The sequence below is a fragment of the Pandoraea oxalativorans genome, from assembly GCF_000972785.3.
In the GTDB taxonomy this organism is placed as follows: domain Bacteria; phylum Pseudomonadota; class Gammaproteobacteria; order Burkholderiales; family Burkholderiaceae; genus Pandoraea; species Pandoraea oxalativorans.
In genome coordinates this window covers 917421-1030413 of record NZ_CP011253.3, presented here as the reverse complement: position 1 = coordinate 1030413, position 112993 = coordinate 917421, and the positions used below count along the sequence as shown (strand labels likewise).

The 112993-nt window shown below is 63.4% G+C and carries 111 protein-coding genes, 1 other RNA gene and 2 pseudogenes (2 of these 114 only partly in view); 43 read left to right on the top strand and 71 right to left on the bottom strand.

Annotation, left to right across the window (positions count from 1 at the left end):
• Window positions 1–319, bottom strand: the start of a protein-coding gene (gene acs, locus MB84_RS04730) for an acetate--CoA ligase (protein WP_046290950.1). The gene continues 1664 nt to the left of window position 1, outside the view; 319 of the gene's 1983 nt are visible here — the first part of the coding sequence; it begins with the start codon at window positions 317–319; its stop codon lies beyond the left edge, outside the window.
• Between the two features lie 364 nt (window positions 320–683).
• Here acs and MB84_RS04725 point away from each other — a divergent pair, with 364 nt between their 5' ends.
• From MB84_RS04725 to hemP, 13 genes are all read left to right on the top strand, one after another.
• Window positions 684–1571, top strand: a complete 888-nt coding sequence (locus tag MB84_RS04725; protein WP_046293414.1) for a DMT family transporter — start codon at window positions 684–686, stop codon at window positions 1569–1571.
• 156 nt (window positions 1572–1727) lie between these two features.
• A complete protein-coding gene (locus tag MB84_RS04720) occupies window positions 1728–2297 on the top strand; it encodes a TIGR00645 family protein (protein ID WP_046290949.1) in 570 nt (189 codons plus the stop codon).
• Window positions 2298–2360: 63 nt separating this feature from the next.
• Window positions 2361–3884, top strand: a complete 1524-nt coding sequence (locus tag MB84_RS04715) for a fumarate hydratase (RefSeq protein WP_046290948.1) — start codon at window positions 2361–2363, stop codon at window positions 3882–3884.
• Window positions 3885–4115: 231 nt separating this feature from the next.
• A complete protein-coding gene (gene bfr / locus MB84_RS04710; RefSeq protein WP_039396360.1) occupies window positions 4116–4595 on the top strand; it encodes a bacterioferritin in 480 nt (159 codons plus the stop codon).
• Between the two features lie 133 nt (window positions 4596–4728).
• Entirely contained in the window at window positions 4729–5676 is a 948-nt protein-coding gene (murI, locus tag MB84_RS04705) for a glutamate racemase (protein WP_084009603.1), read from the top strand.
• Window positions 5677–5813: 137 nt separating this feature from the next.
• Complete coding sequence (locus tag MB84_RS04700) at window positions 5814–6077, top strand: (2Fe-2S)-binding protein (protein WP_046290947.1); 264 nt, start codon at window positions 5814–5816, stop codon at window positions 6075–6077.
• Window positions 6078–6434: 357 nt separating this feature from the next.
• Entirely contained in the window at window positions 6435–7154 is a 720-nt protein-coding gene (locus tag MB84_RS04695; RefSeq protein WP_052652950.1) for an energy transducer TonB, read from the top strand.
• Between the two features lie 69 nt (window positions 7155–7223).
• Window positions 7224–7961, top strand: a complete 738-nt coding sequence (locus MB84_RS04690; protein ID WP_046290946.1) for a MotA/TolQ/ExbB proton channel family protein — start codon at window positions 7224–7226, stop codon at window positions 7959–7961.
• A 27-nt stretch (window positions 7962–7988) separates the two neighbouring features.
• Window positions 7989–8411, top strand: coding sequence for an ExbD/TolR family protein (locus tag MB84_RS04685; RefSeq protein ID WP_046290945.1), 423 nt, complete (start codon window positions 7989–7991; stop codon window positions 8409–8411).
• A 260-nt stretch (window positions 8412–8671) separates the two neighbouring features.
• Window positions 8672–9568 (top strand): pirin family protein, encoded by an 897-nt coding sequence (locus tag MB84_RS04680; RefSeq protein ID WP_046290944.1) that lies wholly within the window; start codon window positions 8672–8674, stop codon window positions 9566–9568.
• Between the two features lie 245 nt (window positions 9569–9813).
• The gene (locus MB84_RS04675) at window positions 9814–10224 is read left to right on the top strand and encodes an OsmC family protein (RefSeq protein ID WP_046290943.1); all 411 of its coding nucleotides are present in this window, start codon (window positions 9814–9816) and stop codon (window positions 10222–10224) included.
• Window positions 10225–10298: 74 nt separating this feature from the next.
• The gene (locus MB84_RS04670; protein WP_211279344.1) at window positions 10299–10769 is read left to right on the top strand and encodes an SRPBCC family protein; all 471 of its coding nucleotides are present in this window, start codon (window positions 10299–10301) and stop codon (window positions 10767–10769) included.
• A 196-nt stretch (window positions 10770–10965) separates the two neighbouring features.
• Window positions 10966–11211 carry a hemin uptake protein HemP gene (gene hemP / locus MB84_RS04665; protein WP_425415884.1) on the top strand — a complete coding sequence of 82 codons (246 nt, stop codon included), beginning with the start codon at window positions 10966–10968 and terminating at the stop codon, window positions 11209–11211.
• 461 nt (window positions 11212–11672) lie between these two features.
• Here the strand turns inward: hemP and MB84_RS04660 are convergent, their stop codons facing one another.
• From MB84_RS04660 to MB84_RS04650, 3 genes are all read right to left on the bottom strand, one after another.
• Window positions 11673–12080: a GlcG/HbpS family heme-binding protein gene (locus tag MB84_RS04660; RefSeq protein ID WP_046290940.1), complete on the bottom strand. Its 408-nt coding sequence runs from the start codon at window positions 12078–12080 to the stop codon at window positions 11673–11675.
• A 142-nt stretch (window positions 12081–12222) separates the two neighbouring features.
• Window positions 12223–13047: a YdcF family protein gene (locus tag MB84_RS04655; protein ID WP_046290939.1), complete on the bottom strand. Its 825-nt coding sequence runs from the start codon at window positions 13045–13047 to the stop codon at window positions 12223–12225.
• Between the two features lie 163 nt (window positions 13048–13210).
• A complete protein-coding gene (locus MB84_RS04650) occupies window positions 13211–13708 on the bottom strand; it encodes a Dps family protein (protein ID WP_046290938.1) in 498 nt (165 codons plus the stop codon).
• Between the two features lie 177 nt (window positions 13709–13885).
• Between MB84_RS04650 and MB84_RS04645 the strand changes: the two genes are divergently transcribed.
• Window positions 13886–14566, top strand: a complete 681-nt coding sequence (locus MB84_RS04645; protein ID WP_084009602.1) for a thiamine phosphate synthase — start codon at window positions 13886–13888, stop codon at window positions 14564–14566.
• 97 nt (window positions 14567–14663) lie between these two features.
• On the opposite strand, the gene MB84_RS04640 is transcribed toward MB84_RS04645, so the two are convergent.
• The 4 genes from MB84_RS04640 to recG all read right to left on the bottom strand — a co-directional run bounded on the left by MB84_RS04640 (window position 14664) and on the right by recG (window position 19949).
• Window positions 14664–16112 carry a catalase gene (locus MB84_RS04640; RefSeq protein WP_046290937.1) on the bottom strand — a complete coding sequence of 483 codons (1449 nt, stop codon included), beginning with the start codon at window positions 16110–16112 and terminating at the stop codon, window positions 14664–14666.
• Between the two features lie 66 nt (window positions 16113–16178).
• Complete coding sequence (locus tag MB84_RS29780; RefSeq protein ID WP_157122634.1) at window positions 16179–16343, bottom strand: hypothetical protein; 165 nt, start codon at window positions 16341–16343, stop codon at window positions 16179–16181.
• 177 nt (window positions 16344–16520) lie between these two features.
• Window positions 16521–17465, bottom strand: a complete 945-nt coding sequence (locus MB84_RS04635) for a LysR substrate-binding domain-containing protein (protein ID WP_046290936.1) — start codon at window positions 17463–17465, stop codon at window positions 16521–16523.
• Between the two features lie 153 nt (window positions 17466–17618).
• Complete coding sequence (gene recG, locus MB84_RS04630; RefSeq protein ID WP_046290935.1) at window positions 17619–19949, bottom strand: ATP-dependent DNA helicase RecG; 2331 nt, start codon at window positions 19947–19949, stop codon at window positions 17619–17621.
• A 128-nt stretch (window positions 19950–20077) separates the two neighbouring features.
• On the opposite strand from recG, the gene queA reads away from it, so the two are divergent.
• The 6 genes from queA to MB84_RS04600 all read left to right on the top strand — a co-directional run bounded on the left by queA (window position 20078) and on the right by MB84_RS04600 (window position 27314).
• Complete coding sequence (queA, locus tag MB84_RS04625) at window positions 20078–21160, top strand: tRNA preQ1(34) S-adenosylmethionine ribosyltransferase-isomerase QueA (RefSeq protein WP_046290934.1); 1083 nt, start codon at window positions 20078–20080, stop codon at window positions 21158–21160.
• Window positions 21161–21298: 138 nt separating this feature from the next.
• Entirely contained in the window at window positions 21299–22429 is a 1131-nt protein-coding gene (gene tgt / locus MB84_RS04620; protein WP_046290933.1) for a tRNA guanosine(34) transglycosylase Tgt, read from the top strand.
• Between the two features lie 234 nt (window positions 22430–22663).
• Window positions 22664–22930, top strand: a complete 267-nt coding sequence (gene yajC, locus MB84_RS04615; RefSeq protein WP_231965171.1) for a preprotein translocase subunit YajC — start codon at window positions 22664–22666, stop codon at window positions 22928–22930.
• A 135-nt stretch (window positions 22931–23065) separates the two neighbouring features.
• On the top strand, window positions 23066–24958 hold the full coding sequence (secD, locus tag MB84_RS04610) for a protein translocase subunit SecD (protein ID WP_046290932.1): 1893 nt from the start codon (window positions 23066–23068) through the stop codon (window positions 24956–24958).
• 24 nt (window positions 24959–24982) lie between these two features.
• Window positions 24983–25960 (top strand): protein translocase subunit SecF, encoded by a 978-nt coding sequence (gene secF / locus MB84_RS04605; protein ID WP_046290931.1) that lies wholly within the window; start codon window positions 24983–24985, stop codon window positions 25958–25960.
• Window positions 25961–26093: 133 nt separating this feature from the next.
• Window positions 26094–27314, top strand: a complete 1221-nt coding sequence (locus MB84_RS04600) for an ISL3 family transposase (RefSeq protein WP_046289972.1) — start codon at window positions 26094–26096, stop codon at window positions 27312–27314.
• 30 nt (window positions 27315–27344) lie between these two features.
• Here MB84_RS04600 and MB84_RS04595 read toward each other — a convergent pair whose 3' ends face one another.
• Window positions 27345–29480 (bottom strand): LTA synthase family protein, encoded by a 2136-nt coding sequence (locus MB84_RS04595; protein WP_046290930.1) that lies wholly within the window; start codon window positions 29478–29480, stop codon window positions 27345–27347.
• A 182-nt stretch (window positions 29481–29662) separates the two neighbouring features.
• Between MB84_RS04595 and MB84_RS04590 the strand changes: the two genes are divergently transcribed.
• Entirely contained in the window at window positions 29663–30358 is a 696-nt protein-coding gene (locus tag MB84_RS04590) for a cytochrome b/b6 domain-containing protein (protein ID WP_046290929.1), read from the top strand.
• A gap of 110 nt (window positions 30359–30468) precedes the next feature.
• Here the strand turns inward: MB84_RS04590 and MB84_RS04585 are convergent, their stop codons facing one another.
• Both MB84_RS04585 and purB read right to left on the bottom strand, forming a co-directional pair.
• Complete coding sequence (locus MB84_RS04585; RefSeq protein WP_046290928.1) at window positions 30469–30921, bottom strand: c-type cytochrome; 453 nt, start codon at window positions 30919–30921, stop codon at window positions 30469–30471.
• A 241-nt stretch (window positions 30922–31162) separates the two neighbouring features.
• Window positions 31163–32536, bottom strand: a complete 1374-nt coding sequence (gene purB, locus MB84_RS04580) for an adenylosuccinate lyase (protein WP_046290927.1) — start codon at window positions 32534–32536, stop codon at window positions 31163–31165.
• Between the two features lie 140 nt (window positions 32537–32676).
• Here purB and MB84_RS04575 point away from each other — a divergent pair, with 140 nt between their 5' ends.
• Window positions 32677–33303, top strand: a complete 627-nt coding sequence (locus tag MB84_RS04575) for a glutathione S-transferase family protein (RefSeq protein WP_046290926.1) — start codon at window positions 32677–32679, stop codon at window positions 33301–33303.
• Between the two features lie 140 nt (window positions 33304–33443).
• On the opposite strand, the gene MB84_RS31570 is transcribed toward MB84_RS04575, so the two are convergent.
• The 12 genes from MB84_RS31570 to MB84_RS04515 all read right to left on the bottom strand — a co-directional run bounded on the left by MB84_RS31570 (window position 33444) and on the right by MB84_RS04515 (window position 44640).
• Complete coding sequence (locus MB84_RS31570) at window positions 33444–34769, bottom strand: lytic transglycosylase domain-containing protein (RefSeq protein ID WP_342672637.1); 1326 nt, start codon at window positions 34767–34769, stop codon at window positions 33444–33446.
• Window positions 34766–35881, bottom strand: a complete 1116-nt coding sequence (locus MB84_RS04565; RefSeq protein WP_046290925.1) for an EscU/YscU/HrcU family type III secretion system export apparatus switch protein — start codon at window positions 35879–35881, stop codon at window positions 34766–34768. The genes MB84_RS31570 and MB84_RS04565 overlap by 4 nt, the downstream gene beginning before the upstream one ends.
• 7 nt (window positions 35882–35888) lie before the next feature.
• Window positions 35889–36725 (bottom strand): type III secretion system export apparatus subunit SctT, encoded by an 837-nt coding sequence (gene sctT, locus MB84_RS04560; RefSeq protein WP_084009996.1) that lies wholly within the window; start codon window positions 36723–36725, stop codon window positions 35889–35891.
• A gap of 14 nt (window positions 36726–36739) precedes the next feature.
• Entirely contained in the window at window positions 36740–37006 is a 267-nt protein-coding gene (gene sctS, locus MB84_RS04555) for a type III secretion system export apparatus subunit SctS (protein ID WP_046290924.1), read from the bottom strand.
• Between the two features lie 19 nt (window positions 37007–37025).
• On the bottom strand, window positions 37026–37676 hold the full coding sequence (sctR, locus tag MB84_RS04550; RefSeq protein ID WP_046290923.1) for a type III secretion system export apparatus subunit SctR: 651 nt from the start codon (window positions 37674–37676) through the stop codon (window positions 37026–37028).
• Between the two features lie 226 nt (window positions 37677–37902).
• A complete protein-coding gene (locus MB84_RS04545; protein ID WP_052652946.1) occupies window positions 37903–38985 on the bottom strand; it encodes a hypothetical protein in 1083 nt (360 codons plus the stop codon).
• Window positions 38975–39439 carry a hypothetical protein gene (locus MB84_RS04540; RefSeq protein WP_046290921.1) on the bottom strand — a complete coding sequence of 155 codons (465 nt, stop codon included), beginning with the start codon at window positions 39437–39439 and terminating at the stop codon, window positions 38975–38977. Before MB84_RS04540 ends, MB84_RS04545 begins: the two co-directional genes overlap by 11 nt.
• A 65-nt stretch (window positions 39440–39504) precedes the next feature.
• Entirely contained in the window at window positions 39505–39915 is a 411-nt protein-coding gene (locus MB84_RS04535) for a hypothetical protein (protein ID WP_157122633.1), read from the bottom strand.
• Window positions 39891–41246, bottom strand: coding sequence for a FliI/YscN family ATPase (locus MB84_RS04530; protein WP_046290919.1), 1356 nt, complete (start codon window positions 41244–41246; stop codon window positions 39891–39893). The genes MB84_RS04535 and MB84_RS04530 overlap by 25 nt, the downstream gene beginning before the upstream one ends.
• A gap of 1 nt (window position 41247) precedes the next feature.
• Entirely contained in the window at window positions 41248–43326 is a 2079-nt protein-coding gene (gene sctV, locus MB84_RS04525) for a type III secretion system export apparatus subunit SctV (protein WP_046290918.1), read from the bottom strand.
• Window positions 43323–43712 carry a hypothetical protein gene (locus MB84_RS04520; RefSeq protein WP_157122632.1) on the bottom strand — a complete coding sequence of 130 codons (390 nt, stop codon included), beginning with the start codon at window positions 43710–43712 and terminating at the stop codon, window positions 43323–43325. The genes sctV and MB84_RS04520 overlap by 4 nt, the downstream gene beginning before the upstream one ends.
• Before the next feature lie 268 nt (window positions 43713–43980).
• Entirely contained in the window at window positions 43981–44640 is a 660-nt protein-coding gene (locus MB84_RS04515) for a LuxR C-terminal-related transcriptional regulator (protein WP_046290916.1), read from the bottom strand.
• Window positions 44641–44877: 237 nt separating this feature from the next.
• Between MB84_RS04515 and MB84_RS04510 the strand changes: the two genes are divergently transcribed.
• From MB84_RS04510 to MB84_RS04490, 5 genes are all read left to right on the top strand, one after another.
• On the top strand, window positions 44878–45438 hold the full coding sequence (locus MB84_RS04510) for a hypothetical protein (protein WP_046290915.1): 561 nt from the start codon (window positions 44878–44880) through the stop codon (window positions 45436–45438).
• Window positions 45417–47066, top strand: a complete 1650-nt coding sequence (locus MB84_RS04505; protein WP_211279343.1) for an EscC/YscC/HrcC family type III secretion system outer membrane ring protein — start codon at window positions 45417–45419, stop codon at window positions 47064–47066. Before MB84_RS04510 ends, MB84_RS04505 begins: the two co-directional genes overlap by 22 nt.
• A gap of 47 nt (window positions 47067–47113) precedes the next feature.
• Entirely contained in the window at window positions 47114–48397 is a 1284-nt protein-coding gene (sctD, locus tag MB84_RS04500) for a type III secretion system inner membrane ring subunit SctD (protein ID WP_046290914.1), read from the top strand.
• Window positions 48372–48605, top strand: coding sequence for an EscE/YscE/SsaE family type III secretion system needle protein co-chaperone (locus MB84_RS04495; RefSeq protein ID WP_046290913.1), 234 nt, complete (start codon window positions 48372–48374; stop codon window positions 48603–48605). Before sctD ends, MB84_RS04495 begins: the two co-directional genes overlap by 26 nt.
• A gap of 211 nt (window positions 48606–48816) precedes the next feature.
• Complete coding sequence (locus tag MB84_RS04490) at window positions 48817–49302, top strand: InvB/SpaK family type III secretion system chaperone (protein WP_046290912.1); 486 nt, start codon at window positions 48817–48819, stop codon at window positions 49300–49302.
• 216 nt (window positions 49303–49518) lie between these two features.
• Here MB84_RS04490 and MB84_RS04485 read toward each other — a convergent pair whose 3' ends face one another.
• From MB84_RS04485 to MB84_RS04435, 11 genes are all read right to left on the bottom strand, one after another.
• A complete protein-coding gene (locus tag MB84_RS04485) occupies window positions 49519–50655 on the bottom strand; it encodes a TyeA family type III secretion system gatekeeper subunit (RefSeq protein WP_046290911.1) in 1137 nt (378 codons plus the stop codon).
• On the bottom strand, window positions 50648–51337 hold the full coding sequence (locus MB84_RS30470) for a hypothetical protein (protein ID WP_046290910.1): 690 nt from the start codon (window positions 51335–51337) through the stop codon (window positions 50648–50650). The genes MB84_RS04485 and MB84_RS30470 overlap by 8 nt, the downstream gene beginning before the upstream one ends.
• On the bottom strand, window positions 51313–52026 hold the full coding sequence (locus tag MB84_RS04475) for a type III secretion system domain-containing protein (RefSeq protein WP_052652942.1): 714 nt from the start codon (window positions 52024–52026) through the stop codon (window positions 51313–51315). Before MB84_RS04475 ends, MB84_RS30470 begins: the two co-directional genes overlap by 25 nt.
• A complete protein-coding gene (gene sctJ, locus MB84_RS04470; protein WP_052652940.1) occupies window positions 51984–52799 on the bottom strand; it encodes a type III secretion system inner membrane ring lipoprotein SctJ in 816 nt (271 codons plus the stop codon). The genes MB84_RS04475 and sctJ overlap by 43 nt, the downstream gene beginning before the upstream one ends.
• Window positions 52796–53107, bottom strand: coding sequence for a type III secretion system inner rod subunit SctI (gene sctI / locus MB84_RS04465; protein ID WP_169834980.1), 312 nt, complete (start codon window positions 53105–53107; stop codon window positions 52796–52798). The genes sctJ and sctI overlap by 4 nt, the downstream gene beginning before the upstream one ends.
• 62 nt (window positions 53108–53169) lie before the next feature.
• A complete protein-coding gene (locus tag MB84_RS04460; RefSeq protein ID WP_052652938.1) occupies window positions 53170–53550 on the bottom strand; it encodes a DUF1039 domain-containing protein in 381 nt (126 codons plus the stop codon).
• Complete coding sequence (sctF, locus tag MB84_RS04455; protein ID WP_046290908.1) at window positions 53547–53765, bottom strand: type III secretion system needle filament subunit SctF; 219 nt, start codon at window positions 53763–53765, stop codon at window positions 53547–53549. Before sctF ends, MB84_RS04460 begins: the two co-directional genes overlap by 4 nt.
• A complete protein-coding gene (locus MB84_RS04450) occupies window positions 53762–54562 on the bottom strand; it encodes a helix-turn-helix transcriptional regulator (RefSeq protein ID WP_052652936.1) in 801 nt (266 codons plus the stop codon). Before MB84_RS04450 ends, sctF begins: the two co-directional genes overlap by 4 nt.
• Before the next feature lie 229 nt (window positions 54563–54791).
• Window positions 54792–56393, bottom strand: a complete 1602-nt coding sequence (locus tag MB84_RS04445; protein ID WP_046290907.1) for an FMN-binding glutamate synthase family protein — start codon at window positions 56391–56393, stop codon at window positions 54792–54794.
• A gap of 84 nt (window positions 56394–56477) precedes the next feature.
• The gene (gene mnmA, locus MB84_RS04440) at window positions 56478–57644 is read right to left on the bottom strand and encodes a tRNA 2-thiouridine(34) synthase MnmA (RefSeq protein ID WP_046290906.1); all 1167 of its coding nucleotides are present in this window, start codon (window positions 57642–57644) and stop codon (window positions 56478–56480) included.
• Complete coding sequence (locus tag MB84_RS04435) at window positions 57641–58117, bottom strand: NUDIX hydrolase (RefSeq protein WP_046290905.1); 477 nt, start codon at window positions 58115–58117, stop codon at window positions 57641–57643. Before MB84_RS04435 ends, mnmA begins: the two co-directional genes overlap by 4 nt.
• A gap of 400 nt (window positions 58118–58517) precedes the next feature.
• Between MB84_RS04435 and MB84_RS04430 the strand changes: the two genes are divergently transcribed.
• The 5 genes from MB84_RS04430 to MB84_RS04410 all read left to right on the top strand — a co-directional run bounded on the left by MB84_RS04430 (window position 58518) and on the right by MB84_RS04410 (window position 63648).
• Complete coding sequence (locus tag MB84_RS04430) at window positions 58518–59648, top strand: Re/Si-specific NAD(P)(+) transhydrogenase subunit alpha (protein WP_046290904.1); 1131 nt, start codon at window positions 58518–58520, stop codon at window positions 59646–59648.
• Between the two features lie 14 nt (window positions 59649–59662).
• Window positions 59663–60004 (top strand): NAD(P) transhydrogenase subunit alpha part 2, encoded by a 342-nt coding sequence (locus tag MB84_RS04425; protein WP_039399633.1) that lies wholly within the window; start codon window positions 59663–59665, stop codon window positions 60002–60004.
• Between the two features lies 1 nt (window position 60005).
• The gene (locus MB84_RS04420) at window positions 60006–61448 is read left to right on the top strand and encodes an NAD(P)(+) transhydrogenase (Re/Si-specific) subunit beta (RefSeq protein ID WP_046290903.1); all 1443 of its coding nucleotides are present in this window, start codon (window positions 60006–60008) and stop codon (window positions 61446–61448) included.
• Window positions 61449–61570: 122 nt separating this feature from the next.
• Window positions 61571–62341 (top strand): 5'-methylthioadenosine/adenosylhomocysteine nucleosidase, encoded by a 771-nt coding sequence (locus MB84_RS04415; RefSeq protein WP_046290902.1) that lies wholly within the window; start codon window positions 61571–61573, stop codon window positions 62339–62341.
• A 119-nt stretch (window positions 62342–62460) separates the two neighbouring features.
• Window positions 62461–63648 (top strand): hypothetical protein, encoded by a 1188-nt coding sequence (locus MB84_RS04410; RefSeq protein ID WP_046290901.1) that lies wholly within the window; start codon window positions 62461–62463, stop codon window positions 63646–63648.
• A 77-nt stretch (window positions 63649–63725) separates the two neighbouring features.
• Here MB84_RS04410 and MB84_RS04405 read toward each other — a convergent pair whose 3' ends face one another.
• The 4 genes and pseudogenes from MB84_RS04405 to edd all read right to left on the bottom strand — a co-directional run bounded on the left by MB84_RS04405 (window position 63726) and on the right by edd (window position 68829).
• Complete coding sequence (locus MB84_RS04405) at window positions 63726–65045, bottom strand: THUMP domain-containing class I SAM-dependent RNA methyltransferase (RefSeq protein WP_046290900.1); 1320 nt, start codon at window positions 65043–65045, stop codon at window positions 63726–63728.
• 95 nt (window positions 65046–65140) lie between these two features.
• Window positions 65141–66181, bottom strand: a pseudogene (locus MB84_RS04400) (GntT/GntP/DsdX family permease); the annotation flags it as partial.
• Between the two features lie 154 nt (window positions 66182–66335).
• Window positions 66336–66962 (bottom strand): bifunctional 4-hydroxy-2-oxoglutarate aldolase/2-dehydro-3-deoxy-phosphogluconate aldolase, encoded by a 627-nt coding sequence (eda, locus tag MB84_RS04395; protein WP_046290899.1) that lies wholly within the window; start codon window positions 66960–66962, stop codon window positions 66336–66338.
• 34 nt (window positions 66963–66996) lie between these two features.
• Window positions 66997–68829 (bottom strand): phosphogluconate dehydratase, encoded by a 1833-nt coding sequence (gene edd / locus MB84_RS04390; protein ID WP_046293402.1) that lies wholly within the window; start codon window positions 68827–68829, stop codon window positions 66997–66999.
• A gap of 415 nt (window positions 68830–69244) precedes the next feature.
• Here edd and MB84_RS04385 point away from each other — a divergent pair, with 415 nt between their 5' ends.
• Window positions 69245–70090, top strand: a complete 846-nt coding sequence (locus tag MB84_RS04385) for a MurR/RpiR family transcriptional regulator (protein WP_046293401.1) — start codon at window positions 69245–69247, stop codon at window positions 70088–70090.
• A 111-nt stretch (window positions 70091–70201) separates the two neighbouring features.
• On the opposite strand, the gene MB84_RS04380 is transcribed toward MB84_RS04385, so the two are convergent.
• The 3 genes and pseudogenes from MB84_RS04380 to MB84_RS04370 all read right to left on the bottom strand — a co-directional run bounded on the left by MB84_RS04380 (window position 70202) and on the right by MB84_RS04370 (window position 72371).
• A complete protein-coding gene (locus MB84_RS04380; RefSeq protein WP_046290898.1) occupies window positions 70202–71167 on the bottom strand; it encodes a 2-hydroxyacid dehydrogenase in 966 nt (321 codons plus the stop codon).
• Window positions 71168–71235: 68 nt separating this feature from the next.
• Window positions 71236–71853, bottom strand: a pseudogene (locus MB84_RS04375) (DsbA family protein).
• 101 nt (window positions 71854–71954) lie between these two features.
• On the bottom strand, window positions 71955–72371 hold the full coding sequence (locus MB84_RS04370; protein WP_046290897.1) for a CopD family protein: 417 nt from the start codon (window positions 72369–72371) through the stop codon (window positions 71955–71957).
• Between the two features lie 208 nt (window positions 72372–72579).
• On the opposite strand from MB84_RS04370, the gene ruvC reads away from it, so the two are divergent.
• The 3 genes from ruvC to MB84_RS04355 all read left to right on the top strand — a co-directional run bounded on the left by ruvC (window position 72580) and on the right by MB84_RS04355 (window position 75324).
• Window positions 72580–73134, top strand: a complete 555-nt coding sequence (gene ruvC / locus MB84_RS04365; RefSeq protein ID WP_046290896.1) for a crossover junction endodeoxyribonuclease RuvC — start codon at window positions 72580–72582, stop codon at window positions 73132–73134.
• Between the two features lie 37 nt (window positions 73135–73171).
• Window positions 73172–74242 carry a Holliday junction branch migration DNA helicase RuvB gene (gene ruvB / locus MB84_RS04360; RefSeq protein ID WP_046290895.1) on the top strand — a complete coding sequence of 357 codons (1071 nt, stop codon included), beginning with the start codon at window positions 73172–73174 and terminating at the stop codon, window positions 74240–74242.
• A gap of 95 nt (window positions 74243–74337) precedes the next feature.
• Window positions 74338–75324, top strand: a complete 987-nt coding sequence (locus MB84_RS04355) for an oxygenase MpaB family protein (protein WP_046290894.1) — start codon at window positions 74338–74340, stop codon at window positions 75322–75324.
• A gap of 12 nt (window positions 75325–75336) precedes the next feature.
• On the opposite strand, the gene MB84_RS04350 is transcribed toward MB84_RS04355, so the two are convergent.
• The 4 genes from MB84_RS04350 to tyrS all read right to left on the bottom strand — a co-directional run bounded on the left by MB84_RS04350 (window position 75337) and on the right by tyrS (window position 78705).
• Window positions 75337–76044, bottom strand: a complete 708-nt coding sequence (locus MB84_RS04350) for a histidine phosphatase family protein (protein ID WP_046290893.1) — start codon at window positions 76042–76044, stop codon at window positions 75337–75339.
• Between the two features lie 80 nt (window positions 76045–76124).
• On the bottom strand, window positions 76125–76751 hold the full coding sequence (locus MB84_RS04345; RefSeq protein ID WP_046290892.1) for a YbhB/YbcL family Raf kinase inhibitor-like protein: 627 nt from the start codon (window positions 76749–76751) through the stop codon (window positions 76125–76127).
• A 189-nt stretch (window positions 76752–76940) separates the two neighbouring features.
• Entirely contained in the window at window positions 76941–77429 is a 489-nt protein-coding gene (gene dtd / locus MB84_RS04340) for a D-aminoacyl-tRNA deacylase (RefSeq protein ID WP_046290891.1), read from the bottom strand.
• A 31-nt stretch (window positions 77430–77460) separates the two neighbouring features.
• The gene (gene tyrS, locus MB84_RS04335) at window positions 77461–78705 is read right to left on the bottom strand and encodes a tyrosine--tRNA ligase (RefSeq protein ID WP_046290890.1); all 1245 of its coding nucleotides are present in this window, start codon (window positions 78703–78705) and stop codon (window positions 77461–77463) included.
• 202 nt (window positions 78706–78907) lie between these two features.
• Here tyrS and MB84_RS04330 point away from each other — a divergent pair, with 202 nt between their 5' ends.
• The 4 genes from MB84_RS04330 (at window position 78908) to MB84_RS04315 (ending at window position 83391) form a co-directional block, all read left to right on the top strand.
• Complete coding sequence (locus MB84_RS04330) at window positions 78908–80281, top strand: M23 family metallopeptidase (protein WP_046290889.1); 1374 nt, start codon at window positions 78908–78910, stop codon at window positions 80279–80281.
• 104 nt (window positions 80282–80385) lie between these two features.
• Window positions 80386–81558 carry an anhydro-N-acetylmuramic acid kinase gene (locus MB84_RS04325; RefSeq protein ID WP_046293400.1) on the top strand — a complete coding sequence of 391 codons (1173 nt, stop codon included), beginning with the start codon at window positions 80386–80388 and terminating at the stop codon, window positions 81556–81558.
• 149 nt (window positions 81559–81707) lie between these two features.
• A complete protein-coding gene (locus tag MB84_RS04320; protein ID WP_046290888.1) occupies window positions 81708–82202 on the top strand; it encodes an SET domain-containing protein-lysine N-methyltransferase in 495 nt (164 codons plus the stop codon).
• A 13-nt stretch (window positions 82203–82215) separates the two neighbouring features.
• Window positions 82216–83391, top strand: a complete 1176-nt coding sequence (locus MB84_RS04315; RefSeq protein WP_046290887.1) for a trans-sulfuration enzyme family protein — start codon at window positions 82216–82218, stop codon at window positions 83389–83391.
• Between the two features lie 119 nt (window positions 83392–83510).
• Here the strand turns inward: MB84_RS04315 and erpA are convergent, their stop codons facing one another.
• The 4 genes from erpA to rplM all read right to left on the bottom strand — a co-directional run bounded on the left by erpA (window position 83511) and on the right by rplM (window position 86014).
• Window positions 83511–83876 (bottom strand): iron-sulfur cluster insertion protein ErpA, encoded by a 366-nt coding sequence (gene erpA, locus MB84_RS04310; RefSeq protein ID WP_039396169.1) that lies wholly within the window; start codon window positions 83874–83876, stop codon window positions 83511–83513.
• A 97-nt stretch (window positions 83877–83973) separates the two neighbouring features.
• The gene (gene argC / locus MB84_RS04305; RefSeq protein WP_046290886.1) at window positions 83974–85017 is read right to left on the bottom strand and encodes an N-acetyl-gamma-glutamyl-phosphate reductase; all 1044 of its coding nucleotides are present in this window, start codon (window positions 85015–85017) and stop codon (window positions 83974–83976) included.
• A gap of 163 nt (window positions 85018–85180) precedes the next feature.
• A complete protein-coding gene (gene rpsI, locus MB84_RS04300) occupies window positions 85181–85576 on the bottom strand; it encodes a 30S ribosomal protein S9 (protein ID WP_046290885.1) in 396 nt (131 codons plus the stop codon).
• A gap of 9 nt (window positions 85577–85585) precedes the next feature.
• Window positions 85586–86014: a 50S ribosomal protein L13 gene (rplM, locus tag MB84_RS04295; RefSeq protein ID WP_010805091.1), complete on the bottom strand. Its 429-nt coding sequence runs from the start codon at window positions 86012–86014 to the stop codon at window positions 85586–85588.
• 638 nt (window positions 86015–86652) lie between these two features.
• Between rplM and MB84_RS04290 the strand changes: the two genes are divergently transcribed.
• On the top strand, window positions 86653–87075 hold the full coding sequence (locus MB84_RS04290; RefSeq protein WP_046290884.1) for an OsmC family protein: 423 nt from the start codon (window positions 86653–86655) through the stop codon (window positions 87073–87075).
• Between the two features lie 91 nt (window positions 87076–87166).
• Here MB84_RS04290 and rnpB read toward each other — a convergent pair.
• The 3 genes from rnpB to pyrC all read right to left on the bottom strand — a co-directional run bounded on the left by rnpB (window position 87167) and on the right by pyrC (window position 89627).
• An RNA gene (gene rnpB, locus MB84_RS04285) (RNase P RNA component class A) lies at window positions 87167–87576 on the bottom strand.
• A gap of 121 nt (window positions 87577–87697) precedes the next feature.
• A complete protein-coding gene (locus MB84_RS04280) occupies window positions 87698–88540 on the bottom strand; it encodes a DUF3025 domain-containing protein (RefSeq protein ID WP_046290883.1) in 843 nt (280 codons plus the stop codon).
• Between the two features lie 49 nt (window positions 88541–88589).
• Window positions 88590–89627, bottom strand: a complete 1038-nt coding sequence (gene pyrC / locus MB84_RS04275) for a dihydroorotase (protein WP_046290882.1) — start codon at window positions 89625–89627, stop codon at window positions 88590–88592.
• Between the two features lie 204 nt (window positions 89628–89831).
• On the opposite strand from pyrC, the gene MB84_RS04270 reads away from it, so the two are divergent.
• Window positions 89832–90662, top strand: a complete 831-nt coding sequence (locus tag MB84_RS04270; RefSeq protein WP_046290881.1) for a class II glutamine amidotransferase — start codon at window positions 89832–89834, stop codon at window positions 90660–90662.
• 63 nt (window positions 90663–90725) lie between these two features.
• On the opposite strand, the gene MB84_RS04265 is transcribed toward MB84_RS04270, so the two are convergent.
• The 8 genes from MB84_RS04265 to MB84_RS04230 form a co-directional block, all read right to left on the bottom strand.
• Window positions 90726–91946, bottom strand: coding sequence for an ISL3 family transposase (locus tag MB84_RS04265; protein WP_046289972.1), 1221 nt, complete (start codon window positions 91944–91946; stop codon window positions 90726–90728).
• A gap of 135 nt (window positions 91947–92081) precedes the next feature.
• Window positions 92082–92807 (bottom strand): amino acid ABC transporter ATP-binding protein, encoded by a 726-nt coding sequence (locus tag MB84_RS04260; RefSeq protein ID WP_046290880.1) that lies wholly within the window; start codon window positions 92805–92807, stop codon window positions 92082–92084.
• Complete coding sequence (gltK, locus tag MB84_RS04255; protein ID WP_039396146.1) at window positions 92804–93484, bottom strand: glutamate/aspartate ABC transporter permease GltK; 681 nt, start codon at window positions 93482–93484, stop codon at window positions 92804–92806. The genes MB84_RS04260 and gltK overlap by 4 nt, the downstream gene beginning before the upstream one ends.
• Window positions 93484–94224 (bottom strand): amino acid ABC transporter permease, encoded by a 741-nt coding sequence (locus MB84_RS04250; RefSeq protein ID WP_046290879.1) that lies wholly within the window; start codon window positions 94222–94224, stop codon window positions 93484–93486. Before MB84_RS04250 ends, gltK begins: the two co-directional genes overlap by 1 nt.
• Before the next feature lie 105 nt (window positions 94225–94329).
• A complete protein-coding gene (locus tag MB84_RS04245) occupies window positions 94330–95238 on the bottom strand; it encodes a glutamate/aspartate ABC transporter substrate-binding protein (protein WP_046290878.1) in 909 nt (302 codons plus the stop codon).
• Window positions 95239–95402: 164 nt separating this feature from the next.
• Window positions 95403–96689 carry a Glu/Leu/Phe/Val family dehydrogenase gene (locus MB84_RS04240; protein WP_039396137.1) on the bottom strand — a complete coding sequence of 429 codons (1287 nt, stop codon included), beginning with the start codon at window positions 96687–96689 and terminating at the stop codon, window positions 95403–95405.
• Between the two features lie 276 nt (window positions 96690–96965).
• Complete coding sequence (locus tag MB84_RS04235; protein WP_046290877.1) at window positions 96966–97922, bottom strand: LysR family transcriptional regulator; 957 nt, start codon at window positions 97920–97922, stop codon at window positions 96966–96968.
• 116 nt (window positions 97923–98038) lie between these two features.
• The gene (locus MB84_RS04230) at window positions 98039–99952 is read right to left on the bottom strand and encodes an ABCB family ABC transporter ATP-binding protein/permease (RefSeq protein WP_046290876.1); all 1914 of its coding nucleotides are present in this window, start codon (window positions 99950–99952) and stop codon (window positions 98039–98041) included.
• Between the two features lie 141 nt (window positions 99953–100093).
• Between MB84_RS04230 and MB84_RS04225 the strand changes: the two genes are divergently transcribed.
• Window positions 100094–100513, top strand: coding sequence for an acyl-CoA thioesterase (locus MB84_RS04225; RefSeq protein WP_046290875.1), 420 nt, complete (start codon window positions 100094–100096; stop codon window positions 100511–100513).
• A 132-nt stretch (window positions 100514–100645) separates the two neighbouring features.
• Here MB84_RS04225 and MB84_RS04220 read toward each other — a convergent pair whose 3' ends face one another.
• The 11 genes from MB84_RS04220 to MB84_RS04170 all read right to left on the bottom strand — a co-directional run.
• Entirely contained in the window at window positions 100646–101413 is a 768-nt protein-coding gene (locus MB84_RS04220) for an enoyl-CoA hydratase (RefSeq protein ID WP_046290874.1), read from the bottom strand.
• A 145-nt stretch (window positions 101414–101558) separates the two neighbouring features.
• Window positions 101559–102758 (bottom strand): acetyl-CoA C-acyltransferase, encoded by a 1200-nt coding sequence (locus MB84_RS04215; protein WP_046290873.1) that lies wholly within the window; start codon window positions 102756–102758, stop codon window positions 101559–101561.
• 17 nt (window positions 102759–102775) lie between these two features.
• Window positions 102776–105160 (bottom strand): 3-hydroxyacyl-CoA dehydrogenase/enoyl-CoA hydratase family protein, encoded by a 2385-nt coding sequence (locus MB84_RS04210; RefSeq protein WP_046293399.1) that lies wholly within the window; start codon window positions 105158–105160, stop codon window positions 102776–102778.
• 77 nt (window positions 105161–105237) lie between these two features.
• On the bottom strand, window positions 105238–107025 hold the full coding sequence (locus MB84_RS04205; RefSeq protein ID WP_046290872.1) for an acyl-CoA dehydrogenase C-terminal domain-containing protein: 1788 nt from the start codon (window positions 107023–107025) through the stop codon (window positions 105238–105240).
• A gap of 48 nt (window positions 107026–107073) precedes the next feature.
• Window positions 107074–107667, bottom strand: coding sequence for a TetR/AcrR family transcriptional regulator (locus MB84_RS04200; protein WP_046290871.1), 594 nt, complete (start codon window positions 107665–107667; stop codon window positions 107074–107076).
• A gap of 184 nt (window positions 107668–107851) precedes the next feature.
• Entirely contained in the window at window positions 107852–109009 is a 1158-nt protein-coding gene (clsB, locus tag MB84_RS04195; RefSeq protein WP_052652934.1) for a cardiolipin synthase ClsB, read from the bottom strand.
• A gap of 46 nt (window positions 109010–109055) precedes the next feature.
• On the bottom strand, window positions 109056–109520 hold the full coding sequence (nudB, locus tag MB84_RS04190; RefSeq protein WP_046293397.1) for a dihydroneopterin triphosphate diphosphatase: 465 nt from the start codon (window positions 109518–109520) through the stop codon (window positions 109056–109058).
• 233 nt (window positions 109521–109753) lie between these two features.
• On the bottom strand, window positions 109754–111556 hold the full coding sequence (gene aspS / locus MB84_RS04185; protein WP_046290870.1) for an aspartate--tRNA ligase: 1803 nt from the start codon (window positions 111554–111556) through the stop codon (window positions 109754–109756).
• Between the two features lie 47 nt (window positions 111557–111603).
• The gene (locus MB84_RS04180) at window positions 111604–112248 is read right to left on the bottom strand and encodes a DUF502 domain-containing protein (protein ID WP_046290869.1); all 645 of its coding nucleotides are present in this window, start codon (window positions 112246–112248) and stop codon (window positions 111604–111606) included.
• A gap of 43 nt (window positions 112249–112291) precedes the next feature.
• Window positions 112292–112630, bottom strand: a complete 339-nt coding sequence (locus tag MB84_RS04175; protein WP_046290868.1) for an FmdB family zinc ribbon protein — start codon at window positions 112628–112630, stop codon at window positions 112292–112294.
• 292 nt (window positions 112631–112922) lie between these two features.
• Window positions 112923–112993: the end of a high affinity choline transporter 1 gene (locus MB84_RS04170; protein ID WP_046290867.1), read on the bottom strand. The gene runs 1375 nt beyond the window's last position; only the last 71 of its 1446 coding nucleotides appear in the window; the start codon falls outside the window, past its right edge; the stop codon is at window positions 112923–112925.

Sequence of the window (112993 nt, the reverse complement as noted above, 5' to 3'; positions counted from 1 at the left end):
CGGCTTCGAAAAGGATGGCGGGTTTGTCGCCCAGGCCCGCTTCGATCTGGCGGTCCAGGCAGTTGTAGGAAGCGTTGATCTGACCGTCTTCGAACCACGTATAGAACGGAGCGTTGGTCTCGTCGAGGACTTTGGTGAACGGCTTGTGCCAGGCCAGATTCTCGCGCGCCTGACGCGCCCAGAACCCCTCGTAATCTTTCTCGGCCTCGGCGCACAGCGCCTCATAGGCTGGCATGCCGGAAACGTTCGCTTTGGCGACCAGCGCCTGCGGCGGCGCGAAAACGCGCTGCTCCTGCAATACCGATTCAATTGCTGCCATGAGTTGTCCCCTCTTATGGATATGCAAATACGATTGCTATCAAGCCAAAACACATCGCTAACGTCACCTAACGTCACATTAAGACGAGCGACTTACTAACGCCTTACACTGGTGCATTCGGCTCCCGTGCCTTACGTGCGGGACTCACGCAGAACGCGTTGTCGCATTGCAGCAAAGTGTGGCGTAATCGCTACAATCCTACGCTTATCACCCTCGTCCCGCCACCCCGGAATCGTCCGGAGCGCCCGTGAATCCGACATCTACGCCTCAAACGCCCACTCAGAACCCTGCGGCCAAGCACGCTGCACCGACCGGCACCGGCCGCCTGTTTGCCCGCTTTCCGAGTTTTGCGCTGGCGCTGGCGATGACGTTCGTCGGCACCAATGTCGGGATCGGCAAGACGATGGTCGCCGTCATGCCCGTGGCCGCCTTTGCGCTCTGGCGCTTCGTGATCGCGATCATTGCGCTTGCGCCGCGCTACCGGCCATCCAACATGCGGCGCGTCACCCGCAGCCAGTGGGGCCACCTTTTCGTGCAGACGTTCTTCGGCACGTTCCTCTTCACGTTACTCATGCTCTACGGCGTGCGCATGACGACGGCCACAGCCGCCGGCGTCATCACCGCGACGCTGCCCGCCTGCGTCGCGCTGCTGTCCTGGGCCGTGCTGCGCGAGCACCCGTCGCGACGCACGCTCGTCAGCATCGCCCTGGCAATTGCCGGGGTGGCGCTGCTCAACGCCTCGCGAGGCGATGCCCACGGTGCGGGCACATCCGATGCCGCCAGCGGCGCATGGCTGGGTAACGCGCTGGTGCTGGGGGCCGTGGTCTGCGAGGCGATTTACGTGATCGTCTCGAAACGTCTCGCGGCCGAACTCTCGGCCATCGATATCTGCGCCTATACGCATCTGATCGGCGGCGTGCTGATGCTGCCGCTGGGCATCGTCGGGCTGATGGCGGTGGATTATTCGGCCCTCACACTCGGCCACTGGGCGCTCATCGTCTGGTACGGACTCGCCGCGAGCGTCTTTTCGTTCTTCCTGTGGATGCGCGGAATTCGTCACGTCAGCGCGCAACTTGCGGGGGTCTTCACGGCAATGGTGCCGGTCGCGGCCACGGCCTATGGCGTGATATTTCTGGGCGAGCGACTGTCCGTCGCCCAAGGCAGTGCGCTGGCGCTGACGGTCGCAGGAATCGTGCTCGCGGCGCTGCCGTCCGCCGGATCGAGAAAGAGGCTATTGCCAGCCCGGGACTGAATCGGACCCGGCGCCCTCGCCAAGACGTTGTAAAATGCCGCCCATGACGGATGGTGCGCCGCGCTATCCGTGCCAGTGCATTTTGCTTGCGATTTGCTTAACCGATAACTACGGCCTGCGTCACGAGGCGCAGGTCTACACCCCGTCAAAACTGCCATGTCGACTCCCGGTCGCCCGTCCGATGCGCCGCCGCGCACGATTCGTCCGATGCGTCCCCTGCCCCGCGTCATCTTCTTCAGCCGCTGGCTGCAACTGCCGCTGTACCTCGGGCTGATCGCCGCGCAAGGCGTCTACGTCTACAAGTTCCTCGTCGAGCTGTTCCATCTCGTGACGCACGCCGCGACCTTCGACGAAACGCAGATCATGCTCGTCGTGCTCGGTCTGATCGACGTGGTCATGATCTCGAACCTGCTCATCATGGTGATCATCGGCGGCTATGAGACCTTCGTCTCGCGCCTCGGTGTGGAAGGCCACCCCGACGAGCCCGAATGGCTCGATCACGTGAATGCCGGTGTCCTCAAGGTGAAGTTGTCGATGGCGCTCATCAGCATCTCATCGATTCATCTGCTCAAGACGTTCATCGACGCCTCTGCGCAAACGCCGCACACCATCATGTGGCAAGTGATCATTCACTGTGCTTTCCTGCTTTCCGCCGTTGTCATGGCCTACGTCAACAAGATGACGAACGACAGCCATGCGCCCGCGTATGCGAGCGCGCAGCATTGAACAGAATTCAGCCGTAGCAAGTCAGTACAAAAAACCAGTCCCCACTAAGTCGAGAGCCGTTTCATGTCTACCGTCATTAAAGAAGACGACGTCATTCAGAGCGTCGCCGGTGCCCTGCAGTACATCAGCTACTACCATCCGGACGATTACATCCAGGCACTGGGTCGCGCCTACGAGGCCGAAGAAAGCCCGGCCGCCAAGGACGCCATCGCGCAGATCCTGACCAACAGCCGCATGTGCGCCGAAGGCCGCCGTCCGCTGTGTCAGGACACCGGCATCGTGACCGTGTTCGTGAAGGTCGGCATGAACGTGCGCTGGGACGCCAAGCGCAGCCTCACCGACATGATCAACGAAGGCGTGCGTCAGGCTTACATGCATCCGGACAATGTGCTGCGCGCCTCGATCGTCGCGCCGCCGGAAGCCGGTCGCAAGAACACGAAGGACAACACGCCCGCCGTCATCCACTACGAAATCGTGGAAGGCGACAAGGTCGACATCACGGTCGCGGCCAAGGGCGGCGGCTCGGAGAACAAGTCGAAGTTCGTGATGCTCAACCCGTCCGACTCGATCGTCGACTGGGTCGTGAAGACGGTCCCGACGATGGGTGCCGGCTGGTGCCCGCCGGGCATGCTCGGCATCGGTATCGGCGGCACGGCCGAGAAGGCCATGGTCCTCGCGAAGGAATCGCTGATGGACCCGATCGATATCCATGACGTGATCAAGCGCGGCCCGCAGAACTGGAACGAAGAGCTGCGTATCGAGCTGTTCGAGAAGGTCAACGCACTGGGCATCGGCGCACAGGGCCTCGGCGGCCTGGCCACCGTGCTCGACGTCAAGATCCTGGACTACCCGACGCACGCCGCGTCCAAACCGGTCGCCATGATCCCGAACTGCGCAGCAACGCGTCACGCGCACTTCACGCTGGACGGCTCGGGCCCGTCGTTCCTCGCCGCGCCGTCGCTCGACGCCTGGCCGAACGTGCACTGGGCGCCGAACACGGAAACGAGCAAGCGCGTCGATCTGGACACGCTTACGCCGGAAGAAATCACGAGCTGGAAGCCGGGTCAGACCCTGCTGCTCTCGGGCAAGATGCTCACGGGCCGTGACGCTGCGCACAAGCGCATCGCTGACATGGTCGCCCGTGGCGAGCCGCTGCCGGTGGACTTCAAGGGCCGTGCGATTTATTACGTCGGCCCGGTCGATCCGGTGCGCGACGAAGTCGTCGGCCCGGCAGGCCCGACCACGTCGACCCGCATGGACAAGTTCTCCGATCTGATGCTCGGCAAGCTCGGTCTGTCGGTGATGATCGGCAAGTCCGAACGCGGCCCGGCCGCGATTGAAGCCATCAAGAAGCAAAAGGCCGCCTATCTGATGGCCGTCGGGGGTGCCGCCTACCTCGTGTCGAAGGCGATTCGCGGCGCACGCGTGCTGGCCTTCGAAGACCTCGGCATGGAAGCCATCTACGAATTCGACGTCAAGGACATGCCGGTGACGGTGGCCGTCGATTCGACCGGTGTCTCCGTGCACCAGACCGGCCCGAAGGAATGGCAAGCCAAGATCGGCAAGATTCCGGTCGCAACCGAGTAAGCCTGACTGAATCCGACGTCACGTCGGTCAGTTGAGAAAGCCCGGATTCGTCCGGGCTTTTTTTCGACTTCCGTCTGATGGTCGACTGCGGTTGCGTTGGTGAAAAATGTCACGGAAGCGAGCGAGAATAACTCGCATTACCATTCACGAAAAGCCTTGTGGGGCTTGGCTTTCCGCGCTTTTCAGGCTACTCTTCAACCGCTCGCAAATTGCTTAAGACAGGGATCCAAAATGAAAGGCGACAAGAAAGTCCTCGAACTCCTCAACGCCCAGCTCACGAACGAGCTGACGGCGATCAACCAGTACTTTCTGCACGCCCGCATGTACAACCATTGGGGCCTGACCAAGCTGGGCAAGCACGAGTACGACGAATCCATCGGCGAAATGAAGCACGCCGACAAGCTGATCGAACGCATCTTCATGCTCGACGGTCTGCCGAACCTGCAAGATCTGCACAAGCTGCTCATCGGTGAGAACACCGAAGAAATTCTGCAGTGCGATCTGAAACTCGAATACCTCTCGCAAAAGACCTGCAAGGAAGGCGTCGCTCACTGCGAAAGCGTGAAGGACTTCGTCTCGCGCGAAATCTTCAACGAGATCCTGCACGACACCGAAGAACACATCGATTGGCTGGAAACGCAGATCGATCTCATCGGCAAGGTCGGCATTCAGAATTACCAGCAGTCGGGCATGGCGTCGTTCGAAGAATAAGCCCGACACCCCGCAAAACCCAGATAATAAACGCGCTCCAAGGCACTGTAGGCCCCCTATCCTCCGATATCGGGTCGCAGGCTTTGCGCTAGAATTTCGGGGCCGACAACTCGTCGGCCCTTTTTCATTTGCCATGCCCTCCAACGCGCCGATTGGCGTCTTCGATTCCGGCCTCGGTGGCCTCTCGGTCGTTCGGGCCGTTCGCGCTCTGCTTCCGCACGAGTCGCTCATCTACGTCGCCGACTCCCGCTACGCGCCGTACGGGGAACGCCCAGACGCCTTCATCCAGCATCGCAGTCTCGCCATCGCCCGATGGCTGCGCGAGCGCGGTGCCAAGGCATTCGTCGTGGCCTGCAATACGGCGACGGCGCATGGCGTAGCGGCGCTGCGAGCCGATGACGCCTGGCCGGTCGTCGGCGTCGAACCCGGGATCAAACCTGCTGCAGCCACGTCGCGCAGCGGCGTGATCGGCGTGCTGGCCACGGCCGCAACGCTGCGCAGTGCGCGCTTTGCGAATTTGCTCGCACGTCATACCGCGCAAGGACAGCGCTTTCTGTGTCAGCCCGGGCATGGGCTGGTCGAACGCATCGAGGCCGGGGATGTCGATTCGCCTGCGGTGATGGCGCTGCTCGACAAGTACATCGCGCCCATGATTGCCGAAGGGGCCGATACGCTCGTGCTCGGCTGTACGCATTACCCCTTCCTGATTCCCGCCATCCAACGACATTTCGGTACTGCGCTCATGTTGATCGATACGGGTGCCGCCATCGCCCGCCAGCTTCAACGCCGTCTTGAAGAGGCCGATCTGGCCGCGCCCGCAATAGCGGGAAACGCGGGAAGCGCGGGTACTAATGGCAGTATCCAGTTGTTCACCACCGCCAACGCCGTGGCACTGCAAACCATGGCGGATCGTCTGATGCCCGAAGCGCCTGCCACCCCCGGTTCGACGGCTGCAACCGACGTGTCGCACATTTGCGCCACATCCGACGCCGTTTCCAGCCACCCCGCCGCACCCCGCGTAGCCACTGTCGAGATCGCCGAAACCGCGCCGCAAGCCGCAGCCGGTCTGGCTTTGCCGTAAGACCTTCTCATCATTCCCGCTTGACATCCTGTCCGTATATCCCTGAGGGGTATGTGGGATAGGTCCATGGTGCTTGCAAAAGGCGCCAACTTAAATAATAATTATTCTCATTAGTGTTACATTTTGACGTTTTCATCATGATCGTCTGCGTCTGTAAATCCGTTTCCGACCGTCAGATCAAGGCTTGCCTCGACGCCGGGGCCACCACCATGGAAGATCTTCAGATCGACCTTGGCGTTGCATTGTGCTGCGGCAAGTGCGGTCCGTATGTCCAGGAAATGGTGACCGGTGCCACGCCGTGCTGTGGTCGCTCGTGCGGTGGCTGCTGCCAGTCCGCGCATGCCGAGACGACGGAAGTCGAAGTCGTGATGGTGCGTCAGGAACTCGCACTGGCCGCTTAAGCGCCGTGCACGGGTCTTCGCACCCGCGTAATCCGCCTGCGTGACCGTCAGCGGCTGAGGTCACGGGGCAACGGAGCCAGCCAGGCGTCTTGAGGCGTCACGCGCCAGCCAGCGACTTGTCACCCTGGAGGTGTCGGATGGAACTCCTGATTGGCTTTGTTTCGACGCTATGTTTATCGTTTTTCCTGTTTCGAAGGTGAGTTGCAGCACGGTTTCCAACTCACTGCGTTCGCCGACCGCGCCCCCTGGCGCGGTTTTCCTTTGATCGTACGTCCGGCCATTCCCGAACCCGAGGCTTCGCATACTGCGCTTCACTCAACGTTCATCGCCGCAATTTAGCGTACCCTAGCCGTTATCATGTCGACCGCCGTGCCCCCCGCCGTGACCTCATCCGGCCTTGCGCTCCAGCAATTCCGCGATCCATTGACGTCGCCGCGTACCCTTGCCATCGCAGCAGCGATCGTTGTCGTCCACATTGCCGCCCTGATCGGTTTGTCGCACCTGCGCAACGATCCGGAAAAGGCGACGATCGAGCCGACGACGTTTACCGCCACGATTGTTCCGCTGACGCCAGCCCCGACCCCGCCGCAACCCGCGCCGCCCAAACTGCAGCCGGAACCGCCCAAGCCGAAGATCGCGCCGCCACCGCCCAAGCCACGCGAGCAGCCCAAGAACGCGATCACGCAAAAGGCCGAACCGGTCGCACCGCCGCAACAAGCGCCGGTCGAGCCGGTGCAAAGCGCAGTGCCCACGCCGCCGGCGCCGCCCGCACCGGCCCCCGCGCCCGCGCCGTCTGGCCCGATCGAAGGTCTCGCCGTGAAGTGCGACGAGCCTCGCGTGGTCTACCCGACGCAATCGCGTCGCGTCGGCGAAGAAGGCACCGTCACGTTGCGGCTCGTGATCGACACCCGTGGGGTGGTCTCGAGCGCCAATGTCGTCAAGTCGAGCGGCTTCCCCCGTCTCGATCAGGCCGCCCGCACCGCTGCACTGGCGATGCGTTGTGCGCCTCCGATGCAAAACGGCCGTGCGGTGGAAGCCGCCGCGACCAAACCGTTCAATTTCAATCTGAACGACTGACGAACGCTAAAGACGCTTAACGAACGACAAACGAACAATTACCGAATTGGATCTCTCGAGGAACGCAAAATGCAAGAGTATGGTTTGAGCCACGTCTGGTCGCAGGGCGATTTCGTCACCCGCGCCATCGCGATCGTGTTGCTGGTGATGTCGGTGCTGTCGTGGACGGTCATCATCATCAAGGGCACGCAAGTCTTCCGCCTGAGCCGCCTCACGCGCACCGCCGAGCCCGACTTCTGGCATTCGGAGAACTTCTCCGCCGGTCTGCAGAAGCTGGGCGAGTCGGGTCAGAACAACCCGTTCCTCGCGCTGGCGCTCGCCGGTCAGGACGCCGCCGAACATCACCGTCAGAGCCAGCCGCATCTGCACGACAAGATGGACGTGAGCGACTGGATCACGCGTGCACTGAAGAATTCGGTGGACGATACGGTGTCGCGCCTGCAAAGCGGTCTGGCGATGCTGGCCTCGATCGGCTCGACCTCGCCGTTCGTCGGGCTGTTCGGCACGGTGTGGGGCATCTACCACGCCCTGCTGGCCATCGGCGCCTCGGGTCAGACGACCATCGACAAGGTCGCCGGTCCCGTGGGCGAAGCCCTGATCATGACGGCGTTCGGTCTGTTCGTCGCCATTCCGGCCGTGCTCGGCTTCAACGCCCTGACGCGCGCCAACAAGGGTATCGTCTCGAAGCTCAACCGCTTTGCACACAGCCTGCACGGTTACTTCCTGACGGGCGCCAGCGTGCATTCGACGCAGTTCACCAGCAACGTCACGCCGGTGCGCAAGTCGACGTCGGCCAGCGCCAGCTAAGCCGCCGCGCAAGACAAGGAGTTCGCTATGGCTATGGGTTCATACAGCAGCGACGACGGTGCCGACGACGCGATGATGAGCGAAATCAACATGACGCCGCTCGTCGACGTCATGCTGGTACTGCTGATCATCTTCATCGTGACGCTGCCGGTGCTCAATCACGCGGTCAAACTCGACCTGCCGCAGGCGAGCAGCCAGCCGGAAGACACGAAGCCTGCCAAGATCGACCTGTCGATCCAGGCAGACGGCAGTATCTTCTGGGACAAGCAGCAGATCGACGACGACACGCTCAAGGCGCGTCTGGCGCAGGCCGCCGAAGTGCAGCCGCAACCGGAACTGCACCTGTTCGCCGACAAGAGCGTGCGTTACGAAAGCGTCGCCAAGGTACTTTCCGAAGCACAGACGGCCGGTGTGACCAAACTCGGTTTCGTGACCGAGCCGGCCAAGTAAGTCGGCACATCCACAAATCGCAGAAGCGAAAAGCGCGGTGCCGGTCTCCGCGCTTTTTTTCGTCTGTACGGTTCGAAATCGACAGGATTTCGTGGACATTCCGCGAATTGTTCCAATCGGGTAACAATCCTTCCTGTGTTACGGGCTACTCCCGGTGCCATACGTCCGCATATAGTTTGGACATGACAACGGATGTCGGCGACACCCGAAGCGGCTGTGAGGCACGCTTGGCTCGCACATCCCCAACAGGAGAACGCCCCATGAGCACCCCCTACACCCGCCCGGTTGCCCGCGTGTTTACCGCAGCGCAAACGCAAGAGGGCGCTGGTTTTCACGTCAACCGCCCGTTCCCGACGCGCATGATGATGGACTTCGATCCGTTCCTGCTGCTCGACGAAATGGGCCCGATGCAAGTGGCCCCCGGCGATGCCAAGGGCGCACCCGATCACCCGCATCGCGGCTTCGAAACCGTCACCTACCTGCTCGCTGGCGAGATGGAGCATCGTGACTCGCAGGGGCACGCAGGCAAGCTCACGCCGGGCGACGTGCAATGGATGACGGCCGGTGCCGGGGTGATTCACTCGGAAGAACCGTCGCACGCGTTCCAGCAACGCGGCGGCGAGATGCACGGCTTCCAGCTGTGGGTGAATCTGCCGAGCACCGACAAGATGATGACGCCGCGCTATCAGGAGCTGCCCGCCGCCGGGATTCCTACGGCGACGAGCGACGACGGCAAGGTCCGCGTGCGCGTGATTGCCGGTGAAGCGCTGGGCACCCGCGCCGCCATCGAAACGCGTACGCCGATTCTGTACCAGCACTTCACGCTGCAACCACAGGCACTGCTCGATCATCCCGTGCCGTCGGATTTCAACGTGTTCGCCTACGTCGTCGACGGCGAAGGGCATTTCGGTGCAGAGTCGACGCCAGCCAAAGCGCATCAGATGGTCGTGTTCGGCACGGACGGCGAAAGTGTGACGGCGCGTAACGATGGTGACAAGCCGCTGTCGTTCCTGCTGATCGGCGGCAAGCCACTGGGCGAGCCGGTGGCGCGCTACGGCCCGTTCGTCATGAACACGGAAGGTGAGATCCGCCAGGCGATTCTGGACTTTCAGGCAGGACGGATGGGGCACATCCCGGCGTCCGTGTCGCGCACCTGACGGGAAACCGCGCCCGCCCGTTCACGAAGTGACATTCATATCGCGAGTGGGTGGGCGGGTGAGGCTTCGTCATACGCCAACGGTCCAGCGAAATTGGGTCACAATGACACTCGGAGTACGCAGCAAGCGCTGAGTGTGTTGTGGCCCGATGCTTTTGATCCCGCCGGTCCCAGGATCGGCCGATCATCGTGACAGGCCGTTTTCATCGAAGTGAATCAGGACCATCCAGACCTCCAGGAGTTGCCATGGCCGCAGAAGCGATTGTCACCGCCCACTTGGGCGCCGCCGGATACACCACCCAACTGTCGGACGGCAAGCACGAATGGCTTGCGGACGAACCCGAATCGCTGGGCGGCGGCAACCTCGGCCCTGCCCCCGCGGCGCTGCTGCTCTCGAGTCTCGGGGCCTGCACATCGATCACGCTGCACATGTATGCACGCCGCAAGGAATGGCCGCTCAAGGACGTGAAAGTGACGCTCGCGATGAATCCGGATGGCAAACCGCCCGCTGGCACCACTCAAATCACGCGCAAGATCGAACTGGCGGGCGATTTGTCGGAGGAACAGCGTCAACGCCTCTTGGAAATTGCCAATGCGTGCCCAATTCACAAGGTGTTGTCCGGCACCATCGCCATCGACAGTTCGTTGGTTGAGTAATATCGGCACGAGGCTGGCGCTGTGTTCGCATTTTCGATACGCCCCAGCCCTCATCCACAGAAGGGGAAATAGTCTTGCAGTACGAACACCTGATCGAGGTCAACGACCTCCTGAACCCGCTGACCTTCGCGCTCTCGCGCGACCAACTGTGGCGCGGCCTCGTGCTGCGTGCCGAACAGCCGGAGGCATTCGTGCTCGGACTCGACAGGTGCACGATGCTCGAACGCACCGAAGACACATTGAGCCGCGAACTGCGCTTCGGCGAGACCGTCGTGCTGGACCGGGTGGTCTTCGAGTCCTCGCAGTCAGTGCGCTACGAGACCGCAGCGACCGATGCGCACGCGGGTGGCACCCTTACGATGCGGATCGAAGAGCCGAATCCGACGCATCTTTTCATACGATTCACGTATAGCACGACGCTGCAGGAAGACGCCGTGACCGCCGACACGCGCTACAGCGAGTTTGTGAAATCGGCCTATCGCGAAGCGGACATCGACACGGTCCGTCGAATTCGCGAGCTTGCCGAGCAAGGCGCATTGGACTGATCGGCCGTCCAGGCCTTGTGGCTGGGGCTGCCGTCGGTTTCGCTGCCGTGTTTGCTGGACGGCGCGTTCCACCGTCCAGCAAACACAGTTTAGATAAAACCTACCGAACAAATATGCACAATAGTCAAATTCAAATATAAATGGGAATGATTCTCATTTAATATTCTTCTCACAGTCAGCCACACGGATGAGCGAGATGACCGTAAGCCACACCCCTGCCCGCGAGACCACGCCCGCCACCGCACCGCGCCGCACCTTGTCGGTGTCGCGTACGCAAGTGGCCAGCCCGGCTGCAGAAAAGTCGGCAACCAGCCAAACGACCGGTCGCGTGCTGACGAGCGATCACCTGCTTCAGGGCACGCAATGCGTGAACATCCTGCACAACGGCCAGACTTACCGACTACGCGCTACGCGTTATGGCAAGCTGATCCTCACGAAGTAAGCGATGGAGTTCAGAGCAGTAGACGTCAAGCAGTCAGGTTTTTTTAACGAATTTTGGCGGTGGCGAGCCCACGACCTTGCCGCCTCCTTCACCGAGTTTTGTGGGGACCACCTCGCCTAAGAGGTGTTTGGCAGTAGCCAGCGAACGCAACGCGATCCCATGTAGTTACGGCAAGCCCCTCTCTACCTGCGTTGCGCGCCAGCCAAGCCGCTTTTTTTGTCCATCCACTCGGGTTTCATTGATGTTCTCCTCGTGACCAACCTGCCAAGCCTCAGGTTTGTCATACGGCCTGACAAGCCTTTAACCCGTTCGCGAGAGCGGGTTTTCTTTTTGCGGCACAGGACTTCACGCACAAAAAAAGCATCGCCGACTTTCATTGGCGATGCTTTTTTGCTTCCTGCGCTGTCACGACATCGGATGCCGCGCCAGCGCACGGCCACGCACGATACTACGCGGACGAATTACGCGCCGGTGACGGCGGCGATCCCCGCGCGGGCGATCTGCGCGTCCTGGTTCGACTTCACACCCGACACGCCCACGGCACCGATCACATTGCCGTCGACAACGATCGGCACGCCGCCTTCGAGCATGGCCGTGTTCGGTGCGCTCAGGAACGCGAAGCGGCCGCCGTTGATCATCTCTTCGAATGCACCGCTTTCACGACGGCCGACCGCCGAGGTCTGCGCTTTGCCCAGCGACATCATGGCCGTACTGGGGGCAGCACCGTCCATGCGATACAGCGACAGGGCATGACCACCGTCGTCGACGATCGTAATGCACACGTTCCAGCCGTTCGAAGTGGCTTCCGCCACAGCGGCCGCGTTGATCTTCTGCACGTCTTCAACGGTCAGGAAAGCTTTCGTCTTCATACGTCTCTCTCGTTTAGGGTTGGCAAGTCAGGGAGCCTGCGCGACGGCAAAGCTCCGAATCATCATCGTCGTTTTCCGCCAGCGACGACCGACATCGGTTGTTCCGACGCATCGACGACGTCATCGGCGGACAGTCCGACGCTCAATGTCCCACGCTCAGCGCCATCCACTCGCGCAGCGACAAGCGCGTGATGCGCAAGCTGTCAAGGGTTGGCCACCAGCCGGACGCAGCGTCGGGGTCCTGCGCATTGCCGTTACAGCACGGTGCGGGTACCACCGTCAGACCGGCACGCACGAACTGGTCGCGTGCGCGGCGCATATGCCAGGCGTCCGTGACCAGATAAACGCGCGTCACGCCGACGTTCGTCAGCATGCGTGCGCTGAAAATGGCGTTTTGCGCCGTGTTCAACGATTGTCCTTCGATCCAGCGTACCGGCACGCCGAACTCGTCCTGCAATATGTTCGCCATCAGTTGCCCTTCGGACACCGAATAGCCGGACGGTGCACCGCCGGACACAAGTACGGGCAATTGTGCGCGTCGGGCCAGGAATGCGCCGTAGCGCACGCGAGCGAACGCGCCCGGCGGCAGATCTGCACCATCGCGCCGGCCATACTCCGTCGCGCCGAGGCTGATACCGCCGCCCAGAACGACGACTGCCTGGGGAAGCGTCGACGCGATGCGTGCAGGTTTAGATGGATCGGGCGACGCTGACGCCTGTGCCCGATGGGCCGCCTCGACGGTGTCGATATTGAGCGCGGGGGCGATGTCGAGCGAGTGCGCCAACCGGTTGCTGAACCACGGCGTCGCCTGCAACCAGAGTGCGAGCGTTGCCACCACGGCCAGCGTCTTGCCCAATCTTGGAAAGCGCCGCCAGCAAATGGCCGCGAGGCCTGCGAGCACCAGCACATTGGCGGGCGGCAGGAAGAGGCTGACGAGGAGGTTTCGGGCGAGCCAATCGAAGGGCATCCGGCCAGTGTACTGGACTGCACAACAGAGTGCACCCTTTCTCTATGACACCTCACATGCCCCTAACGACCGCCATCGGGTTGGCGTAAAAAAAGCCCACGCAAACGCGTGGGCTTCATCCGTCATCGATGGGTTACGCTGTGTCGGCATCGTGCGATGCACGTCAGGCCAGCAGGCTGCGCAGCATCCACGCGTTCTTTTCGTGCAGTTGCATGCGTTGCGTGAGCAGGTCGGCGGTGGGCTCGTCCGAGGCCGCGTCGACGATCGGGAAGATGCCACGTGCGGTGCGCGTCACGGCTTCCTGACCTTCGACCAGTTGACGAATCATCTCTTCGGCCGCAGGCACGCCTTCTGCCTCGGGAATCGACGACAGCTTCGCGAATTCCTTGTACGTGCCCGGTGCCGGGTAGCCGAGCGCACGGATACGCTCGGCGATCTGATCCACCGCCAGCGCGAGTTCGTTGTACTGCCCCTCGAACATCAGATGCAGCGTGTTGAACATTGGCCCCGTCACATTCCAGTGGAAGTTGTGCGTCTTCAGATACAACGTGTAAGTGTCTGCCAACAGATGGCTCAATCCCTCGACGATGCGCTTGCGATCTTTGTCGCTGATACCGATGTTCACGCTTGCCACTAGACCTGCATTGTTTTTCTTTGCCATGATTTGACTCCGTTTGCTGTGCCGTCTTCCGAAAACGCCGGAAGATGCACTGAATAAGAGATTCGACGGCGACCGGCATCGGTCTCCGTATTTTCCTCAGGACGTTCCCCACGTCATTCCGGTTACACTGCGCCCTATCCGAATACGTCAGCCGCGCCTGCTGCCAACCTCCCGTCGATGCCCATACGTCTTACCGGAACGTCGCACGCCAACGCCGTCGCTCAGGACGCCGCGCCTCCCGCCCAGCCGCTTCTGCCCCGCCAGCTTCTGGTGACGCCCGACGTCGCGTCGCGCGCGCAGATCGCCGCCTTCGCCTCGCAACTGGCGCAGGCGCTCGCGCGTGGCACTCGCCTCGTGCAGCTACGCAACCGTTCGCTCGATGCCGAGGGCTACCGCGCGCTGGCGGAAAGCGCGTTGGCGCTCACTCACGCGGCCGGGGCGCAACTCATTCTGAATCCGCCACACGATGTGGCCGACCGTTGGCTCGACGCCGCCCAGGGCATGCACGCCGGGACGATGCCGCAAGCGGACGGTTGGCATCTGACGAGCGAACGCCTCATGGCCTGCGAGTCGCGTCCGACAGGCTGGAAACTGATGAGCGCCGCCTGTCACGACGCCGCGCAACTGGCGCAGGCTTCGCATCGGGGGATGGACTTCGTGACGCTGTCACCGGTGCTCGCCACGGCCACGCACCCGGAAGCAACGCCCCTTGGCTGGCCCGCCTTCACGGCACTCGCCGCGCAAACCACGCTGCCCGTCTTCGCGCTCGGCGGCATGCGTGCCGAGACGCTCAATACTGCCCGCAACGCCGGCGCTTACGGTATCGCGGCCATCCGCGCCTTCTGGCCCGCGGCCTGAAAATACCCGTGCGCAGACGGCCCGACCGTCCCCGCAACCTTACTGCGCCAAGTGAAGCTCCGGCAGACACGCTGCCGGAACCGTCAACAGCGATGCCTTACTTCGCCAACGCCTTGCGTGCGGCGATCACCCCTTGCGCATACGCGGGATCGATCTTGTCGAAGAGCGCGATCTGACGCTGCGCGACATCGTCCGGCACCCCTTGCATCGATACGGCAATGTTGCCAAACAGACGGCTCTTTTGCGCATCGTCGAACAAGCGGAACAGCGCGCGCGGCTGAGAGTAGTAATCGTCGTCGTCACGATGATCGAAACGATCGGCCACGGCACCCACGGCTTGCTGCGGATCTCGATACTCGGGCTGCTCGGCAAACGCACCGTAGCGATTCGGCTCATAGTTCGGCGTGCCGCCGAGATTACCGTCCACACGCATCGCACCATCCCGATGGAAACTGTGATGGAACGGGCACTTCGGTGCGTTCACGGGAATTGCACTGTGGTTCACCCCGAGGCGATAACGCTGTGTGTCGCCGTACGAGAACAGACGTCCCTGCAACAAGCGGTCGGGCGAGAAGCCGATGCCCGGCACCACATTGCCCGGATTGAACGCGGCCTGTTCGACGTCCGCAAAGTAGTTCTCCGGATTGCGGTTCAACTCCAGCACGCCGACGTCGATCAGCGGGTAATCCGCATGCGGCCACACCTTCGTGATGTCGAACGGGTTATAGCGATACGTCGCGGCGTCCGCCTCCGGCATCACCTGCACCTGCATGCGCCAGCGCGGGAAGTTGCCTGCTTCGATGGCGTCGAACAGATCGCGCTGATGGCTTTCGCGATCGTCGGCCACGATCTGCGCCGCTTCGGCGTTCGTCAGATTCTCCACCCCCTGCATCGACTTGAAGTGGAACTTCACCCAGAACCGTTCGTTCGCCGCGTTGATGAAGCTGAACGTGTGCGAGCCGAAGCCGTGCTGCTGACGATAGTTCTTCGGAATACCGCGATCGCTCATGAGGATGGTGACCTGATGCAGCGACTCGGGCGAGCGCGACCAGAAATCCCAGGCGGCCGTGGGGCTACGCATGTTGGTCTTGGGATCGCGTTTTTGCGTGTGGATGAAGTCGGGGAACTTGAGCGCGTCGCGAATGAAGAACACGGGCGTGTTGTTGCCCACGAGATCCCAGTTGCCTTCGTCGGTGTAGAACTTGAGCGAGAAGCCGCGCACGTCGCGCTCGGCATCGGCCGCACCGCGCTCGCCTGCCACCGTCGAAAAACGCAGGAACACCGGCGTTTCCTTGCCGACCGATTCGAACATGCGGGCACGGGTGTACTTCGTGATGTCGTGCGTGATGGTCAGCTTGCCGAACGCGCCCGAGCCTTTCGCGTGCACGCGACGCTCCGGAATCACTTCACGGTCGAAGTGAGCGAGCTTTTCGATCAGCCAGACGTCTTGCAACAAGGCCGGGTCGCGCGGGCCTGCCGTTTGCGTGTTCTGGTTGTCGGCGACCGGCGCGCCGGCGGCGGTCGTGAGTTTCATCTTGTCGGACATGTGACGCTCTCCTGTTTCCTGGTTCCTGATCTGTCGATGACTTGCGACTTGCGTAACTTGAGCGACTTAGGCACCCATCAGGGCGAAGTCGGCAAGGACGTGTTCCAGCGTGGTTTCGATGTCGTGCAAATAGGCCTTGAGTTGGGTCATTGCGGGCACCTCGAATGCGTCTTTCTGCGGGTAGGGATTCGCGCCTGACAGCGCGGGCTGCTCTGTGTGGCCCGGTTTCAAGCGCGTGGCTCCAGATTAATTATTTATATTAAAACGGTCGAATTAATCGTTTTTATATATGTCATAGGCAAAAGCAATACGCCGCGGCACAAGGCAGCGGCGTAAGGCTCACGACGGGAGATGAGGAGCGTCGAGGACCGTTCGGAAGTGCCCGGTCCTAGTGCGCTCAGCCGGAGGTCAGTTGGACGTTGCGGGCAAATCGAGCGGGACGATGCCCGGCAGATCGCATTTGGCGATCGCCTGCGCCACCGCTTCGATGGCTGGCAGACGCGTGAAGCTCTTGCGCCACGCGAGCACGACGCGACGATCCGGCACCGGTGCCGAGAACGGCACATAGCTCAGCAGGCTGTCCGGCGCCTGCTTCTCGGGCACGGACGTCTTCGGCAGTACCGTGATGCCCACGCCGCTCGCCACCATATGGCGAATCGTTTCGAGCGACGAGCCCTCGAACGTCTTCTGAATGCCGTCGGCGTTCTGCGAGAAGCGCATCAGTTCCGGGCACACGCCGAGCACGTGATCGCGGAAGCAATGGCCGCTGCCGAGCAGCAGCATCGTCTCTTGCTTGAGGTCGCCCGCATCGATATGCTCGCGGCCCGCCCACGCGTGTGAGCGCGGCAGCGCCACGACGAACGGCTCGTCATAGAGCGGACGCACCATCAGGCCGCTCTCCGGGAACGGCAGCGCCATGATGGCCGCATCGATTTCGCCTTGCTTGAGCAACTCGATGAGCTTGAGTGTGTAGTTCTCTTGCAGCATCAGCGGCATCTGCGGCGTAGTCTCGATCATTTGCTTGACGAGCGCCGGCAGCAGATACGGTCCGATCGTGTAGATCACCCCCAGACGCAGCGGCCCGGCGAGCGGGTCGCGCCCCTGCTTGGCGATTTCCTTGATGGCGATGGTCTGCTCGAGCACGCGCTGGGCCTGCGCCACGATCTGCTCGCCGAGCGGCGTCACGCTGACTTCCGCCGCGCCGCGCTCGAAAATCTGAACGTTCAGCTCGTCTTCGAGCTTCTTGATGGCCACCGAGAGCGTCGGCTGGCTGACGAAACAGGCTTCCGCCGCGCGACCGAAATGGCGTTCACGTGCCACCGCCACGATGTACTTGAGTTCCGTGAGGGTCATGTCGTCCTAACCTGTGTAAATTAATCGAACCGATGAAATCGATAGATTTTGTTTTTTATAGCACAATCGGGCGGCAATTGCCCGTTTTCGACCGCTGGCGGACGACGCGCTTCGCGTCACCCGCCCACGCGGCGGCTACCACGCCCCGCACTGTCAGGCTTTCAGATAGTCTTCACGCGCGCCGAGCCATCGCTCCAGATGCGCGGCCACCGCGCCCGGATGCGACTTGAGCAGCGCATCGGCAGCTTCCTGTGCGCCCGGAATCATCCAGGCGTCCTCATTAAGATCGACGAAGCGCAGCATGGCCGCACCCGACTGGCGGGCGCCGAGAAACTCGCCCGGCCCACGGATTTCAAGGTCGCGCCGGGCGATGACGAAGCCGTCGGTGGTTTCGCGCATCGTCTGCAAACGGGCTTTCGCGCCCATCGACAGCGGCGAGGCGTACATGAGCAAACAGACCGATTCGGCGGAGCCGCGACCGACGCGTCCACGCAGCTGGTGCAATTGTGCGAGACCGAAGCGCTCGGCGTGTTCGATCACCATCAGTGACGCATTGGGCACATCCACGCCCACTTCGATCACGGTCGTCGCTACCAGCAAATGCGTGTCGCCGCGCGTGAAGTCCTCCATCACGGCGGCCTTCTCGGCGGGCGACAGACGCCCATGCACCAATCCCACGCGCAACTCCGGCAACGCCGCGACCAGTTGCGCGTGCGTATCGACAGCGGTCTGCAATTGCAGCGCCTCGCTCTCCTCGATCAGCGGACAGACCCAGTACACCTGACGTCCGGCCAGCGCCGCCGCGCGCACCCGGTCGATCACTTCCGGGCGGCGCGTGTCGCTGATGAGCTTCGTTACGACGGGGCTGCGACCGGGCGGCAGTTCGTCGATGACCGAGACGTCGAGGTCGGCGTAGTACGTCATGGCGAGTGTGCGCGGAATCGGTGTGGCGCTCATCATCAACTGATGCGGCATGGCGTTCGGCCCCATGCCCGCCGTCTGCATCTTGCTGCGCAGCGCAAGCCGTTGCGCGACGCCGAAGCGGTGCTGTTCGTCGACGACCGCCATGCCCAGACGCGCGAACGTGACCGTGTCCTGAATGATGGCGTGCGTGCCGATGACGAGTTGCGCTTCGCCGCTGGCCACGCGTGCCAGCGCTTCGCGCTTTTCCTTCGCCTTCATGCTGCCCGCGAGCCACGCGACTTCCACGCCCAGCGGCGTGAGCCACGCCGAGAGCTTGCGCAAGTGCTGCTCTGCGAGAATTTCGGTCGGCGCCATGATGGCAGCCTGAAAACCGGCGTCGATGGCCTGTGCGGCGGCGAGTGCTGCGATGATCGTCTTGCCGCTGCCAACGTCGCCTTGCAGCAGACGCTGCATCGGATGCGCTTCGGCCAGATCGGCGCGGATCTCGGCCCAGACACGCTGCTGTGCGCCCGTCAGTTTGAACGGCAACGCGGCTTCGAAACGTTCGAGCAAGCCGCCTTTGATGGGCTCACCCAGCGACGGGGCACGCAAACGGCGACGTGCCGCCTGCGCCCGCTTTAGCGAGAGCTGCTGTGCGAGCAACTCCTCGCACTTGATGCGTAACCAAGCGGGATGCGAACGCTCCATGAGCGCCGTCTCCGACACGTTCGGCGGCGGCGCGTGCAGCAAGTGCACAGCGTCGGCCAATGCAGGCAGCGGATGATCGGGGCCGATGGCGTCTTGCAGCAAGCCGGGCGGCAGCAGTTCGGGCAGCGGCGTGCGATCCATCGCGTTGTGGATCGCTTTGCGCAGATAGGCCTGCGACAGCCCGGCGGCGCTCGGATAGACCGGCGTCAGCGATTCGGGCAGCGGCGCGGCGGCGTCCTGCACCACGCGGTAGGCGGGGTGGACCATCTCCAGACCGAAGAACCCGCCGCGCACTTCGCCACGCACGCGCACCCGTGTGCCGATGGCGAGCTGTTTTTGCTGACTGCCGTAAAAATTCAGAAATCGCAGCACCAACTCGTGCCCTTCGTCCGCGATGCGGACCACCCATTGACGTCGGGGGCGATAGGCGACGTCGCTCGCCGTGACCACGCCTTCGACCTGCGCCAGTTCGCTCGGCAGCACTTCGCCGATCTTGCGCAGCGTGGTTTCGTCCTCGTAACGCATCGGCAGATGCAGGATCAGATCGATGTCGCGCTTGAGGCCCAGCTTGGCAAGCTTGTCGGCGCTGCCGGCCGCTTTCTTTGCGGCGGGCTTGGCGTCCTTCGAAGATTTTGCGGATTTGGCGGGCTTGCTGGGCTGGGTGGACTTCGCCGCCTTGGGATCGGTGGCGTCTGCGCTTGCGTCGCTGGTCGTACCTTTGACGGAGGCCTTGGTGCCGCGCTTCGCCGCTTTCGTTGCTTTCGCCGCAGGACGGGCGGCGGCGTCGGCTCGCGCGCTGGCTGCGTCGGCAAGATCGACGAGGTCGGCGGTCGCGTCGTCAGGCGCGGTGGCGGGCATTCTGCGTTCGGTCATGCAGTCGCTGAGTCGGAGGCGTCGGAAGCGTTCGACCGAGAACCGTGCGCCATACCGGCAGGCTTTCGGACGAACCAAGTAAAATGTCGGTTTTTAGGGTCTGCTCACCCTAAGCATTGTAAACGCTGATGTATACCCTTTCCGATTTCGATTTCGACCTGCCGCCCGAACTCATCGCGCAGACCGCACTCACCGAGCGTAGCGCCAGCCGCCTGCTGGAGGTCGACGGTAGCGTCACGCCGCCGCACCTCTACGACCGCAGCTTCGTCGATCTGCCCGGCCTGCTTGCCCCTGGCGACCTGCTCGTGTTCAACGACACGCGCGTCATCAAGGCGCGCCTGTTCGGTCAGAAGGCCAGCGGCGGCAAGATCGAGGTGCTCGTCGAGCGCGTGATCGACAACCGCACCGTGCTGGCACAGATCCGCGCCAGCAAGAGCCCCGCGCCCGGCACCACGCTGCGTCTGGCAGATGCCTTCGACGTCATGGTTGGCGAACGCGTCGAGCCGTTCTACACGCTGCACTTCCCCGAAGACTGCTACACGCTGCTGGAAACCTACGGCCGTCTGCCGCTGCCGCCGTACATCGAACACGATGCCGACGCCGCCGACGAGACCCGTTACCAGACCGTCTACGCCCGCAACCCTGGCGCCGTGGCCGCGCCGACGGCCGGTCTGCACTTCGACGACGCCCTCTTCGCCCGTCTCGACGCCCTCGGTGTCCAACGCGCCACGCTGACCCTGCACGTGGGTGCGGGCACTTTCCAGCCGGTGCGCGTGGACAACATCGGCGAACACAAGATGCACTCTGAGTGGTACGAGATCACGCCCGCGCTGGTCGATGCCATCGCGGCCACCCGGGCGCGCGGCGGCCGGGTGATCGCCGTCGGCACGACGTCGATGCGCGCGCTGGAATCGGGCGCGCAGGCCACACTCGCCGCCGGTGGCGCACCGGGCACGCTGCGCGCCGGCAGTGCCGAGACGGACATCTTCATCACGCCAGGTTACCGGTTCCAACTGGTCGACCGGCTCGTGACCAACTTCCACTTGCCCAAGTCCACGCTGCTCATGCTCGTGTCGGCGTTCTCGGGCATGGAGACGATCCGTGCGGCTTATCGTCACGCCATCGAGCAGCGTTATCGCTTCTTCAGCTATGGCGACGCGATGATCCTGTCGCGCGTGGAGATCAGGGACACCCCGAAGGCTGCCGCCTGATTCCCGGACGGCCCCGGCGTCCAGCGCCGTCCGACCAAGTACAATACCGCCTTGGCCGCGCATGGGGCGCTGGCCGCTTTTTTGACGTCCCGCGCGGGCGCCGGCTTGTTTTGCCGGTGGTGCCGGGGCGCACGACACATGCTCAAGTTCGAACTCATTACCACCGACGGGCAAGCCCGCCGGGGGCGCGTCACGCTCAACCACGGTGTGGTCGAGACGCCCATCTTCATGCCGGTCGGCACCTACGGTTCGGTCAAGGCGATGTCGCCGGCCGAACTCGTTGAAAACAACGCCCAGATCATCCTAGGCAACACCTTCCACCTCTGGCTGCGCCCGGGACTGGAGACGATTGCCGCGCACGGCGGTCTGCACCGCTTCATGGGCTGGGATCGTCCGATTCTCACGGATTCGGGAGGCTTTCAGGTGTTCAGCCTCGGCGAATTGCGCAAGATCAGCGAAGAAGGCGTGAAATTCGCGTCGCCTGTGAACGGCGACCGCCTCTTTCTCTCGCCCGAAATCTCGATGCAGATCCAGCGCGTGCTCAATTCGGACATCGTCATGCAGTTCGACGAGTGCACGCCGTACGAGATCGACGCTCGCCCCGCCACGGAGGTAGAAGCGGGTCAGTCGATGCGCATGTCGCTGCGCTGGGCCAAGCGCTCCATCGACGAATTCAACCGCCTTGAGAACCCGAATGCGCTGTTCGGCATCGTTCAGGGCGGCATGTACGAGCATTTGCGCGACGAATCGCTCGCCGGGCTGTCGGAACTGGACTTCCACGGCTACGCCATCGGCGGGCTGTCGGTCGGCGAGCCGAAGGAAGACATGATGCGCGTGCTGGAGCACGTGGCGCCGCGTCTGCCCGCGAACAAACCCCATTACCTGATGGGCGTGGGGACGCCGGAAGATCTGGTGGCCGGTGTGGCCGCCGGCGTCGACATGTTCGACTGTGTGATGCCCACGCGCAACGCGCGTAATGGCTGGCTGTTCACCCGTTTCGGCGATCTCAAGATCCGCAATGCATCGCACAAGACCGATACACGCCCGCTGGACGAAACTTGCGGCTGTTACACCTGTCGAAACTTCTCGCGCGCCTATCTGCACCACTTGCAGCGAGCCGGGGAGATTCTGGGCGCGCGGCTCAACACCATCCATAACCTGCATTACTATCTCACGCTGATGCAGGAAATCCGGGATGCCATCGAAGCGCACCGATTCGACGCGTTCGTCGCCCAGTTCAGAGCCGATCGCGCCCGCGGCGTGCAGTAACGTGGCCGGTGCGCCGAGGCATTTGGCTCGGTCGCCGAATCCCCCGGGAACGGGGTCGGGCAGTGGTAAAATGCCGGGCTTGGATGCTGCATCCTCGCACCGAAACACACGCCGCGCGTGTCCTGAGACCGGTCACACGCGGCTTTTACACGTCTTACATAAGGAGAACCGAACGTGCTGATTTCCGAAGCCTTCGCTCAGACGGCAGGCGCCGCCAGCCCGACCAGCAACCTGATGAGCTTCTTGCCGCTCGTGCTGATGTTCGTGGTGCTGTACTTCATCATGATCCGTCCGCAGATGAAGCGTCAGAAAGAGACCCGCAACATGCTGGCCGCACTCGCCAAGGGCGACGAAGTCGTGACCTCGGGCGGCCTGGCCGGTCGTATCTCGAAGGTCGGCGAAACCTTCGTGACCGTTGAAATCGCCGACAACGTCGAGATCAACGTGCAGAAGGGTGCTATCACCACGTTGCTGCCGAAGGGCACCATCAAGGCGCTCTGATCGTTTGCACCACCGCACGCGGCCGCCCTTACCGGCGGCCGCAGTGCATGGCGAGGCCGGTCTACATCGCCCGCGTCGCCATGCAAGACGGTCTGAAGCACGGTTTGCCACGAGGCATCACCCTAGCCCGCTGCTATGAATCGCTACCCTCTCTGGAAGTACATCGTCATTCTGGTGGCCCTTGCCATCGGGGTGCTCTACACGCTGCCGAACCTGTTCGGTGAAACACCGGCGGTACAGATTTCCAGCGTCAAGGCGACCGTCAAGGTCGATCCCTCGACGCTCTCGCGCGCCGAAGACGCGCTCAAGGCACAGAACATCGCCTATACCGGCGCGGTGTTCGACAGCACAGGCAATAACCCGAGCGTGCGTATCCGCTTTGCCGATACCGACACGCAACTGCGCGCCAAGGATCTGCTCCAGACATCGCTGAACACCGACGCGACCGATCCGACCTTCGTCGTCGCGCTCAACCTGCTGTCGGCCTCGCCGGAATGGCTCTCCAAAATCCACGCGTTGCCAATGTATCTTGGGCTCGACCTGCGTGGCGGTGTGCACTTCCTGCTGCAAGTCGACATGGCCGGGGCGATCACCAAGCGTCTGGATGCGTCTGCCGCCGACGCCCGTACCCTGCTGCGTGACAAGAACATCCGCCACAACGGTGTGACGCGCACGGACAACGGCATCGAGGCCGCCTTCAGTGCTCAGGCAGACGCCGAGCGCGCCCGCAACGCATTGAACGATGGCCTGCCCGATCTCGCCTATACCACGCAGCCTGCTGCGAACGGCGCGTTCAAGGTCGTGGGCGCGTTCACGGAAGCCGCCCGCCGCGCGGTGCAGGACAACGCCGTCAAGCAGAACATCGTCACGCTGCATAACCGGGTGAACGAACTCGGCGTGGCCGAACCGGTGATTCAACAGGAAGGCCCCGATCGTATCGTCGTGCAGTTGCCTGGCGTGCAGGACACCGCCAAGGCCAAGGACATCATCGGCCGTACGGCAACGCTCGAAGCGCGCCTCGCCGATCCGGACGCGCCTCGCGTGGTCTCGGCCGACACGCCGGTCCCGCCGCAGGACGAACTGTTCCTGCACGGCAACGGTGCACCCGTCCTGCTCAAGCGTCAGGTGATCTTCAGTGGCGACCGTATCACCAGCGCCTCGGCAGGCTTCGACGATCACCAGCAACCGTCGGTGAACATCAAGCTCGACGCGGCCGGGGGCCGTGTGCTGCGCGACGTCTCGCGCGACAACATCGGCAAGCCGATGGCGATCGTGCTGTTCGAGAAAGGCAAGGGCGAAGTGCTGACGGTGGCGACCATCCGCGGCGAACTGGGTCAGAGCTTCCAGATCACCGGCATGGGCTCGGCACAGGGCGCCAACGATCTGGCGCTGCTGCTGCGCGCCGGTTCGCTCGCCGCACCGATGGAAATCATCGAAGAACGGACGATTGGCCCGAGCCTCGGCGCCGACAACATCCACAAGGGTGTCGACTCGGTGATGTACGGCTTCCTCGCCATCGCCGTGTTCATGATGGCGTACTACATGCTGTTCGGCGTGTTCTCGGTCATCGCGCTGATGTTCAACCTGCTGCTGCTCGTGGCCGCGCTCTCGCTGATGCAGGCTACGCTGACGCTGCCGGGTATCGCCGCTATCGCGCTCACGCTCGGTATGGCCATCGACGCGAACGTGCTGATCAACGAACGTATCCGTGAAGAGTTGCGCGGCGGTGCGTCGGCCCAGAAGGCGATTTCACTGGGCTTCGAACATGCGTGGGCGACGATTCTGGACTCGAACGTCACCACGCTCATCGCCGGTCTGGCGCTGCTGGCCTTCGGTTCGGGTCCGGTGCGCGCATTCGCTGTGGTGCACTGCCTGGGTATTCTGACCTCGATGTTCTCCGCCGTGTTCTTCTCGCGCGGTCTGGTCAACCTGTGGTACGGCGGCCGTCGCAAGCTCAAGTCGCTGGCGATCGGTCAGGTCTGGCGCCCGGACGGTGCGACGAACGCACCCGACGCAGGCGAGCAATAACCGCAGGCGCGAGAGGAAACAGTCATGGAATTTTTCCGCATCAAGAAAGACGTGCCGTTCATGCGGCATGCCCTGATCTTCAACATCGTCTCGGCGCTCACGTTCGTGGCGGCGGTGTTCTTCCTGCTCACGCGGGGTTTGCACCTGTCGATCGAGTTCACCGGCGGTACGGTCATGGAAGTGGCCTACACGCAGGCGGCCGATCTGGAGAAGATCCGCGGCGAAGTCGGCAAGCTCGGCTATCGCGACGTGCAGGTGCAAAGCTTCGGCACCTCGCGCGACGTGATGATCCGTCTGCCGATTCAGAACGGTCCGGACGGCAAGCAAGTCACCAGCGCGCAACAAAGCGATGCCGTGATGACCGCGCTCAAGGCCGACGCCCCCGACGTGTCGCTGCGTCGCGTGGAATTCGTCGGTCCGCAGATCGGGCACGAGCTGTTCACGGACGGTCTGCTGGCGCTGACCTTCGTGGTCGTCGGCATCATCATCTACCTGTCGTTCCGCTTCGAATGGAAGTTCGCCGTGGCCGGCGTGATCGCCAACTTGCACGACGTGGTGATCATTCTCGGCTTCTTCGCATTCTTCCAGTGGGAGTTCTCGCTGGCGGTGCTCGCGGGGGTGCTGGCCGTGCTGGGCTACTCGGTGAACGAATCGGTCGTTATCTTCGACCGGATTCGCGAGACATTCCGCAAGATGCGCAAGGCGACGGTGCAGGAAGTCATCGACCACGCCATTACGACGACGATGTCGCGGACCATCATCACGCACGCGAGTACGGAAATGATGGTGCTGTCGATGTTCTTCTTCGGCGGCCAGACGCTGCACTACTTCGCACTCGCCCTGACCGTGGGTATTCTGTTCGGTATCTACTCGTCGGTGTTCGTGGCCGCAGCGCTTGCGATGTGGTTCGGCGTGAAGCGCGAAGACCTCATCAAGCATGGCAGCAAGGATGACGAAGAAGGGCTGGATCGCAACGATCCGAACTTCGGCGCACGTGTCTGATTCACACGTCGCTCACGAAAAAGCCGCCGGCATGTCCGGCGGTTTTTTTTGGTTCATCGCGCAATAGCGTGGAGGGATTTGACAAGTTTTCGTACTCTTGATGGCAGGAATTTGCCATCAGGAGTGCGTGGAGATGCTGGATCGCAAGCTGCTGGAGTCGCTGGGAGGCTGGCAGGGCTATGCCGTCGAACGCGTGGAGTGGCCCGAGGGCACAGGGCGCACGCTGTCGATCTATTTGAAGCCAACCGCCAAGGTGATGCTGTGCGAGCAGTGCGGCGCACGATGTCGCCAGGTCCATGAGACCACGGTGCGCCGGGTGCGAGATCTGCCGTTATTTGAGTACCGGGTTGTTCTTCATGTTCCACGCCGGCGCTTGTTGTGTGAGCAATGCGGTGGCCCGCGCCTGGAGCGGCTTACTTGGCTGGGTCGCTACCAGCGGGTGACGGATCGGCTTGCGGCGGCCTGCAGCCAATTGCTGCAATCGAGCAACGTGCAGGCGGTGGCGAGGTTCTTCGAGCTGGGTTGGCATACCGTCAAGACGCTGGACAAGGCCCGGCTCCGAGCGTCAGTGCGCGAACCGGATTGGTCCAGGATCGAGTATTTAGCGATGGACGAGTTCGCCCTGCATAAAGGGCATCGGTACGCGACGGTAGTCGTCGATCCGATCAGCAGGCAGGTGCTGTGGATCGGCCCAGGACGCTCACGCGAGACGGCTCGGGCGTTCTTCGAGCAATTGCCGCGTGGGGTCGCCCAACGCATCAAGGCCGTAGCCATCGACATGACTACGGCCTACGAGTTAGAAATCCAGGCCCACTGCCCACGGGCGGAGATCGTCTATGACTTGTTCCATGTCGTGGCCAAGTACGGACGAGAGGTCATTGATCGGGTGCGCGTGGATCAGGCCAACCAACTGCGCCAGGACCGTCCCGCGCGCCGGGTCATCAAATCGAGCCGCTGGCTGTTATTGCGCAACCGCGACAAGCTAGACCGGCAGCAGGCCGTCCGGCTCGACGAATTGCTGCAAGCCAACCAGCCGCTGCTGACGGTCTATGTCCTGAGGGACGAACTCAAGCGGCTCTGGTTCTACCGAAGACCTGCCTGGGCAAAACAAGCCTGGCACCACTGGTGCGAGCAGGCCGAGCAAAGCGGAATAGCCCCCTTGAACACCTTCGCTCAGCGTCTGAAAGGCTATCTGCATGGCATCCTGGCCAGATGCCGACATCGTCTAAACACCAGCATCGTTGAGGGCATTAACAACACTATCAAGGTCATTAAGCGGCGCGCCTACGGCTACCGAGACCAGGAATACTTCTTCCTCAAAATCCGCGCCGCCTTCCCCGGTAATGCTCAATGAACCTTTTTTTTTTCGTCTGTCGTTCAGACGCTATTCATCTGACGCGGCGCACGCAGGCCTCGTCAGTCGTTGCCTCTCCCCAAACCATTCCGACAGCGCGAGCGACGCATTGGCGTGCGCGGCTTGCTTCCCGAGCATATCGGCGTCGCCACCTTCCAGGGGGGTATAGCTCACGCCGCTGCGTAGATCCCGTGCCCCTGCCGTCGAGAACAAATAGCGCTGTTGCGCCACCGCATACCGGCGTGCTTCAGGCGCCACGCCGAACAGCGGTTCACCGAACGCCACGTAAGGCGCGTCCGACAGGGCCAGGTGATAGAGCGTGGGGAAGATGTCGCGATGGCCGACGAAGTCGTCCAGCCGCGGCGGCTCCATCGGCTGATACGCAGGCGGCACGCGGAAATAGATCGGCACGTGATAGCGCTCGAACGGCGAGAGCGAGGCGTTATCGAGATCGCGCCATTGCGGCGCACGATGATCGCCCGTCGCCACCAGAATCGTGCGCGAACTCATCGGCGCATATTTGAGACGGTCGATGAAGTCGCCAAGCGCATCCATCGCGTAGCGATAGGCGCGCACGCCGCGCTGACGTTCGTCCCGCTGCGCTGCGTTAGCGGGTGAGGCGCGCCATCCCTTCGTCAGGTCGAACGGGCCGCTCGCCGCATCGTCGGGCACGTTGAACGGCCAGTGGTTGCTCATCGTCAGCGCGAAGACGAACAAGGGTTGTCCGCGCGCGTCGGCTTCCTCCAGCATGTCGTGCACATAGCGCCAGAGATAGCCGTCGTACACGCCGTAGGTGCCCGTGTCGGCTTGCGGATAGCGCGCCACGATGTCGGCCTGCGTGATCACGTCGTCAAACCCTTGCTGACGCATGACACGGCCGATGTGCCGCCATGTGCGTGCGCCGCCGTAGACGAAAACCGTTCGATAACCCTTTTGCTGGAACGGCCTGGCGGCGGCCGACGTGAAGGAGACCGGCCGCGCGTCGTCCGTCAGCATCAATGATCGGCTACCGCTATTGATCAGCAGGTGTTCGAGCGTGGAGATCGTATCCGCGCGCGCCGCGACGGCATGCCGGAACCACCATCCGGCATCCAGGTGTCGGCGCATCGCGCCCGCGATGGGAAACCCGTCGGCGTCGAGCGACAGTCCGTAACCGCCCCACCCTTCCATGAGGCCGAAGACGACATGCGGCGGATGCGCCGCCAGCATGGCGTTGGGCGGCGTGCGATGCCACGCCGCGTGCTCAAGCGCCGCTGTCGGGTCGTGCTCACGCGTCTCTGCGCTTTCCTTGCCCTCGTCACCGTCGTCGTCCGGGCCGTCAATACGCAAAGCGCTGGCAAGCGCAGCGACATTGTCGAAGCCGTACGACTTCAGCGCGCGATTCGGACTGTCTGCCTGCCCCGGCGTCTCACGGCTTTGCCGGAATGCGAGGTAAAGCCGCACCGGCGTGTTGACGAGCAGGTCGTCGAGGAGCGCACGCCGCGCCACGCTCACACCCTCCTGCGCCGTCAGTCGCGTCGCAGGCTTGCCACAGGCGGCCACCCAAAGCGTCGTGATCACCGCGATCTGTACGATGGCGTCGCGCCACGTTGCCCGTCGCTGCGGGACTAGCGTCAGGCGCAGCGCGCACCACGTCTGAACGAGCGCGAGCCCCAACGCGCACAGCAACGCCGTGCCCACCGGAAGGAGATGGGCGGCGGCGTCCATGGCGATGCCGACGTCGTCGTCGAAAATGCTGAAGAGTTGAGGGCCGAACGGCACCCCGAAGTAGCGCAGGTAGAAGTGTTCGGCGAGTCCCAACGCGTTCACGGCGACAAACCAGAGCGCCACGCCTGCGACGAAAGCCGCCCGCATGGCAGGCGTCGACGCGAACATCGCCCGCCCGATCGCGAGCGGCAGTAGCCACGCCAACATTCCCCAACTGCTCAGCAGGACGTCGTAGCGAGCGCCGTACCAGAGCCAGAGCATCCATTCATGCGCACTGGTGGTGACGACGGCGTACTGCGCGTCGGGCGTGAGCGCCATGACGCCGAAGCCGCGGATCAGCAGGTTGCCCAGCCACGTCGCGAACATGACGACCGCGCTTAGACGCAGCAAGCAAGGGAGTCGTGGATCGGCGGGCGAGGCGAGCGCCGCCGCCGGGATGTCGGCAGACGTGGCAGTCATGGCTGGACGGCCGTTTGCGCGGACGCAAACGAGACCTGCGTGAAGATGGCTGCCAGCCTGACAGCGAATGTCCGGCCCCCGATGTGGGTGGTTTCACAACGTGCGTGCCCCCTGTCGAACGTGCACGCGCCACGGGCTTGCGGTAATCTCGCGGAATTCGCAATTTACGAATTTTCACGCCGATGAAGCCGATCCGCATCTGGGACTTGCCGACGCGACTGTTCCACTGGTCGTTCGTGGTGCTGGCCGTCGCCGCCTACGTCACCGCCAAGACAGGTGGCAACGCGATGATCTATCACTTTTGGTGCGGCTATGCCGTGCTCGCGTTGCTGATCTTCCGTGTGATCTGGGGCGTCGCCGGTCCGCGATACGCACGTTTCTCGGCGTTCATGACCGGGCCGCGCACGTTCCTCCGTTCGCTGCGCAGCACGTCGGACGCATCGGACATGCAGGCGCGCTTCGCCGGACACACGCCGCTGGGCGGCCTGTCGGTCGTCGCCATGCTGCTGTTTTTCGGCATTCAGGTCGCGCTGGGGCTGTTCTCGAACGACGACATCTTCAACGACGGGCCGCTCGTCAAGTTCATCGACAAGGATACGAGCGACATGCTCACCGGCTGGCATCTGCGCAATCAGTGGGTGCTTGTCGCGCTGGTGGCGTTGCATGTGCTTGCCATTGCGGTTTACCGCATCGCGCGCAAGAAGGATCTGGTCCGGCCGATGATTCTCGGCGACAAGACGCTGCCCGGCCCGGTGCGTCCGGCACGTGACGACTGGCGTGTGCGCGTGGGCGCGCTGGTGTTGATCGTGCTGGCGTCGGCGCTCGTGTACCGCATCGTGCATCTCACACCGGCGGTGGCGGCGTTGCCGTCATATTGACGACGCGCCGGTGACCGACTCAAGTCGGCGTCGCCCCAATGAAAAAGCCGGTCGCGTTGAAACGACCGGCTTTTTTTGACGTGCCGGGCACGCCAGATGCGTCAGGCAGCTTACTTCGCGCGGAAGTTGTCGTGGCAGCTCTTGCAGGTCTGCGCAGCCTCGCCGAAAGCGGTCTTGATCGACGCGAGGTCGCCGCCCTTGGCCACCGTGTTGAGCTTGGCCACAGCGGTTTCCATCTTCTCGGCCGCTTGCTGGAACTTCGCCTTGTCCGAAAAGACTTCCGGCTTGGCTTTGCTCTTGCCGTTCGTCTGGCCGCCGTCAAAAGCGGGCCACGGCAGCTTCGAGAGCGTGGCGACGAGTTCGGCGTTCTTCGCCACGTCGTCCTTGTTGAACGGCGCGTCGCCCTTGACCACCGCGCCGATGCGGCCGAAGTGGTTGCCCATCAGGAACAGCGCAGACTGACGGTACTCGACGGCGTCGTCGGCTTTGGCGAACTGGGCTTGAGCGAGGGTCGGCGTGAGGACGGCGGCGGCGAGCGCAGCCACTGCGAGAGTGAACTTCATCTGTGGGGTTCTCCTTATGGTTTGTGCGGCTATGATACACACCAACTTGCGCACACGTATGACACAGTTGTCATATGCACAGAAGGCGGCCGGATACCCGCTCGAAGCCAGCCATAAGGTCCACAAAAACCGACGAAAGCCGACGAACCACGCAAAACGGGCCGCACAAGCGACCCGTTTCGTTACTACCGCTGCTGCGAAGAGAGGCTATGCCTGAGCGGCACAGACGCCATTCGACACGTCAAACACGCTTGGCGAGCGACTCGGCGATCCCGACGTAGTTCGCCGGCGTCATTTCCAGCAGACGCGCCTTGGCATCTTCCGGAATGGCCAGTTGCTTGATGAACGTTTGCAGCGCTTCGCGGGTGATGCCCTTGCCGCGCGTGAGCTCCTTCAGTTGCTCGTACGGGTTCGGCACACCGAAGCGACGCATCACGGTCTGCACCGGCTCGGCCAGCACTTCCCACGTGTTGTCGAGATCTTCGTCCAGACGCTGCGGATTCACTTCGAGCTTGCCCAGACCGCGCAGGCACGAGTCGTACGCCAGCAGGCTGTAACCGAAAGCCACGCCGATGTTGCGCAGCACGGTCGAGTCCGTCAGGTCACGCTGCCAGCGCGAGACCGGCAGCTTGTCGGCCAGGTGGCGCAGCACGGCGTTGGCCAGACCGAGGTTGCCTTCGGAGTTTTCGAAGTCGATGGGATTGACCTTGTGCGGCATGGTCGACGAGCCGATTTCGCCAGCCTTCGTCTTTTGCTTGAAGTAGCCGACCGAGATGTAGCCCCAGATGTCGCGATTCAGGTCGAGCAGGATCGTATTGGCACGGGCCACGGCGTCGAACAGCTCGGCCATATAGTCGTGCGGTTCGATCTGGATCGTGTATGGGTTGAACGTGAGGCCCAGACGCTGTTCGATGACCGTCTTCGAGAACGTCTCCCAGTCGTATTCCGGGTAGGCCGACAGGTGCGCGTTGTAGTTGCCCACGGCACCGTTCATCTTCGCGAGCAGTTCGACGCGACGCACGCGCTCCAGCGCACGCGCCAGACGCACTGCGACATTGGCGATTTCCTTGCCGAGCGTGGTCGGCGAGGCCGGTTGACCGTGCGTGCGCGAGAGCATCGGCTGGGCCGCGTGTTCACGCGCCAGTTCGCCGAGCCGGGTCACGAGCGATTCGAGGGCCGGGACGATCACCTCGTCGCGCGCGCCCTTGAGCATCATGCCGTGCGAGGTGTTGTTGATGTCTTCCGACGTGCAGGCGAAGTGGATGAACTCGCTCGCCTTCTCCAGTTCGGCCTGCCCCTGCACCTTTTCCTTGAGCCAGTACTCCACAGCCTTCACGTCGTGGTTCGTGACCTTCTCGATGTCCTTGATGCGCTGGGCATCGGCGTTCGAGAAGTTAGCCGCCAGATTCAGCAGGAACGTCTCCGCTGCGCCCGAGAACGGGGCGATCTCGGCGAAACCCGCCTTGGACAGAGCGATCAGCCAGTGGATTTCGACCTTCACGCGGTTGCGCATGAATGCCGCCTCGGACAGCCAGGGACGCAGGGCGTCGGTCTTGCTGGCGTAACGGCCGTCGAGCGGGGAGAGCGCGGTCAATGGGGAGAATTCGTCGGACATGGCACTGGGCACCGAAAAAGAAAATCGGGGGAGCCGGCGATGTGCCAACTCGGAAAGGCCAGTATTTTACCATTCCCCGGCGCAGGCCATCCCACACGTTATACTCTGCTCCGCGCTACAGCGATTTATCAAGGATTCACATGAAGTTGATCGGTGCCCTCGCCAGTCCCTACGTTCGTAAAGTCCGCATCGTGCTGGCTGAGAAAAAGCTCGATTACAAGCTCGAGCTGGAGAACGTCTGGGCCGACGACACCCGCATCCAGCAGTCGAACCCGATCGGCAAAGTGCCGTGCCTGGTCATGGAAGACGGCGAAGCCGTGTTCGATTCGCGGGTGATCTGCGAGTACCTCGACACCCTGTCCCCGGTCGGCAAGCTCATCCCCCCGTCGGGACGCGAACGCGCCGAAGTGCGCTGCTGGGAAGCCCTCGCCGACGGCGTAACCGACGCTGCCGTGCAGATTCGCGTCGAAAAGATGTTCCACGACGAAGCCTCGCGCTCGCAGGTCTTCATTGCGCGTCAGGTCGGCAAGATCGATGAAAGCCTGCGGGCGATGGCGCGCGGGCTCGGCGAGCGGCAGTGGTGCGCGGGCAACCGACTGACGCTGGCCGACGTGGCCGTCGTCTGTGCGCTTGGCTATCTCGACTTCCGCTATCGGGAAATCGATTGGCGCGCCGCTCACCCGAACCTTGCGCGCCATTTCGAACGCATGTCTGCCCGCCCATCGGTCGCGGACACGGTGCCGACGGACGTCGCGCCAGCGCTTTGATGTGACACGGGCTGGGTGACGCTTCGCAGCGCCCGCCCCCTCCCGAATGTCCCGCGTCCCATTGCGCTGCCGTTCTGCGCCGTCGTTCTGCGCCGTCGTTCTGCGCCTGCGGGTCTCCTCCCTGTCTCACTCGTCACCTCTCACCCGTCACCTTGCCCGGCGGGCCGGAGCGCCGCCCCGGCGGTGCGCTCCCGCACGTGCGACGGCATGACAACCGCAGGTTGATCCCGCCTCCGGGCATCGGCTTTGCCTGCACGACGTGCGGCGTCGGCCGACGGGCTGCGAGTGATCAGTTCTCCGAGCCCCTGTAGCAAACGCCACGCGCGGGCGTTCGTGTCGTCCGTGACCTCAGCCTTGCCGACCCGCTCGCTCCCTCCGGGCCGTTCCGCACGCTCGGGTTTCTCAACGCTTCGGACATTCGCGGTCCCGTCGCGCATATCGCTCCCACCCATGTCATCCGTCTGGACGAGTGCCTGCGTAGCTGACGGCGAAGCAGCGTCCCTCGAAGCCAACGGCGGCACGACAGCGTCCATCCCCCCGCCATCTCGCAGGCGCGAATAACCGGCCATGACCTTGCGCACATAGTTCTGCGTCTCGGGGAACGGCGGCACCTGACGGCCATACCGCAATACCGCGCCTTCCCCGGCGTTGTAGGCGGCGAGCGCCAGACTGACATCGCCATCGAACCGCGAGAGCAGCCAGCGCAGATACGACGCACCCGCGCGTAGGTTCTCCGCAGGGTCTTCGAGACGGCGGACACCGAAGCGCTGCCCGGTGCGCGGCAGGATCTGCATCAGCCCGATGGCGCCGCGCTCCGACACCGCCTGCGGGTCATATCCCGACTCGGTGTCGATGATCGCGTGCAACAAGGCTGCATCGACGGAGGTCGCGTGGGCCGCACGACGCACGAGCGCATCGAACGGAAGCCTGGCAGGCATCGCGGTTACCGCACCGTCGGGGATGGCGGGTGCGCGGCGGGCCAATGTGGCCGGACCAGCCGGAGCAGGACGTTTCTCCAGACCGGGCGCGACGCTCGGGTCAGCCTGCGAGTCCCGTCCCGCTGGCGACGTCGCCGGTCTCGCCGATGCGATGGGCGGTGACGTCGGGGCCGGTGTGTCGCGATACGGGGAGACGAGGCGTCTCGCGGCATCGCGCGTGCTCGCCAGATCGACCGCAGTGGTCGAATCGGACACATCCGACGCCTCACGCGCCTCACGCGCCTCACGCGCCTCGCGCGCCTCGCGCGCCTCGCTCGACCCGGTGCCGGTTCCGGCTGCGGCCTCCGTCCTATTGGCGACACGCTCCGTCGTCGGCACCGCAATCTGCGCATCCGTAAGCCTGGGATGCTGTGGCAGCAATCCCCGATCGGCAGCCAACGATGGCACACCGCTCAGCCCCAGTGCCCCGCACATCAGCAGCACGTGACGCCAGCACCGCCGTCCCCGATTCGTCGGCCGCCTGCTCATGCGCCTTCTCCATCGGGAGCCCGCATCGCCGGACCTGCCGGTGCTTCGGCCTCAGCCGAGGATGTCTGCACCTCATAAGGCAAATCCAGCGCGAGGCGCAGAATCGCGGCCACCGCGTCGAAAAGATCTGGCGGGATGGGGGCATCGATTTCGACGTCGTCCATCAGCCGTCGCGCCACCGGGACATGCTCGACGACCGGGACGCCTTCACGCTGCGCGATTCGCACGATTGTGCGCGCACGCGCGTGGCGACCTTTTTCGATCACCATCGGCACAGCCGTCTCGCCCGGCACGTAGCGCAGGCAAACGGCCAAGCGCGTCGGGTTGCGCACCACGGCGGTCGAACGCTTGACGTTGTCCGACAGACTGCCGCTCTCGATCGTCTGCCGGTGAATCTCGCGCCGCTTGTTCTTGAGTTCGCGGTCGCCCTCCACTTCCTTGGATTCACGTTTGATTTCGTCGTGAGACATCATGAGCTGCTTGCGCAACTGATACTTCTGGTACGCGAAGTCCAGCCCGCCGAACACGACATAGGCGATCACCAGCACCGCCATCAACCAGAACATCAACCGCACGGTGAGCGCCAGCCCGCACGACGGGCCGCACTGCGCAAGGACGGCCAGCGACGGCGTGTACTGACGGATCAGATAGAAGAACACCAACCCCAGCACAACAACCTTGACGAGCGACTTGCCAAACTCGAAAAGCGATTGCATCGAGAACAGCTGTTTGGCTTTGGCGACGGGATCGATCCGCTCGTACTTCGGACGAATCACCTCCGGGGCCACCAGCGCCCCCACTTGAAGAACCATCGCAAGCCATGTCGTGACGATGAGCAGCACGGCGAGGCCGCCAGCGAAGCGCACGAAGATCAACAACGACGGGCCGAGCATGCCCTGCACGGCTTCCTCCACCGGATCGCGCAGCACGACCAGCGTGCGGGCAATCAGCGCTTGCAGCGCATCGTAGAGGGCGGGCCCCTCGAACATCAGCCACGCGAGCGTCGCACCGAGTTGCATGCAGACGGCAAGATCGGCGCTCTTGGCGACGCGCCCCTTCTTGCGCTCGTCCTGAATCTTCTTGGGGGTAGGGGGAAGGCTCTTCTCGCTCATACGCGCCTCACGAAGCGGGCAGCGTCATGGCCGCCCACGTGCGGAACACCTCGGGCAGGCGGTACCAGTGCGCGAGCGGCACGGCAATGGCGAACGGCAGGCTTGCGACCGTCACGAGCAGCGCCATCGCGCTCTTGACCGGCATGGCGAGGAAGAACACGTTGAGTTGCTGCGCCGCACGGTTCACGAAGCCCATCGACATATCGACGAGTACCATCACGACCATTGCGGGCAACGCCACCGCCACGCACATGACCTGCATCGCCTGCCAGAGCGAGAGCAACCAGGCGACGGACGCGTCCTCCCATCGCCATGGCTGCCCGATGGGCACCGCAACGTACGAGTCGTACAGCGCAGTCAGCACCGCATGTGCCGCAGGGGTGACGAAAAAGAGCACACAGAGCATCTGCGTCAACGCAATGCCGAAGATCGACGATTGGGCGCTCATGAGCGGGTTGAGCACGCTGGCCATCGACGCCCCGCGCATGGTGTCGATCACGTACCCCGTCATGTCGACGGCCCAGAACGGCAGTGTCGCGACGAACCCCACCAGACCGCCGATGAAGAGCTCGCGCACGATCAACATGCCCCACGCGCTCCATTGCGTTGGCATATCGGGCGTTGAATGCGCGAGCGCGACGACCGGCAACGCGAGCGCAAGCACGAGCGCGTTGCGCAACATGCCTGCGCCCAGCATGCCAACCGACAGCACCGGTAGCAACATCGCCACGCCCAACGGGCGCAACATCGCCACGCCCCACGCCAGCGTCCAGCCGAACAGGTCGGCCCACAGCGGCGCGATCAGCGTATCGGACGACGCGCTCAGGGCGGCGATTTTCGTCATATCGACCATCGCGCTCACCCCATCCTGCTGATTTGCTCGAACGCGCTGCCCGCGTAGTTGAGCAACACGTGGCCCATCCATGCGTAAGTCGCGGCCAGTGTGACCGACACGGCAATGAGCTTGATGAGGAACTGGACGGTCTGATCCTGCACTTGCGTGAGCGCCTGCACCAGCGACACCAGCACGCCGACGGCGGACGCAACGACGACCGTCGGCAGTGACATCAGCAACGTGAGCCAGAGCATTTCACTGGTGAGATTGACGACGATGGATTCGCTCATGAGCAGGCTCCCGGGGGCGTCATGCGTACGAGAGCATCAACTGCCGCACCAGTTGCTCCCAGCCGTTCATCATCACGAAGATGAGCAACTTGAACGGCAGCGCGATGGTCATGGGCGAGACCATCATCATCCCCATCGCGAGCAGGATGTTCGAGATCACCAGATCGATCACGATGAACGGCAGATAGAGCAGCAAACCGATCTTGAAGGCTTCGGCCAACTGACTGAGTGCGAAGGCGGGCATCAGCACGAGCAGCGAGTCCGCGCCCAGCCTGTCGCGATGCGCTTCAGGCCACGTCTCACTCCCCAACCCGGCGAAGAAGTCGCGTTGTCTGGCGTCGGTGTGACGGATGAGGAACGCACGGTACGGCGAGAGCACGCTGGCGTCGACGTCGGCCACAAAATTTTTCGACGAGAGCGACACCGGCCGGGAACCCAGGTTCGCTTCGATGTCGAAGGCGACCGGCGCCATGATGAAACACGTGAGGACAAGCGACAGACCGTAGATTGCGATGTTGGGCGGGATCTGCTGCGTACCCAACGCGTTGCGTAGCAGCGCGAAGACGACCGCCAGTTTCAGAAATGCAGTCCCCAGCACCACCAGCAACGGCATGATCGAGAGCAGCGATAGCAGAACGACGAGCTGCACCGGGTGGTCGAGCAAGGACATACGAACTCCAATGAACGCCTTCGCGCGCCGGACAAGCATGCCGACCGGTACGAACGAAGGAGGGGACTGCGGGACGCGACGAAACGACGTGGCAGCAACATGACCGCGACAGGGCCGCGAAAAGGCCGCCATGCAGCCGCATGCTGACGAGGCACGACGCGGAGGTCGTCGATCGGCAAATGGTAGGGCGTGGCGGAATGCACGCCCATCGGGTCACGACCCGAAATCAGGGCACCGGATCGGTTTGCACCGCCAGACGCCCGTCGCCGAAGCGCAATAAACGTCCGTTGGCCCATGGCCTGCCATCGCGCCAGAGCGCGATATGTGAAGCGCTCAAGACGTTTTTCGGTGCGCGCTCATGGGACGCGGCGCGCCCGAGATGCCACGCGGCCAGACACGGCACTGGCAGCGCCTTTTCGGCAATGACCGCGACCAGACGGGTACATGATGCAGCGCCTGCGTCCACGGCGCTGGGTGGCGGGAGATCGGGCATCACGACATTCGGCCCGGACGGATGTCCGTCACGCATGGCAATGCTTCGTGCACCGTCTAACAGCCAGTACTCGCCGGACGCAACGTCGGCCGCCACGTCGAGCAGTACCGCGCCGCCCTCACGCAGACGATCGCAGAGCGATGCCGGGAGTTCGGCCCAGCCCGCCGCGAGGATGCATCGACGTGTCGGCAGACCGGCCGGGTCAAGCGGCGTGTCGCACGGCACCGCGCGCTGGCAACGATCCGTGAGCCACGACGTCGCACCATCGAGATGCATTAGCGCCAGCCGACGCGCCTCACGCTGTAACACGATGCCGATGCGCCACGTCGGCTCGACGGACTCACGCGTGATCACCGTCACCTGCGGCCAGGAAGTCGGCGTGACCGATGTGTCTGGGCATTCCCCACGCATCGCAGCAGCGGACCGATCCATGTCCGGCACGCTCCCCGCCATCACCTCGCGCGCCGGGTATTCCTCACCCTCGATGGCTGCGACCTCCGTCGCGAGGGTCAGCGACGCGGCGCTCGCCTGCCAGTCCGGCGGCAAAGCGTCCCACGACGGGACAGGAAGCCGGTCGCCGAGCCACTCCGCCCATTGCCCGGCGTCGCACCAGAAGTGCGTCTGACCCACGACGCCCTCATCGACCCGGGCAGTCACAACGAGCCCGTCGCCCCCTGTGCGGAGCCATCCGACGCGCACCTCCGTCTCGCCTTCGACGAAGCGCACGCAACCCGTGCCCGCCAGTACCCCCTCCAATGCAACGCCGACATCCCCCGTCGACGGATGATCCCACACCCCGCCTGTCTCACGGCACATAACGCGCCTCGACTTCGACCGTGACGGGCAGCGCGAAGCGTGACGTCAGCGTCCGCGAAAGTTGCCCGCGATGCGCCAGCAGTCGGCGATACATCGCCAGCCGCGCGCACAGCAGACTTACGGTGATGCCCTGCCGTCCGCGACGCGCTTCGACAACCAGCGTGTCCAGCGCGCCGCCATGCACGACGACGCGCAGCACGCTTGCGCTGTCCCAGGCGGCATCCTGACGGGTATGCCAGACACGCAACCAGCGGAGGACATCGGCAGGACCGGTCACGCAAGCGGCAGGGTCGCGCGTCAATGCGAATGCCCGCTCGTCCCGTTCGTCATGGTCGGCCCGACCGTTGCTTCGTCCTTGTGAAACCGTTGCCGTGTCGCGCGGGTGAGACAGCGATCGTTCCGACAGACTGCCGAACGCATCGGCTGAGAGGCCACTGCGGCGAATGGTATTCATCGTGAAGTCCTCGAAATGACGGTTGGAATGGAAACGAATGCGGGTGGAAGGAGGTGGAAATCAACTCAAGTCCGGTAGAACTTCAGCAACTCACGCAATTTCTCCTGCTTCCGGGTATTGCTCTCAAGGCGTTCGCGCTGCTCACGCACGTTGGCCTCGGCTTGCTGCGCGATGTCGATTGCGCTGCTGTGCCGTGCTTTGGCGTTGACCAGCGAAGTGCGCTCCTCCTCCACGAGACGCGCGGCGCCTGCCGCCTCGCGCGGCCCGTACACGCCGCCGCGCGACAACGCCCTTTGCCATGCATCACGCTGATCGTCGCAAGCGCGCTCACACGCGACGACGTTATCGGCGGCCTCCCTTGCCACCGACGCGAGACGTACCAATGCGGCACGCAAGCTGGCTTCCCGACGTTGCGCCAGCATCGCCAACGCGGCGATGCCATCGCGCTCTTTCAGTTCGCGAGATGATCGAGCCATGCGAGGGTGTCGTCGAACGGGGCCACCTCGTGCTGGGCCTGACAAAGGAAGGCACGGATGTCCGGCGCGAGCGCCAGTGCCTCATCCGTATCGGGGTCGTTGCCTGCCTGATACTCGCCGACGCGAACCAGCAGTTCGACGTCGGCCGCCAGCGCCATCGCGCGGCGCACGCCCGCAGCACTTTCCACATGCTGCGCGCTGGCGACCTGCGTCATCACGCGGGACAGGCTCTTCGGTACGTCGATGGCTGGAAAGTGATTTTCCTGAGCCAGACGCCGCGACAGCACGATGTGACCGTCGACAATCGAGCGAACTTCGTCGGCGAGCGGCTCGTCCAGATTGTCCCCCTCGACCAGCACGGTATAGAACGCTGTGATGCTGCCGCGCTCGCCTGTCCCGGCGCGCTCCAGCAGATGCGGCAAACGCGCGTAGAAACTAGGTGGCAGGCCGCTTGTCGCCCCAAGCGGCTCACCCGCCGCCATGCCGATATCGCGCACGGCACGGCCAAACCGGGTCAGCGAATCCATGAGCAGCAGCACGTCCTTTCCCTCGTCCCGGAACGCTTCGGCAATCGCCGTCGCCGTGTACGCCGCCTTCATCCGTTCCAATGCGGGACGGTCGGACGTGGCCACCACGCACACCGTGCGTGCACGGGCTTGCGGCGTGAGCCCCTGCTCAATGAATTCCCGCACCTCCCGACCACGTTCGCCGATCAGCGCGAGCACGATGACATCCGCCGCTGCGCCCTGACACATCATCGCGAGCAACGTACTCTTCCCGCCGCCCGCCGCCGCGAAAATGCCTAGACGCTGGCCCCGGCCGCACGTCAACATGCCGTCGATGGCCCGAATGCCAATGGGTAGAGGCGTGGAGACAAGCGCGCGTCGCAGGGCCGACGGCGGTTCCGCGTCCAGCGCCCGCCACTCGACATCGGCCCGGTTCGCCCCGGACTCAGTGCCCAGCGACCGGCCCAGGCCGTCGAGCACTTCACCGATCAGATGCGCGCCCACCGCCACGCGCGACGACGATCCCAGCGCCTGCACCAGCGCGCCATTGGCCACGCCCGTCGGCTCTGCATAAGGCGCGAGCCAGACGTGCCTCCCTTCGACCGCTATGACCTCCGCATCGAGCGCAGGCGACATCACCCGGCACTGCTCTCCGAGTGCGGCACCGGGCAACCGGGCCCGCATGGCGTTCGGAGTGATCTTGTCGATGCGCCCGTAGCGCACCTCGCGTGGCGCGCCCTTGCGCAGGCCCTCACATGCCTTGCGCTGCGCGTCCAGCGTGCGACGCAGTCCATTGACGATTCGTGCCGCGTCGGGGTGGCGCATGTCAGAACGCTCCCCGTACATCGATCGTCCCAAGCACGCGAACATGCGGCTCGTCCGCCACTTCCTGGAACGACAGCACCGGTAAGTCGGCACGCTCCCGCTCGATCAGCTTGCGCACAAAGCGTCGCACATCCATTGCCGTAAACAGCACTGCGGGGGTGCCGTCGTGCGCATTCACCGCCCCATCGATCGCGCCAAGAATCGCGTCCGTCTGAGCCGGATTCAGGTCGGCGTACGAACCGGAGGCCGTTTGCCGCACCGCGGCGCGCACGACGTCTTCGATACCCCGACCGACGTTCCAACCGGTGATGTGTTCGGTGCCCCGACGAAAGCGCCGGGTGATGTGACGACGCAGACTCAGCCGCACGTACTCCGTCAACATGATCTGGTCTCGCTCCTTGGGGGCCCACTCGATCAGCGCTTCGAACACACGCCGCAAGTCTCGGATGGACACCCCTTCGGCCACCAACCGTTGCAGTACCTCCGCCGTCCGGCTGATCGGTAGTTGCCGCTGCAACTCCTTGACGAGTTCGCCGTAGCGATCCTCCATCGCGTCCATCAGGAAGCGCGCCTCCTGCACGCCAAGGAAATCGGCAGCATGCGCGTCGATGACCAGCGAGACGCAATGGGCCACGCGATCCGCGCCATCGACCACGGCGCCACCGCTCGCGAGCCACGCCGCGCGCTGCGCATCGTCAAGCCAGAAGAGCGTCTGTCCGCCGAACGGTAGCGGCGTCTCACGCGGCGCACCGCCTTCGAGTGCGCGCAACACGGGGATAGGATGCGTGGCGTCGTAGTGCGCCAGCGCGGCGTCCGGCACCACGTCGATCGTCATGACGCTCTCGTGATAAAGCTGAATGTCGAGTCCGTCGCCCGGCAACGTGGCATCGCTCGTCACCTGCACTTCCGGCATCGGCACGCCGAATTGCTCGAACTTCTGATCCCGTAGGGCATCGATGCGTCCGGACACAGCCGCGATTCCCCCACACGACTCGGCCAACGTCACGCCGACGCGCGCCAGCAAGGGCTGCGCGCCGGGGCGTCCGGGTTTCGCTGCCGCACCGTCTGCACCGGCCGCCGCACCGGCCTCATTGGCGAGCGCCCCGTCCTTCGCTCCCCGCTTTATCCACCACGCCGCACCGCCCGCCAACGCTGCGAGCAGCAGGAAGTAGTGCATGGGAAAGCCGGGAATCAGGCCGAACAGCACCAGGACGACGGCAGCCAGCGTCAGCGAGCGCGGTTGTGCTGCGAGCTGGTCGGTGAGTTCGCGCGCGAGATTGCGTCGTTGCTCACCGGGGACGCGCGTCACGATAATGCCCGCCGTGACCGAGATCAGCAGCGCGGGAATTTGCGACACGAGCCCATCGCCGATGGAGAGAATGGCGTAGATCGCTGCCGCGTCGCCCGCACTCATCCCCCGCATGAACACGCCCACCCCGATGCCGCCCAGCAGGTTGACCACGATGATGACCAGTCCGGCAATGGCGTCGCCCTTCACGAACTTCATCGCACCATCCATCGCCCCGTAAAACTGACTTTCCTTCTGCACGATCCGGCGAAGTCGCTTGGCTTCGGCCGCGTCGATCGTACCTGCACGAAGGTCCCCGTCAATGCTCATCTGCTTGCCGGGCATGCCGTCGAGCGAAAAACGCGCGCCGACCTCGGCCACCCGCTCCGAGCCCTTCGTGATGACGATGAAGTTGACGATGGTGATGATGAGAAACACGATCATGCCGACGACGATGTTTCCGCCGGCCGCAAAATCGCCGAACGTATAGACGATGTCGCCCGCGTCGGCGTGAAGCAGAATCAGCCGGCTGGTACTGATGGTCAGTCCGAGCCGGAACAGCGTCGTCATCAATAGCACCGAAGGAAACGCAGAGAAGTCCAGAGGCTCGTTGATGTACAGCGCCACCATCAGCAGCAACAACGAAACGCCCAGATTGAGTGCGATGAGCAGATCCATTACCGACGGCGGCATCGGGATGATGATCATCAGCACGGTCACGAGCAGCAACGCCGCCAGGACGATGTCCTGACGTCCCGCCGCCGCCCGCAACCAGTTCAGAATACGCGTCATGAACGGCTCTCCCGTTGCTGTCCGGCGTCGATCCGCTCCAGCAGCCGACGCATGCGCGCAAGACAGGCAAACCAGTCGACGGCCTGCAAGTTGGCGCTGGACGGCGGCGTCGCAATGAGCATGGGGCGGCCTTGCGCAACGCAGGCGCGCACCGGAATGCCGAGACTCCACTCAGGCGCGCACGTTTGCAGGAGTCTCGGCAGCCAACGCTCCGCGCCCACGACACGATGGAGTAACGTGAGGACTAGCGTTACCCCCTGCGCTTCGACCTCCGTCATCAGCACGCACGGCGCGAGCGCCACGCGCATGCGCGGTTCAATGCGTTGCGGTGGCAACGCCAGTAGTTCGAAGAGGTGTTCGAGCTTGCGCTGAGTCTGGGTATCCATCTGGAGCATCGAGGGCATCGGAAGCATCGGGAAGCGTGCGCGTGAAGGAAAACGTTTGCGGTAGGGGGCACGCAATACGCAACACACGGAGAGCATTCGAAAATGGGCAGCGACGATGGTCGCGCAATCACGGCAGCGGCGGCTATCCGGCGCGGACCTGAATTTCTCCGTGCTACGCAGCCCGCAGCGAACTCGCGTTACGTACTTCGCGCACATCGTTTCTGCCGCTCCTGCCGCTCGTGTCGACGCGTCATGCCGACGTCGCGGTTCAAAGCAGCATCCGCAATCGATGTGCCCACCTCACGATATCGGCAGCGTTGTGCGCATTGAGCTTGCGCATCATGTTCAGACGGTGCGTCTCCACCGTCTTCACGCTGATCGACAGCAGTTGGGCGATGTCGCGATTGCGTTGCCCTTCCGCTGCGAGTTTGAGCACCTGCCGTTCGCGCAGCGTCAGCAGCCGTTCGGGTAAACCTGCTGCGCCGGGCTTCGACGGCAGCGGCTGGCCCGTCGGGTCGTGAACGATGCCGAACACCGCCGGATCGATGAAGCGATCGCCACGCATGACAACGTTCACTGCGTTGATCAACGTCGTCCGTGAACTACTCTTGAGCACAAATGCGCCCGCACCGGCTTCCAGCGATTGCCGCGCGCGTTCGCCGTCGTCGCTCGCCGAATGCACGACGATCCGCAACTCCGGCCAGCGCTGAACGCATTGACGAATGACGTCGACACCGTCCATACCGGGCAGCCCCAGATCAAGCACGATCAAAGCGGGACGGTGCACCACGCAGGCGCGGTAGACGTCCAGCCCATTGACGACCCTCGCCAGCACGCACCATCCGAGTTCGTCCTCGATCAGGCGGCAAAGCCCGTCGGCCAGCAATTCGTGGTCTTCCACAACGATGACACCGGTACTACCCGTCATTCGCAGCTCCTCGACAGTGAGTCATTAGCATTCATGCGGATTTTTGTTCAGTCTCTTTCGACTTCGGGCCAGCAGGCACGAATCTTGTGCCTTCACCTGATCGCCCCCATAGGAAAACGCCGCAAATCTCCAGATGCAGTTGTGACTTCAGGTCTGCGCCGGATGGCGTACGTGACACCGCGCTCGATAATGACGGTCCCTGTTCGCAGTGCCGGGCACCCACCCCAACAGACATCTATGCGTTTGCCATTTGCGCTCTGCGCGCTCGACTGGATTGTTCCGTGCAACGTTCAAGGCGCACGCATCGTGCTCGATATCGACGGCCACCCGGGCTGGACCTGCCCGGCAGCCGGCGGCTACTGTGTGGCAACCGCAGTCGATCCCCCGGCACGTCATTCGTTACACGCACCCGGACGCCCGGACGACCTCGACGACCCGGCACGCTCGCGCTGGCTTGCGCGCAGTTCGCTCGTGCTGGCCGGACAGTCGGCGTTACGCGACGACAGTCTGTGTGTCGCGAACGACGTCGTCTGGTGGGTACACCGATTCGACGCGCACGCCGCGCCGGCGCAAGTCGAAGCGCAGCTCCGTCGCCAACTGCTCGCAGGCGAAATGCTCTCGTCTCAATACGCACCCATGCAGAACACGCCTGCCGCACCTACAGCCCCGTGCGCGACGCACGGCACACATCTGGCCAGCAAGACCGATGACGGCGCACGGCGGTTGCAAGTCGTGCGCCACGGGTGTTCATGCGTTGCCGTCTCGTGTGTCGCGCGTTGCGACTTCTCTTTAGCCTGACGTTGCTGGTCGCCGGGCCGACGATGGCCCCGGCGAGCGCTGCGCTATTGAGCGCATCTGGCACGAAGGGCGACACGACGAGCGATGGGACCTCGCCCGTCTGGCGCGGTGGGCCTTTCGCTTTTCAAAGCGCCGGAACGCCACTTGCGGAGTTGCTACGCGACTTCGGTGCGCATCACGGCATACCGACGGTCGTCAGCGCACAGGTCGACGACCGCTTCATCGGCACGCTCCCGGCAGGTGCCGCACAGACGACACTCGACACACTGGCTGAACGTTATCGGCTTTCGTGGTACTTCAACGGCCAGACGCTCAACATCTATAAGGCCAGCGAGGCCACGCGCCGCGTGTTGCCGCTGCGTTACGCGTCGCCTCGCGACCTCCTCGCGCATCTGCGCGACGCCGGTGTACTCCACCCGCGACACTGCGTGGCACGGGCGATTCCGGCGACACACGCACTCGAAATCGCGGGCGTTCCGGCATGCGTCGAGACGGTTTCCATGCTGGCCGATTACGTCGAACGAGACGCGCGCGATCAACAGGAGAGCGAGGAGACCATCAAGATATTTCCCCTGAAATTCGCGACGGCGGACGACACAAGGTACTTTTATCGCGGGCAGGAAGTAGTCGTTCCGGGCGTAGTCAGCGTACTGAAGGATCTGATTCAGGGGACAGGGCCACTGGTCGCCACACCCTCACCTACGAACACGACCGGTGCGGTCCCACGTTCCCTCACGTCGACCGACGTCGGCTTCGCCGCCGCAACGCAGACCGGAACACCGCGTTTTTCCGCCGACCCGCGTCGCAATGCCGTCATCGTGCGAGAGCGCCGTCGCAACATTCCCATCTACGGCGATCTCATCGCGCAACTCGACGTGCGCCCTCGGCTGATCGACATCTCGGTCGCCATCATCGATGTGAATGCCAGCGATATTGCCGAGCTTGGCGTCGACATCTCCGGGAGCGCACGGCTCGGCGGCTTCGGCGCCGTCTCGTTCAATGGGCCTTCCAGCGACGGCGACGCGGGAACCTTCACCACGCTGGTCGGCGACACGAACAAGTTCATGCTCAATCTGAGTGCCCTCGAGCGAAACTCCAAAGCGCGCGTGCTATCGCGTCCGTCGATCGTCACCCTGGACAACATGCAGGCGGTGCTGGATCGCAGCGTGACCTTCTACACGAAGGTCTCCGGCGAAAAGGTGGCGAAGCTGGAGAGTGTGACGTCGGGCTCGCTTCTGCGCGTCACGCCCCGCCTCGTGCCGGGCGATCCGACGGGCAGCGCGGTCGACGGGAGTTCCGGACATGAGGGCATCAGCGGTGAGCAAGTGATGCTCACCCTGAACATCGAAGACGGCGGTGAAGTTCGCAGCGACCGTAATTTGCGGAATGAGGTGCCAACCATACGCAACTCGTCGATTTCCACTCACGCAACGCTTCAGGCCGGGCAGTCATTACTACTCGGCGGATTCGTGCAAGACGCGCAACACGAACACGAACGCAAGATCCCGTTGCTCGGCGACCTGCCGCTCATCGGGCGTCTGTTCAGTTCCACGAGCAATCGCAATGACAGCGTCATGCGTTTGTTTCTCATCAAGGCCGAGCCTGCGGCCGTTTCGCCGAGCGCCTGACGATGCCAAGGCTAACGCTCCTAGACGGCCCCCTCGCCGGGCGTCCCATGCCACTTCCGGCCGGACCGCTCACCATCGGCAGCGGCGAGGCCGACATTGCGATGACGCTCGACGACGAGGCGAACGTCACCCTGCACGTCGAAGAGGACCGAGTACGATTGATCTCGCACACCCCCGTGTGGGTGGATGGCATGCCGGTCACGGCGACCGGCGACGCGCCCGACGACCGCCCACTTCCCCTGCACACCGTGATCGATCTTGCGGGCCTCGGCGTGTGGCTCAGCGACGACACCCAACCGTTGCCCACGCCACTACCGAAGCGTCCCGTGCGCCGTCTCCCACCGTCTGTGACGGCGAATACTGCGGACGTTCCGGACGCGACCGCGTCAGTGGGCTCGCGCAGACAACGTCGCTCGCCTGCCGCCTGGCTGGCAATCTCGGGCTTGTCGATGCTGATTGCCGGTGCAGGTGTCGCCATGTGGCGCACAGGCACCGCCAACGTCATCTCTCGTCCTCCGCAACCCGATGCGCTCCGGGCACTGGCCACCCGCATCGCGCCCAACGTCTCGCTCATTACTGCGGGCGACGCCGTGCGACTGTCAGGCGGTTGTCTCGACGACGACACGCGCGCCCGCCTACGCGCCGAAGCGCGCTGGCTCGGCAAAGCGCTGAGCGACGACACCTGGTGCCCCGCGAATGCCGTACAGATGGTGAGCACGCTGCTGCGGCTGCATGGTTTCGGCACTGCGCATGTCAACGTGGCCGCGGACGGTGCGCTGGTCATCGGTGGCCCACTCGTTGCCGATGCCCGATGGCGCGCTGCGTCCGATGCGCTGGACACACTCGCATTGCCCCACGGATGGCGCGTAGCGAACGGCACCGCCCATAGTTTCGATCAGTTGGTAAAAACACTGCGCGAAGCAGGTCAATTGCGCGGTGTCGACATCTCTCGCGACCGCAACGGGTGGCGGATCACCGGTGCGCTGACTGTCGGACGGCAAGCGTCGCTCAAGCGCCTCACTAACACGTGGAATCGTTCGGCCGACGCGATGCCGCTACGCATCGATCCCCTGCCACCGCCCATTCCCACGCTGGCCGAGACGGGCTTCTCCGCGCCGCTGGTGAGCATCGGCGGGTCTCCGCGTGCACCGCAGCTTACGCTTGCCGACGGCACTCGCCTTGCACAGGGCGTTCGCCTGCCTGGCGGCACGCGCATCGTTGCCATTCATGCCGACGGCGTGTCGATCAGCGCCTACGACCGTCTCTTTTACCTTCCCCTGACACCCACGACCCCGGAGACCCAACATGACGATCCGTCTGACACGCCTTGAAGATGCGCTTGCGGATTCCCCCGGCCCGGTGTCGCGCAATGTCGGGGCGACACTCGTTGCTGCGCGGGCAACGCTCGAAGGATCGCTTCGCACGCCACTTTCCCCTGCACAACACGCACAGGCGCAATCACTGATGCAAGCGGTTCAGGCGGCCGAGGCGATTCTCGAAAGCATCTCACGTCGCTACAGCACATCGTATGGAAAATAGGTCACCGCCGATGACGGCCACGGTGATCGCCGCAGCCAACACGCGCAGCCTACGCGATGACGCAGGTCGAGATGGACGATATCGCGGTATCGCGGCAGCGACGTGCTCATAAGCGACAACGCGGTTCGCGCCACCAAAGTTTTCGTCGACCTAACGTGGGAACCTTCGCCATCGCCCCCCGGTCGCGTGGCACGCATTTCCGATCCTGCGAATGATGTGTGACGTTGACACGGGGCGCGTCACCGATGCCATCCCACCCTCCACGCTCACTACCTCGCCCATCATGCCCAGTTACGATTTAGCGCAAACTCTCGTCGAAGCCCTGAAGCTGATCGGCTACGACCCCAGCAAGATCGACGCCGTCGACAATCATTCGCCCATCGAGCTGACGTTCAACGCTTCGCCGAGCATCATCGTGGAAACGCTGGACAATCAGGTGTGCAGCATTCATGCCGTCGTGGCAACGGACGAAGCCGCCCGGCTACATCGAGCCAACAGCGAGCGGTTGCTTCAGTTTTTGATCGAGCCCGCCGAGTGGGCCGTCACCGGGCATGTTCAGTTGCGCGAACGCGACAACCGGTTGATTCTTCACGCGCAAGTCAAAGACGAAGCCGCCGCAGAAGCGGAGCCGTTCGCCCAGGCGCTCACCGATTTCTATGACCGCATCAAGCTCTGCCGCGAGCATCTGCGCGCCTGACGGACGGCATTGATACATCCGTCGTCGCCGCGCTTGACCGTCTATCCCGCTTCGGCGCATGCCTCATGCGCCGCCGTCATGCCCCCCCGCATTGCTCGTGCCGGATCACGACGGATCACACCGCTTCCCTGCAGCCAGGGTTGCCCGACGCACGCGCGTCGCACGCGGTCGTGCAGCATGCGACGACACGTTCTGTGACGGATGCCCGCTCAGACTTCAGCGGTTCGTCACATCGGCTTCGTGCGCAATCTCCGTTCTCCAGACACTCAGCGCTTCTTCGAGCGTTTCGCGCTGCGTCTCGTCCCGAAAACATCCGTCATGCGCCGACTTGACGAGTTGGGATAGCCCTCGTGCGAACGCGTATCGGACGTCGACTGTCGTCAGGCCCAGGTACGCAGCGCGTTGCGTCAGCCATTCGGCGCCGACCCAGGGCTGATCGAGTAACGTCAGTGTCTCCGCGATCATGGTATCGGTCGCAAACGCACGGCTTCCCGCGTCGCGCATCGCGTGCGCGACGCATTCGCACATCGACTCCAAAGTGAGAAACAGCACTACGCGCCGGAGATCGTCTACAACGGACGACAACCGCTGGGTATCGGCGTCGGCTTGCTGCGCGCCCAACTCCAGACCGAGCGCCTGCATGAGTGCACGAAGTCGCTCGCGTCGATGCGAGAAGCGACGGCACTCGTCGAACCAGTGGGTAAGCGAGCGTTGCGTTCCCTTCGATTGACGAAACAGCGATTTGAGCTGCTGCATCAGCGCCCGGCCAGGCGACTTGCCGTCCCCACATTCGAGTGCCGCGAATGCCTCGATGGCCCAGGTATCAGACGCCGTCAAGGCGTCGAGCGTGCGCCGCAGTCGCGTGCGCGTTTTCGCATCGAGTCCGTTGTCGGCCAACCACGCAGCGACAACCAGTGCAGCGTGCCCGCCGGACATCTGCGCCTGGCGGATCAGTTGATGAGGATCGGGGACAAACGGCAAATCGCGCAGTTGACTGCGCAGCCGTTCGAACTGCGCACCATTCACACGTGCGAATCGTTGCATCTGCTGTTCGAACAACGCGCGCGCGCGTTGCTTGTCGTCGCGGACATCTCGCTCGCCCGTACGCCGAAAACGAACGCCCAGTGCGAAGCTCAGGTTTTCCTGCGACTCGGAGAAAGCTGCCTCCTCGTTCTGCGCGATGGTCGCTTCGATCAGCGCCACATGGCCCGGCACATCCGCCGGCGTTGCGCGAGACGACAGACTGTCAGCTTCGAGCGCCTGCCATTCGTCCGTCAATATGCGCTCGAGCGCCTTGTTTTCCTGCGGCGTCCGAACGCTCGGATTGGCCGACGTGGGGAGACGCTCAACCATAAGCGACCTCCAGATTCGGCACGGCGCGCAAACGTTCGATGACTGCCGCCAGATCCGCATCGAGATCCAGACACACGGTGACCCACTCGCTCTCGATGCGCGCCTGACAGCCGGAGAGCGAGGCATCGGGGGTACACGCGAGCACGATGTCGGCATCGCGCAATGCGCCCTCGACAGCCGCGTGATGCGCCGTCGGCACACGCAGGACGAGGACACCTTCGCGTACGAGATCCGGCAGCGCTTGCCCAACACGATGCGCGAAGCGCTCGCCGACATCGAGTTTGCCGACGAAATTGGACAACGCGCCCGTCATCGCATCGGCAATCCTGCGCTCCAGCGACCGCACGATCTCACGCTCCATCGACGCCTCGTCGACAAGCCAGTCCACGGCCTGTTCGACGGCCGCTTGCCGTGCGGTTTCCGCCTGTGTCGCCGCCTCCTGGCTGGCACGCGCCTGCGCCGCTGCCTCCCACGCATTGCGCTGCACCTCCGCGTCGTTTCGCGCCCGCTCGCGCTCCACTTGCGCAGCGTCACGCTCGGCACGCGCCTCGTTCATCCAACGTGCACGCTGACCTGCCTCGTCACGCAAGCTGACGATGGCCTCGGCGGAAATCACCGGCCCCGCCGGGGCGCGGCCGTCAATCGTTTCGATGGGGGTCAATGCGTAGTCGATGACATACATAGCTTTTTCTCCAGCGCCGCGAGTCGCGGCCAGATATCGTCCATGACCGTATCGCCGCCCGCCGTCGCCGCTGTCATCCCCGTCGGTGGGAGCAATATCCGGGCAGCCATGTGGACGGTGGCGACGTCGTCGATCATCGCGTCGAGGCCGTCTGACGCGCCCGAAGTGCCTGGCGATATGTGAGCGGCGCAGACGGCGTCAAGCTGCGCACCGGTCGTCGCCATCGCAGCCGTCGCAATCTCGTCCGCCTCAAACGCACGGGGCGACGGCCAGTCGTGCCGCGTCAGCAGCAGACGGTCACATTGCCACGCGTCCAGCCACGGCGAGAGCGCGCGACGAAATGTGCCGAGCAGCAGATAGTCGGGACAGCCCAGCACACGCAAACCGTGGGCCAACGCGACGCGGCGCAGATTCGGTATCAGATGCACCATCGCCAGTGCCGCCTGGCTCCGAGCAAGCGTGCAATCGTCTCGTCCGGTCACCGGCCATCCGCGTCGTTCGACCAACAGCCGGTCCACAGGTGGACGACACGCCGCATGTCTGCGGTAAGGGGTACGCCATCCCGACATTCCGAACGTGTTCCACCATCCGGCATCCATATGCAATCCCGGTTGCCAGATCAGACGCGCGAGCCGGGCGCGCGCCATCACGTCGATCTCGCTACGCGCTGGCGTAACCGCACGACCCATGCGCCCCGTCGACGCCACGCCATCGCCCCGGCCGCCGCAAGCACCATCGCTGCCGCCACTAACATTCCCCACCCCAGCCAAGGACGCCAAGGCGTCTCGCCGCCCGCGTTCGCCGTCACTGCGGCCGCCTCGATGGCCGCCCGAGGCAATCGATAGTCCGCCGGTTGCAGCACGATGCTGATGCGCTCCGGCGATACTCCCGGCACGCTGTCGTGCACCAGACTGCGAATGTCGGTCATGCGTTGCGTCATGTTGATTTCGGGGCTGTACTTCACGAAGACGGCCACGCCCGGCGGCAAGGTGGTACGTCCGGCCGAGTCCGTCGGCACCTGCGCAATAGACACTTCCGCCACCATCACGCCGTCGAGCGCCGCCAGCATGCGCTCCAGCCGTTGCTCCTTGAGAAAGATGAGTTTCGCCTGCTCCTGCACTGGCGAACTGACGAGTTGCCCCGGTGGAAACACGTCCTCGACCGATGCCCGCTTCTGACGCGGCAGCCCATGCTGACGGAGCACTTCGACGCCACGCACGAAATCGCTGCGTTCGATCCGAACGGTCATGCCCGTGGTGTCCGCACGCTTGTCAGCCTGAAGTCCGGAGACCAGCAGCAGCGCCAGCATCTGATTCGCTTCGGTCTCGCTCAGTGCGCGATGCAATTCGACCTTGCATCCGACGAGCATCAGCAAAAGCAAGCCGACGAGAAGGATCCGTACCGATGCGACACCTGCAACGGTCGGCACGGCACCGTTCACAACACGGCCGTAACGCGTCATTGCATGTGGACCAGCTTGTTGACGCCCTGCGTCGTGGCGCCAGCCGCTTTCGCGACAAACTCCAGCGCCAGCACGCGTTCGGTGATGTCGAGCTGCGTGTCGAGCAGGCGCGCCGGATCCTCCAAAGCCCGTTCGTCCAACGTCACGCGTTGTGTCAGATATTCGGTGTCGCCAGCTAATTTGCTCGCCGCGCTCAGCAAGTGATGCTCGGGCAACGGCGCAGCGTTCGCCAGCGCGAGATTAAATCGCGCGGCGTCGGCCTGCTCTGTGGCAGGAAATCCGGCAGGGAATGCGGCAGACGGTTTCATCGACGCATCGACGGTCGACGTTTGCCCAACCGCCGCAGAAAGCGCAGGTGATGAGAGTGTGGTCATGGCAAAGGGAGAACTTCGGGAGAGGAGGAAACGGCGGGCGGGGATGATGCGGGTGAGGACACCGTCGCGTCGAGCCAGTGCTGCAACACGCGCGCGGCGCTGGCGTCCACCGCGTCCGCCTCGCCGCCGTCGGTCAGACGCGCAAGGCAGGTGCGCGCTTGCACCGTGTCGCCCAGCGCGATGAGCAATGCGGCATGCAGACACTGACGCACCTCAACTTGGGGCACGAGCGACGGTAACGCTTGCAGAATCGTCCGCGCCTGCGTCTTCAGGCCGTGTTGCGCCCCGACCAGCGCCAGCTCGACGATGTACTGCCGGACCGAGGCGTCAAGCCACGCCGCCGCGCCCTCATGGGAGATAGACGACGGCGCTGTCATGCGATCTTGGCGATGATGCCCATCAACGTATCCTTGATGAGCTTGATGACCGCACTGTGCAAGCCCACGCCCGTTGCGAACTGCTGCAACTTGAACTGGGCGTCGAGCATCTCACGGGGATCGTTGACTTTGTCCGTGCGCACGGCCTGCGTCGCTTCGTCGGACATTCGCTGCACACCTCCCGACATGCTGCGGTGGATTTCCTCGACGTTCATAGCACGCCTGCATCGGTCACTGCGCCGTGTCCAGCAACGAGATCGGCGCGCATGGCAGCATAGGCGTCCGCGAGCGGCATCTCGACACGACGGCCACCGCGCTGTGGTGGCGTCCCCAGACGAATCTCCGTCGGCGCGCAATCGAAGCGCTTGCGGAACGTATCGGTGAAATGCGCGTGATTGGTGAAGCCGCATTCCAGCGCAATGTCGAGCACCTTGTGACGGGTCGAGAGCAGCAGATCGCGCGCGAGTCGCAGTCGGCGTTCGAGCAACCATTGTTTGGCGGGCATGCCATACGTCTGCTGAAACAGATACCGGAATTTCCTCAACGGCATTCCGAACTCTTCGGCAAGACGCGCCACCGGCCAGGGTCGATGGAAATTCGCTTCGACGAAGTCGAACAGTGAGTGACTGCCTGCAATCGTCTGGCGCAACATCGCGGAAAAGTAGCGCTGATCGCGGCACAGGCAGTAGACGTAAAAGAAGCGCAGCATCGCCATGCGGTCGACGTTCTGCAACGTCATCGCCACATCGACCATGCTGGGTTCGAGGATCAGTGTGCGCGCTGCTTGCCGGTGGAACACGCCGAGCGGGCGACGGTCGAGTAGATCGACGACGTCCGGATAGAGCGCCTGTAAATCGCAGGCATGAAAATCGTGAGCCACCACTGGCCCTGGGGCTTCGATCGTCGCGTCCGAACTGGTCGCGGTCATGCTGCCCGCAGGCAGCGTGTGCACCAGACCGTTCACAATGAGTTTGACGTTGTGGCGGCTGATCAGAAATCGCACCGTACTCATAGGCTCCTCCTCTGACGACAATCCGTCGGCGGGATGACAAAGTCGAAGGCCACACGATAGGCGAGTGCGCGCGCGAGCATCATCCGGTGGAGACCCTAATGTGAGTCGCCACGCCCGGCACTTTTGGCTTTTGGGAAGAAAACTTTCGAGAAGCATAAAAAAACCCGACGCCACCCCGCGTCGGGTTTGTTTCACAGCGACCGCTTCGGATCGCTTTGGCGCGATATCGTCAGGCCACGGCCGTCGGCGAAAAACTGTCGGCGCGCGCCATCGGCCAATACTTCTCGTAGAGCTGATAGCGGAACTGACCGCGCAGCAAATCGCCCGGCTCCAGATACTTCAGCGATTCGGACATGAGACGGATCTCATTGGACGACACACGTTTGACGATGTGATGTGCGCGCAGATCCGACGGATGCGCCAACCCTGCGGCCTGAATCAGTTCCTGCAACGCGTGCAGCGTCTGCGCGTGGAACTGATGCACACGCTGCGCCTTGTCCGGCACCACGAGCGCCCGTTGACGCAACGTATCCTGCGTGGCCACACCGGTAGGACAGCGGTCCGTGTGGCACTTCTGCGACTGAATGCAGCCGATAGCGAACATGAAGCCGCGCGCCGAATTGCACCAGTCTGCGCCAATGGCGAGCGTGCGCGCAATGTCGAACGCCGTCACGATCTTGCCCGACGCGCCAATGCGGATCTTGTCGCGCAATCCCGCGCCCACGAGCGTGTTGTGTACCAGCAGCAGCCCTTCCTGCAGCGGTGCGCCCACGTGGTCGGTGAACTCCAGCGGCGCAGCGCCGGTGCCGCCTTCGGAGCCGTCCACCACGATGAAGTCGGGGAGGATGCCGCTCTCGAGCATCGCCTTCACGATGCCGAAGAATTCCCACGGATGGCCGATGCAAAGCTTGAAACCCGTCGGTTTTCCGCCCGAGAGCGTGCGCAGCCGGTCGACGAATTGCAGCAGACCCAACGGTGTCGAAAACTCGCTGTGGCGCGACGGCGAGATGCAGTCTCGCCCCATCGGTACGCCGCGCGTTGCGGAGATCTCCGGCGTGATCTTCGCGGCCGGCAACACACCGCCGTGACCCGGCTTCGCCCCTTGCGAGAGCTTCACCTCGATCATCTTCACCTGCGGCGTGGTGGCCTGCGCGGTGAACTTCTCGGCGTTGAACGTGCCATCGTCGTTGCGGCACCCGAAGTACCCCGACGCCACTTCCCAGATCAGGTCCCCGCCCTGTTCGCGGTGATGCGGCGAGATCGATCCTTCGCCGGTGTCGTGGATGAAGTTGCCGAGCTTGGCCCCGCGATTGAGCGCGCGGATGGCGTTGGCGGACAACGCACCGAAGCTCATCGCCGAGACGTTGAAGATCGAGGCCGAATACGGCTGCGCGCGATCCGCACCGATGGTGATACGAAAGTCGTGGTCCTTCAGGACGGTCGGCGCGAGCGAGTGGGCGATCCACTCGTAGCCGGTCGCCTTGACGTCCAGTTCCGTGCCGAACGGACGGCTGTCGACATCCCCCTTGGCGCGCTGATACACGATGCTGCGTTGTGCGCGCGAAAACGGTGTCTCGGAGGTGTCGTCTTCCACGAAGTACTGACGGATTTCCGGCCGGATGAACTCGAACAGAAACCGGAAGTGTCCCCACAGCGGGTAGTTGCGCAGTACGGCGTGCCTCTGCTGAACGATGTCCCAGACCCCGAGGGCGACCAACGCGGCAAACGGTATGGGCCAAAGCGGATTCCATCCGTCGACGAGCGCCAGCACGAGCGTTGCAACGAGCAACGCCACGGCGATCCAGAGAGCCAGAAATCGGCGCGAAAACATGAAACCTCCTAGGCTTTTGCGGGGGGAGCGGCACGATGGCCACCGGCACGCTGCCGGGTGTCCCCCCGGCGAGCGCCGGCGGCTTCAGTGCGTATTGAGGATGATGTGTTTCGATGCTGCGGATTTGGCGCCTGCGTCAGCCGCCGCGTCCGTTGCAGCGACGGCAGGCGTCGTGGACGCGATGATGCCGCCCCCCAGACACACCTCGCCGTCGTACAGCACGGCGGACTGACCCGGCGTCACGGCCCATTGCGCGTCCGAGAACGACAACGTGAGACCACCGCCGTCGGCACGCACGACTTCGCAGGCGGCGTCTGCCTGACGGTAGCGGGTCTTCGCACCGCAGCGCGTGCCTTCGGCTGGTGCCACGCCTGCGACCCACGAGAGGTCCTCGGCATCGAGCGTGTCCGAGAGCAGCCACGGATGATCGTGACCCTGCACGACATACAGCGTGTTGCTGGCCATGTCCTTGCGCGCAACGAACCAGGGCTCACCCGAACCGTCGCGGCTGCCGCCCAGACCGATACCCTTGCGCTGACCCAGCGTGTAGAAGGCCAGCCCCACGTGCTCGCCGACGATCGTGCCGTCCGGTGTCTTCATCGGCCCCGGTTGGGTGGGCAGATAGCGATTGAGGAAGTCGCGGAACGGACGTTCCCCGATGAAGCAGATCCCCGTCGAATCCTTCTTCTTCGCGTTCGGCAGGCCGATCTGTGCGGCGATTTCGCGCACCTTCGTCTTCGGCATTTCGCCGAGCGGGAACATCGTGCGAGAGAGCTGCTGCTGGTTCAGACGGTGCAGGAAGTAGCTCTGATCTTTGGTGTGATCGAACGCCTTGAGCAGTTCGAAGCGACCATCGCGCTCGCGCACGCGGGCGTAGTGGCCGGTGGCGATGGTCTCGCCGCCCAGCGCCACCGCGTGATCGAGGAATGCCTTGAACTTGATCTCGGCGTTGCACAGCACGTCCGGGTTCGGCGTGCGACCGGCCGAGTATTCGCGCAGAAATTCCGCAAAGACGCGGTCCTTGTATTCGGCGGCGAAGTTCACGGCTTCGACGTCGATGCCGATCAGATCGGCGACCGACACCACGTCGATCCAGTCCTGCCGGGTCGAACAGTACTCGCTATCGTCATCGTCTTCCCAGTTCTTCATGAACAGGCCGACGACGTCGTAGCCTTGTTGTTTGAGCAGCCATGCCGTGACCGACGAATCGACGCCGCCCGACATGCCCACGACTACGCGTTTTTGACTCATGTGTTGCCTTGCCCGCCGGTCAGTGCCGGATAGGTCTGAAGTATGCCGAGGTCGTACCGAACGCCTCGCAGGTAATCGTCCATGCACTGCTCGAGAATGGGCGAGCGGTGCCGTGCCCGCTGCGCGCGTACCTCCTCCGGCGTGAGCCAGAGTGTGCCGACGATGCCGTCGTCGAGCGTACGCGTCGCATCGAACTCGCCCAACGTGCCGCTGAAGGTGAAGCGCAGATAGGCGATGTCCTCGGGCCCGGGCGCGAGATAAATGCCGAGCAGGTGCTGCGGCTCGAATCTATGCGCGGTCTCTTCCAGCACCTCACGGCGCACGGCGTCGAGAATCGACTCGCCCGGTTCCAGATGACCGGCCGGTTGGTTAATCAGCAGACCGGCACGCTTTTGCTCTTCGACAAACAGAAAACGGCCGTCACGTTCGACGACCGCTGCAACCGTCACGTTGGGCTTCCAGCGTGCATTCATGGCACATCCTTGCGGGACGCGGGGACGAGAGACCCCGATAAAAGCGACATTTTACCGTCTGACGGGGTTTGGCGCTGAAGACGGGGCAGTTTCACGACCGACCGTCCGGTCGGCAAGTTCTGCGCAGATCCCCTCACATTCATTACCGATAGTTAGTATTGATATGCCAATCCATGCAATAGGCGCATTTGTAATCTTCGGGTAAGCTTCGAGCACCAGCAATGTGCAGTTGCAGTACCGCGTCACCGGTTTGTGCAGTAGTTCGAATGCAGTGGTTTGTGCAGGACTAATGTCATCAGCGGCGAAACAGGTAACGCGCCTGCCCCGGCAGCGTGTGCGCTGCGGCTCCTTGGTTTATGGCCGCTGATGAGATCAGTTCACAAACCCAAGGAGATACGCAATGAAAATCGGCATTCCCGCCGAAACGCTTTCCGGCGAATCCCGTGTCGCGGCCACGCCCGAGACGGTGAAGAAGCTGGTCGCGTCAGGACACCAGATCGTGATCGGCCGCGGCGCCGGAGACGCGGCCAGCGTGCCCGACGCCGCCTTCGAAGCGGCCGGGGCCACCCTCGGCAGCGCCGCCGACGCGCTCGGCGCAGAACTCGTCCTCAAGGTACGCGCCCCCTCCCTCGAAGAACTTGCCCAGATGTCGCGCGGCAGTGTGGTCGTCGGCATGCTCAATCCGTTCGATGCCGAGAACAATGCGCGCATGGCCGCCGCCGGCGTCACCGCCTTCGCGCTCGAAGCCGCGCCGCGCACTACACGCGCCCAAAGCATGGACGTGCTGTCCTCGCAGGCCAACATCGCCGGTTACAAGGCGGTGATGCTTGCTGCGAACCTCTATCAACGCTTCATGCCGATGCTGATGACGGCCGCCGGTACGGTGAAGGCCGCGCGTCTGGTCGTGCTCGGTGCCGGTGTCGCGGGCCTGCAGGCCATTGCGACGGCCAAACGTCTGGGTGCAGTGATCGAAGCGTCGGACGTGCGTCCGGCGGTACGTGAGCAGATCGAATCGCTCGGCGCGAAGTTCATCGACGTGCCGTTCGAGACGGACGAAGAGCGCGAGATCGCAAAGGGCGTGGGTGGCTATGCACGTCCGATGCCCGCTGCCTGGCTCGCTCGTCAGGCACAACTGGTACACACGCGTCTGACGCAGGCCGACATCGTCATCTCCACCGCCCTGATTCCGGGCCGCGCTGCGCCGACGCTCATCAGCGAAGACACCGTCAAGGCCATGAAGCCCGGTTCGGTGATCATCGATCTGGCGGCCGGACGCGGTGCCAACGGCGGCGGCAACTGCCCGCTGTCGGTGGCCGACGAAGTCGTCAAAGTCCACGGCGTCACCATCGCGGGGTACACCAACCTCGCCGGTATGGTGGCCGCAGATGCCTCTGCGCTTTACGCACGTAACGTGCTGGACTTCCTCAAGCTCGTCATCGACAAGGAAGGTCAGTTCGTCATCGATACCAACGACGACATCGTCAGCGCGTGCCTGATGTGCCGCGACGGTCAAGTGCTGCGTGCGGCTTAAGGGGAGGCTCTGCCATGGAATTGATTAATCACACGGTGATCAACCTGATCATCTTCGTGCTGGCGGTGTACGTCGGCTATCACGTGGTGTGGAACGTCACACCGGCACTGCACACGCCGCTCATGGCGGTGACCAATGCGATCTCGGCCATCGTGATCGTGGGCGCCATGCTCGCCGCCGGTCTCACTGAGGGCAACCTCGGCAAGACGATGGGGGTCGTGGCGGTGGCGCTCGCAGCGGTGAACGTGTTCGGGGGCTTCCTCGTCACGCAGCGCATGCTGGAGATGTTCAAGAAAAAGGATAAGGCCCCTGCAAAGGCGGCCAACGACGAATCGGCAGCAAAGGGAGCGCACTGACATGAGCATGAATCTTGTGACGCTGCTGTATCTGGTCGCGTCGATCTGTTTCATTCAGGCGCTCAAGGGCCTGTCGAATCCGAAGATGGCGCGGCGCGGCAACGCGTTCGGCATGATCGGCATGGCGATTGCGGCCGTCACCACGATTGCGCTGATCTACGAGTTGCGTCGTCTGATGGGTGGCAACTACTCGGGACTCGCGCTGATCCTCGCAGGTCTCGTAGTCGGCGGCGGCGTCGGTGCCTTCGTCGCCCGCAAGGTCGAGATGACGAAGATGCCGGAACTCGTGGCCGCCATGCACTCGCTGATCGGTCTGGCGGCGGTGTGTATCGCTGTTGCGGCCGTGGCAGAGCCTGCGGCATTCGGTATCGTGCCTGCCGGTGAGACCTTGCTGCCGCCGGGTAACCGTATCGAGTTGTTCATCGGCACGTTCGTCGGTGCGATCACGTTCTCGGGGTCGGTCATCGCATTCGGCAAGCTTTCGGGCAAGTACAAGTTCCGTCTGTTCCAGGGCGCGCCGGTCCAGTTCACCGGACAGCACACGATCAACCTGCTGCTCGCCATCGCGATGCTCGGCTTCGGCGTCATCTTCTTCCTGTCGCAAAGCTGGCTGCCGTTCATTCTGATGACGGCAATCGCGTTCGTGCTCGGCGTGCTCATCATCATCCCGATTGGCGGTGCAGACATGCCGGTCGTGGTCTCGATGCTGAACTCGTACTCGGGCTGGGCGGCGGCGGGCATCGGCTTCTCGTTGAACAATCCGATGCTGATCATCGCCGGTTCGCTGGTCGGCTCGTCGGGCGCGATTCTGTCGTACATCATGTGTAAGGCCATGAACCGCTCGTTCTTCAACGTGATTCTCGGCGGCTTCGGCGCAACGCCGGGCACGAGTGCGGCGGGCGGCGAACAGCAGCAGCGTCCGGTGAAGTCCGGCTCGCCCGACGACGCCGCGTTCCTCATGAGCAACGCCGAATCGCTGGTGATCGTGCCGGGCTACGGTCTGGCGGTCGCCCGCGCGCAGCACGCGCTCAAGGAACTGACCGACAAGCTCTCGGAGAAAGGCGTGAGCGTGCGCTACGCGATTCACCCGGTCGCGGGCCGTATGCCGGGTCACATGAACGTGCTGCTCGCAGAAGCCGAGGTGCCGTACGATCAGGTGCTGGAGATGGACGAGATCAACGGCGAATTCGGCCAGACCGACGTGGTGCTGGTGCTCGGCGCGAACGACGTGGTGAACCCCGCCGCGAAGAACGACCCGGGCTCGCCGATTGCCGGGATGCCGATCATCGAGGCTTACAAAGCCAAGACGATCATCGTCAACAAGCGTTCGATGGCCGCCGGTTATGCCGGGCTCGATAACGAACTCTTCTATCTCGACAAGACGATGATGGTCTTCGGCGATGCGAAGAAGGTGATCGAGGAGATGGTGAAAGCGGTCGAGTAAGTCGGACCGTTTCGCTGGATCTTTGCGCGGGGCTGCACGCCGACATCGGGTGCAGCCCCGCGCTACAATGCGCGCTCGATCCACGCAATAGGGCGCCGCCGCGCGCGAAAGAGTCCCACATCATGTCGCTAGGCATCGTCGCCGCCCTTCACGAAGAAATCGCCGATCTGCTCGCAGAGATGGCCCCCGGGGCGCACGTCGAACACATCGGCATGCGCGACTATCACGTGGGCAAGCTGCACGGCCACGACTGCGTCATCGTGCTCGCCCGCATCGGCAAAGTGGCGGCGGCCGCCACCACGGCTGCGCTGATCCATCGCTTCGACGTGCGGGAAATCGTCTTCACCGGCGTGGCGGGCGGACTCGCGCACGGGCTGTCGGTGGGCGACGTCGTCATCGCCGACACGCTCACGCAGCACGACATGGACGCCAGTCCTCTCTTCCCCCGCTTCGAAATCCCGTTGCTCGGACGCGCTGCGTTCGACGCCGAAGCCTCACTGCGCGACGCCCTCGCGCAGGCCGCACGCGACTGGCTTGCCGACGAGATGGCCGCGCAGGTGAGCGCTGCGCTGCGCGCCGAATTGCGGATGTCTGCGCCGCGCGTGCACGTCGGGCAGATCGCCAGCGGCGACCGCTTCGTTTCCAGCGCCAACGAAGTCACACTGCTGCGCGGCACGCTGCCGCAAGCCCTTGCCGTCGAGATGGAAGGGGCGGCGGTCGCACAGGTCTGCCATGAGTACGGCGTTCCGTTCGCTGTCATGAGAACGCTTTCCGATGCGGCCGACGACACGGCGCACGTCGATTTCCCGCGCTTTCTGCGCGAGGTCGCGAGCCACTACTCTCACGGTATTCTTCGTCGCTTCCTGAGCAAGCGTTCGGCGCCATCCACCTAGGCGCACCCAGCCCCCACCGTCCATCCCCGTTTGGACATTCCAGCGGGCGATCTCGACACCCCGCATCGGCCTCCTTCCGGACAATGTCCCCTTGTCCATTGTGCGGAGGAGACACCCCAATGAATGCAGACGGTCATCGCGCGCTATCTGCGCCACCCATGCCTTGCGCGTCCTCAGCGCAGACTGCCTATCCAAGCACGCCCATCCTCGCACCGCTCTACCGGACGCTCGGTTGGGCGGACGTCGTCAACCTCCGGGCGCTCAACCCGAAGTGCAATCCGACGAAGGCCGCCGTGATGCGCGCTGCCGAACATCCCGACAGCACGTTCGGACGCGAGATCGAGGCGTGCATGGGCAAGACGGTCGTCGGCGAGCCCGCGCGCACTGCGGGACAGGCCATTGCGCTTCGCCGACTCGCCGTCCTGGAAGATCACGAGGTCACGCTGGACGCCCTCAGAGACACGGGCCTGCCGACGGACCTCGCCGTCGATCTGCTGCGGCGCCTGCTGCCGCGCCCCACCGGCTGGACGCTCTTCGAGCGTATCGCTGGCACCCCGGACCTGGAAACATGGGCGCAATCCGTGCTCTCGCGCGACTCGGAAACGCATGTCGCCGACGACATCCTGACGCTGCGCATTCTGCAAGCCTTCGGACACGACATCGCGCTGCCCTGGTCGTTCGACACGACCAATAAGTGGGTGTACTTCTACAGCGCAGGCGCCGACCCGACCAGCGTTCTGTCACGGATGATCGACATCGCGACACTGGATCGCCCCGCGTGCTACGCGACGCGCGACGTCTGCCGTAAGGCCTATCAGGCCATCGCGTACTGCCATTACGGTGCGGGCGGGCAAATCTGGCCGCATTGGGAAGCAACGCACGACGTATGGAAGATTCATCCGGACCCGCGCGAACACGGGATCGTCGACGACATCCTGAGCCACAACGCGATCACTTGCGACACCGAACGGTGGCTCAGGGACGTCACGGTCGTCGGTGGGCTGGATGTGCGGGACTATTCACCGCGCACCGGTCCGGATTACGAGAGCGATCTGTCCGATCCGGAAAACGTGACATGCGATCCCCGCCGCCACCGTATCGCGCCGAGCGATCTGCGCGAACGTCGTGCCGTGCTCACAGCTGTGGCCGCTCGGCGACGCGCCGCACAGCGCGCCGCCTTGCCGCCCCCACCGGCACCGCCCTCGCCCACGTTGCAATCGTCGGGCGAGCGCCCCCGCTCCGCACCGCCGTCAACCTCCCACGCAGGCGGGGACGACGAGGGTGACGGCAACGGCAACGCGGGCTGAAGCCGCCGTCCGGACAAAACAAAAGACCGGCCACTGGCCGGTCTTTTTCATGACGCTGGACGTCGAGGCGCTAACACTTACTCAGTTGCGTCGCGCCCGCCATCCGTCTTGCCCTCGCCGTCGCCTGCGCGCTTGCGCACGGAGCCAGCGATCAGATCGAAACGGAACAAGCGGCATTCCAGCGCACCGTTGTACAGCGGCGTACGACGCGATTCGCGCAACCGCATCTGTCCCGGCAGGCTCATGTCGGCCGTGAGCAGAAACGCGCTCCAGCCGGTGAAGCGTTGCTTGAGCACGTCGCCGAAGGCACGGAAGAACTCGGCGTCGACGCCGTCCGGCTGATTGCGCTGGAAGCCGCCGCGATTGCCTTGCACGTCCGGCGAATAACCGTCGTCGGCGTCGCGCGGGGCACGACGGCCGCGCACTTCGATACGCTCACCGTACGGCGGATTGGCGACGATGATCCCCGGACGATCCACCGGCGGCGACATATCGCGCGCATCCACCTGCTTGAGGCCGATGTCGCCCACACCGGCGCGCTCCAGATTGGCGCGCGACTTGACCAGCATGTCGCCGGAAATGTCGCTACCGAAGATGCTCTCGGGCACGCCGCGCACGCGGGCGTCGCGCTGCGCTTCGTCCGCCTGCACCTTGAGCGCCTGCCAGGCGGCGATGTCGTAACCCTTGAGCTTCTCGAAGCCGAAGCGACGGCCTGCGCCCGCCGGAACACCCAGTGCGATCTGCGCGGCCTCCGCGAGGAACGTGCCGCTGCCGCACATCGGGTCGTACAGCACCATGTCGGCAGCCGTATCGGTGCGCCAGCCCGCCAGTCGCAGAATGCCCGCCGCGAGGTTTTCGCGCAGGGGCGCTGCGCCCTTGTCCAGACGCCAGCCGCGCTTGAACAGCGGCTCACCGGAGGTATCGAGGTAGAGCGTGGCGTCGGTCGCGGTCAGGAAGGCGAACACGCGCACGTCGGGCTGCATGGTGTCGATATTCGGACGCGCACCGGACTTCTCGCGCAGACGGTCGCACACGGCGTCCTTCACACGCAGCGTGACGAATTCGAGGCTACGCACCGGCGCCTTGATACCGGTGACGTCCACCCGCAGCGTCTGCTGATAGCCGAACCAGTCTTCCCAACGCTGACGCAGGGCGAATTCGTAGATGTCCTGTTCGGTGCGATAGCCCTGCTGCGCGACGCGCAGCAGCACACGGCTCGCGATGCGCGAATGCAGGTTCGCTGCCATGCCTGCGGCCCACGGACCGGCGAAATGCACACCGCCGGGCACCTGTTTGCCCACCGAAATCGGGGCGAGACGCCCCATTTCTGCGAGTTCAGCGGCCAGCGCCTCTTCCAGTCCACGGGGACAGGGCGCGAAGAATTCGAAGGAAGCCATGTAGATGCGTGCGACCGGCGCGCGAAGCGTCGGCGGAGGGAATAAACCGCTATTGTACGCGCGCCGAACCGGCGGACGTCAGCGGCGCGCCGCCGGGGCAGGAGATGGGCATTGGTCGCGACGTCGACAATCGCCTTCGACACGCCGCTGTCCATCAGGATACGCCCGAAACCGCCACCGGCACCCACCACCAGCGTGATCGTGGCAATCGGCGCCAGACACTCGTTGGTGAACTTCAGAATCTGGTCGCGATTGAAGCCGCGTTGCTTGCCGAACGTGAAGAAGCTCACGAGCGTGGCGATGAGCAGCGCCATCACCGAGTTGCCGATCAGGCGCAGGAAGTCGTTCGCGAACGTCTTCGGTGCGAAGAACAGGTCGGCCCAGCTACCGATGAGCATCAGAATGACCGGCAGCAAGATCGTGAACAGCGTGATGCCGAAGCCAGGCAGCTTGTCCATCGGACGGTCGGCTTCGACGAACTGGGCGAGCAGCGGGTTATCCGGATTGGGCACCACGTGACGCGCCATCAGCTTGGCGAAGAGGGGACCGGCAATCGCGGCCGTCGGAATGCCGACGATCAGCGCGTACATGATGGTGTGGCCGATGTCCGCGTTGTAGGCGGTCACCGCCAGCAGCGCGGCCGGGTGCGGCGGGATCAGGCCGTGCACGACCGACAGACCGGCGACCATCGGAATGCCCACGAGCACCATCGACGTGCCGGTGCGCTTGGCGACGTTGAACGCAATCGGAATCAGCAGCACGAAACCGACTTCGAAGAACACCGGCAGACCGACGATGAACGCGATCACGACCATCGCCCAATGCACGTTCTTCTCACCGAAGAAGCCGATGAGCGTGCGCGCAATGCGCTCCGCACCACCCGACTCGGCCATCATTTTGCCGAGCATCGTGCCAAGCCCCACCACGAGCGCAATGTGTCCCAGCGTGTTGCCCACGCCCGTCTCGAATGCCTTGACAATGCCGCCCATCGGCATCCCCACCCCCAGCCCGAGCACGAGCGAGACGACGATCAGCGTGATGAACGGATTCAGTTTGAAACGCGCGATCAGCAGAATCAGCGCGATTACCGCGATAAGCGCGTATACCAGCAGCAAGTTGCCTTGCACCGCGACCATGGGGGGTCTCCTCGTTTGGCTAGATGGGCGGATGCCCGTTTATTGAAATCCTGTTATTCGGTAACACCGGCGATGTTCTGCCGTCGATGCGAGTTGTTACAGATGCGAGAGTCGACGCGGCGGTTGCGGCAGCAGCGCCGCTTCAGGCATTGATTCAGGCACGCGGCAGCGCGCTCGCCGCGCGGGCCAGACGCGTGATACCGTCCCAGTCCTTCGCGTCGACCAGCGCCTTGGGCGTGAGCCACGAGCCGCCCACACACACCACGTTCGGCTGCGCCAGATACGACGGTGCCGACTCCGCGCTGATGCCGCCCGTCGGGCAAAAACGCACCTCGCGGAACGGGCCGTAGAGCGCCTTGAGCATCGGCACACCGCCCGAGGGTTCAGCCGGGAAGAACTTCACCGTCTCGTAACCGTCCGCGAGCGCGGCCAGAATGTCCGAGGGCGTCACCACGCCCGGCAGCAGCGGCAGACCGGCTGCCTTGGCGGCCGCGCCCAGCGCCGGCGTGTAACCCGGCGACACGCCGAAGCGCGCACCGGCGGCCACGGCCTGCGCCATCTCTGCGGGACGCGTGAGCGTGCCCACGCCAACGATCAACTCGTCCGACAGTCCGGCCACATGGCGAATGACGTCCATCGCCGCCGGGGTGCGCAGCGTGATTTCGAGCACGCGCACGCCGCCCGCAAGCAATGCACGCGAGACCTGCTCGCCCTGCTCGACGTTGTCGAACTGGAGCACCGGAACCACGGGGCCGGCACGAACGATGTCATTGATGTTCATTACGTTTTCCTTGAATGCAGTGACGTAGTGCCCGTCACTCGGTACCGAAGAACACGGAAGCGCCCGATTCCGCCGCCCCTACGGACGCACGCATGTGCCCGAAGAGCAGACGGCCAGTGTCGTCGCCCGACGCGTCGACCGGCGCGATCTCGCGCTCGGCCCAGACTTGCGGCGACACTTCGGCGTGCAGCATGCCGGTGTTGGCGTCGAGCACGATCGGATCGCCGTCGCGCACCCGTGCCAGCGGACCACCGCCAGCCGCTTCGGGCGACACGTGAATCACCGCGGGCACCTTGCCCGACGCGCCGGACATCCGGCCGTCCGTCACCAGCGCCACGGCGAACCCCTCGTCCTGCAACACACCGAGCAGCGGCGTGAGGCGATGCAGCTCGGGCATGCCATTGGCGCGCGGCCCCTGGCCACGCAACACGACGACCACGTCGCGACGCAGCTCGCCTGCATCGAACGCGGCCTGGACCGCTTCCTGCGAAGTAAATACGCGTGCCGTTGCGGCCACGCGCCGATGTTCCGGCTTGACCGCCGACACCTTGATGACGCCACGCCCCAGATTGCCGTGCATGAGCCGCAGTCCGCCATCGGGGGCGAACGGCTCGGCATGGCCGCGCAAGACGTCACGATCACCACTGTAGGCGCTCCCTGCGCGCCACGCCAGCCCTTCGGGCGACAACCATGGCTCGGCGCGGTAGCGCGAGAGACCGGGACCGGCGACGGTCTTCACATCGTCGTGCAACAGGCCCGCGTCGAGCAGTTCGCCGATCAGGAACCCCATGCCGCCCGCGGCGTGGAAATGGTTCACGTCGGCTTTGCCGTTCGGATACACACGCGCCATGAGCGGCACGATGGCCGACAGCGCGTCGAAATCGTCCCAGTCGATGACGACGCCCGCCGCACGGGCCATCGCCACGAGGTGCAGGGTGTGATTGGTCGAGCCACCCGTGGCCAACAGGCCGACGATGCCGTTGACGACGGCGCGCTCGTCGACCACGTGGCCGATCGGGGTGTAGTCGGGGGTGTGCGCGCCGATGGCCAGCACGCGCGCGAGCGCCGCGTCGGTGAGCGCATCGCGCAGGGGCGTGTGCGGGTGCACGAAGGCCGCGCCCGGCAGATGCAGGCCCATGATTTCCATGAGCAACTGGTTGCTGTTGGCCGTGCCGTAGAACGTGCACGTGCCCGCGCCGTGATACGCCTGCGATTCGGCTTCGAGCAGCGCGTCGCGGCCCACTTTGCCGGTGGCGTACAACTGGCGGATCTTGGCCTTCTCGTCGTTCGACAGGCCGCTCGCCATCGGGCCAGCGGGCACGAAAATCGTCGGCAGATGACCGAACTGCAAGGCCCCGATCACCAGCCCCGGCACGATCTTGTCGCACACGCCGAGCATCAGCGCGGCATCGAACATGTTGTGCGACAGGGCGACGGCCGTGCTCATGGCGATGATTTCGCGCGAGAACAGCGACAGTTCCATGCCCGCATTGCCTTGCGTCACGCCGTCGCACATGGCGGGCACGCCGCCAGCCACCTGCGCTGTCGCCCCCAGCTTACGGGCGGCTTCACGTAGACGCGCCGGGTACTGCTCGTACGGCTGATGCGCCGAGAGCATGTCGTTGTAGGCCGTCACGATGCCCACGTTCGGGCGACGCTGCTCGCGCAGAATCAGCTTGTCGTTGGCGGGCATGGCGGCGAAACCGTGCGCCAGGTTCGCGCAGGACAGCGCGCCGCGCTGCGGAAAGCGACCGGCGCTCGCGTCGATGCGGGCCAGATACGCGGCGCGCGTGTCGCGGCTACGCGCGGCAATGCGCGCCGTGACAGCCATTACGGTCGGGTGCAGGGGCTTCTTTTGCTCGGACATCATGTCGTAGGACTGGACTTGCGATGCACCCGGAGCAGGTGCGATTGGGAGCGGAGTTTAGTAGAAATTCTACATCCCATCAATCCAAAGCCATCGACAGTCAGGGTTTTACCCAGTAACATCCGATACTTACGCCAGATTTTGTCGGGTCAAGAAATTTCACTCCACAATGTGAAATCTCGTATTTTTGTAGTTTTTGTACATTTCGTTCATGATTCCCACGTCTGCGCCCCAAGCGCGGCGCGGTGTCACGGGGTGGTCGGGTGCTATAGTGAGCGCCTGACCCGCCGGGGCCGTCACGCACAGCGAGGCATCCAACGCAGCGCTTTCGTGACGTCACATCGGCACCACGGGGAAATTTCGGGGAATGACGCGCCGGGTCCCTGCCGCGCGTCTGCTTTTGTTGCTGCCTGCCATGCTTAACCGAATCGAAGCCACGCTGACCCAGTTGCGCCCGTCCGAGCGCAAGCTCGCGACCTATGTGCTCGACGCTCCGCGCGAAGTCGTCGATCTGTCGATGAACGAACTCGCCGAGCGCGCCAACGTCAGCCAGCCGACGATTGCCCGCTTCTGTCAGGCGGTGGGATGCAGCGGCTATCGCGAGTTCAAGATCCGTCTGGCGCAGGGCATCGCGCAGGGCGTGCCGTTCGTTCACCGCGACGTGCGTCCGGACGAGCCTGTACCGGGCATCGCCAGCAAGGTGCTCGACCGCACCATCGGCAGTCTTATGCAGGTGCGCAACAATCTCTCGCCCGACAGCATCGGCCAGGCGATCGAACTGCTGGCCTCGGCGCGACGCATCGAGTTCTACGGCGCGGGTGCGTCGGGCATCGCCGCGCAGGACATGCAGCACAAGTTCTTCCGACTCGGTGTGCCGGCGGTCGCGTACAGCGATCCGCACATCTACGGCATGTCGGCCGCGCTCCTCAAGGAAGGAGACGTTGTCGTAGCGATCTCGAATACGGGACGCACGCGGGATCTGCTCGAAGCCACGCAACTGGCGCGCACGGCGGGCGCGAGCGTGATCGCCATCACGCACAGCAATTCGCCGCTGGCGCGGCAGGCCAGCATAGCGCTGTTCGCCGACGTCGACGAAGACACCGACGTGTATTCGCCGCTGACCTCGCGCATCGCCCATCTCGCCATCGGCGACGTGCTCGCGGTCGGCATGGCGCTGCGTCTGGGCGACCGACTGCCATCGCAACTCGCACGAGCCAAGGAAGTCATCAACCGACGACGCACGGCGAACGACGGCAGATAGCCGGATGCGGTGTGCATCCGGTGCACCGTCAACGAGAAGGGGCGAAGCGCCATGACAACGCTTCGCCCCTTCTCGTTTCTCGACGCGATGTTCCGCGCGTGAGGGCCCAGCTTACGGATTCACCACGTTTTGCAGCGGCTTGCCCGTCAGCGCGGCGATCAGATTGTCGGCGGCGCACGACGCCATCGCGTGACGCGTCTCATGCGTGGCCGAGCCGATATGCGGCAGCGCCACCACGTTCTTCATCTTCAGCAACGGCGAATCGACCGACACCGGCTCACGTTCGAAAACATCGAGACCGGCAGCGCGCAGATGTCCGCAGGCCAGCGCATCGACCAGCGCGGCTTCGTCGATCACCTTGCCACGCGCCGCGTTGATGAAGATCGCGCCGCGCTTCATCTGCGCGAACTCCTTCGCACCGATCAGACGCTCCGTGGCGGGCGACAGCGGCACCAGCGTCACGACCAAATCGGATTGCGCGAGCAGTTCCGACAACGTGCGATGTTGCGCGCCGTAGGCCTTCTCCGCCGCTTCGTTGCGCGAGCGGTTGCTGTACAACACCTTCATGCCGAAGCCGAGAGCGGCGCGACGCGCCACTGCGCCCCCGATGCGTCCCATGCCGACGATGCCCAGCGTCTTGCCCTGCACGTCGGTGCCGAAGTGCTCCTCGCCGAGGCTCGCCTTCCAGCCGCCAGCCTTCACCAGTTCGGCCAGTTCGACCACGCGACGCGCACTCGACAACACCAGCGCGAAGACGGTATCCGCGGTGGTTTCCGTCAGTACATCGGGCGTGTTCATCAGCTTGATGCCGCGACGCGTGAGGTCGGGCACGTCGAACTGGTCGTAGCCCACGGAGATCGTGGCCCACGCCTTGAGCTTCGATGCGCCGTCGAGCAGCGCAGGTGTCGCGTTCACGCCAACGCCGATGGCGCCGTCCGCGCGGCTGAGCGCCGCCGCGAACTCGGCACGGTTGCCGTCGTTCACGCCATCGAATTCGGTGAGCGAGAAATGCTCGGCCAATCGTGCACGCACATCAGGCGGCACGCGCTTGTACAACACAACTTCCGGACGACTCATGCGATTCACTCCTGGGGGGTTGCCGCTGCCGACATCCACGACAGCGAGCGAGAGATTCTGCGACAGGCTCAGCGTGTTGCGCTGGCCTGCGCGAAGGCGCGTTCGAGGAAATCGAGGCGGTCCTGGCCCCAATACGGCTCGCCTTCGAAGACGAACCACGGTGCACCGTACACGCCTGCAGCGGCCGCGTCGTCGGTGTTCGCGTCGTACGCGGCCTGCACGCTCGCGCCGTGCGACGCCGCGAGCAGCGAATTGCCGTCGAGCGACAGGCTGTCGGCGAGCGCCTACAGCGTGGCATCGTCGGCAATGTTGCGCTCTTCGACCCACAGGGCGTTCGACACCGCGCCGACGAGTTCCAGCGCCTTGCCGGTGCCGTGCGCGAGCTGCGTTGCGATGACGAGTTTGGCCGCCGGATCGCCCGAGACGGGGAAGAACTTCGGTTCGAGGTTCAGGGGCAGGCCGAGATACTTCGACCAGCGCGCCAGTTCCACCAGACGATACGCCTGACGCTGCGGCGCGCGCTTGGCGAGCGGCAGACCGCCCGAACCGCTGAAGACGCGCCCGAGATCCACCGGCTTGAGCTGGATCCGTACGCCATAGCGGCGCGCCAGCTCGACGAAACGGGCATGCCCCAGGTAGACATAGGGCGACTGCGTCGCCAGAAAATACTCACAAGTCAGACTCACGGCAAAACTCCTCTTGCTATCGGTAAGGGGCGCCTATGATTGGCGCTGTTGCTGCATGACCTGTTCGATGTGTGTTGTTCAGGCGACGGACGCAAGCATTGTCAGAACGGTTTGACGACCGCGAGGATCACGGCGCCGAGCAGCCCCAGCACGGGAACCTCGTTGAAGTAGCGATACCAGCGATGCGAGCGCGTGTTGCGTCCGGTTTCGAACTTGCGCAGCAAACGGCCGCACGCATGGTGATAGCCGAGCAGCAGCACCACGATCAGCAGCTTGGCGTGCAACCAACCACTGTGGCGACCGATGCCGTAATACAACCAGAGGATCAGTCCGAAAGCGAGCGCCGGGACCGCGAGGATCGTCATGAAGCGGTAGAGCTTGCGCGCCATGAGCAGCAGACGTTGCGTGGCGGCCTGATCGCTCTCCATCGCGAGGTTGACGAAAATGCGCGGCAGATAGAACAGACCGGCAAACCACGAAGCGACGAAAACGATGTGAAGCGCTTTGATCCAGAGCATCGGGACAAGCGGCCCGCCAGCAGGCCGTCGAATATTTTGAACAGCAAACAATGTACAACAATCCGCCGTATCGCGACGCGCAGCGCCGCCCGCCAACGGCCACCGGGCCTGCGGCAAATCGACGCGATGCCGTCCGGCTGTGCCAGAATACGGACCATATTGGCTTTTTGCCCCACATCGGCGCAGCACGCCGGTCATCGGCCCCCGCATGAGAATTCTTGGTATCGACCCCGGCCTGCGCGTCACCGGCTTCGGCGTGCTCGAAAAGCACGGCAACCGTCTGCAATATGTGACGAGCGGCGTCGTCCGTACCGGCGACGGCACCCTGCCCGCCCGACTGCGCATCATCTTCGAGAGCGTGGCCGAACTGGTCGACACCTACCGGCCCGATCAGGCCGCCATCGAAAAGGTGTTCGTCAACGTCAACCCGCAATCCACCCTGCTGCTCGGTCAGGCGCGCGGTGCGGCCATCACGGCGCTTTCGGTCGGCGGACTCGAAGTCTTCGAATACACGCCGATGCAACTGAAGCAGGCGGTCGTCGGCTACGGACGCGCGCGCAAGGAGCAGGTGCAGGAGATGGTCACCCGTTTGCTGACCCTTACCGGCACGCCGGGCAAGGACGCCTCCGACGCGCTCGGCGTCGCCATCTGCCACGCGCACAGCGGCGAGACCTACGCGGCGCTCACCGAAGTCGCGCCCGCGCTGGCCGCCAAGGGCCTGCGTGTGAAACGCGGTCGACTGGTAGGCCAAAGGGGGGTCTAGGGGGCTGGGAGGACGTCCGAAGCGCTACAATGCATCCATGATCGAAACCGACAAACTCGCCGCCGAGCGCATCATTGCGCCCACACCGGCCTCGCCCAACGAAGAAGCCTTCGAGCGCGCGCTGCGCCCCAAGCTGCTCGACGAATACGTCGGCCAGCGCAAGGTGCGCGAACAGCTCGAAATCTTCATCGAGGCGGCCCGCAAACGCTCGGAACCGCTCGACCACGTGCTGCTCTTCGGCCCGCCGGGTCTGGGCAAGACCACGCTCGCCCACATCATCGCCCGCGAAATGGGCGTGCATCTGCGTCAGACGTCGGGGCCTGTGCTGGAGCGTCCGGGCGATCTCGCCGCCCTGCTGACCAATCTCGAAGCCAACGACGTACTGTTCATCGACGAAATTCACCGGCTCTCGCCGGTCGTCGAGGAAATTCTGTATCCGGCGCTGGAGGACTACCAGATCGACATCATGATCGGCGAAGGTCCGGCGGCGCGCAGCGTCAAGCTCGATCTCCAGCCGTTCACGCTCGTGGGCGCGACGACCCGTGCCGGTATGCTGACGAACCCGCTGCGCGATCGCTTCGGGATCGTAGCGCGTCTGGAGTTTTATACCGCGGACGAACTGGCGGGCATCGTGCGCCGCTCGGCGAGCCTGCTCGGCGCGGTCATCGCCGACGACGGCGCCTATGAGATCGCACGCCGCGCACGCGGCACGCCGCGTATCGCCAACCGGTTGCTGCGCCGTGTGCGCGACTTCGCCGAAGTGAAGGCCGACGGTCGCATCACCGCCGCTGTGGCCGACGCCGCCCTGTCCATGCTCGACGTCGACGCGGTCGGCTTCGACGTGATGGACCGCAAGCTGCTCGAAGCGGTGCTCCACAAGTTCGACGGCGGCCCGGTCGGCGTCGACAACCTTGCCGCCGCCATCGGCGAGGAGCGCGACACCATCGAAGACGTGATCGAGCCGTTCCTGATCCAGCAGGGCTTCCTGCAACGCACGCCGCGCGGTCGCGTCGCCACGCTCGCCGCCTATCGCCACTTCGGGTTGGCAGCGCCCGGCAGCGCTCCGGAAAGCGGCTCGCTCTGGTCGCCGGACGCGACAGGCAAGTAGCGACGGCAGCGACCTTATAGCGACGATACGTCGCAGGTCCGACGAATCCCCCTGTCGGACAATCGACGTTCACGCTTCCCACCCCAAGGCACCACATGGCCTCGCACGACGATCTGCCCACCCCGCCCCCGGCAACGCCCTTGCGGCCCGCCGGACCGGTCGTGGGCGTGTCGGGGCGTTTGCGGCACGCCATCGCCATGCGGCTCGTGAGCCTGACGTCCGGCCCCGGTGCCCCGCGCCTGAATTACGACACACCTGACGGCGACCCGGGCCTGTTCGGGCCGGACGCCGCCTGCTGGCACGTCCACGGCGATTTCACATCGATGATGATTGGTGGCGTAAGCGCGTTACTGCTGCAATCGCTGCATCCTTTGGCGATGGCCGGTGTCTGGGACCACTCGACCTTCCGGCAAGACGTGATGGGCCGTCTGCGCCGCACCGCGACGTTCATCGGTGGCACGACCTTCGGCAACACGGCCGACGCCGAAGCGCTGCTCGAACGCGTGCGCCGCATCCATCTCCAGGTCAAAGGCACGGCCCCCGATGGGCGGCGGTACGCGGCGTACGATCCCGATTTGCTGACATGGGTGCACGTCGCCGAGACGTCGAGCTTTCTGCGCAGCTATCTCGTCTACAAGAACCCCGCGTTCTCGCTTGACGACCAGGATCGTTATTACGCGGAAGTCGCCCGCATTGCGATTGCATTGGGTGCGCGCGATGTGCCGACGAGCGTCTCGCAGATCGACGACTATCTCGCAGCAATGCGCCCCGCACTCAGCGCCAGCGACCGCACGGAAGAAGTCGTGCGCGTGTTGCGCAACCTGCCTGCGCCGTTTGCCGGCGCGCGCGTGTTCAGTGGATTGTTGTTCCGCGCCGGTGTCGATTTGCTGCCGGACTGGTCGCAAACGATGCTCGGCTTCGACGATAAGGCGACGATTCGCCGTCTCACGGTGCGCCCTGCCGTGCGCCACATGGCACAGGTCGCGCGCTGGTCGATGCGCAACAGCGTGGCGCATCGGGCACGTCGCCGGGCACTGGCGCCACCGGCGGTGGTGGTGACGGCGCCGTCGCTGGAACGCTAGACGCGCGCTCTGCTACACCACACGCGGATCGACGCGGTCGCCCGCCGCATCGGTAGGCTTGTCGTTGCTCTCGTCGCGCACGGCGTCGTCCAGATGCGTGACATCGCCCCAGCTCAGTACTTTCCAATGCGCCCCGTCGTATGACAGACGATTCACGCTGGCATTGAGCAACGGGTACGACCGCGGCTCGGTCAGCGCCAGGCCAGTCGCAAGTCGGTAGCAGCAATCCAGCACGCCGCCATGCGCCACGAGCGCCACGCGCTGGCCCGCGTAATCACGCAGCACCTGCGCGACGAAACCGGTGATGCGCGTATAGAAGCCACGCATCGACTCGCCGCCAGGGATCACGAAGTCCGGATCGCGGCTCTGCCACCGCTCATAGTCCTGCGCAAAGTCGGCCTGAATTTCATCGGGCACACGCGTCTCGAAAGCGCCATAGTGGCGCTCCCGAAGACTCGCCGTGCGCACCAGCGGTAATCCGCACGCCTGCGCAACAGGCGCCGCCGTCTGCACCGCGCGCTGCAAATCGCTCGTCAGCACGTGATCGAATACGCTCCCGCTGGCGGCCATTTCGCGCGCAATACGCGCCCCCAACAACACGGCCTGACGCTCGCCCTGCGCTGACAGCGGAATGTCCGTGTGCCCCTGAATCCGTTTGACGCGGTTCCAGTCGGTCTCGCCGTGGCGAATCAGGGTCAGGGTCGTGGTCGTGCCGGTCATCGATGCAATTGCGTATTCAGGTTAAGCGGAGGGCTGGGCGAGCTATGGAGCAGGTGGCGAGGCCAAGCGCAATGCCGTACTTACTTCGCCTTCGAATTGAGCGTGTAAGTGCCGGTCACGCTGGCGCTGCCCAGGATATGCGGCTTGATCGCAGCGAGCACGTCATTGCCGTCGAAGCGGCCGTCGAGCGGCACACGGGCGACGTCGAGCGCGTACACGGTGAAGTGATAGTGGTGGACGATCGTGTCGTTCCACGGCGGGCACGGGCCGTCATAGCCGTAGTAGTCGCCCTTCATGGTGCCGTCACCGGCGAACCACGCGGTGTAGTCGTTCACCCCGTGACGCATGCCGTCGAGCGCATCGGGGCCGAACTTGCCGCGCGGCGTGACGTGATTGCTGTGGCTGGCGGCCGGGATTTCGCTGGTCGACGCGGGCACGTCCACAAGCACCCAGTGAAAGAAGTCGACGCGCGGCAGATCGGTGGGTACTTCACGACCTTCCTTGTTGACGTCGTCGCCCTGGCTCGGCACATCGCTGTCGGTACAGATCACGACGAACGAGCGCGTACCGGCGGGCGCGTCGGACCAGGCGAGATGCGGGTTCTTGTTCTGCGAGAGCGCAACGTGCGACGTCGCGTCCGGTTTGCCAAAGGCGAACTGTGCATCCATCGCCGCATTGTCGGCAAACGAGTCACTCCAGACTTTCATCAGATTCTCCCAAGCTGTGAATTCTTGAATTCGCGAATTCGGAACCCAAGGACGGTATCACACCGATGCGAATCGCGTGCAATCGCCTGGCGCTTCCGGACGATTCCAGACAATTCCGAGCGATTTTCGGGATGCCAGGAGGGCTAGCGCCAGACTGCGCCGGAGCGCTTCAGGTCGATTTAGGTCGCTTCAGGCGGCTTCCGGCCGCGTCTGCAACCAGAACGTGACGGGACCGTCGTTCACGAGCGAGACACGCATGTGCGCCCCGAACTCACCGGTTTGCACGATGGGATGGCGCGCACGCGCCTGCGTCACGAAGTAATCGAACAGACGTTTGCCATCCGCCGGGCTGGCAGCAGGCGTGAAGCTCGGACGCGTGCCGCTGTTCGTATCGGCCGCCAGCGTGAATTGCGAGACGAGCAGCAAGCCGCCGACACGAACAGCGGCACCGTTGCCATCGGGATTGCCATCGAGATTCGAGACGCTGCGGTTCATCTTGCCCGCCTCGTCCGAGAACACGCGGTAGCCGAGCAACTTCGCCAACAGCTTGTCGGCGCTCGCTTCGGTGTCGCCGCGCTCGGCGCATACCAATGCGAGCAGCCCCGGACCGATCGCGCCGACGGTGCGGCCGTCGACCGTCACCGCCGCTTCGAGCACACGCTGAATGAGCGCAATCATGGTCGCTTGCCCTGCAAAGTGACGCCGACGCTCAGGCGAGCGTCACGCGTGCGAAGCGGCGCTTGCCGACTTGCACGACGTATGTCCCTGCGTCGATCTTCGCGCCCTTGTCGGACACCACCTCGCCATCGATGCGCACCCCGCCCTGCTCGATGTTGCGGTTGGCTTCCGAGGTCGAGGGCACAAGCGCTGCCTGCTTGAGTAGCTGCGCAATGCCCAACGGTGCGCCGTCGAGGGAAACTTCCGGAATATCGTCCGGCACGGCGCCCTTGGCGCGTGCGTTGAACTCTTCGAGCGCGCGTTCGGCGGCGGCCTGCGAATGGAAGCGCGCCACGATCTCCTGAGCGAGCAGCACCTTGATGTCGCGCGGGTTGCGGCCTCCGTCGACTTCGCGGCGCAGTTGTGCAATCTCTTCGAGCGTGCGGAACGACAGCAGCTCGTAGTAGCGCCACATGAGCGTGTCGGAAATGCTCATCAGCTTGCCGAACATGTCGCTCGGCTTCTCGCTGATACCGATGTAGTTGTTCTTGGACTTCGACATCTTCTCGACGCCGTCCAGCCCTTCGAGCAACGGCATCGTGAGAATGCACTGCGGCTCCTGGCCGTATTGCTTCTGCAATTCGCGGCCCACGAGCAGGTTGAACTTCTGGTCCGTGCCGCCGAGTTCCAGATCGGACTCCAGCGCCACCGAGTCGTAGCCCTGCATCAGCGGGTAGAGGAATTCGTGGATGGCGATCGGCACGCCGCCCTGGAAGCGCTTCGTGAAATCTTCGCGCTCGAGCATGCGCGCCATCGTGTAGCGCGACGCGAGCTTGATCATGCCGTCGGCGCCCAGCTTCATCGACCATTCGCTGTTGTAGCGGATTTCGGTCTTTTCGCGATCGAGCACGAGCGCGGCCTGCTCGAAATAGGTCTTTGCGTTCGTTTCGATCTGTTCGCGCGTGAGCGGCGGACGCGTGCTGTTGCGGCCCGACGGATCGCCGATCAGCGAAGTGAAATCGCCGATCAGGAAGATGACGGTATGCCCCAAGTCCTGCAACTGACGCATCTTGTTGAGCACCACCGTGTGACCGATGTGAATGTCGGGCGCGGTCGGATCGAGACCCAGCTTGATGCGCAGCGGCTTGCCGGTGGCTTCGCTGCGCGCGAGCTTCTGCAGGAACTCCTCTTCGACGAGGAGTTCGTCGCAGCCGCGCTTGGCGACGGCCAGCGCAGCGCGCGCGGCATCGGTCACGGGGTACTTCTTTTCCGAGGTGAGTGCGTGTTCACTTGTCATAACATCATTGTCCAGACTGGGTCGGGGGTTTCCCCTTATCCGGTCAGTAAAGGCGGAGTTAGCGGCGGGTCTGCTATAATCGCCGCTCAATTCTCGGCTCGGGCCGAAGCGACGCCGGGTTGCCCCGGAAATTCCGGCAGGCAATCTCGAAGCGTGTCGCTCCGCCCGGGCTTTTTTCGTAAGTTGCGCAGAATTTTACGTGATGTGGCCAAAACTCCGTGATTTTTTTGCGCGTGAACTGCTGACCCTGATCGATCCCACGCAGCCGAAGCACCGTCGCAGAAAGGTGCAAATCGTGGCGACGGTCGGTTCGGCCCTGACGTTGGGAATGGTGACCGCTTTCGGCGTGGCACCGATGGTGCCGGATTCGGCACGCAACGGTGCGAGCGTGACGCTGCCGCTCACCTTCCCCGATCTGGCCAAACAAATCCAGCAGCTCGACGCGCATTCCCAGACCTTTATCCATCAAGTGGCGCTGCGGCGCGGCGAAACCCTCGGCGACATGCTCTCCCGGCTGTCGATTCAGGACCCCGCCGCCGAGAAGTTCATTCGCGAGAATGCCGTCGCCCGCCGCCTGATCGGCGTGCCCGCCGGGCAAGTCGTTCAGGCCGAAACCGATGACGATGGCCAGCTCGTCACGCTCTCCACCGTCCTGTCGACCGGCAGCACCGCCGCACAGCAACTGGTGATCGAGCGTAACGACGCCGGCCGTTTGCGCGCCCGTATGGAGCAGTTGGCGAACGATACCGAATGGGCCATGCGCTCCGGTGCGATCGCGGGCAACTTCTTCACCGCGATGGACGATGCGGGTGTACCCGACGCCGTCGTCGCGCAGATGGTGAACATCTTCTCCGGCGTGATCAACTTCCAGCGCGACGTGCGCCGCGGCGACCGTTTCCGCCTCGTGTACGAAGTGATCAAGCAGCAGGATCGCACCGTTCGCACCGGACGCGTACTCGCCATCGAGTTCATCAATCAGGGCAAGACGCACCAGGCCATCTGGTACGCCGATCCGCAGGGCAATTCGCCTGACGGCGCGTACTACGGCTTCGACGGTCGCAACCTGAAGCAAGCCTTCCTGCGCACGCCAGTCGAGTTCTCGCGGATTTCGTCGGCCTTCGGCGGTCGCGAGCATCCGTTCCAGCACCAGTGGAAGAAGCACGAAGGTGTGGATCTGGCCGCTCCGGTCGGCACGCGCGTGTTCGCTGCGGGTGACGGTGTGGTGAAGTTCGTCGGCACGCAGAGCGGTTACGGCAATCTGGTCGAAATCGAACACGCGGGCAACTATCAGACGCGCTACGCCCATCTCTCCGGCTTCGGTCAGGGGATGAAAGCAGGTACGCGCGTGACGCAAGGTCAGGTCATCGGCTTCGTCGGTCAGACCGGCTGGGCCACCGGCCCGCACCTGCATTACGAACTGCGCTTCAAGGGTGTGCCGCGCAATCCGTTCTCGACGGATGTGTCCGCCGTCGCCCCGCTCTCGGGCAACCGCCTGAAGCTGTTCGACATGTACGCCGAGAACCTGCTCAAGCGCATCGATCTGATGCGCACCGTGCAAGTCGCCGAACGCGATTGAGGTATGCTGGAGTCCGCACTGTGCGGGGTGACGTCTGATCCATCGACGCGCCGCGCACCGTGCGGGACTTCCTTCCCAAGCTCATCGCACGCGCGCGCACGCACATGAACGACATCGCTCGTCACCTGGCCGATCCGGCTACCGCCTCCCTCGCTGCCTCCGCCAGGTCCGCTTGCTACATCGGCCTGATGTCCGGCACCAGTCTGGATGGTGTCGACGGTGTGCTCGTCTCGGCAGCCGACGGGCAAGTGTTCGCGGACGCCTATCTGCCATTCCCGAACGACCTGCGTGAGACGCTGATGGTGCTGCAAGCGCCCTCGGATAACGAACTGCATCGTGAAGCGCTCGCAGCGAATGCGCTGGTGCGCGTGTATGCCGAGTGCGTGGCGCAGTTACTCGCCACGGCGGGCTTGCCTGCGTCTGCGATTGCGGCCATCGGCGCGCACGGGCAGACGATCCGCCATCGCCCCGGCGAGTTCGACGGCATCGGCTATACGCGCCAGCTCAACGCGCCCGCATTGCTCGCCGAACTGACGAATATCGACGTGGTGGCCGACATTCGCAGCCGCGACGTCGCAGCGGGCGGTCAGGGCGCACCGCTCGTGCCCGCCTATCATCAGGCGATGTTTTCGGACGCAGGCGAGACACGCGTCGTGTGCAATCTCGGCGGCATCAGCAATGTGACGATTCTGCCAGCCGCCGCGCTGGGCCAACCGGTGTCCGGCTTCGATTGCGGTCCGGGCAATGCGCTGCTCGACGGCTGGGCGGCACGCCATCTCGGCCAGTCCTACGACGACGGGGGGGCCTGGGGTGCGACGGGACGCGTCGACCCCGCCCTGCTCGCCGCACTGCTCGGCGAACCCTACTTCCGCCAGACGCCGCCGAAGAGCACCGGGCGCGACCTGTTCCACGCGGCGTGGCTCGACGCTCGCCTGACCGCTTTCCCGAAGCTGTCACCGGTCGATGTTCAGGCGACGCTCGTCGCGCTCACCGCGCAATGTGTTGCAGACGACGTGCTGCGCTTCGCCCCCGACTGCCGCGGGTTCTATGCCTGCGGCGGCGGCACGCGCAACCATGCACTCATGCAGGCCATTGCCGATCGGCTGCCGGGGGTGAGCGTGGCGACGACCGACACACTTGGCGTCCCCCCGCATCAGGTAGAAGCCCGCGCCTTCGCGTGGCTCGCCGAGCGTTGCGTGACGCGTCAACCGGGGAATCTCTCATCGGTCACCGGCGCAAGGGGCCCGCGCATTCTCGGCGCGATTTATCCGCGTTAAGTTATCTCGCCTGACGCGCGCCAAGGCCGTGAGAATCCCCCCAAATGCGGCGCGTTTCCTTTGCCATTCACTCCCCATGAACCACTCTTGAGACGGTCAACTTGCGCCTCGCTGCGCATTCTCAGGGCGTTTCTCGGAGGGAGTTCATCATGGGCGAAAGGCATTTTTCACAACTTTTCGAAGTATTGAAGGGCGGATATCCATCGGGCATGAAATTCGAGATATGCCGCTTTGCCGATGGTTCCGGCGTACGAACGCGCGTCCCGTTCGTTCGCGCGCAACTCGTCAGTCGTATCACTGGCATGCTCACCAACGAGCGGAAGCTGCATACGTTGCAGGTGAGCGAAACCACGCATCTCTACGACCCCGAATTCTCCGGGATGCTGTTGCACTCCTGTTCCCCATGTACGGTGCTGGACATGAAGCGTCTCGAAATGTTCGCACTTCGGGATATCGGCGTGGGCGAGTTTCTGACCATCGACTATGCGTCCACGGAGGAAACCCTGGCGCGACAGTTCAAATGCGCTTGCGGCGCGCCGAATTGCCGAGGATGGGTCACGGGCTACCGCGAATTGCCCAATGAAGAAGGGATCAAAGTCCTCGCGGAATTCGGTGCCGGAATGCAACCGCACGCGGCGAAATAACAGAACAGTCCGCATGCTTCGCATCGAAACGGCATCCATCGTGGGCGATCGCGACGTCTGCGACGAGACTGGCGTCGCACCAGCCATCCATTACAGTTCCGTCTTCGCGGCACAGTCCGAACAGGACTTCACCGCAATGTCGACACGGCCTCAGCACCCGGAAAACTACACGCGCTACGGCAATCCGGTTCACGAACGGGTCAAGGCCGTCATGTCGCAGCTCGAAGGCACCGAAACAGCACTCGTGACAGGCTCGGGCATGGGCGCGATGACCGCGACGCTGCTCGCATTGGTTCGTGCTGGCGATCACGTGGTGGCCCAGCGACAGCACTACATGAGCACGGCCAATCTGCTGGACGGCATGCTCAGGCGACTGGGTGTCGAGGTATCGTTTGTCGACCAGACCGATGCGCTGTGTTTTGCCCGGGCGATACGGAAAAACACAAAACTCATCGTGCTTGAGTCTCCCGCCAATCCACTCCTCGAATTGACCGATCTGGCGGACGTCGCGCAAACCGCAAAATCGCGGGATGTGCTCACCGTCGCGGACAACACTTTCGCCTCGCCGATGAATCAGCAGCCTCACGCACTCGGCGTCGATATCGTCGTGCATAGCGCCACCAAGTATTTGGGCGGTCATCATGATTTGACGGGAGGCGTCATCTGCACCAGTCACACGCTGGCAGAACGCATCTGGCATACGCATGTGACTGTCGGATCGGTGCTCTCGCCGATGGATGCATGGCTGCTATTACGCGGCATCCGCACCTTCCCACTGCGAATGGAGCGGATCAACCAGAACGCACTGGCATTGGCCCAATTTCTATGCGCGCATCCGGACGTCGAGGAGGTGAAATATCCGGGGCTGGATTGCCATCCGCAATTCGCGCTGGCTTGCCGACAAATGCGAGGGTTTGGCGGCGTGCTCACCTTTCGGGTGAAGGCGGGCGCCGAGGCGGCCAAACGCGTGGTCGCCAGCCTGCGAATCCCGCAGATGGCAGGGAGCCTGGGCGGCGTCAATTCGCTCGCCGTCCACATTGCCACGATGTGGGGCGGAACCCGGGCACGGACTGCCGACACCGACGCCATCCCGGACGACCTCGTGCGCTATGCCGTCGGTATCGAACACATCGACGATCTCAAGGACGATTTGTCACAGGCATTGGATAGCGGGTGCTCCGGCGGATGACCCGCACCGCCCTGCCTCGCCACGTACAGGCATGAAAAAACCCCCTCATTGAGGGGGTTTTTCATTGGACCCACCGAACGACGATCAGTCGTTCCATCGATCCACGAGTGCCACGTCGCTCAGACCGAGAACGAAGAACCGCAGCCACAAGTCGTGGATGCGTTCGGGTTCTTGATCACGAACTGCGCGCCGTTGATGTCTTCCTTGTAGTCAATCTCGGCGCCGACGAGGTATTGATAGCTCATCGAGTCGATCAGCAGCGATACGCCGTTCTTGTCGAGCACGGTATCGTCTTCGTTAACGTCTTCGTCGAAGGTGAAACCATACTGGAAGCCCGAGCAACCGCCACCTTGCACGAAAACGCGCAGTTTCAGGTCCGGGTTGCCTTCTTCGTCGATCAGTTGCTTGACCTTGTCCGCAGCGCTGTCGGTAAAGACCAGGAATGCGGGCATTTCCGTGACGGCGTCCTCAAGCAGTGCGCTCATCGCAAATCTCCATAAATCGGTTTGGTGTCATTCTAGCCCTATTCCCCAGATCGTGCCGAACGCCGGAAAATCAAGCGCTTAGTGACGATAAATACCGTTACGGCAGTACGGGAATATGGGTCAGGCCCATGTTTTCCGGCAGGCCGAACATCAGGTTCATACATTGCACGCCCTGACCGGACGCGCCCTTGACCAGATTGTCCTCGACAACGAGGATCACCAGCGTGTCGCCATCGTTCGGACGGTGCACGGCCATGCGCACATAGTTCGACGCACGCACCCAGCGCGTTTCCGGCATCGAGCCGGTCGGCAGCACGTCCACGAACGGCTCGCCGGCGTAGTACGTTTCGAACAGCGCCTGGAAGTCGGTGTCGCGCGCTTCGGGCAGGATCGTCGCGTACAGCGTCGAATGGATGCCACGAATCGTCGGCAACAGATGCGGCACGAACGTCAAATCCACGTCGTAACCGGCAATCGCCTCGAGTCCCTGCTTGATTTCCGGATGGTGACGGTGACCCTTCACGCCATAAGCCTTGAAGTTGTCAGCCGTTTCCGCGAGGATCAGCGACGTTTCGCCCTTGCGACCCGCACCGCTCGCACCCGACTTGGCGTCGGCGATCAGATGCTTCGGGTCGACCAGCTTGCGGCCACCGGCGAACAACGGCGCGTAGCCCAGTTGCACGGACGTCGGATAGCAGCCCGGCAGGCCGATCACGCGCGCGCTCTTGATCTTGTCGCGATTGATCTCGGGCAAGCCGTAGACGGCTTCTTTGAGGATGTCCGGGCACGAATGCGGCATGCCGTACCACTTTTCGAACGTGGCGGTGTCTTTCAGGCGGAAATCCGCTGCCAGGTCGATCACGCGCACCCCGGCGGCCAGCAATTCGCGCGCCTGCGCCATGGCCACGCCATGCGGCGTCGCAAAGAACACCACATCGCAATCCGTCAGACGTGCGTCGTCAGGCGTGCAAAATGCCAGGTCGACACGGCCTCGCAGGTTCGGATACATATCGGCGACCGGCGTGCCCGCTTCCTTGCGCGAGGTAATCGCCGTCAACTTCACTTCCGGGTGCTGCGCCAGCAAACGGAGCAGCTCCACACCGGTATAGCCGGTGCCGCCTACGATACCTACCTTGACCATGTCCTACCCCTTTCAATCGGAACCGCGATTCTATCAAGCTTCGACGACGCTTGTGGGACGGTAACGTCCCCGCCATCTCGCGCATCGCCAAAAGCAAAAAGGCCGCGCGAGGCGGCCTTTCCTTGCATCCACCGAAGCGGATGCCCACAAGCACTCGTGGCGATTAACGCTTCGAGAATTGCTTGCGACGGCGGGCTTTGTGGAAGCCAACCTTCTTACGTTCGACTTCACGGGCATCGCGCGTAACGAAGCCTGCGCTCGACAGCGTCGGCTTGAGCGTCGCGTCGTAGTCGATCAGTGCACGGGTGATGCCGTGACGAACCGCACCGGCCTGACCCGTTTCACCGCCGCCCGAGACGTTGACTTTGATGTCGAACGTTTCGCCGTGGTTGGTCAGTTCGAGCGGCTGACGAACGATCATCAGCGACGTTTCACGAGCAAAGTACTCTTTGATCGGCTTGCCATTGACGATGATATCGCCCTTGCCAGCCTTGATGAACACACGAGCCACTGCGCTCTTGCGACGGCCGGTGCCGTAATTCCAATCGTTTTTGAACATGGCTGGCCCTTAGATCTCGAGCGACTTCGGTTGCTGCGCTTCGTGCGGATGGTTGCCGTCGGCGTACACCTTCAGCTTCTTGATCATCGCGTAGCCCAGCGGACCCTTCGGCAGCATGCCCTTCACGGCCTTCTCGAGCGCACGGCCCGGGAAACGCTCTTGCATCTTGCCGAACGTGGTTTCGTAGATACCGCCCGGGTAACCGGTGTGACGGTAGTACTTCTTGTCAGTTTGCTTTGCGCCCGTAACTTTCAGCTTGGCAGCATTGACGATGATGATGTAGTCACCAGTATCAACGTGCGGCGTAAATTCAGGTTTGTGCTTGCCGCGCAGACGGCGTGCCACTTCGCTGGCGACACGGCCGAGGACTTTGTCCGTCGCGTCAATCACAAACCATTCGCGCGTCACCTCTGCCGGCTTAGCGGAAAACGTCTTCATGATCGATCCAAATAAAATGCGTTTGCCCCATTAACACCAACTTCCTGCTTGTCTGCCGGCCGCGTCCTTGCGACTCGAGGTCACATGGCGCAGTCCTGTGCTTGCAGGCTCTCCCTGATGCTTTTTCCGTGGGCATTTCCGGAAAAGCCGTTGATTATACAGAAAAATCACCCCACCGGTAAACGACGTTTCCGGCAGCACAAAAAAAAACCCGAACCTCAATGGGTCCGGGTTAAATCCACCAAAGGAGGAGGGTGGAGGAGACACTTGCAGCGTTGCTGTGAAGCACAACAACCAATGACTGAAGTGTAGCAAACGGTATGGTGCAACGCAAGAAAATCTATAGTGCGAAATGCAATACCATAATATGAAATAGCGCATAAACGGACGTCATCACAAAAATTCATTAAAAATCAGCGAGATAACACTTCCAAGCATCTTCTACAGCATCGTCCTCTAGAAGGCAAAACCTAAATTTAGGGTTTATCCCCCTCAAAACCCGATCAAAAAAGCGCCAATATTGCGATGCAACAACCTGAGGCGCGATTGGCGGTCACTCAGGTTTGAGGCGGCGTCGTACGCAGGTTCTCGGAAGCCGCTACAATTTTTGCTTGAATGGGATATCGGGGTTTCGAAATATGGAATGCAAGGTTAGCTGGATGGGCCCGGGCGGCATGTCCTTCGTCGCACAGACGGGCAGCGGACACATTGTCGCGATGGACGGCGCACCGGAAGGCGGCGGCAACAATCTCGCGCCGCGTCCGATGGAGATGGTGCTGGTCGGCACCGGCGGATGCACGGCGTACGATGTGGTGATGATCCTCAAGAAGAGCCGCGCGGACATCAAGGATTGCAGCGTGACGCTCAAGGCCGAGCGCGCCAGCGAAGACCCCAAGGTCTTTACGAAGATCCACTTCCACTTCACCGTGACGGGCCGCAATCTGAACCCGAGCGCCGTGGAGCGCGCGGTGACGCTCTCCCACGACAAGTACTGCTCGGCGTCGATCATGCTCGCGAAGACGGCTGAGCTCACGCACAGCGTCGAGATCGTGGAAGGCTGACAGCGACAGTCGCCGCCGACGCGGCATACGCGGTGGTGGCAGGCGCTGAAACACAAAAGGCTCCCGAGGGAGCCTTTTGCATTGTGTTCGGATGCAGAGCCAGCCGATAAGCCGGATTCTGTGAACGCGACTCGCGCCGCGCCTGACAATCATTCCTCTAGGCGACGCATCACTGCGCCGCTCAAGCTTCCTACCCGCAGGCTCCCGGGGGCCCCGTTGCCGACACACGCACGAGGCGCATGCCGCTCACCTGCCTATTTGGAATTGCTCCGGGTGGAGGTTACCGTGCCGTGTGCGTTGCCGCACGCCGCGGTGCGCTCTTACCGCACCGTTTCACCCTTACCTGATCCCCTGACTTGCGCCAGAGGCCATCGGCGGTCTGTTCTCTGTTGCCCTGTTCCGCGTCTCGCGACGGATGGCCGTTAGCCATCACCCTGCCCTATGGAGTCCGGACTTTCCTCCCCCTCCCCGAAAGGAGGCGGCGATTGTCTGGCCGACTCTGCGGGCCGAAGTGTATCACGGGGTCGCATGTCGACGCTGAGGCTTTCCCGGCGTTGGCGACACCTCCATCCCGCGCTGCCACGAGGGCTGTCCGGTCAGTCTGGCAGTCAACGCGACGGCGTCAGTCCGCGCGTGCCCGCTCGCGCCGCCCGGAACGGAAGACGGCGACGTCCCGATAAAACGCCGGATCGTCGTTCGCAGGCCACCACCCTGGGATACCCAAGACCGGCAGCGGCGAGAAATCACGCGTCGTGAGGCAGGCGGATGCCAGCGTCGGGGCGATCTGCGCGTCGAGCCATTCACGCCGTCGCGCGTCCGGCCATTCGAAGTAAGTCTGAGGAACGTCGACGATCCACGCGTGCGCGGTCACCGACTTGTAAGGCGTGACCAGCTTTTCCAGCAAGGCATGCCCGAACGGCTGCACTTCGCAGGCTCGCCCCCAGTCGGCACGACGCGCCACGAACAACGTCTGCCAGTCGAACGCCCGCAACGCCGCACCGAGCGCGCCATCGCTGCAAGCAAATACGACGGCATTCTCATCAAACAGCGTTGCAGCGTCGCGTGTCGCGCCTCGGGTGGATTGCACGCCGTCAGCCGCAATGGCCGACGACTGACGCGCATTGAGCGCCGCCTTGCCGCCCGGAAACGTCAGCCAGATCAGCGCATTGAAGAAGTCGTGGAGGTTCCGGCGGGTCGGCACGCCACCGGTGGACGCAATGAACGCCTCATAGGCGACACCGGCGGGCAGCTCGTCCTGCGCGACGAAGCGAAGCGCCCGGCCCTGCCCGCTGACCAGACCGGCGTTCGCGGCCAGCGACGACAGCGCACCGCGCCAGTCGTCGCCAGCCAGCGCCGCCTGAGCTGGCGCCGCCACCGCGCTAAACCATGGCGCACGCCAGTCGATCTCGGGCAGTTCGGATGTCGTGCCCGCCGAATTCAGCGGATTCAGCGGACTCGACGACACGCGCTCATGCCTCGACATCATCTAAACCACAGCCAACCGACGGCCGACCTCAGCCCTTGAACTTCCAGCCGATCACTTCACCACCACGCAGCGGCACGACGGTCTGATCGCCCATCGGCAGTTCCGCCGGCAGCGTCCAGTCTTCGCGCACCAGCGTGACCTTGTCTGCATTGCGCGGCAGCTCGTAGAAGTCCGGGCCGTAGAAGCTCGCGAACGCTTCGAACTTATCGAGGGCACCCGCCTTGTCGAACGCCTCGGCGTACAGCTCCACCGCGTGCAGCGCCGTGTAGCAACCGGCGCAGCCACATGCCGCTTCCTTCACGCCCCGGGCATGCGGCGCGCTGTCGGTACCGAGGAAAAAGCGCGGGCTGCCCGACGTGGCGGCCTTCACGAGGGCTTCGCGATGCGTCTCGCGCTTGAGTACCGGCAGGCAGTAATAGTGCGGACGAATACCGCCCGTGAAGATAGCGTTGCGGTTGTACAGCAGGTGGTGCGGCGTGATCGTGGCGGCGATCGGGCCTTCGGCAGACGCGACGTATTCGGCGGCGTCCTGCGTCGTGATGTGCTCGAATACGACCTTCAGTCCCGGGAAGTCACGGCGCAGCGGCGACATCACTTTGTCGATGAACACCTTTTCACGATCGAAGATGTCGATGTCCGAACTCGTCACCTCACCGTGCACGAGCAGCGGCATGCCAACGTCCTGCATGGCTTCGAGCGCGCCACGGCACTTGGCCAGATCGGTCACGCCGGCGTCCGAATTCGTGGTTGCACCGGCCGGATAGAGCTTCACGCCGTGGACGAAGCCCGACGCCTTCGCGCGACGGATCTCTTCAGCGGGCGTGTTGTCGGTGAGGTAGAGCGTCATGAGCGGCTCGAACGTGTTGCCGGCCGGGCGTGCGGCGAGAATGCGCTCGCGATACGCGGCCGCGTGTTCGGTCGTGGTGACCGGCGGCTTCAGGTTCGGCATGATGATCGCGCGGCCGAATTGGCGGGCGCTGTCGGGCAGCACGCTCTTGAGCACGTCGCCATCGCGTACGTGCAAGTGCCAGTCATCGGGACGGGTGATAGTCAGTTCGGTGCTCATGGGCGTTTTCCGGGGGCAGGAGGGACGTCTAGCCCAATGCGACCGTAGCTGCGAAGTGCGAATGAGTGACGCGCCGACGCGACGGACCGCCTGGGCGGGAATGTACGTGCACAGAGGCCGGTGCTATGCTTCTGTAACCCCACATTGTAACGGTTGCGGCGCTCAGACACGACGTGCGCAGCCAATCATCGATTTGCCCGTCCCATGTGCCAACTGCTCGCAATGAATTGCGCGGAACCGACCGACATCACGTTCTCATTTACCGGTTTCGCGGCGCGTGGGGGCGGCACGGATCACCATGCCGACGGTTGGGGTATCGCATTCTTCGAGGACAAGGCCTGCCGCCTGTTCATCGATCATCAGGCCGCGGCCAACTCGCCCATCGCAGAACTGGTCAAGAAGTACCCGATCAAGTCCAAGAACGTCATCGCGCACATCCGCAAGGCCACGCAAGGCATCGTCGAGCTGGAGAATTGCCACCCATTCCAGCGCGAGCTATGGGGACGCCACTGGATCTTCGCCCACAACGGCGACCTGCACGATTACGACCCGTTCCTCTCGGGCGTCTATCAACCGGTGGGCACGACGGACAGCGAGCGCGCCTTCTGCGACATCATGCAGGGCCTGCGCAAGCGCTTCCCCGGCTCGCAACCGCCGCTCGACGAGCTGTTCCACGCGATGGAAGACATCACGCGCACAATCACGCGCCACGGTGTGTTCAACTTTGTGCTCTCGAACGGTCAGGCCCTGATCGCGCACTGCTCGACCCGACTGCATTTCATCGCCCGTCAGTGGCCGTTCACGAAGGCGCACCTGATCGACGCCGACTGGGAGATCGATTTCGCCAAGTTCACCACCCCGGCCGACCGCGTCGCGGTGATCGCGACGGCACCGCTCACCGATAACGAAGTCTGGACGACGTTCGAACCGGGCGAACTCATTCTGTTTGAGAAAGGCGCGCCGACGCTGCGCACCGTGGTGCCGATTCCGGAAGCGGTCCGTCTGCGCAACGCGCAAAACACGGCCTGCCAGTAATCGAGTGACTGCGGGCGGCCTCGCCACGCGGTGTGTCTCTCGCATCGACGCATAAAAAAAGGTTCATTGAGCATTACCGGGGAAGGCGGCGCGGATTTTGAGGAAGAAGTATTCCTGGTCTCGGTAGCCGTAGGCGCGCCGCTTAATGACCTTGATAGTGTTGTTAATGCCCTCAACGATGCTGGTGTTTAGACGATGTCGGCATCTGGCCAGGATGCCATGCAGATAGCCTTTCAGACGCTGAGCGAAGGTGTTCAAGGGGGCTATTCCGCTTTGCTCGGCCTGCTCGCACCAGTGGTGCCAGGCTTGTTTTGCCCAGGCAGGTCTTCGGTAGAACCAGAGCCGCTTGAGTTCGTCCCTCAGGACATAGACCGTCAGCAGCGGCTGGTTGGCTTGCAGCAATTCGTCGAGCCGGACGGCCTGCTGCCGGTCTAGCTTGTCGCGGTTGCGCAATAACAGCCAGCGGCTCGATTTGATGACCCGGCGCGCGGGACGGTCCTGGCGCAGTTGGTTGGCCTGATCCACGCGCACCCGATCAATGACCTCTCGTCCGTACTTGGCCACGACATGGAACAAGTCATAGACGATCTCCGCCCGTGGGCAGTGGGCCTGGATTTCTAACTCGTAGGCCGTAGTCATGTCGATGGCTACGGCCTTGATGCGTTGGGCGACCCCACGCGGCAATTGCTCGAAGAACGCCCGAGCCGTCTCGCGTGAGCGTCCTGGGCCGATCCACAGCACCTGCCTGCTGATCGGATCGACGACTACCGTCGCGTACCGATGCCCTTTATGCAGGGCGAACTCGTCCATCGCTAAATACTCGATCCTGGACCAATCCGGTTCGCGCACTGACGCTCGGAGCCGGGCCTTGTCCAGCGTCTTGACGGTATGCCAACCCAGCTCGAAGAACCTCGCCACCGCCTGCACGTTGCTCGATTGCAGCAATTGGCTGCAGGCCGCCGCAAGCCGATCCGTCACCCGCTGGTAGCGACCCAGCCAAGTAAGCCGCTCCAGGCGCGGGCCACCGCATTGCTCACACAACAAGCGCCGGCGTGGAACATGAAGAACAACCCGGTACTCAAATAACGGCAGATCTCGCACCCGGCGCACCGTGGTCTCATGGACCTGGCGACATCGTGCGCCGCACTGCTCGCACAGCATCACCTTGGCGGTTGGCTTCAAATAGATCGACAGCGTGCGCCCTGTGCCCTCGGGCCACTCCACGCGTTCGACGGCATAGCCCTGCCAGCCTCCCAGCGACTCCAGCAGCTTGCGATCCAGCATCTCCACGCACTCCTGATGGCAAATTCCTGCCATCAAGAGTACGAAAACTTGTCAAATCCCTCCACGCTATTGCGCGATGAACCTAAAAAAAGCGTGCCCGAAGGCACGCTTTTTTCATTCCGGCACCAATAACGATCAGTGCAGGATCTTGGCCAGGAAATCCTTGGCGCGATCCGTCTTCGGATTCGCAAAGAACGCGTCCTTCTGATCGTCTTCGACGATCAGGCCCTGATCCATGAAGATCACGCGGTTGGCGACCTTCTTGGCGAAGCCCATTTCGTGCGTGACCACCATCATGGTCATGCCTTCCTGCGCCAGTTCGACCATCACGTCGAGCACTTCGTTGATCATTTCCGGGTCGAGCGCCGAGGTCGGCTCGTCGAACAGCATGGCGATCGGATCCATGCACAGGGCACGGGCGATAGCCACACGCTGCTGCTGACCACCCGAGAGCTGGCCCGGGAACTTGTGAGCGTGCGCCTTCAGGCCCACGCGCTCAAGCAGCTTCAGACCCTTTTCCGTGGCGTCGTCCTTCTTGCGACCGAGCACCTTGACCTGTGCGAGCGTCAGGTTTTCGGTGATCGACAGATGCGGGAACAGTTCGAAGTGCTGGAACACCATGCCAACGCGCGAGCGCAGCTTGGCCAGGTTCGTCTTCGGATCTGCGACCGACGTGCCATCGACGATGATCTCGCCTTGCTGAATCGGCTCCAGACCGTTGACGGTCTTGATGAGCGTGGACTTGCCCGAACCCGACGGGCCGCACACCACCACGACTTCACCCTTCTTGACTTCAGTGGAGCAGTCCGTGAGCACCTGGAACTGGCCGTACCACTTGGAGACGTTTTTAAGGGTAATCATTTCGCCAACCTCTTTTGAAGACGTTTAACCAACATCGAAACCGTGAAGCAGATCACAAAGTAGACCGCCCCGGCAAACACAATCATGGCAGGCAGCGTGCCGTCACGCTGACCGACCGAATACGCCATGCCGAAAAAGTCGGACAGGGCGATCGCGTACACGAGCGAAGTATCCTGGAACAGAATAATGCCCTGCGTGAGCAGCAGCGGCACCATGTTGCGGAACGCCTGCGGCAGCACCACGAGGCCCATCGCCTGCCAGTACGACATGCCCAGCGCGAAAGCGGCGGACATCTGACCGCGCGACACGCTCTGAATACCGGCGCGGATAATTTCCGAATAGTACGCCGCTTCGAACAGCGAGAAGGCCACGAGCGCCGAGACCATCCGGATATCCCACGTCGGCGGCACGTCGAGCAACGAACGCAGCACCTGCGGCACGATCAGGAAGAACCACAGCAGCACCATCAGCAGCGGAATCGAGCGGAACACGTTCACGTACAGATCCGCGAACCACTTGAGCGGCGCCACGCCCGACAGACGCATCATCGCGAGCAGCGTGCCCCAGATGATACCGACGACCACGGCCAGCGCAGTCACCTGCAACGTGGTGATCATGCCCTTGACGAGCAGAGGCCACGCGTCGACGACACCGCCCCATGCAAAGATCTCGAACATTATTTGCCCCCGATGTAGCCCGGCAGGCGGGTCTTGGCTTCGATGAAGCGCATGAGCACCAGCACCGCGATGTTGATGATCATGTAAGCCACCGTGATAACGATGAACGACTCGTAGCTATGCGCCGTGTAGTCGATGAGCTGCTTGCCCTGGCCCGTGAGTTCGAGCAGGTTCACCGTCGAAATCACAGCCGAGTTCTTGAAAATGTTGACGAATTCCGACGTAATCGGCGGAATCACCACACGGAACGCGACCGGCAGCAACACGAAGCGGTAAGTCTGCGGGAGCGTGAGCCCCATCGCGAGACCGGCATTCTTCTGGCCCTTCGGCAGAGAATTGATACCGGAGCGTACCTGTTCGCACACCCGTGCCGCCGTGAACAGTCCCAGACCGATCACACCGGTGAGCAGCGAGACGTTGGAGGGATTGAGCGAGAACAGCCACTGGCGAACGGCTTCCGGCAGGAAGTCGGGGGCCACGTAATACCAAAAGAACAACTGCACGAGCAGCGGGATGTTCCGGAACAGTTCGACGTAAGCCGCTGCAAATCCGGAAATCCATTTGTTAGGGATGGTGCGCATCACCCCGAGCACGGAGCCGATGACGAGCGCAATGATCCAGCCGCCGAGGCCGACCTCAAGCGTGAGCTTGAGCCCCGAGAGCACCCAACCGAAGTAGGTGCTGTTCTCACCGGTAGCCACCGGCTGGAAGAAAAAACTGAAATCGAGACCGAAAGCCATGATCTCCCCTCTTCTACTTGTCTTGCTTAAAAAGAAGCGGAAGGATTGACTCCTTCCGCTTCGGACTTACCTGCTTACGCCGGACGAATCAGCGAGCCTGGCGGCTTACTTTGCGCCGTTGACTTCTGCGCTGTCGTTCGGATTCTTCCACAGGGCAGCCATTTCAGCCGACGGTGCGAAGTCCATGTTCACACCACCCAGTGCCGGAATCGGCTGTTGGAACCACTTGGCGTAGTCCTTCTGTGCCTGACCCGACTTTTGGTAATCGGCAACGGCCTTGTCCACCACCTTCTTGAACGCCGGATCGTCCTTGCGCATCATGCAGCCGTAGGCTTCGTACGAAGCGGCCTTGCCGACAATGCTGTAGTCCTTGGCATCCTTGAACTTGGCACGTTCGCCTGCGAGCAGTGCGTCGTCCATCATGAACGCCACGGCACGACCCTGATGCAGCGTGATGGCGGCTTCGCCGTGATCCTTGGCGCTGATGATGTTCATGCCCAAGTTGTCTTTCTGATTCATCTCGCGCAGCAGACGCTCAGACGTCGTGCCAGCCGTCGTGACGACGTTCTTGCCCTTCAGGTCGGCGAAATCCTTCACGCCCGACGAGGTCTTCGTCAGCAGACGCGTGCCGATGATGAAGAACGTGTTCGAGAAGGCAGCCTGCTTCTGACGGTCCGCGTTGTTCGTGGTCGAACCGCACTCGATGTCGATCGTGCCGTTCTGAACCAGCGGAATGCGGTTCTGCGACGTAATCGGCGTCTGCTTGACGTCCAGCTTCGCGAGCTTCAGGTCTTTCTTGACTTCAGCAACGATCGCCTGAGCGACGTCGTTGGCATAACCGACAACATTGTGGTTGTTGTCATAGAACGAGAACGGGATCGACGATTCGCGATGTCCCAGCGAAATGATGCCCGTGTCCTTGATCTTCTTGAGGGTACCGGCTTCCTGAGCCTGAGCAGCACCTGCCATCAGGCCAACACAGCACATCGCCAACGCAATTTTCGAGAGGGTCATTCCTTGGTCTCCTTGGCAAAAACGAGTGCATTTTAGCACTGCAATTACCGATTTTTTTATTCTCGATTGTTCGGAACGAGCGTCTTTTTTGACGTAACTCGCCCCGAACGTTCCTTTTTACGCACGAATGCGTATTACTACTTAGCAGGACTATACCCTATCGATCAGGGGTACAGACCGCGCATTTCACGCGCTTGCAGAATACGGCTACACGCGACGATGAATGCCGCTGTACGCAGCGAAACCTGATGCTCCTGCGCCACGTGCCACACGCCGTCGAATGCCTCGCGCATGATGCGCTCCAAACGCTGGTTGATCTCTTCCTCGGTCCAGAAGAAGCTCGAGAAATCCTGCACCCATTCGAAGTACGACACCGTCACACCACCGGCGTTGGCGACCACGTCCGGCACCACAAGAATGTTCTTGCTACGCAGGATGTCGTCCGCAGCCGTCGTGGTCGGGCCGTTGGCGCCTTCCACCACGACCTTGGCGCGGATCTGGTCGGCGTTCTTCTCGGTAATCTGGTTTTCCAGCGCGGCCGGGATCAGGAATTCGCAGTCGAGCGACCAGAACTCTTCATCCTTCATGGTTTCCGCTGCCGGGAAACCGCCCACGCCGCCGGTCTCGGCCACGTGCTTGAGCAGGTTCGGCACATCGAGGCCGTCCGACTTGTAGATCGTGCCGGTGTGATCCTGCACGCCGATGACATGTGCGCCCGCTTCATGGAACAGGCGGGCAGCGATACCGCCCACGTTGCCGAAGCCCTGCACGATCACGCGCGCACCGCGCACATCCATGCCCAGGCGGCGGGCTGCTTCGCAGCTCACCACGAACACACCGCGGCCGGTCGCTTCGCGGCGACCCAGCGAGCCACCCAGCGAAATCGGCTTGCCGGTCACGACGCCCGTGGCGGTGGAACCCTCGTTCATCGAGTAGGTGTCCATCATCCACGCCATGATCTGCTCATTGGTGTTGACGTCCGGTGCCGGAATGTCCTTCGTCGGTCCGATGATGATGTTGATTTCGCTGGTGTAGCGGCGCGTCAGACGCTCCAGTTCGCCGCGCGAAAGCTTGCGCGGGTCGACGCGGATACCGCCCTTGGCGCCGCCGTAGGGCACGTTCACCGCGGCGTTCTTGACCGACATCCAGGCCGACAGGGCCATGACTTCGGACAGCGTCACGTCCTGGTGGAAACGCACGCCGCCCTTACCGGGGCCACGCGAAGTGTTGTGCTGAACGCGATACCCCTCGAAGTGGGCGATGGTGCCGTTGTCGAGTTCGATCGGGCAGTCGACCACGAGAATACGCTTCGGGCGCTTGAGGGTTTCGACCCAGCGCGAGAGCGAACCGAGGTAGGGGGTAACGCGGTCGACCTGTTGGAGGTAATTACCCCACGGACCGAGGTGTTCGGCGTCGAGGTAAGAGGGCAAGGCATGTGACGTTTGAGACATCGTTGGATTCTCCGGCTTCAATCTGCACCGCCGACACACACCGCGCCAGCGACACGAATGGCTGGCACTTTACAAAGAACCCCGATTAACAATCCAATGCCGAATAAACATGCATCTATGCATTTCCTGCATAGATATGAGGTCCCCGTCTTTTTCCCGGTACGTCAGGCAAGTGGTCGTGATTGCCCGTCAACGGTGGCCTCCTTACCGGATGCGAATCCCCCTTTGCGCCCTGAAGCCCTACTGCATATCCGGTCTATTGAGGCTGTCTATTTCCTAGCCTTTGACCTGATCCCGAACGGCCTGCCAGAAGGCTTCGACGACGTCGCGCTTGGCGCGCTCGCGGCGGTTGCTCGCGTCCGTATGAGCGAGCCGGTCGCGATACAGACGGATTTCCATGTCCAGATGCCAGGGCGTCGCGGCTTTGCCCTGCGGCGCGAGGTCGATCAGTTCGCCGCGCGCCACCGAGTCGACCACCGCGCTCTCGGGCAGGAACGCCACGCCGTGTCCGGCGAGCACCATCGCTTTGAGCGCTTCCGCCATGTCCGTTTCGTAGACCTTGTCCAGATGCGGACGGCTGGACACATCCCCCACGAGCAGATCGGCCATCCGGCCGAGGTAGGCGTTGGACGTATAAGCCAGGTACGGCACCGGCGCTTCGGGGGTTCCGGGCAACTTGAAACGGGCGCGCTTTTGCGCGGCCGGGGCGCTGTACGGACTGAAGCGCTCACTGCCGAGCACGATCATCTCGTAGCGCGCCGAGTCGAGCTGCAGCGGCTGGCTCGGGTGGTAGTAGCACATCAGAAGATCGCAGCCGCCGTCGGTCAGCGACATGGCCGCGTCGTGCACGTTGAGCGCACGCAGACGGCTGCGCAGCAAGCCCTGACGCTTCTCCAGCAACTTGAGCCAGCGCGGGAAGAACGTCATGGAGAGCGTGTGGGGGACGGCGAAGTCGATCACCGAATGGTCGGCGGAGCGTTGTTCGCGAAGCAGCGCGCGGGCTTCCTGCGCCTGCGCGAGCAAGGTCAGCGCCTGCTCGTAGAAGACCTCGCCGGCGGGCGTGAGGCGCGTCGGATAGCTGGACCGGTCGATAAGTTCGCTGCCCAGCCACGCTTCGAGCGACTGGATACGCCGCGAGAACGCGGGCTGCGTCACGTGACGCAATTCCGCAGAGCGGCTGAAACTGTTCGTCTTGGCGAGGGACACAAAGTCCTCGAGCCACTTGATTTCCATGCGGTGCTCCCGCGCAGGCGATGTCAGTGCGCCAGTCTACTCAATCGCCTGCCGGGATGACAGACCCGTGTCTGTCATCCCCACGCAGAACTGCGCACACTCAGGCCCGGTCGCGCTCAGGACACCACCGTGGCGAAATGCGATGCCTCGGCATCCCCTTCCCCGCCGCGACGCTGCTGCTGCAACGCCCACATCTGTGCGTAGAGGCCTTCGGCGTGCAGCAACTGATCGTGCGTACCGCGCTCCACGATGCGTCCCTTGTCGAGCACGATGATCTGCGCCGCATGCACTACCGTCGAGAGACGGTGCGCGATGACGAGCGTCGTCCGCTCGCGTGCGATGTTGCGCAACTCCGTCTGAATCGCCTGTTCCGAGCGCGAATCGAGTGCCGACGTCGCCTCGTCGAAAATCAGAATATGCGGATTCTTGAGGATGGTCCGCGCAATCGCCACGCGCTGCTTTTCACCGCCGGAAAGCTTGAGTCCACGCTCGCCGACCATCGACTCGTAACCGGCGGGCAGACTTTCGATGAAGTCGTGAATGTGTGCGGCGCGCGCGGCGGCAATCACCTGCTCACGCGATGCGGACGGATTGCCGTACGCGATGTTGTAGTAGATGGTGTCGTTGAACAGCACCGTATCCTGCGGCACGATGCCGATGGCGGCGCGCAGCGAATCCTGCGTGACGTGGCGAATGTCCTGAGCGTCGATGGAAATGCGTCCGCCGTCGAGTCCCGGGAAGCCTACGTCGTAGAAGCGGAACAGCAGACGCGACAGCGTCGATTTTCCCGAGCCGCTGTGGCCGACGACAGCGGTCGTCGTGCCCGCCGCAATGGTGAAATCGACGTCGTGCAGTATCTGGCGCGTCGGCTCGTAACCGAAGTTCACGTGTTCGAATCGCACGGTGCCGCCATTGCATACCAGCGGTTGCGCGCCCGGCGGATCGGCCACCTCGCGATTCACGTCGAGCAGCGTGAACATGCGATCCATGTCGGTCATTGCCTGCTTGAGCTCGCGATAGATCACGCCGAGGAAATTCAGCGGAATGTAGAGCTGCAACATGAACGTGTTAACCAGCACGAGATCGCCGAGCGTCATGCGCCCGCTCATCACGCCCTGCGTGGCATGCCACAGAATCAGAATCAGCCCGCTGGCGATGATCACCTGCTGGCCGAAATTCAGCACGGAGAGCGAGTTCTGCGAGCGGATCGCGGCCGCGCGATAACGCTTGAGGTTCTCGTCGTAGCGCTGCGTCTCGAAGGCTTCGTTGCCGAAGTACTTCACCGTCTCGTAGTTGATGAGCGAATCGATGGCACGGGCATTGGCCTTCGAATCGAGTTCGTTCATCGTGCGACGAAAGTGTGTGCGCCACTCCGTGACCTTCACCGTGAAGGTGATGTAGAACACGAGCGCCACGAGCGTGACGACGGCGTAGAACGCTTCGTAGCGCACGACGAAGAAGCCGAGCACCAGCGCGACTTCGATGAGTGTGGGGAGAATGCTGTAGAGCGAGTACGAGATCATCGACTGGATGCCTCGTGTGCCCCGCTCGATGTCGCGGCTCATGCCACCCGTCTGCCGCTCCAGATGGAACCGCAAGGACAGCGCGTGCAGATGTCGGAACACCTTGAGCGCGATCTGACGCACGGCGCTTTCCGTCACCTTCGAAAACAGGATTTCGCGCAGTTCTGTGAAGAGCGACGTCGACAGGCGCACCACGCCGTAAGCGATCACCAGCATGCCAAGGCCACCCACGACGATCAGGCTAGGATCGTTCGTGGCACGCGCCGTGGCCGAGAGCGACGCCACCGGGCCAAGGGCGTCGACGATGTGCTTCATGATGACCGGCACGCCGAGATTGGCGACCTTCGCCAGTATCAGGCACGACAGCGCCAGCGTGACGCGGCCGCGAAACGCCATCAGATAGGGAATCAGGGATTTGATGACCTGCCAGTCGCCGCGCGCCGGTCTGGCGGCATCGGGCTTGCCGGAGGCTGCCGGCGCGGGCTCGGCCGGAGTAAAACGTCTCATGGTGGGGGTGGGGCGGCGTCCGGCTCGGGAGAGGGCTTTCCGCTAGAATCGTCGATGACGTATTTTCGCAGAACCCGGCGACGCGCGCTGAACCGCGCCAAATCGACGCCGGCCGGCTTTCCCGCTCTAGCAAGGAACCTCATGAGTACCCCGACCCCTGCCCTCACGGCCCTGCCCGAAGAAAAAGAACTGGCGTTGCGCGTGATGCCCATGCCCGCCGACGCCAACGCCCATGGCGACGTCTTCGGCGGCTGGATCATGTCACAGGTCGACATCGCCGGATCGATCCCCGCTGCACAACGCGCCAACGGCCGTGTGGCGACCATCGCCGTCAATTCGTTCCTGTTCAAGGAGCCGGTCTTCGTAGGCGACTTGCTCAGCTTCTACGCGACCATCGTCAAGACGGGCAACACGTCGATTACCGTCTATGTCGAGGCGTACGCCCAGCGCATGCGCCTGTCGCACGAGATCGTCAAAGTGACCGAGGCGATGGTGACGTACGTGGCGACCGACGAAGACCGCCGTCCGCGCCCGCTGCCGAAGCTCGACGCCGTCAGTTGAGTCTCCGGGACGGTGACCTCGTGCGACCGTCCGACAGGTGCCACACATAAAAACGCCGCACGCCTCGCGAATCGGGGGCGTGCGGCGTTTGTCTTTTCACCGCATGGACCGACGGTCCGAGGGCGGCAGACCTTACGAAATCCTGGTGAAATCCGGCTTGCGCTTCTCGAAGAAGGCGGTGAAGGCTTCCCGGGCCTCGGGCGACAGCAAACGCTTGGCGAACTCGACGCCCTCCTCGCCAATGCGTGCCTGTACGTCGCTTGCGCCGTCAGCCTTCATCAGTTGCTTGGTCACGCGCAGCGACCCGGCAGGCATGGCGGCCAGTTGCGCAGCACGCTTCGCCGCGAACGCTGCCAGCTCGGCGGCGGGCACGATCCGATTGACGAAGCCCATCGCGACCGCTTCGTTCACATCGAACGGCTCACCGAAAAGCAGCTTCTCGGCGGCGCGCTGATAGCCCGACACACGCGGTAGCAGCCAGCTCGACGCCGCCTCCGGACACAGCGCCAACTGGGAGAACGGCAGCGCGAAACGGGCCGAATCGGCCGCGTAGACCACGTCGCAGTGCAGCAGCATCGTCGTGCCCACACCGACGGCATTGCCCGCCACGGCGGCCACGACCGGCTTGGTCGCCTGACTGATCGCACGCAGGAACTGGAACACGGGGGCGCTCTCGTCCCTGGGAGGATTTTTCAGAAAATCTTCGAGGTCGTTGCCCGCCGAGAAGGCTTCGGGCTGGCCCTGAATCAGGATCACGCGCAGCGACGCGTCGTCTTCGGCTTCGTTGATCCCGTCGGCGAGCGCCTGATACATGTCGGCGGTGATCGCGTTTTTCTTCTGAACGCGGTTGAGCGTGAGCACCTGCACCGCGCCCTGACGCTGCACCAATACGTCTTCCATCGTGTGTGTCTCCTCGGTGTCTCAATAGCGACAGATGACGACGCCGGGGGCAGCCACGCATTCGCGAAACCGCACCCCGGCGTCCTGAGCCGTCGTCAATCGTAGTGTCTGACGTGCCGCCCGCGCACCGACGGCATCCGCTGACTTACATGCGCTCGATGATGCCCGCCGCGCCCATGCCGGTGCCCACGCACATCGTCACCATGCCGTACTTCAGATTGTGACGGCGCAGCGCGTGCACCACGGTCGCAGCGCGGATCGCACCGGTCGCGCCCAGCGGGTGACCCAGCGCAATGGCGCCGCCCATCGGGTTGACCTTGCTGGTGTCGAGGTCCAGATCCTTGATGACGGCGAGCGCCTGCGCGGCGAACGCTTCGTTCAGTTCGATCCAGTCCATGTCCTGCTGGCTCAGCCCTGCGGCACGCAGCGCCGCCGGAATCGCTTCCTTCGGTCCGATGCCCATGATCTCGGGCGGCACGCCGCGTACGGCGAACGACACGAAACGCGCGAGCGGCGTGAGGTTGAACTGCTTGAGGATCTTTTCGCTCACGACGAGCAGCGCACCCGCGCCGTCCGACGTCTGCGAGCTGTTACCGGCCGTCACCGACCCCTTGTTAGCGAACACGGGACGCAGCTTGCCCAGCCCTTCGATGGACGTGTCGGGACGCGGACCTTCGTCGAGCGAGAGCGTGCGCGTCTTGACCGACACTTCGCCGGTTGCGAGATTCGGGAAACGCTCGACGATCTCGATCGGCGTGATCTCGTTCGTGAACTCACCGGCTTGCTGGGCCTTGATCGCCTTCTGGTGCGAGGCCAGCGCGAAGGCATCCTGCGCTTCGCGGGTCACGCCCCACTGCTGCGCGACCTTCTCGGCGGTCAGGCCCATGCCGTAGGCGATGCCCACGTTCTCGTCGCGCTCGAAGATCGACGGCGAGAGCGACGGCGTGTTGCCCATCATCGGCACCATGCTCATGCTTTCGATGCCGCCAGCGATCATGGCGTCGGCCTCACCCACACGAATACGGTCGGCCGCCATCGCGAGTGCGGTCAGGCCCGAGGCGCAGAAACGGTTGACGGTAACACCGCCGACCGTATTCGGCAGTCCCGAGAGCAGCGCACCGATACGCGCCACGTTCAGGCCCTGCTGGGCTTCGGGGATGGCGCAGCCGATGATCGCGTCCTCGATGACCTTCGGATCGAGATCCGGCACCTGAGCGAGTGTGCTCTTGAGGATGGTCGCGAGCAGATCGTCCGGACGCGTGTTCTTGTAGCTGCCCTTGGGTGCCTTGCCGATCGGCGCACGCGTGGCGGCAACGATATAGGCGTCTTGCAGTTGTTTGCTCATGTCAGTCTCCGGTCGGCTTAGTTGCGCACCGGCTTGCCGGTCTGCAGCATGCCCATGATGCGTTCCTGGGTCTTCGACGTGCCCAGCAGTTCGATGAAGGCGCGACGCTCAAGCGCCAGCAGCCATTCTTCGTTCACGAGGCTGCCCGCTTCGACGTCGCCGCCGCACACGGCTTCGGCAATGCGCGAGGCGATCAGGAAGTCGTGCGCCGAGATGAAGTTGCCGTCGCGCATATTCACGAGCGACGCCTTGATCGTCGACACGCCCGAGCGGCCTGCCACCGGAATGCCTGCCGGCTTGAGCGGCGGACGGTAACCGGCCACCGACAGCGCGCGCGCTTCGTTGCGGGCGACCGACAGCAGTTCGTGCACGTTGTAGACGATGGTGTCCGACGGCTTGAGATAGCCCATGTCGCGGGCGTCGAGCGCGGAGGCCGAGACCTTCGCCATCGCGGCGTTGGTGAACGACTTCGTCACGAACTGCAAATACTGGACGCTACCGGCGGCGGTAGCCGCTTCGGCCGCGCGGATCGCCGCTTCCTTAAGGCCCCCGCCGCCCGGCACGAGGCCGACGCCGACTTCCACGAGACCGATGTAGCTCTCCAGCGCCGCCACGCGCTTGGCGCTATGGAGCAGCAGTTCGCAGCCACCGCCCAGCGCGATGCCGGACACGGCCGAGACGACCGGCACCTGCGCATACTTCACACGCATCATGCCGTCCTGGAACTTCTTGATGAACGGCTCGGTCCCCTTGGCGCCGCCCATCATGAAAGCGGGCATGGCGGCTTCCAGATCGGCCCCGGCAGAGAACGGACCGCCCGGCGCGCCGAGCTTGAGCGACGTCGGCTGCCACACGACCACGCCGCGATACTGCTGCTCGGCCAGATCGATGGCGCGCGTCAGACCGTCGATGACGTCCGGCCCGATGGTGTTCATCTTCGTCTTGAACGAGACGATCAGCACGTCGTCCTGGCCCGGGGTCTCGTCGACCCACAGACGCACGGCGTCGGTCTCTTCGATGGTCTTGCCGAACTTGCGCGGATCGGCGCTGGCCTCACCCACGAGCGAGGCCGGGAACACCTGACGCTGATACACCGGCAGCGTGCTGCGCGGCACGAAGGCGTCCTTTGCCGGATTGTACGAGCCTTGCGCGGTGTGAACGCCACCGGCTTCGGCCACTTTACCGCCCGTCACCCACTTGGGCAGCGGGGCGTTCGACAGAGCCTTGCCCGCGTCGATGTCTTCCTGCACCCACTGGGCGATGTCCTTCCAGCCCGCCGCCTGCCAGTCTTCGAACGGGCCCGTGGTCCAGCCGAAGCCCCAGCGGATCGCGAAGTCGACTTCGCGTGCGTTATCGGCGATCTGCTCCAGATACACGCCGATGTAATGGAAGACGTCGCGGAACACGGCCCACAAGAACTGTGCCTGCGGGTTGGTCGACTCGCGCAGCAGACGCAGACGCTCCGCCGGTGCCTTCTTCAAAATGCGCGCGACCATTTCGTCGGCCTTCTTGCCCGACTCGACGTACTCACCCGTTTGCGGGTCGAGCACCTTGATGACCTTGCCTTCCTTCTTGTAGAAGCCCGCGCCGGTCTTCTGGCCGAGCGCGCCCTTCTCGACCAGTGCCTTGAGCACAGGCGGCGTAGCGTACGTCGGGGCGAACGGGTCGTCCTTCAGGCCGTCCTGCATCGTCTTGATGACGTGCGCCATCGTGTCCAGACCCACCACGTCTGCGGTGCGGAACGTGGCCGACTTGGCGCGACCGAGCTTGCTGCCCGTCAGGTCGTCGACGACGTCGAACGGAATGCCGAACTTCTGCGCCTCGGCGAACACCGCCAGAATCGAGAAGACACCGACACGGTTCGCGATGAAGTTCGGCGTGTCCTTCGCACGCACCACACCCTTACCGAGCGTGGACGTGAGGAACGTTTCGAGCTGATCGAGGATCTCCGGCGCGGTCGTTGCGGTCGGGATCAACTCGACCAGATGCATGTAACGCGGCGGGTTGAAGAAGTGCACGCCGCAAAAACGTGCCTTCAAATCGGCGTCGAAGCCTTCCGAAAGTTCGGTGATCGACAGGCCCGACGTGTTCGACGCGAAGATCGCGTGCTTGGCCAGATGCGGCGAAACCTTCTTGTACAGGTCGTGCTTCCAGTCCATACGCTCGGCGATCGCTTCGATCACCACGTCGCAGCCAGCGAGCTTTTCGAGGTCGTCCTCGTAGTTCGCGGCTTCGATGTATTGTGCGTCGGCCTTGTCGGCGAACGGCGCAGGGCTCAGTTTCTTCAGGCTCTCGATGGCGCGCGTGACGACGCCATTCTTCGGGCCTTCCTTGGCCGGCAGATCGAACAGTACGACGGGCACTTTCGCGTTGACGAGGTGCGCGGCAATCTGCGCCCCCATCACGCCGGCGCCGAGCACGGCGACCTTGCGTACGACCAGGGGTTTGTTGGTTTGGCTCACGGTGATCTCCTCCGCTCTCAGAACAGGTCGACGTCGACTTCCATCAGCGTCTTCGCGCCGGCACGGGCCATGCGAATTTGCGACGCGGTCTCCGGCAGCAACTTGGCGAAGTAGAAGCGCGCCGTGGCAAGCTTCGATTCGTAGAACTTGTCGCCGCTGCCTTGCTTGTCCAGTGCAATACGTGCCATGCGCGCCCAGAAGTACGCGAAGACCAGATGGCCGACCACGCGTTGATACGGCACGGACGCCGCACCCACTTCATCCGGATTGGCCATTGCCTTCATGCCGATTTCCATCGTCAGCTTCTGGACCTTGTCACCGATATCCGCGAGCGGATTGATGAACTCCTGCATCTCTTCCTTGGTGCCTTCGGCTTCTACGAAGTCCGACACGAGCTTGCCGAACTTCTTGAGCTTCGCGCCCATGTCGCCAAGCACCTTGCGGCCGAGCAGGTCGAGCGCCTGAATCGAATTGGTGCCTTCGTAGATCATGTTGATACGCGCATCGCGCACGTATTGCTCCATGCCCCACTCGGAGATGAACCCGTGACCGCCGTAGATCTGCATGGCATGGTTCGTGCACTCGAAAGCGTTGTCCGTGAGGAACGCCTTGATGATCGGCGTGAGCAGCGCGACGAGGTCGGCCGCTTCCTTACGCTCGGCTTCGTCGCCGTGCGACAGTTCCTTGTCGATGTGCAGCGCGGTCCAGTACGAGAACGCGCGACCGCCTTCCACATAGGCCTTCTGCGTGAGCAGCATACGACGCACGTCCGGGTGCACGATGATGGGATCGGCGGGCTTGTCCGGTGCCTTCGGGCCGGTGAGCGAGCGCATCTGAATGCGTTCCTTCGCGTACACCAGCGAGTTCTGATAGGCGACTTCGGTCAGCCCCATGCCTTGCATGCCAACGCCCTGACGCGCCGCGTTCATCATCACGAACATGGCGTTCAGGCCCTTGTTCGGTTCGCCGACGAGCCAGCCCTTCGCGTCGTCGAGGTTCATCACGCACGTGGCGTTGCCGTGAATGCCCATCTTGTGTTCGATGGAGCCGCACTTGATGCCGTTGCGTTGGCCCGGTGCGCCGTTCGCATCGGGGATGAACTTCGGCACGACGAACAGCGAGATGCCCTTCGTTCCCGGCGGCGCGTCCGGCAGACGTGCCAGCACGAGGTGGACGATGTTGGCGGCCATGTCGTGCTCGCCCGCCGAGATGAAGATCTTGGTGCCGGAAATGGCGTACGAACCGTCGCCATTCGGCTCGGCTTTCGTGCGCAGCATGCCCAGGTCGGTGCCGCAGTGCGGCTCGGTCAGGCACATCGTGCCCGTCCATTCGCCCGAGACGATCTTCGGCAGATAGGTGGCTTGTTGTTCGGGGGTACCGTGGGCGTGCAGACACTCGTAAGCGCCGTGCGACAGGCCGGGATACATCGTCCATGCCTGGTTGGCCGAGTTGAGCATTTCGTACAGGGCGTTGTTCACGACCTGCGGCAGTCCCTGACCGCCGAATTCCGGATCGCACGCCAGGGACGGCCAGCCGGCTTCGACATATTGCTCATAGGCCGCCTTGAAGCCCGTGGGCGTCGTGACGACGCCATCGCCTTCGTATTTGCAGCCTTCGCGGTCCCCCACCTGATTGAGCGGGAAGACGACTTCGCTACAGAACTTGCCGGCTTCTTCGAGCACCTGATTGATGGTGTCGGCATCGATGTCCGCGTGCTTGGGCATCGCCTTCAATTCGTTTTCCACGCCCAGCAGTTCGTGCATGACGAATTGCATGTCGCGCAGCGGCGCGTTGTACTGTCCCATGACCTACTCCTCCGAACAAATCGAATCGAATCGCGGACGGCTCGCGCCTCACCCGCGCTGATAAGACGAAATCAGTTTTTCCAGTGCCACCCGGGTCATGTCGACGGCGCCGGGGTCCCGAAGGAAGCGCGCGTCGTGATGCAGGCCGAGTGTCAGGCTGTACATTTCAAAGAGCATCAGGCGCGGATCGGTGTCCGGGCGCAGATGCCCCTCCTCCTTCGCTTGCGTAATCGCGCGCAGCAGGGCGGACCGCCACAACTGCACGCTTTTCACCAAGGCTTCGCGCACCGGACTGGCCGCACGATCGTCATACTCGACAGCGCCGCTGATATAGATGCAGCCCGTCGTTACTTCGCGAATCCGCTTATCCATCCAGCGATCCACCAGCGCTCTGAGTCGCGGCAGGCCGCGCGGCGCCTCCATGCTGGGAGCGAACACTTCTTCATCGAAGCGCCGGTGGTATTCCATCAGCACTTCGATCTGCAAATCCTCGCGCGACCCAAAGTGCGCGAAGACACCGCTCTTGCTCATTTGCATACGATCGGCCAGCAAGCCGATCGTCAGCCCCTCAAGCCCATCCCGCCCCGCCAGTTCAAGCGCGGCATTCAGGATCGCGGCACGTGTCTGTTCACCCTTTCGCATATGTTTTGCATCGCTTTGGTTATCCGTTCTTCGATGCTAACCAAAAAATCGAACGGCCGTCCTATTATTGGGAAACGTCCATGGGGTAACAAGGAATTTATTAGATCGGAATACCTAATCGGTATTGCATGCGGACCCCGGCCCGGCGGGCGCGGGCAGGCGCTTGGGGAGGGGCGGACGCCGCTCAGTCGTACTTGCCGCGCGTGAGCAGTTTCATCGTCAGGCGATAGAGCCGGTAGGCCATCCACTGACGCAAGCGCCGCCAGCGCGAGCGTTCGCCGTAACGCTCCGGATCGATCAGGTGCGCCTCCCCGAACGCGCGACGAATATGGTCGCGCAGCTCGATGACAACGGGATCGTCGAGCACCACGACATTGGCTTCGTGATTCAGAAACAGGGACAGCGCGTCGAGATTCGACGAGCCGACCGTCGCCCAGACATCGTCCACCACCGCCACCTTGCCGTGTAACTGGCGCATGTCGTACTCACCGATGCGCACTCCGGCGTCGAGCAGCTTCGCGTACAGCCACGGCACCGCCATGTCCAGCAGACGGAACTCCTTGCGGCCGATGAGCAGATGCACCGACACGCCGCGTCTGGCGGCCTGCGTGAGGGCGCGTCGCAGACGTCGTCCCGGTACGAAGTACGGATTGGCGAGCCACACCTCGTGACGCGCCCGTCCCAGCGCCATCAGATAGGCCTTCTCGACCGCGCGACGATTGTGGAGGTTGTCTTGCGCGACGAAGGCCGCCTGCCCCGGATAGGGTGCATGCAAACGCCCGCGCAGACCGCGCCGACGATGGCGAAACGGCGTGCCGAGATACCCCGGCGCGAGACGCAACCACTGGAAGTGAAACGCCGCCACGATCTCGGCGACGATGGGCCCCCGACACTGCACGGCGAAGTCCCAGCGCGGATCGTCCATGCGCGTGCCGCCACCACCGTTGTGGTCGTCGATGATGTTGATGCCCCCCACGAACGCCACCGTGTGATCGACGATCGCGATCTTGCGATGCGTACGCGAGAAGCCGAACTTGCCGAAAAGCCGGGGGTTGTAGATGCGGTGCGCCACGCCCGTTTCACGCCACGCGTCGAAGTACGGCAAGCGCCGGCTCGTGCCGATGCCGTCTGTGATCACCCGCACCTTGACGCCGCGTTGTGCCGCGCGTTCAAGCGCGGCGCTGACGCTCTGCCCGGCATCGTCGGCTTCGAAGATGTATGTCTCCAGCGCCACATCATGCTCGGCGCGATCGATGGCGTCGATGAGGGCGGTGAAGTAGTTCGCGCCGAGATAGAGCAGTGCCAGTTCGTTGTCGCGGGAGAACGGCAGATATTTGCTCATCGGCTGGGCGCGGGGACGATGGGCACGCAGGACATGGGGCGGACGATCAGCGCACGCGCAACGGCAACTGCCTGATGGCGTCGCCGTTCGAGGGAGAGAAGCAACGCTCGGCGGCCGCTTCCCACGGCAACCAGACATAGTCGACGTGCTCGCGCGGCGAGAGCGTCACGACCGTGTTCTGCGGGACACACAAGCCGAACCAGTGTTCGGTGTTGCGCGTGACGCCCGGTGCGTAGCGATGCGCCCAGCGCGGATAGATGTTGTACTGAATCTCGTGATGCCAGTCGGTCAACGCGGCATCGGGCACGGGTGTGCCGTTGGCCACGCGAATGCCGGTCTCCTCGAAGACTTCGCGCGCGGCGGTCTCGAGCAGCGGCTCGTCGAGCCGATCCTTGCTACCGGTGACGGACTGCCAGAAATTCCCCGCATCGGCACGCTCGATGAGCAGCACGTCGAGCGCCGGCGTATAGATCACGACCAGCACGGATTCGGGAATCTTGAAGGGTTTCATGCAGGCAACGGAGTTCAGGCAGCGATGATGCATTGTATAGGGCCTGCGCGACGTTGCGGTGCACGAATCCCGTCCATCACGCGTGCGCGCAATACCCGAATTGCGTGCACTGCCACATCACGCGCGCCAGAAAGCAAAAACCCCCTCGCCTCGCGGCAAAGGGGGTTTCCAACCGGCTCGCCACGCCGGGACACGGGTCCCGGCCGGGCAGCTTGCGCACGCGTCGCGTCGGCTTACGCCTTCGGCGCTTCCGGCTGACGCAGGCGGATGTGCAGTTCGCGCAGTTGACGCTCGTCGACCGGCGACGGCGCTTGCGTGAGCAGATCCTGTGCACGTTGGGTCTTCGGGAACGCGATCACATCGCGAATCGAATCGGCACCGGCCATCATCGTGATGACGCGGTCCAGGCCGAATGCGATACCGCCGTGCGGGGGCGCGCCATATTGCAACGCGTCGAGCAGGAAGCCGAACTTCGCACGCGCTTCTTCTTCACCCAGCTTGAGCGCGCGAAACACCTTGCTCTGCACGTCTTCCTGGAAGATACGGACCGAACCGCCGCCGATTTCCCAGCCGTTGAGCACCATGTCGTAGGCCTTCGCCAGGCATTTGCCCGGATCGGTCTCGAGGTAATCGATGTGCTCGTCCTTCGGGCTCGTGAACGGGTGGTGGCAAGCGACCCAGCGGGCGTCTTCCTCGTCGTACTCGAACATCGGGAAGTCGACTACCCATAGCGGACGCCAGCCGGCTTCGAACAGGCCGTGCGACTTGCCGAATTCCGAATGACCGATCTTCAGACGCAGTGCGCCGATACCGTCGTTGACGACCTTTTCCTTGTCCGCACCGAAGAAGATGATGTCGCCGTCTTGCGCGCCGGTGCGCTCAAGGATCGAAGCGACTGCGGCGTCATGCAGGTTCTTCACGATCGGGCTTTGCAGACCGTCGCGGCCCTTGGCCACTTCATTGACCTTGATCCAGGCCAGACCCTTCGCGCCGTAGATCTTCACGAAGTCGGTGTAGGCATCGATTTCGCTGCGCGAGATCTCCGCACCGCCCGGCACGCGCAGGGCGACCACACGGCCGCCTTCGGTCGTGGCCGGCACCGAGAACACCTTGAAGTCCACGTCGCCCATCACGTCGGTCAGTTCGGTGAATTCGAGCTTCACGCGCAGGTCCGGCTTGTCCGAACCGAAGCGGCGCATCGCTTCCGAGTACTCCATGACCGGCACCTTCGCGTCGAGTTCGACGTCGATGGCTTCCTTGAACACGTGACGGATCATGTTCTCGAACAGATCGCGAATTTCCTGCTCCGAGAGGAACGAGGTTTCGCAGTCGATCTGCGTGAATTCCGGCTGACGATCGGCACGCAGGTCTTCGTCGCGGAAGCACTTCGTGATCTGGTAGTAGCGGTCGAAGCCAGCCACCATCAGCAACTGCTTGAACAACTGCGGCGACTGCGGCAGCGCGAAGAACTGGCCGGCGTTCACACGCGACGGCACGAGGTAGTCGCGCGCGCCTTCCGGGGTGCTCTTCGTGAGCATCGGCGTTTCGATGTCGATGAAGCCTTGCGCGTCGAGATACTTGCGCACTTCCATCGCCACCTTGTAACGCAGGCGCAGGTTGTATTGCATCTGCGGACGACGCAGATCCAGCACGCGATGCGTGAGGCGCGTGGTTTCCGACAGGTTTTCGTCGTCGAGCTGGAACGGGGGCGTGACCGACGGGTTGAGCACCTGAAGCTCGTGGCAGAGCACTTCGATCTTGCCGCTCGTCAGGTTGGCGTTCTCGGTGCCGGCCGGACGGCTGCGCACGAGACCGGTGATCTGCACGCAGAACTCGTTGCGCAGGCCTTCGGCGGCCTTGAACATCTCAGCGCGGTCCGGATCGCACACGACCTGCACCAGACCTTCGCGATCGCGCAGGTCGATGAAGATGACCCCGCCGTGATCGCGGCGGCGATTGACCCAGCCACAAAGCTTGACCGTCTGGCCCAGTTGTTGCTCGGTCACCAGACCGCAGTAGGAGGTACGCATGGACATTTTGCTGTTCCGATTTTCAAAAAATGGCGTCGACAGACCCCAGTGGCTCACAGGAGCGGACCGGGACGTTGTTGGCGCGGGTTGTGGGCGGGCGCCACCACGCCCATCGATACGATGTACTTCAGTGCAGCGTCGACCGTCATGTCGAGTTCGATCACGTCGCTCGTCTTCATCATCAGGAAGAAGCCCGAGGTCGGATTCGGCGTCGTCGGGACATAGACGCTCACGTACTCGCCCTGCAAGTGATTGACCACATCGCCGCCCGGCGCGCCGGTCAGGAAAGCGATGGTCCAGGACTCGCCGTGCGGATAACGCACGAGCAACGCCTTGCGAAACGCGTTGCCGCTGCTCGAGAGCAGCGTGTCGGAGACCTGCTTGACGCTACCGTACAAGGGTCCAACGATGGGAATGCGCGTCAGAATGGCTTCCCACCAGCCGACCAGCTTCTGGCCAATGAAATTATGCGTCAGAAGGCCGACGACGAACACGAAGGCGAGCGTGACGATCACGCCGAAGCCCGGAATTCGCAGGCCCAGCAGGCGCGACGGCTGCCACTCGTCCGGGAGCAGCAGCAGGGTCTGATCCATCGTGCCGATGATCAGGCCGAGCACCCAAAGCGTGATGGCGAGGGGCACCAGCACCAGCAGGCCGGTGAGGAAAATCGTCTTCAACGCGGGTTTTTTGACGCTCATGGCAGGACTCGCGAATGTGGTCGGCTACTGGGGGAAATTCGGATCAGTGGCAGGCGCAGCCGCCGCCACAGCTCGCTGCCGGGGCGCTCGACGACTCGCCGCCCGCCGACGCGGACGTGGAGGCGCTCTCGCCCGACGAGCTGGCCGCCGGGGCTGCCGATGCTGCTGCGCCCGCTGCCGGCGCGCTCGTGCCGCCGGAACCCCCACGGAAATCGGTCACATACCATCCCGAGCCCTTGAGCTGGAACCCGGCAGCAGTCACCTGCTTGACGAACGAGTCCTTGCCGCATTCGGGGCACTGGGTGAGCGGGTCATCGCTCATTTTTTGCAGCACATCCTTGGCGAAACCGCATGTTTCGCAACGATAGGCATAGATAGGCATGATTCTTTCCGACGGAAAAAGGCGCGCAAAGCCTTGAATTATAACCGCTTCACAAGGCTTTCGGGATTTGTACGGAGATAAATGGGGGCGTCGTGGGACAAGATCAAGACCGGGCGTCGCCGAGATCCGCGTGGCAAGCCGCGCGGCCTGCGGAAAAGCGCAACCGGCGTCGCCCGACTGCCCGACTGCCCGCCAACCCGGCGTCGGCCACTTTGCGACGGTCGCGCGCCACTGCCCCCACCGCCGAGCGAGCGCTCACATGCGCCGTATCGGCAGAGTCAGTCCGGACGCCTCAGATCGTCGAGACCTGCTGCTCCGGCGGCTGACCGCGCTCCGAGACCGGTTGCAGCAGCGAGCCGACGA

Coding starts and splice junctions, on each gene's coding strand:
- MB84_RS04725 (WP_046293414.1), top strand. CDS start 684: ATGACGTTCGTCGGCACCAATGTCGGGATCGGCAAGACGATGGTCGCC.
- MB84_RS04720 (WP_046290949.1), top strand. CDS start 1,728: ATGTCGACTCCCGGTCGCCCGTCCGATGCGCCGCCGCGCACGATTCGT.
- MB84_RS04715 (WP_046290948.1), top strand. CDS start 2,361: ATGTCTACCGTCATTAAAGAAGACGACGTCATTCAGAGCGTCGCCGGT.
- bfr (WP_039396360.1), top strand. CDS start 4,116: ATGAAAGGCGACAAGAAAGTCCTCGAACTCCTCAACGCCCAGCTCACG.
- murI (WP_084009603.1), top strand. CDS start 4,729: ATGCCCTCCAACGCGCCGATTGGCGTCTTCGATTCCGGCCTCGGTGGC.
- MB84_RS04700 (WP_046290947.1), top strand. CDS start 5,814: ATGATCGTCTGCGTCTGTAAATCCGTTTCCGACCGTCAGATCAAGGCT.
- MB84_RS04695 (WP_052652950.1), top strand. CDS start 6,435: ATGTCGACCGCCGTGCCCCCCGCCGTGACCTCATCCGGCCTTGCGCTC.
- MB84_RS04690 (WP_046290946.1), top strand. CDS start 7,224: ATGCAAGAGTATGGTTTGAGCCACGTCTGGTCGCAGGGCGATTTCGTC.
- MB84_RS04685 (WP_046290945.1), top strand. CDS start 7,989: ATGGCTATGGGTTCATACAGCAGCGACGACGGTGCCGACGACGCGATG.
- MB84_RS04680 (WP_046290944.1), top strand. CDS start 8,672: ATGAGCACCCCCTACACCCGCCCGGTTGCCCGCGTGTTTACCGCAGCG.
- MB84_RS04675 (WP_046290943.1), top strand. CDS start 9,814: ATGGCCGCAGAAGCGATTGTCACCGCCCACTTGGGCGCCGCCGGATAC.
- hemP (WP_425415884.1), top strand. CDS start 10,966: ATGACCGTAAGCCACACCCCTGCCCGCGAGACCACGCCCGCCACCGCA.
- MB84_RS04660 (WP_046290940.1), bottom strand. CDS start 12,080: ATGAAGACGAAAGCTTTCCTGACCGTTGAAGACGTGCAGAAGATCAAC.
- MB84_RS04655 (WP_046290939.1), bottom strand. CDS start 13,047: ATGCCCTTCGATTGGCTCGCCCGAAACCTCCTCGTCAGCCTCTTCCTG.
- MB84_RS04650 (WP_046290938.1), bottom strand. CDS start 13,708: ATGGCAAAGAAAAACAATGCAGGTCTAGTGGCAAGCGTGAACATCGGT.
- MB84_RS04645 (WP_084009602.1), top strand. CDS start 13,886: ATGCCCATACGTCTTACCGGAACGTCGCACGCCAACGCCGTCGCTCAG.
- MB84_RS04640 (WP_046290937.1), bottom strand. CDS start 16,112: ATGTCCGACAAGATGAAACTCACGACCGCCGCCGGCGCGCCGGTCGCC.
- MB84_RS04635 (WP_046290936.1), bottom strand. CDS start 17,465: ATGACCCTCACGGAACTCAAGTACATCGTGGCGGTGGCACGTGAACGC.
- recG (WP_046290935.1), bottom strand. CDS start 19,949: ATGACCGAACGCAGAATGCCCGCCACCGCGCCTGACGACGCGACCGCC.
- queA (WP_046290934.1), top strand. CDS start 20,078: ATGTATACCCTTTCCGATTTCGATTTCGACCTGCCGCCCGAACTCATC.
- tgt (WP_046290933.1), top strand. CDS start 21,299: ATGCTCAAGTTCGAACTCATTACCACCGACGGGCAAGCCCGCCGGGGG.
- yajC (WP_231965171.1), top strand. CDS start 22,664: ATGAGCTTCTTGCCGCTCGTGCTGATGTTCGTGGTGCTGTACTTCATC.
- secD (WP_046290932.1), top strand. CDS start 23,066: ATGAATCGCTACCCTCTCTGGAAGTACATCGTCATTCTGGTGGCCCTT.
- secF (WP_046290931.1), top strand. CDS start 24,983: ATGGAATTTTTCCGCATCAAGAAAGACGTGCCGTTCATGCGGCATGCC.
- MB84_RS04600 (WP_046289972.1), top strand. CDS start 26,094: ATGCTGGATCGCAAGCTGCTGGAGTCGCTGGGAGGCTGGCAGGGCTAT.
- MB84_RS04595 (WP_046290930.1), bottom strand. CDS start 29,480: ATGACTGCCACGTCTGCCGACATCCCGGCGGCGGCGCTCGCCTCGCCC.
- MB84_RS04590 (WP_046290929.1), top strand. CDS start 29,663: ATGAAGCCGATCCGCATCTGGGACTTGCCGACGCGACTGTTCCACTGG.
- MB84_RS04585 (WP_046290928.1), bottom strand. CDS start 30,921: ATGAAGTTCACTCTCGCAGTGGCTGCGCTCGCCGCCGCCGTCCTCACG.
- purB (WP_046290927.1), bottom strand. CDS start 32,536: ATGTCCGACGAATTCTCCCCATTGACCGCGCTCTCCCCGCTCGACGGC.
- MB84_RS04575 (WP_046290926.1), top strand. CDS start 32,677: ATGAAGTTGATCGGTGCCCTCGCCAGTCCCTACGTTCGTAAAGTCCGC.
- MB84_RS31570 (WP_342672637.1), bottom strand. CDS start 34,769: ATGAGCAGGCGGCCGACGAATCGGGGACGGCGGTGCTGGCGTCACGTG.
- MB84_RS04565 (WP_046290925.1), bottom strand. CDS start 35,881: ATGAGCGAGAAGAGCCTTCCCCCTACCCCCAAGAAGATTCAGGACGAG.
- sctT (WP_084009996.1), bottom strand. CDS start 36,725: ATGACGAAAATCGCCGCCCTGAGCGCGTCGTCCGATACGCTGATCGCG.
- sctS (WP_046290924.1), bottom strand. CDS start 37,006: ATGAGCGAATCCATCGTCGTCAATCTCACCAGTGAAATGCTCTGGCTC.
- sctR (WP_046290923.1), bottom strand. CDS start 37,676: ATGTCCTTGCTCGACCACCCGGTGCAGCTCGTCGTTCTGCTATCGCTG.
- MB84_RS04545 (WP_052652946.1), bottom strand. CDS start 38,985: ATGTGCCGTGAGACAGGCGGGGTGTGGGATCATCCGTCGACGGGGGAT.
- MB84_RS04540 (WP_046290921.1), bottom strand. CDS start 39,439: ATGAATACCATTCGCCGCAGTGGCCTCTCAGCCGATGCGTTCGGCAGT.
- MB84_RS04535 (WP_157122633.1), bottom strand. CDS start 39,915: ATGGCTCGATCATCTCGCGAACTGAAAGAGCGCGATGGCATCGCCGCG.
- MB84_RS04530 (WP_046290919.1), bottom strand. CDS start 41,246: ATGCGCCACCCCGACGCGGCACGAATCGTCAATGGACTGCGTCGCACG.
- sctV (WP_046290918.1), bottom strand. CDS start 43,326: ATGACGCGTATTCTGAACTGGTTGCGGGCGGCGGCGGGACGTCAGGAC.
- MB84_RS04520 (WP_157122632.1), bottom strand. CDS start 43,712: ATGGATACCCAGACTCAGCGCAAGCTCGAACACCTCTTCGAACTACTG.
- MB84_RS04515 (WP_046290916.1), bottom strand. CDS start 44,640: ATGACGGGTAGTACCGGTGTCATCGTTGTGGAAGACCACGAATTGCTG.
- MB84_RS04510 (WP_046290915.1), top strand. CDS start 44,878: ATGCGTTTGCCATTTGCGCTCTGCGCGCTCGACTGGATTGTTCCGTGC.
- sctD (WP_046290914.1), top strand. CDS start 47,114: ATGCCACTTCCGGCCGGACCGCTCACCATCGGCAGCGGCGAGGCCGAC.
- MB84_RS04495 (WP_046290913.1), top strand. CDS start 48,372: ATGACGATCCGTCTGACACGCCTTGAAGATGCGCTTGCGGATTCCCCC.
- MB84_RS04490 (WP_046290912.1), top strand. CDS start 48,817: ATGATGTGTGACGTTGACACGGGGCGCGTCACCGATGCCATCCCACCC.
- MB84_RS04485 (WP_046290911.1), bottom strand. CDS start 50,655: ATGGTTGAGCGTCTCCCCACGTCGGCCAATCCGAGCGTTCGGACGCCG.
- MB84_RS30470 (WP_046290910.1), bottom strand. CDS start 51,337: ATGTATGTCATCGACTACGCATTGACCCCCATCGAAACGATTGACGGC.
- MB84_RS04475 (WP_052652942.1), bottom strand. CDS start 52,026: ATGGGTCGTGCGGTTACGCCAGCGCGTAGCGAGATCGACGTGATGGCG.
- sctJ (WP_052652940.1), bottom strand. CDS start 52,799: ATGACGCGTTACGGCCGTGTTGTGAACGGTGCCGTGCCGACCGTTGCA.
- sctI (WP_169834980.1), bottom strand. CDS start 53,107: ATGAAACCGTCTGCCGCATTCCCTGCCGGATTTCCTGCCACAGAGCAG.
- MB84_RS04460 (WP_052652938.1), bottom strand. CDS start 53,550: ATGACAGCGCCGTCGTCTATCTCCCATGAGGGCGCGGCGGCGTGGCTT.
- sctF (WP_046290908.1), bottom strand. CDS start 53,765: ATGAACGTCGAGGAAATCCACCGCAGCATGTCGGGAGGTGTGCAGCGA.
- MB84_RS04450 (WP_052652936.1), bottom strand. CDS start 54,562: ATGAGTACGGTGCGATTTCTGATCAGCCGCCACAACGTCAAACTCATT.
- MB84_RS04445 (WP_046290907.1), bottom strand. CDS start 56,393: ATGTTTTCGCGCCGATTTCTGGCTCTCTGGATCGCCGTGGCGTTGCTC.
- mnmA (WP_046290906.1), bottom strand. CDS start 57,644: ATGAGTCAAAAACGCGTAGTCGTGGGCATGTCGGGCGGCGTCGATTCG.
- MB84_RS04435 (WP_046290905.1), bottom strand. CDS start 58,117: ATGAATGCACGCTGGAAGCCCAACGTGACGGTTGCAGCGGTCGTCGAA.
- MB84_RS04430 (WP_046290904.1), top strand. CDS start 58,518: ATGAAAATCGGCATTCCCGCCGAAACGCTTTCCGGCGAATCCCGTGTC.
- MB84_RS04425 (WP_039399633.1), top strand. CDS start 59,663: ATGGAATTGATTAATCACACGGTGATCAACCTGATCATCTTCGTGCTG.
- MB84_RS04420 (WP_046290903.1), top strand. CDS start 60,006: ATGAGCATGAATCTTGTGACGCTGCTGTATCTGGTCGCGTCGATCTGT.
- MB84_RS04415 (WP_046290902.1), top strand. CDS start 61,571: ATGTCGCTAGGCATCGTCGCCGCCCTTCACGAAGAAATCGCCGATCTG.
- MB84_RS04410 (WP_046290901.1), top strand. CDS start 62,461: ATGAATGCAGACGGTCATCGCGCGCTATCTGCGCCACCCATGCCTTGC.
- MB84_RS04405 (WP_046290900.1), bottom strand. CDS start 65,045: ATGGCTTCCTTCGAATTCTTCGCGCCCTGTCCCCGTGGACTGGAAGAG.
- eda (WP_046290899.1), bottom strand. CDS start 66,962: ATGAACATCAATGACATCGTTCGTGCCGGCCCCGTGGTTCCGGTGCTC.
- edd (WP_046293402.1), bottom strand. CDS start 68,829: ATGTCCGAGCAAAAGAAGCCCCTGCACCCGACCGTAATGGCTGTCACG.
- MB84_RS04385 (WP_046293401.1), top strand. CDS start 69,245: ATGCTTAACCGAATCGAAGCCACGCTGACCCAGTTGCGCCCGTCCGAG.
- MB84_RS04380 (WP_046290898.1), bottom strand. CDS start 71,167: ATGAGTCGTCCGGAAGTTGTGTTGTACAAGCGCGTGCCGCCTGATGTG.
- MB84_RS04370 (WP_046290897.1), bottom strand. CDS start 72,371: ATGCTCTGGATCAAAGCGCTTCACATCGTTTTCGTCGCTTCGTGGTTT.
- ruvC (WP_046290896.1), top strand. CDS start 72,580: ATGAGAATTCTTGGTATCGACCCCGGCCTGCGCGTCACCGGCTTCGGC.
- ruvB (WP_046290895.1), top strand. CDS start 73,172: ATGATCGAAACCGACAAACTCGCCGCCGAGCGCATCATTGCGCCCACA.
- MB84_RS04355 (WP_046290894.1), top strand. CDS start 74,338: ATGGCCTCGCACGACGATCTGCCCACCCCGCCCCCGGCAACGCCCTTG.
- MB84_RS04350 (WP_046290893.1), bottom strand. CDS start 76,044: ATGACCGGCACGACCACGACCCTGACCCTGATTCGCCACGGCGAGACC.
- MB84_RS04345 (WP_046290892.1), bottom strand. CDS start 76,751: ATGAAAGTCTGGAGTGACTCGTTTGCCGACAATGCGGCGATGGATGCA.
- dtd (WP_046290891.1), bottom strand. CDS start 77,429: ATGATTGCGCTCATTCAGCGTGTGCTCGAAGCGGCGGTGACGGTCGAC.
- tyrS (WP_046290890.1), bottom strand. CDS start 78,705: ATGACAAGTGAACACGCACTCACCTCGGAAAAGAAGTACCCCGTGACC.
- MB84_RS04330 (WP_046290889.1), top strand. CDS start 78,908: ATGTGGCCAAAACTCCGTGATTTTTTTGCGCGTGAACTGCTGACCCTG.
- MB84_RS04325 (WP_046293400.1), top strand. CDS start 80,386: ATGAACGACATCGCTCGTCACCTGGCCGATCCGGCTACCGCCTCCCTC.
- MB84_RS04320 (WP_046290888.1), top strand. CDS start 81,708: ATGGGCGAAAGGCATTTTTCACAACTTTTCGAAGTATTGAAGGGCGGA.
- MB84_RS04315 (WP_046290887.1), top strand. CDS start 82,216: ATGCTTCGCATCGAAACGGCATCCATCGTGGGCGATCGCGACGTCTGC.
- erpA (WP_039396169.1), bottom strand. CDS start 83,876: ATGAGCGCACTGCTTGAGGACGCCGTCACGGAAATGCCCGCATTCCTG.
- argC (WP_046290886.1), bottom strand. CDS start 85,017: ATGGTCAAGGTAGGTATCGTAGGCGGCACCGGCTATACCGGTGTGGAG.
- rpsI (WP_046290885.1), bottom strand. CDS start 85,576: ATGTTCAAAAACGATTGGAATTACGGCACCGGCCGTCGCAAGAGCGCA.
- rplM (WP_010805091.1), bottom strand. CDS start 86,014: ATGAAGACGTTTTCCGCTAAGCCGGCAGAGGTGACGCGCGAATGGTTT.
- MB84_RS04290 (WP_046290884.1), top strand. CDS start 86,653: ATGGAATGCAAGGTTAGCTGGATGGGCCCGGGCGGCATGTCCTTCGTC.
- pyrC (WP_046290882.1), bottom strand. CDS start 89,627: ATGAGCACCGAACTGACTATCACCCGTCCCGATGACTGGCACTTGCAC.
- MB84_RS04270 (WP_046290881.1), top strand. CDS start 89,832: ATGTGCCAACTGCTCGCAATGAATTGCGCGGAACCGACCGACATCACG.
- MB84_RS04265 (WP_046289972.1), bottom strand. CDS start 91,946: ATGCTGGATCGCAAGCTGCTGGAGTCGCTGGGAGGCTGGCAGGGCTAT.
- MB84_RS04260 (WP_046290880.1), bottom strand. CDS start 92,807: ATGATTACCCTTAAAAACGTCTCCAAGTGGTACGGCCAGTTCCAGGTG.
- gltK (WP_039396146.1), bottom strand. CDS start 93,484: ATGTTCGAGATCTTTGCATGGGGCGGTGTCGTCGACGCGTGGCCTCTG.
- MB84_RS04250 (WP_046290879.1), bottom strand. CDS start 94,224: ATGGCTTTCGGTCTCGATTTCAGTTTTTTCTTCCAGCCGGTGGCTACC.
- MB84_RS04245 (WP_046290878.1), bottom strand. CDS start 95,238: ATGACCCTCTCGAAAATTGCGTTGGCGATGTGCTGTGTTGGCCTGATG.
- MB84_RS04240 (WP_039396137.1), bottom strand. CDS start 96,689: ATGTCTCAAACGTCACATGCCTTGCCCTCTTACCTCGACGCCGAACAC.
- MB84_RS04235 (WP_046290877.1), bottom strand. CDS start 97,922: ATGGAAATCAAGTGGCTCGAGGACTTTGTGTCCCTCGCCAAGACGAAC.
- MB84_RS04230 (WP_046290876.1), bottom strand. CDS start 99,952: ATGAGACGTTTTACTCCGGCCGAGCCCGCGCCGGCAGCCTCCGGCAAG.
- MB84_RS04225 (WP_046290875.1), top strand. CDS start 100,094: ATGAGTACCCCGACCCCTGCCCTCACGGCCCTGCCCGAAGAAAAAGAA.
- MB84_RS04220 (WP_046290874.1), bottom strand. CDS start 101,413: ATGGAAGACGTATTGGTGCAGCGTCAGGGCGCGGTGCAGGTGCTCACG.
- MB84_RS04215 (WP_046290873.1), bottom strand. CDS start 102,758: ATGAGCAAACAACTGCAAGACGCCTATATCGTTGCCGCCACGCGTGCG.
- MB84_RS04210 (WP_046293399.1), bottom strand. CDS start 105,160: ATGGGGGCGCAGATTGCCGCGCACCTCGTCAACGCGAAAGTGCCCGTC.
- MB84_RS04205 (WP_046290872.1), bottom strand. CDS start 107,025: ATGGGACAGTACAACGCGCCGCTGCGCGACATGCAATTCGTCATGCAC.
- MB84_RS04200 (WP_046290871.1), bottom strand. CDS start 107,667: ATGCGAAAGGGTGAACAGACACGTGCCGCGATCCTGAATGCCGCGCTT.
- clsB (WP_052652934.1), bottom strand. CDS start 109,009: ATGAGCAAATATCTGCCGTTCTCCCGCGACAACGAACTGGCACTGCTC.
- nudB (WP_046293397.1), bottom strand. CDS start 109,520: ATGAAACCCTTCAAGATTCCCGAATCCGTGCTGGTCGTGATCTATACG.
- aspS (WP_046290870.1), bottom strand. CDS start 111,556: ATGTCCATGCGTACCTCCTACTGCGGTCTGGTGACCGAGCAACAACTG.
- MB84_RS04180 (WP_046290869.1), bottom strand. CDS start 112,248: ATGAGCGTCAAAAAACCCGCGTTGAAGACGATTTTCCTCACCGGCCTG.
- MB84_RS04175 (WP_046290868.1), bottom strand. CDS start 112,630: ATGCCTATCTATGCCTATCGTTGCGAAACATGCGGTTTCGCCAAGGAT.